General features: G+C 41.2%; 87 protein-coding genes and 1 pseudogene. 70 read left to right on the top strand and 18 right to left on the bottom strand.

Going from position 1 to position 115,343, the window contains the following annotated elements:
• Positions 1 to 234: 234 nt before the first annotated feature.
• The 8 genes from PBAT_RS14745 (at position 235) to PBAT_RS14780 (ending at position 10,182) form a co-directional block, all read left to right on the top strand.
• Positions 235 to 3,015, top strand: a complete 2,781-nt coding sequence (locus PBAT_RS14745; protein WP_068650732.1) for an S-layer homology domain-containing protein — start codon at positions 235 to 237, stop codon at positions 3,013 to 3,015.
• 316 nt (positions 3,016 to 3,331) lie between these two features.
• Complete coding sequence (locus PBAT_RS14750; protein ID WP_068650733.1) at positions 3,332 to 4,384, top strand: ROK family transcriptional regulator; 1,053 nt, start codon at positions 3,332 to 3,334, stop codon at positions 4,382 to 4,384.
• A 2-nt stretch (positions 4,385 to 4,386) separates the two neighbouring features.
• Positions 4,387 to 5,607: an MFS transporter gene (locus tag PBAT_RS14755; RefSeq protein ID WP_068650734.1), complete on the top strand. Its 1,221-nt coding sequence runs from the start codon at positions 4,387 to 4,389 to the stop codon at positions 5,605 to 5,607.
• Positions 5,608 to 5,747: 140 nt separating this feature from the next.
• Complete coding sequence (locus PBAT_RS14760; RefSeq protein WP_068650735.1) at positions 5,748 to 6,305, top strand: RNA polymerase sigma factor; 558 nt, start codon at positions 5,748 to 5,750, stop codon at positions 6,303 to 6,305.
• Positions 6,302 to 7,216, top strand: coding sequence for a hypothetical protein (locus PBAT_RS14765; RefSeq protein WP_246168322.1), 915 nt, complete (start codon positions 6,302 to 6,304; stop codon positions 7,214 to 7,216). The genes PBAT_RS14760 and PBAT_RS14765 overlap by 4 nt, the downstream gene beginning before the upstream one ends.
• Positions 7,217 to 7,546: 330 nt before the next feature.
• Positions 7,547 to 8,182, top strand: a complete 636-nt coding sequence (locus PBAT_RS14770) for a 2OG-Fe(II) oxygenase (protein WP_068650736.1) — start codon at positions 7,547 to 7,549, stop codon at positions 8,180 to 8,182.
• Between the two features lie 135 nt (positions 8,183 to 8,317).
• On the top strand, positions 8,318 to 9,136 hold the full coding sequence (locus tag PBAT_RS14775; protein ID WP_068650737.1) for a methyl-accepting chemotaxis protein: 819 nt from the start codon (positions 8,318 to 8,320) through the stop codon (positions 9,134 to 9,136).
• Between the two features lie 110 nt (positions 9,137 to 9,246).
• Positions 9,247 to 10,182 (top strand): alpha/beta hydrolase, encoded by a 936-nt coding sequence (locus PBAT_RS14780; RefSeq protein ID WP_068650738.1) that lies wholly within the window; start codon positions 9,247 to 9,249, stop codon positions 10,180 to 10,182.
• A gap of 143 nt (positions 10,183 to 10,325) precedes the next feature.
• On the opposite strand, the gene PBAT_RS14785 is transcribed toward PBAT_RS14780, so the two are convergent.
• The gene (locus PBAT_RS14785; RefSeq protein WP_068650739.1) at positions 10,326 to 11,984 is read right to left on the bottom strand and encodes a response regulator transcription factor; all 1,659 of its coding nucleotides are present in this window, start codon (positions 11,982 to 11,984) and stop codon (positions 10,326 to 10,328) included.
• Between the two features lies 1 nt (position 11,985).
• Complete coding sequence (locus PBAT_RS14790; RefSeq protein WP_149466261.1) at positions 11,986 to 13,560, bottom strand: sensor histidine kinase; 1,575 nt, start codon at positions 13,558 to 13,560, stop codon at positions 11,986 to 11,988.
• A 427-nt stretch (positions 13,561 to 13,987) separates the two neighbouring features.
• On the opposite strand from PBAT_RS14790, the gene PBAT_RS14795 reads away from it, so the two are divergent.
• From PBAT_RS14795 to PBAT_RS14825, 7 genes are all read left to right on the top strand, one after another.
• Entirely contained in the window at positions 13,988 to 14,950 is a 963-nt protein-coding gene (locus PBAT_RS14795; RefSeq protein WP_068650741.1) for a peptidyl-prolyl cis-trans isomerase, read from the top strand.
• A 2-nt stretch (positions 14,951 to 14,952) separates the two neighbouring features.
• Positions 14,953 to 16,899 carry a carbohydrate binding domain-containing protein gene (locus PBAT_RS14800; protein ID WP_068650742.1) on the top strand — a complete coding sequence of 649 codons (1,947 nt, stop codon included), beginning with the start codon at positions 14,953 to 14,955 and terminating at the stop codon, positions 16,897 to 16,899.
• 189 nt (positions 16,900 to 17,088) lie between these two features.
• Positions 17,089 to 18,762 (top strand): type 2 periplasmic-binding domain-containing protein, encoded by a 1,674-nt coding sequence (locus tag PBAT_RS14805; protein WP_068650743.1) that lies wholly within the window; start codon positions 17,089 to 17,091, stop codon positions 18,760 to 18,762.
• Between the two features lie 233 nt (positions 18,763 to 18,995).
• Complete coding sequence (locus tag PBAT_RS14810; RefSeq protein WP_084403109.1) at positions 18,996 to 19,973, top strand: ABC transporter permease; 978 nt, start codon at positions 18,996 to 18,998, stop codon at positions 19,971 to 19,973.
• Between the two features lie 27 nt (positions 19,974 to 20,000).
• A complete protein-coding gene (locus PBAT_RS14815; protein WP_068650744.1) occupies positions 20,001 to 20,879 on the top strand; it encodes a carbohydrate ABC transporter permease in 879 nt (292 codons plus the stop codon).
• A 16-nt stretch (positions 20,880 to 20,895) separates the two neighbouring features.
• Positions 20,896 to 22,866: a beta-galactosidase gene (locus tag PBAT_RS14820; RefSeq protein WP_068650745.1), complete on the top strand. Its 1,971-nt coding sequence runs from the start codon at positions 20,896 to 20,898 to the stop codon at positions 22,864 to 22,866.
• Between the two features lie 68 nt (positions 22,867 to 22,934).
• Complete coding sequence (locus PBAT_RS14825) at positions 22,935 to 24,275, top strand: sialidase family protein (RefSeq protein WP_068650746.1); 1,341 nt, start codon at positions 22,935 to 22,937, stop codon at positions 24,273 to 24,275.
• 359 nt (positions 24,276 to 24,634) lie between these two features.
• Here the strand turns inward: PBAT_RS14825 and PBAT_RS14830 are convergent, their stop codons facing one another.
• Positions 24,635 to 25,384, bottom strand: a complete 750-nt coding sequence (locus PBAT_RS14830) for a C40 family peptidase (RefSeq protein WP_068650747.1) — start codon at positions 25,382 to 25,384, stop codon at positions 24,635 to 24,637.
• Positions 25,385 to 25,666: 282 nt separating this feature from the next.
• Here PBAT_RS14830 and PBAT_RS14835 point away from each other — a divergent pair, with 282 nt between their 5' ends.
• On the top strand, positions 25,667 to 28,453 hold the full coding sequence (locus PBAT_RS14835; protein WP_068650748.1) for a glycoside hydrolase family 3 C-terminal domain-containing protein: 2,787 nt from the start codon (positions 25,667 to 25,669) through the stop codon (positions 28,451 to 28,453).
• A 317-nt stretch (positions 28,454 to 28,770) separates the two neighbouring features.
• The gene (locus PBAT_RS14840) at positions 28,771 to 29,571 is read left to right on the top strand and encodes a tyrosine-protein phosphatase (RefSeq protein WP_068650749.1); all 801 of its coding nucleotides are present in this window, start codon (positions 28,771 to 28,773) and stop codon (positions 29,569 to 29,571) included.
• A 176-nt stretch (positions 29,572 to 29,747) separates the two neighbouring features.
• Here the strand turns inward: PBAT_RS14840 and PBAT_RS14845 are convergent, their stop codons facing one another.
• The gene (locus PBAT_RS14845) at positions 29,748 to 30,401 is read right to left on the bottom strand and encodes a TetR/AcrR family transcriptional regulator (protein WP_068650750.1); all 654 of its coding nucleotides are present in this window, start codon (positions 30,399 to 30,401) and stop codon (positions 29,748 to 29,750) included.
• A 228-nt stretch (positions 30,402 to 30,629) separates the two neighbouring features.
• Here PBAT_RS14845 and PBAT_RS14850 point away from each other — a divergent pair, with 228 nt between their 5' ends.
• The 5 genes from PBAT_RS14850 (at position 30,630) to PBAT_RS14870 (ending at position 39,183) form a co-directional block, all read left to right on the top strand.
• On the top strand, positions 30,630 to 31,415 hold the full coding sequence (locus tag PBAT_RS14850) for an SDR family NAD(P)-dependent oxidoreductase (RefSeq protein ID WP_068650751.1): 786 nt from the start codon (positions 30,630 to 30,632) through the stop codon (positions 31,413 to 31,415).
• Positions 31,416 to 31,621: 206 nt separating this feature from the next.
• On the top strand, positions 31,622 to 32,161 hold the full coding sequence (locus PBAT_RS14855; protein ID WP_068650752.1) for a sigma-70 family RNA polymerase sigma factor: 540 nt from the start codon (positions 31,622 to 31,624) through the stop codon (positions 32,159 to 32,161).
• Between the two features lie 12 nt (positions 32,162 to 32,173).
• The gene (locus PBAT_RS14860; RefSeq protein WP_068650753.1) at positions 32,174 to 33,199 is read left to right on the top strand and encodes a DUF4179 domain-containing protein; all 1,026 of its coding nucleotides are present in this window, start codon (positions 32,174 to 32,176) and stop codon (positions 33,197 to 33,199) included.
• A 252-nt stretch (positions 33,200 to 33,451) separates the two neighbouring features.
• Positions 33,452 to 38,533 (top strand): AAA family ATPase, encoded by a 5,082-nt coding sequence (locus PBAT_RS14865; RefSeq protein ID WP_068650754.1) that lies wholly within the window; start codon positions 33,452 to 33,454, stop codon positions 38,531 to 38,533.
• Positions 38,530 to 39,183 carry a response regulator transcription factor gene (locus PBAT_RS14870; protein ID WP_068650755.1) on the top strand — a complete coding sequence of 218 codons (654 nt, stop codon included), beginning with the start codon at positions 38,530 to 38,532 and terminating at the stop codon, positions 39,181 to 39,183. The genes PBAT_RS14865 and PBAT_RS14870 overlap by 4 nt, the downstream gene beginning before the upstream one ends.
• 10 nt (positions 39,184 to 39,193) lie before the next feature.
• Here the strand turns inward: PBAT_RS14870 and PBAT_RS14875 are convergent, their stop codons facing one another.
• Positions 39,194 to 40,561, bottom strand: coding sequence for a sensor histidine kinase (locus PBAT_RS14875; protein WP_068650756.1), 1,368 nt, complete (start codon positions 40,559 to 40,561; stop codon positions 39,194 to 39,196).
• Positions 40,539 to 41,276, bottom strand: a complete 738-nt coding sequence (locus PBAT_RS14880; RefSeq protein ID WP_068650757.1) for a response regulator transcription factor — start codon at positions 41,274 to 41,276, stop codon at positions 40,539 to 40,541. The genes PBAT_RS14875 and PBAT_RS14880 overlap by 23 nt, the downstream gene beginning before the upstream one ends.
• Before the next feature lie 160 nt (positions 41,277 to 41,436).
• Between PBAT_RS14880 and PBAT_RS14885 the strand changes: the two genes are divergently transcribed.
• The 28 genes from PBAT_RS14885 (at position 41,437) to PBAT_RS15020 (ending at position 74,403) form a co-directional block, all read left to right on the top strand.
• Entirely contained in the window at positions 41,437 to 42,111 is a 675-nt protein-coding gene (locus PBAT_RS14885; RefSeq protein ID WP_068650758.1) for a hypothetical protein, read from the top strand.
• Between the two features lie 262 nt (positions 42,112 to 42,373).
• Entirely contained in the window at positions 42,374 to 43,696 is a 1,323-nt protein-coding gene (locus PBAT_RS14890) for an MFS transporter (protein WP_068650759.1), read from the top strand.
• Positions 43,668 to 44,579 carry a polysaccharide deacetylase family protein gene (locus PBAT_RS14895; protein ID WP_084403110.1) on the top strand — a complete coding sequence of 304 codons (912 nt, stop codon included), beginning with the start codon at positions 43,668 to 43,670 and terminating at the stop codon, positions 44,577 to 44,579. Before PBAT_RS14890 ends, PBAT_RS14895 begins: the two co-directional genes overlap by 29 nt.
• A 267-nt stretch (positions 44,580 to 44,846) precedes the next feature.
• A complete protein-coding gene (locus tag PBAT_RS14900; RefSeq protein ID WP_068650761.1) occupies positions 44,847 to 45,251 on the top strand; it encodes a DoxX family protein in 405 nt (134 codons plus the stop codon).
• Positions 45,252 to 45,576: 325 nt separating this feature from the next.
• On the top strand, positions 45,577 to 47,202 hold the full coding sequence (locus PBAT_RS14905; protein ID WP_068650762.1) for a response regulator transcription factor: 1,626 nt from the start codon (positions 45,577 to 45,579) through the stop codon (positions 47,200 to 47,202).
• Positions 47,203 to 47,204: 2 nt separating this feature from the next.
• The gene (locus tag PBAT_RS14910) at positions 47,205 to 48,992 is read left to right on the top strand and encodes a cache domain-containing sensor histidine kinase (RefSeq protein ID WP_068650763.1); all 1,788 of its coding nucleotides are present in this window, start codon (positions 47,205 to 47,207) and stop codon (positions 48,990 to 48,992) included.
• A 13-nt stretch (positions 48,993 to 49,005) separates the two neighbouring features.
• On the top strand, positions 49,006 to 49,992 hold the full coding sequence (locus PBAT_RS14915; RefSeq protein WP_068650764.1) for a substrate-binding domain-containing protein: 987 nt from the start codon (positions 49,006 to 49,008) through the stop codon (positions 49,990 to 49,992).
• Between the two features lie 32 nt (positions 49,993 to 50,024).
• Positions 50,025 to 51,311, top strand: coding sequence for an extracellular solute-binding protein (locus tag PBAT_RS14920; protein ID WP_068650765.1), 1,287 nt, complete (start codon positions 50,025 to 50,027; stop codon positions 51,309 to 51,311).
• A 184-nt stretch (positions 51,312 to 51,495) separates the two neighbouring features.
• Positions 51,496 to 52,851 carry an ABC transporter substrate-binding protein gene (locus tag PBAT_RS14925; RefSeq protein WP_068650766.1) on the top strand — a complete coding sequence of 452 codons (1,356 nt, stop codon included), beginning with the start codon at positions 51,496 to 51,498 and terminating at the stop codon, positions 52,849 to 52,851.
• Positions 52,852 to 52,936: 85 nt separating this feature from the next.
• Positions 52,937 to 53,839 (top strand): carbohydrate ABC transporter permease, encoded by a 903-nt coding sequence (locus PBAT_RS14930; protein WP_068650767.1) that lies wholly within the window; start codon positions 52,937 to 52,939, stop codon positions 53,837 to 53,839.
• 15 nt (positions 53,840 to 53,854) lie between these two features.
• Complete coding sequence (locus PBAT_RS14935) at positions 53,855 to 54,697, top strand: carbohydrate ABC transporter permease (protein WP_068650768.1); 843 nt, start codon at positions 53,855 to 53,857, stop codon at positions 54,695 to 54,697.
• 353 nt (positions 54,698 to 55,050) lie between these two features.
• Entirely contained in the window at positions 55,051 to 56,265 is a 1,215-nt protein-coding gene (locus PBAT_RS14940) for an MFS transporter (RefSeq protein WP_068650769.1), read from the top strand.
• Positions 56,266 to 56,526: 261 nt separating this feature from the next.
• Positions 56,527 to 57,633, top strand: a complete 1,107-nt coding sequence (locus PBAT_RS14945) for an ABC transporter substrate-binding protein (protein ID WP_068650770.1) — start codon at positions 56,527 to 56,529, stop codon at positions 57,631 to 57,633.
• A gap of 103 nt (positions 57,634 to 57,736) precedes the next feature.
• Entirely contained in the window at positions 57,737 to 58,657 is a 921-nt protein-coding gene (locus tag PBAT_RS14950) for an ABC transporter permease (protein ID WP_068650771.1), read from the top strand.
• A complete protein-coding gene (locus tag PBAT_RS14955; RefSeq protein ID WP_068650772.1) occupies positions 58,657 to 59,466 on the top strand; it encodes an ABC transporter permease in 810 nt (269 codons plus the stop codon). Before PBAT_RS14950 ends, PBAT_RS14955 begins: the two co-directional genes overlap by 1 nt.
• Positions 59,463 to 60,506 (top strand): ABC transporter ATP-binding protein, encoded by a 1,044-nt coding sequence (locus tag PBAT_RS14960; protein WP_068650773.1) that lies wholly within the window; start codon positions 59,463 to 59,465, stop codon positions 60,504 to 60,506. Before PBAT_RS14955 ends, PBAT_RS14960 begins: the two co-directional genes overlap by 4 nt.
• 302 nt (positions 60,507 to 60,808) lie before the next feature.
• Positions 60,809 to 62,581: a cache domain-containing sensor histidine kinase gene (locus PBAT_RS14965; protein WP_068650774.1), complete on the top strand. Its 1,773-nt coding sequence runs from the start codon at positions 60,809 to 60,811 to the stop codon at positions 62,579 to 62,581.
• Positions 62,582 to 62,601: 20 nt separating this feature from the next.
• Positions 62,602 to 64,149 carry a response regulator transcription factor gene (locus PBAT_RS14970; RefSeq protein WP_068650775.1) on the top strand — a complete coding sequence of 516 codons (1,548 nt, stop codon included), beginning with the start codon at positions 62,602 to 62,604 and terminating at the stop codon, positions 64,147 to 64,149.
• A 138-nt stretch (positions 64,150 to 64,287) separates the two neighbouring features.
• On the top strand, positions 64,288 to 65,616 hold the full coding sequence (locus tag PBAT_RS14975) for an extracellular solute-binding protein (protein WP_068650776.1): 1,329 nt from the start codon (positions 64,288 to 64,290) through the stop codon (positions 65,614 to 65,616).
• Positions 65,617 to 65,655: 39 nt separating this feature from the next.
• Positions 65,656 to 66,531, top strand: coding sequence for a carbohydrate ABC transporter permease (locus PBAT_RS14980; protein ID WP_068650777.1), 876 nt, complete (start codon positions 65,656 to 65,658; stop codon positions 66,529 to 66,531).
• A gap of 54 nt (positions 66,532 to 66,585) precedes the next feature.
• On the top strand, positions 66,586 to 67,431 hold the full coding sequence (locus tag PBAT_RS14985; RefSeq protein WP_068650813.1) for a carbohydrate ABC transporter permease: 846 nt from the start codon (positions 66,586 to 66,588) through the stop codon (positions 67,429 to 67,431).
• A 297-nt stretch (positions 67,432 to 67,728) separates the two neighbouring features.
• Positions 67,729 to 68,709, top strand: coding sequence for an ABC transporter ATP-binding protein (locus PBAT_RS14990; RefSeq protein WP_068650778.1), 981 nt, complete (start codon positions 67,729 to 67,731; stop codon positions 68,707 to 68,709).
• On the top strand, positions 68,706 to 69,512 hold the full coding sequence (locus PBAT_RS14995) for an ABC transporter permease (protein WP_068650779.1): 807 nt from the start codon (positions 68,706 to 68,708) through the stop codon (positions 69,510 to 69,512). Before PBAT_RS14990 ends, PBAT_RS14995 begins: the two co-directional genes overlap by 4 nt.
• A 3-nt stretch (positions 69,513 to 69,515) precedes the next feature.
• On the top strand, positions 69,516 to 70,325 hold the full coding sequence (locus PBAT_RS15000; RefSeq protein ID WP_068650780.1) for an ABC transporter permease: 810 nt from the start codon (positions 69,516 to 69,518) through the stop codon (positions 70,323 to 70,325).
• 47 nt (positions 70,326 to 70,372) lie between these two features.
• On the top strand, positions 70,373 to 71,641 hold the full coding sequence (locus PBAT_RS15005; RefSeq protein WP_068650781.1) for an ATP-grasp domain-containing protein: 1,269 nt from the start codon (positions 70,373 to 70,375) through the stop codon (positions 71,639 to 71,641).
• A gap of 113 nt (positions 71,642 to 71,754) precedes the next feature.
• The gene (locus PBAT_RS15010) at positions 71,755 to 72,852 is read left to right on the top strand and encodes a hypothetical protein (RefSeq protein ID WP_084403114.1); all 1,098 of its coding nucleotides are present in this window, start codon (positions 71,755 to 71,757) and stop codon (positions 72,850 to 72,852) included.
• Positions 72,853 to 72,921: 69 nt separating this feature from the next.
• Positions 72,922 to 73,224, top strand: coding sequence for an acyl carrier protein (locus PBAT_RS15015; RefSeq protein ID WP_068650783.1), 303 nt, complete (start codon positions 72,922 to 72,924; stop codon positions 73,222 to 73,224).
• A gap of 3 nt (positions 73,225 to 73,227) precedes the next feature.
• Entirely contained in the window at positions 73,228 to 74,403 is a 1,176-nt protein-coding gene (locus tag PBAT_RS15020) for a radical SAM protein (protein ID WP_068650784.1), read from the top strand.
• A 152-nt stretch (positions 74,404 to 74,555) separates the two neighbouring features.
• Here PBAT_RS15020 and PBAT_RS15025 read toward each other — a convergent pair whose 3' ends face one another.
• Positions 74,556 to 75,530, bottom strand: coding sequence for a hypothetical protein (locus PBAT_RS15025; RefSeq protein ID WP_068650785.1), 975 nt, complete (start codon positions 75,528 to 75,530; stop codon positions 74,556 to 74,558).
• A gap of 257 nt (positions 75,531 to 75,787) precedes the next feature.
• Between PBAT_RS15025 and PBAT_RS15030 the strand changes: the two genes are divergently transcribed.
• Positions 75,788 to 76,408 carry a peptide-methionine (S)-S-oxide reductase MsrA gene (locus PBAT_RS15030; RefSeq protein WP_188017009.1) on the top strand — a complete coding sequence of 207 codons (621 nt, stop codon included), beginning with the start codon at positions 75,788 to 75,790 and terminating at the stop codon, positions 76,406 to 76,408.
• Between the two features lie 557 nt (positions 76,409 to 76,965).
• Positions 76,966 to 78,720 carry a fibronectin type III domain-containing protein gene (locus tag PBAT_RS15035; protein WP_068650787.1) on the top strand — a complete coding sequence of 585 codons (1,755 nt, stop codon included), beginning with the start codon at positions 76,966 to 76,968 and terminating at the stop codon, positions 78,718 to 78,720.
• A gap of 74 nt (positions 78,721 to 78,794) precedes the next feature.
• Here PBAT_RS15035 and udk read toward each other — a convergent pair whose 3' ends face one another.
• Entirely contained in the window at positions 78,795 to 79,418 is a 624-nt protein-coding gene (udk, locus tag PBAT_RS15040) for a uridine kinase (protein ID WP_068650788.1), read from the bottom strand.
• A gap of 388 nt (positions 79,419 to 79,806) precedes the next feature.
• Between udk and PBAT_RS15045 the strand changes: the two genes are divergently transcribed.
• The 3 genes from PBAT_RS15045 (at position 79,807) to PBAT_RS15055 (ending at position 82,731) form a co-directional block, all read left to right on the top strand.
• A complete protein-coding gene (locus PBAT_RS15045) occupies positions 79,807 to 80,145 on the top strand; it encodes a PadR family transcriptional regulator (protein ID WP_068650789.1) in 339 nt (112 codons plus the stop codon).
• Positions 80,142 to 81,470 carry an FtsW/RodA/SpoVE family cell cycle protein gene (locus tag PBAT_RS15050; RefSeq protein ID WP_068650790.1) on the top strand — a complete coding sequence of 443 codons (1,329 nt, stop codon included), beginning with the start codon at positions 80,142 to 80,144 and terminating at the stop codon, positions 81,468 to 81,470. The genes PBAT_RS15045 and PBAT_RS15050 overlap by 4 nt, the downstream gene beginning before the upstream one ends.
• 169 nt (positions 81,471 to 81,639) lie before the next feature.
• Complete coding sequence (locus PBAT_RS15055) at positions 81,640 to 82,731, top strand: threonine aldolase family protein (RefSeq protein WP_068650791.1); 1,092 nt, start codon at positions 81,640 to 81,642, stop codon at positions 82,729 to 82,731.
• Between the two features lie 92 nt (positions 82,732 to 82,823).
• Here the strand turns inward: PBAT_RS15055 and PBAT_RS15060 are convergent, their stop codons facing one another.
• The gene (locus PBAT_RS15060; protein ID WP_246168321.1) at positions 82,824 to 83,456 is read right to left on the bottom strand and encodes a histidine phosphatase family protein; all 633 of its coding nucleotides are present in this window, start codon (positions 83,454 to 83,456) and stop codon (positions 82,824 to 82,826) included.
• Positions 83,457 to 83,809: 353 nt separating this feature from the next.
• Between PBAT_RS15060 and PBAT_RS15065 the strand changes: the two genes are divergently transcribed.
• Together PBAT_RS15065 and PBAT_RS15070 are read left to right on the top strand one after the other, a co-directional pair.
• Complete coding sequence (locus tag PBAT_RS15065) at positions 83,810 to 84,355, top strand: 50S ribosomal protein L25 (protein ID WP_068650792.1); 546 nt, start codon at positions 83,810 to 83,812, stop codon at positions 84,353 to 84,355.
• Positions 84,356 to 84,500: 145 nt separating this feature from the next.
• On the top strand, positions 84,501 to 85,331 hold the full coding sequence (locus PBAT_RS15070; RefSeq protein ID WP_068650793.1) for a protein-glutamine gamma-glutamyltransferase: 831 nt from the start codon (positions 84,501 to 84,503) through the stop codon (positions 85,329 to 85,331).
• A gap of 108 nt (positions 85,332 to 85,439) precedes the next feature.
• On the opposite strand, the gene PBAT_RS15075 is transcribed toward PBAT_RS15070, so the two are convergent.
• The 4 genes from PBAT_RS15075 to PBAT_RS15090 all read right to left on the bottom strand — a co-directional run bounded on the left by PBAT_RS15075 (position 85,440) and on the right by PBAT_RS15090 (position 92,287).
• Complete coding sequence (locus tag PBAT_RS15075; protein ID WP_068650794.1) at positions 85,440 to 86,294, bottom strand: SDR family oxidoreductase; 855 nt, start codon at positions 86,292 to 86,294, stop codon at positions 85,440 to 85,442.
• Between the two features lie 210 nt (positions 86,295 to 86,504).
• Positions 86,505 to 87,341 (bottom strand): hypothetical protein, encoded by an 837-nt coding sequence (locus PBAT_RS15080; protein ID WP_169810125.1) that lies wholly within the window; start codon positions 87,339 to 87,341, stop codon positions 86,505 to 86,507.
• Positions 87,342 to 87,698: 357 nt separating this feature from the next.
• The gene (locus PBAT_RS15085; RefSeq protein ID WP_068650796.1) at positions 87,699 to 90,641 is read right to left on the bottom strand and encodes a DEAD/DEAH box helicase; all 2,943 of its coding nucleotides are present in this window, start codon (positions 90,639 to 90,641) and stop codon (positions 87,699 to 87,701) included.
• Complete coding sequence (locus tag PBAT_RS15090) at positions 90,638 to 92,287, bottom strand: SWIM zinc finger family protein (RefSeq protein ID WP_068650797.1); 1,650 nt, start codon at positions 92,285 to 92,287, stop codon at positions 90,638 to 90,640. Before PBAT_RS15090 ends, PBAT_RS15085 begins: the two co-directional genes overlap by 4 nt.
• Positions 92,288 to 92,551: 264 nt before the next feature.
• Here PBAT_RS15090 and PBAT_RS15095 point away from each other — a divergent pair, with 264 nt between their 5' ends.
• From PBAT_RS15095 to PBAT_RS15120, 7 genes are all read left to right on the top strand, one after another.
• Entirely contained in the window at positions 92,552 to 93,919 is a 1,368-nt protein-coding gene (locus PBAT_RS15095) for a hypothetical protein (RefSeq protein WP_068650798.1), read from the top strand.
• A gap of 1 nt (position 93,920) precedes the next feature.
• The gene (locus tag PBAT_RS26240; protein WP_276326579.1) at positions 93,921 to 94,046 is read left to right on the top strand and encodes a hypothetical protein; all 126 of its coding nucleotides are present in this window, start codon (positions 93,921 to 93,923) and stop codon (positions 94,044 to 94,046) included.
• A 263-nt stretch (positions 94,047 to 94,309) separates the two neighbouring features.
• A complete protein-coding gene (locus tag PBAT_RS15100) occupies positions 94,310 to 95,662 on the top strand; it encodes an extracellular solute-binding protein (protein WP_068650799.1) in 1,353 nt (450 codons plus the stop codon).
• Positions 95,663 to 95,739: 77 nt separating this feature from the next.
• The gene (locus PBAT_RS15105; RefSeq protein ID WP_068650800.1) at positions 95,740 to 96,630 is read left to right on the top strand and encodes a carbohydrate ABC transporter permease; all 891 of its coding nucleotides are present in this window, start codon (positions 95,740 to 95,742) and stop codon (positions 96,628 to 96,630) included.
• A 14-nt stretch (positions 96,631 to 96,644) separates the two neighbouring features.
• Positions 96,645 to 97,529, top strand: coding sequence for a carbohydrate ABC transporter permease (locus PBAT_RS15110; RefSeq protein ID WP_084403116.1), 885 nt, complete (start codon positions 96,645 to 96,647; stop codon positions 97,527 to 97,529).
• A 64-nt stretch (positions 97,530 to 97,593) separates the two neighbouring features.
• Positions 97,594 to 99,402: a sensor histidine kinase gene (locus PBAT_RS15115; protein WP_068650801.1), complete on the top strand. Its 1,809-nt coding sequence runs from the start codon at positions 97,594 to 97,596 to the stop codon at positions 99,400 to 99,402.
• A complete protein-coding gene (locus PBAT_RS15120) occupies positions 99,380 to 100,567 on the top strand; it encodes a response regulator transcription factor (protein WP_068650802.1) in 1,188 nt (395 codons plus the stop codon). Before PBAT_RS15115 ends, PBAT_RS15120 begins: the two co-directional genes overlap by 23 nt.
• Before the next feature lie 107 nt (positions 100,568 to 100,674).
• Here the strand turns inward: PBAT_RS15120 and PBAT_RS15125 are convergent, their stop codons facing one another.
• Together PBAT_RS15125 and PBAT_RS15130 are read right to left on the bottom strand one after the other, a co-directional pair.
• Positions 100,675 to 101,685, bottom strand: a complete 1,011-nt coding sequence (locus PBAT_RS15125; RefSeq protein WP_068650803.1) for a bifunctional glycosyltransferase family 2/GtrA family protein — start codon at positions 101,683 to 101,685, stop codon at positions 100,675 to 100,677.
• A gap of 1 nt (position 101,686) precedes the next feature.
• Positions 101,687 to 102,646, bottom strand: coding sequence for a phosphodiester glycosidase family protein (locus tag PBAT_RS15130; RefSeq protein ID WP_211267835.1), 960 nt, complete (start codon positions 102,644 to 102,646; stop codon positions 101,687 to 101,689).
• Between the two features lie 256 nt (positions 102,647 to 102,902).
• Between PBAT_RS15130 and PBAT_RS15135 the strand changes: the two genes are divergently transcribed.
• From PBAT_RS15135 to PBAT_RS15145, 3 genes and pseudogenes are all read left to right on the top strand, one after another.
• The gene (locus PBAT_RS15135) at positions 102,903 to 103,682 is read left to right on the top strand and encodes an alpha/beta fold hydrolase (RefSeq protein ID WP_068650804.1); all 780 of its coding nucleotides are present in this window, start codon (positions 102,903 to 102,905) and stop codon (positions 103,680 to 103,682) included.
• Between the two features lie 153 nt (positions 103,683 to 103,835).
• Positions 103,836 to 107,069, top strand: coding sequence for a DEAD/DEAH box helicase (locus PBAT_RS15140; protein WP_068650805.1), 3,234 nt, complete (start codon positions 103,836 to 103,838; stop codon positions 107,067 to 107,069).
• A 107-nt stretch (positions 107,070 to 107,176) separates the two neighbouring features.
• A pseudogene (locus PBAT_RS15145) lies at positions 107,177 to 109,255 on the top strand (alpha-amylase family glycosyl hydrolase); the annotation flags it as partial.
• 14 nt (positions 109,256 to 109,269) lie between these two features.
• On the opposite strand, the gene PBAT_RS15150 reads toward PBAT_RS15145, so the two are convergent.
• The gene (locus PBAT_RS15150) at positions 109,270 to 109,575 is read right to left on the bottom strand and encodes an MGMT family protein (protein ID WP_068650806.1); all 306 of its coding nucleotides are present in this window, start codon (positions 109,573 to 109,575) and stop codon (positions 109,270 to 109,272) included.
• 375 nt (positions 109,576 to 109,950) lie between these two features.
• Here PBAT_RS15150 and PBAT_RS15155 point away from each other — a divergent pair, with 375 nt between their 5' ends.
• The 3 genes from PBAT_RS15155 to rnhA all read left to right on the top strand — a co-directional run bounded on the left by PBAT_RS15155 (position 109,951) and on the right by rnhA (position 113,223).
• Positions 109,951 to 111,369, top strand: a complete 1,419-nt coding sequence (locus PBAT_RS15155) for an ATP-binding protein (RefSeq protein WP_246168320.1) — start codon at positions 109,951 to 109,953, stop codon at positions 111,367 to 111,369.
• Between the two features lie 187 nt (positions 111,370 to 111,556).
• Positions 111,557 to 112,462, top strand: a complete 906-nt coding sequence (locus PBAT_RS15160; RefSeq protein ID WP_068650808.1) for an AraC family transcriptional regulator — start codon at positions 111,557 to 111,559, stop codon at positions 112,460 to 112,462.
• A gap of 107 nt (positions 112,463 to 112,569) precedes the next feature.
• A complete protein-coding gene (gene rnhA / locus PBAT_RS15165; RefSeq protein ID WP_068650817.1) occupies positions 112,570 to 113,223 on the top strand; it encodes a ribonuclease H in 654 nt (217 codons plus the stop codon).
• A 143-nt stretch (positions 113,224 to 113,366) separates the two neighbouring features.
• Here rnhA and PBAT_RS15170 read toward each other — a convergent pair whose 3' ends face one another.
• The gene (locus tag PBAT_RS15170) at positions 113,367 to 113,714 is read right to left on the bottom strand and encodes a hypothetical protein (protein WP_149466256.1); all 348 of its coding nucleotides are present in this window, start codon (positions 113,712 to 113,714) and stop codon (positions 113,367 to 113,369) included.
• A 265-nt stretch (positions 113,715 to 113,979) separates the two neighbouring features.
• Entirely contained in the window at positions 113,980 to 114,846 is an 867-nt protein-coding gene (locus tag PBAT_RS15175) for a cation diffusion facilitator family transporter (RefSeq protein ID WP_068650810.1), read from the bottom strand.
• Positions 114,847 to 115,343 lie beyond the last annotated feature (497 nt).

Here is a 115,343-nt window from a genome sequence, read left to right on the forward strand (position 1 = left end):
ACTTGACAGGGGTCACTTCACTGAGCGGGTTCTTTCATGTTTAGGGATCTAATTGTAGACAATTTGAAGATATCAAATAAAGTCTATTTTGGAGACAGGATATCTACAAATTATAGAAGGTTGTGCTCCCAAACGAATTGTTTATAAATTAATTCAACTCTTTAACATGGAATTTACAGTTCATCTATATACTTAAATCGATATCATAATGCATTCGAAGGGGAGTATAACTACATGAACAGCAAGATGAAGTCCTTAATTCGTACCTCATTCGCTTTTTGCATGCTTGCACAGAGTATGGCGATGACGGTGTCTGCAACAGACAACAATCCTTCCACCAATTCAACAGGAAGATGGATGTCAGGTGAGTACCATGCCCATACCATACAATCGGGAGATGCGTCCGAATCTTTTATGAAACTGGAAAATGTACTTGATGCTGCGTTTCGAGAGGATCTTGACAATAAGCCGGTAGAAACAGTCACTTCATTGACGTATGGCAATCCCTTTGATTATATCGTGCTATCTGATCATTTGCGCGATTCGCCGCGTGATCCAAATGGCAACAATAAGCCTACTGCTCGTTGGGAAGCGATTAAAGAACAGCAGGACAAGCTTGCTGCGCTCCAAGCAATGGGCAAATACGCAGATAAATACATTTTTTCTGGTTTCGAATGGGACATGATGGGATTGGATCATGGCGCTGTGGGTATTATTGATTCCGGCAATGATGCAGTACCTATTGATGCAATTCATCAATTTGAATGGCTGTACAGTTACGATACAACGCCAGGTATGTTTCATTCAAATGAGGCTGCTCTTTGGGGAGCAAGGCTTGATAAGAATACATTGAAAAATGATAAAAATAAAACCTTTGAAGCCATTGAGTGGCTAAAAACGAATTACCCAGAGAGCTATGTATTGCTTAATCATCCATCTAGACATAATGGTGGTAGCGGTGTTGTCACTATCGAAGATATTCGCAAGATGAATGATATTGCTCCTGAGATTGTATTTGGTATGGAAGGGTTACCGGGTAATCAAATGGCAGCCGGTGGGAATAGATCGGAATTAAATGACGTATACGGCGGAGCTGACGTCATGGTCGCAAAGGTCGGCGGAATGTGGGATGCCATGCTTGGTGAAGGTCGCCACTTCTGGAACTTCACAAATTCTGACTTTCATTTTAAGGTGAGTAGCAATCGGAGTTATTCGAGTGGTTACTGGCCTAGTGAGTACTCGCGAAACAATACTTGGGTCGAAGGTAATACCTTCAAAGATATTGTAGAGGGTATGCGTTCAGGTAAATCTTATGCGGTTTATGGTGATCTCATCAATGCGCTTGAATTCAATGCCAATGGAAGTGGTGATCAAGCAGAAATGGGCGAGAACCTACAAGTGACCGAAGGGGATCTTACAACAATCAGCATTCGATTCAAGAGTCCAGAGCACAACAACTATGCACAAATTAGCCCGCACGATACATCAGTCACCAATGATATCAAAGTCGATCATGTCGATCTGATCTCAGGAGAAGTGACTGGTAAGATCGATGTAAGTCAATATGCTAGCAATACTACTAATAACACGACGAAAGTCATTAAACGTTTTACGAAAGAAGATTGGGGACAACCAGATAGCGAAGGATATTATACTGTCTCTTATAAGGTACCTGCGGATACAAACCGTTATTATCGTTTGCGTGGTACGAACCTTGGTACAGACGTAGCAGGTTTCACAGAAAATGGCGAGCCATTACAAGATCAATCATTTGATCGTGGTAATGACACCTCGGAGCTGAACGAGGAACGCTTCAATAATATTAATGACCGTAACTATACAGGGCTGTGGTTTTATTCCAACCCGATCTTTGTTAATGTGGCCGCGCTTAGTGACGAGCAGGCAGTTACCGATACGATGACTACTGTAACTTCAACACTTGGTGATACGGGTGCGATTACCACTAACATTCCCCTCCCTTCTGAAGGGTTGCATGGTACCCGGATTGAATGGAAGAGTAGTAATGCGAATATTATTCGCATCGACAACAACATCGCGATGGTTACGCGTCCATCCTCTAGCGTAGGGGATATGCGTATCACACTGACTGCAATGATCTCTCGCGGAGATCACAGCATAGATAAACCCTATACCTTTATCGTTAGAGCCTACCCTCCTAACAACTTGCCAGACAATAGCTCGTCAGGAAATAGTTCGTCATCAGGCAACAGTTCTAGTAAGCCAAATGCGTCTGTCTCAGATGGTGGAGGAACAGTTACTGCTGATTCAAACGGCAATATCACAATAACACCTGACAAAGGTTACCAGGTTAAAGATGTTACGATCAATGGGATATCTAAGGGAGCATTAATTCAATTGACGGGTCTGAAATCTTCTGATCGAGTTGTTGTGACCTTCGAGAAACTTCCGGAACAACCTCAGAAACCAACTGAGCCTGCTAAGCCTGCTGTTACTTTTAATGATATTTCGAATCACTGGGCAGCTTCATCTATTAACTATGTTGTGGGATATGGATTGTTCACGGGTACCACGGCAAATACGTTTAGCCCGAACAATACCATGACTCGTGGTATGCTGGTCACGGTTATGCACCGCTTAGCGGGTAAACCTGAAGTTGGGTCAATTCACTTCAAAGATGTTAATACGGATGCCTACTACAGTGATGCAGTTGCTTGGGCAAGCCAGAATAACATCGTCAATGGGGTTGATAGTACTCACTTCGCTCCAGATCAACCTATTACTCGCGAACAACTTGTACAGATGCTATTCAATTATGCCAAAGCAAACAAATTGAATATTAACGATAGCCAGTCATTAGTTGCTTTCACGGATGCGAACAAAATCTCAACTTGGGCAATTGATGCGATGAAGTGGTCCGTAAGCAACGACTTACTTTCTGGTAAGGGTAAGGGCATGCTTGATCCAACGGGTGCCGTATCACGTGCTGAAGTCGCAGCAATTATGAATCGTTTTATGAGTACCTTCAACATGTAATCATAAGTACTATTTTTGAATTTAGAAGAGTGCACCATTTAGAATAATCATTTGGCATATCCAAGTTGGGTTAACCGATGAACTCTAGGGGGTGCACTTTTCCCCTTCAAAATAGATTTACACTATGATTCCTAATGCCTAACTCAAAATTGTTAGATAGTTCAACAGTAGCAATCATTACTCCGAAGTGCATCAGGTGAGTTCGTACTGCACATATTTTATATTGTCAGTAAACCGTATTCCTGCTATTATCATAATGACTTATTAAACGTGTTTAATAAGTGTGTATGACTTTTATAATAAGGTGGGGAGTATGATGAGTGAGATACGACTTACTTCGCAGCATACAAGATCAGAAGTGATACGTTGCCTTCGGTCTGCATTGTTAGAGCATGGAAGTGCTACGAAGGTTGAATTGAGTCACAATTTACAAATTAGCTTTCCGACCATAAGTAAGTTCCTGAAACAAATGGAGAACAGAGGAGAAGTTACAACCGTTGGCCTTGATGAATCAAGTGGGGGAAGAAGAGCTATAAGATATACATATCAGCCGAACTATATGCTGGGGCTAGCCATCTTTCTAGAGAAAGGTGAGACGAATTATACTGTATTTAATTGCCTAGGGGAAGTCATTGAGCAAGGGTACACCCATAGTATGCTAGAGGAAGGTGTGTCACAGCTAACCACATTTATTGAGAGTAAGAGGAATGCTTATCCTAACATGAATGCTGTGGCTATCGGTGTCCCAGGTGCAGTTAATAACGGGACAATCTTTCATATACCGGGGTATGAGAACTATCATAATCTTGATCTTAAGAAGCATATAGAGGAGCAACTTGCTATCCCGACTGTTGTAGAGAATGACATGAATGCTGCTGCAATCGGGTATATGGCTCAAAGGGAAATGGGAGAAAGGATTTCTTTGTTCTATTTGTATTTAGGGAAAAATGGCCCAGGTGCAGGGATTATAATTAATGGTGAAATTGTGAGAGGCAAGACCTATTTTTCAGGAGAAGTTTCATTTGTCCCCCAGTATGACAGTAGAAACTTACTAGAAGCCTTAGCCAATGGAAATGGTGGGGAGACGAAAAGTACACATATGGCGGAAAAGATAGATGCGATTAGCCGATTAGTGGCCACAATTACCTCTATTTTGAATCCTCATTATATTATTTTTTGTGATGATGAGATAGATACGGTTATGCTCAATCAAATTGCTGAGCGAAGTACCAACTATGTTCCAAGAGAACATCTCCCAGAGTTAGCTGTAAGTAACTTGAAGCATGACTATCTAAACGGATTACAGCGACTTGGATTGAGTGTGTTGATTTCACAACAAATAGATGACCAACATAAGGAGTACAGATAACGATGGCAACTTTCTTTTTAATTATTATTTATTTAGCGTTTATTAGTTTGGGATTACCTGATTCATTACTTGGATCGGCATGGCCTGTGATGAGTGTGGATCTTAATGCTTCATTAGGAACGGCAGGAATTATTTCTATGGTTATTGCAGGGAGTACAATTGTATCAAGCTTATTAAGTGGTACAGTGCTAAAGCGGTTTGGTACGGGAAAAGTGACGCTTGTAAGTTGTATCATGACAGCAGTAGCGTTACTTGGTTTTGCATGGTCTCCTTCATTTATGTGGTTAGTTATATGTGCAATTCCACTCGGGATAGGTGCAGGGTCTGTAGATGCAGGATTAAATAATTATGTGGCTATTCATTATAAAGCTCATCATATGAGCTGGCTGCACTGTTTCTGGGGAGTAGGCGCTACACTAGGTCCAATGATTATGGCTTCGTCTATTTCAGGTAACAATTTGTGGAGACAAGGTTATCTCATCGTTGCAGGTGTTCAATTTATTCTAGTCGTTATTCTATTCGTTACGCTTCCTTTATGGGATAAGGTTGCTAAACGTAGTCACGTCATAAATGCCGAATCCGAACTTGAGGCGATGAATCAAGAGTTAGATCAAATTGCGGAGAATACGAAGCCGTGGAATATAAAAGGGGTCAAGTTAGCGATGCTAACCTTCTTATTTTACTGTGGAATCGAAGCAAGTATGGGTTTATGGGGCAGTAGCTTTCTTGTGAATATAAAATATTTACCTGCAGCAACAGCGGCACAATGGGTTTCTTGGTTCTATATAGGGATTACAGTTGGGCGAATGATTACTGGATTTATTACGTTTAAAATGAGTAGTCGAATGCTGATTAGGTACGGCCAGCTTATCGCTTTATTCGGGACAGTACTACTTGTGTTACCGTTCCCACCTATCCTCTCGCTTATTGGATTTACGGTTGTAGGATTGGGGTTAGCACCTATATTTCCATGTATGCTACATGAAACACCTGCCCGATTTGGGAAAAAGAAGGCTCAGTCCATCATGGGATTTCAAATGGCTGCTGCATATACGGGTAGTACGCTAATACCTCCGTTGCTTGGATTGCTTGCAACCAATATGAACATTAGTATCTTTCCGTGGTTCGTTAGTATATTTGCTATCGCGATGCTGTTGTGTACAGAGAGACTAAATCATTTCTTGAAGAAATTACATGTGGGTATTAGGAAAAGTATTCAATAAAGCGTACTGCTTGCAATGAGAGAACTAATAATGTGAAAAAGTCTCTATTATAGGGGCTTTTTTTGTTTTTTTGCAACCTAAACGATTCTTTTCCTACTTTATAAGTGAAGGCCTTAATCAAACCGAACGGAAGTGATGGAGTGGATGATAGAGACATTATACAATTGTACTTTGCGCGCAATGAAACAGCAGTAGAAGAAACATCTAAAAAATATAAAAATTACTGTACCCAGATCGCCCGTAACATTCTGTCTAATGTTGAAGATTCAGAAGAATGCGTTAACGATACCTTTCTTGGAGCGTGGGAAGCGATACCGCCGAAGTCACCTGAGAAACTGTCGTCTTTTCTGGGGAGGATCACGCGAAATATCGCCTTGAATAAATACGATTATTACAAGGCCAAAAAACGGAATAAAGAATTTGATGCAATTCTTGATGAATTAAACGATTGCGTATCTTCATCAGACAATGTTGAAAGTCAATATGAGGGAGAACAAATGGCCGAATCCATAAGCATATTTCTGCTGAACATTAAGGAAGATCATCGGAATATTTTTCTGAGACGATATTGGTACGCTGATTCTATGGCGGATGTTGCCTCACGATTTGCAATAAGTGAAAGCAAAACCAAATCTATTCTATTCAGAACACGAAAAAAACTTCAAATATACCTTAAGAAAGAGGGTTATGTACTATGAATAATAAAGATCTCTTTAAAGCCATTGGTCACGTAGACGGTAATTTAGTAGAAGAAGCTAATACTACGAGACGGACAAATATAAATAAAAAATCATATATCAGATGGGGAACGATCGCTGCCTGCCTTGCAGTAGTGGTAGGGTTGGCCATTTATAAATCCCCCTCTACACCACAGTCTGCTTCCCTAGAAATATCGCAACAGACTCAGGTCTCTGCTTCCCCAACGGGAATTCGAAAAATTCTGAATTACAATGGATATCGTTATGCATTCGTAGGCGATGGCGCTCAGTTCAAGTTCACAGGACTGGAGCCTGTACAATCGCTTGGAACATTAGAGTATGATATCAACCCTGAGACGGCGAAGAACGATGGAGACAACAATGTGGAAGAGAATTATGCCACGACGTTCGCTGTTGGTGGAAAGTTATATGAAATTCCAACTTACCCATCCCATTTTCGCATTGCAGTTAAGTATGAACACAATTATTATCTGGCAGAACTCGTGGCCAAGGTAAATGATTCTGAGATGACTGCAAAGGAGTATCTAGATATGTCTAATCTGAAGGAGCATGCAAAAGAAATTGATATTCTAAATCATATGGGAAATGACGTGCTTAAGAAAATAACAGATCATACTCTTGTAGAGTCCATCATTGAGGGCTTGTACAGTGCAACAAATGCTGATTTAACTAACAATGAATACGAGGCTATTGGAGGGGCGCAATCCGAAGGGAAATCGTATCAACTACAGTTCAACATCAAGGACGGGACCGAAATAGCCATGTACATCATTCCCGAACTAAAAGTCGTGTCTATGGGTGATGCTTATTATCAATTGCCGGATGCCTTCTTTGATCAAACCGAGGATATCTTCGCAGGGCTTATACAAGAGGCGTTGCCGCTCTACTGAGTAAATGAGTTCGGAGCCAGAGTATTACCGGAGTTGGGCCTGTGTAAAGAATACGTGGTATACCCCTACAATTTTGATTTATAAACAACACCATCCATTAAAGGATGGTGTTGTTTATTTTCATGAAGATATTTACGAGCTCCAGTCATATTAGGATAAACAGTCCTTTTTCTATTTTAAAAATAGTCCAAAAAATATGTATTGATATATATTCATATATTTGAAATGTTATTGTAGTATATTAGTAATTAATGGAAATGTTATAAACTTAATTTAAAGATTCAAGTTTTTGTCATCATAAAGAAGTTATAGAGGAGATTGATTATTAATATGATAACTGAAGTTTCTATCTTACCCATTCAATCTGTCTATTCTATTGACAATCACATCATTACTGCCACAGTGTTAAATGAAGAACCTTTAATAATGAAATTTGATCATGTACTAAGCGATGAAGAATGCCAGGCATTTATTGAGTCTGCTGCATCTCGCCTTAAAAAATCGAAATTAGCAAATAAAGAATTCAGTGAAATTCGTACTAGCAGTGGTATGTTTTTTGATGAAAACGAAAGCCCGTTAATTTCTATAATTGAGAACCGCATATCAAGCTTAATGCATGTACCCATTGCGAATGCTGAAGGACTACAAGTTTTACATTATGAACCGGGACAAGAATTTAAAGAACATTATGATTTTTTTGGGCCCAATAACCCTTCAAGTCTTAATAATCGTATAAGTACATTAGTCATATATTTAAATGATGTAGAAGAAGGAGGGGAAACAACACTTCCAAGCTTAGGTATTACGGTTAAACCAGTTAAAGGTTCTGCTGTTTACTTCGAATATTTTTATAATAATCAAACATTAAACGAACTAACGCTGCATAGTGGTGAACCTGTTATACGTGGGGAAAAATGGGTAGCTACGCAATGGATGCGTAAACAACGAATTCGAGCAGCCAACTAAGGTTTATCTATAAAGAGCGATCAATCTATTCCTTTACATATTTACAACATTTACGACAGCTGATAAAGTAGGTTACTTGATAAAGATGTTTAATTGAAGTTTCATTACATAGTTACGTATTGAGGAGAATATAAGATGAATAGTATTGAATCTCTGGAAACTGTGGTTGCGATAGTTCCAATCTTAAAGGCGGCAGTTCCTGCTGAATTATCGATTGCTATTTGTGATACAGAGAAATTTATTGCTTATTGGCCTGGAGAAAATATTGATTTGCAAATATATGTCGGTCAAGAGCTGCACCAAGAGGAACCGTTAACGCAAGCGATTCGAAATAATGTAGCGCTAAGGTCAGAGGTACCTGCCACATTTTATGGTTTTGAATTTACGGGTACGGCTACACCGCTCCACGACTTCAATGGTAATGTGATCGGCGGCATAGCCATTCAGCTTCGTAAACAAAGTGAATTAATAGCCATTGCTGATCAAATTTCAATTTCACTTACGCAAGCTAACAACCAGCTCTCGCAAGTCGCGGAAGGTTCGGTTGTATTGGCAGAGTCTGCCCAGCAGCTTCTTACGCTCGCCCATCAGACGGTAGAACAGGTGAATGAAACGGATAAAGTTGTATCGATTGTTAGAAGAGTTGCAGACCAAACGAATTTATTAGGCATTAATGCGGCGATTGAAGCGGCTCATGCAGGGGATCGAGGAAGAGGATTCGGTATAGTAGCGGGCGAGATACGTAAATTATCCAAGGAGACGCTTACGTCGACGAACGCGATTCAGCATACACTGAAAACATTCGAAGAAGCAATAAGCGGGATGCGCGTATCCATTGAACAAATGACAGCAATCGTTGATCAACAGGCGACGTCTTCTCGTCAGGTTTCAGACTTTATTGATGAGGTTCATAGGATGTCGGAGCAATTGAATAAAATCGCAAAGAGATTATAACTGAACTCGTCTCCACCATGTAGACCCCGACTGCAAAGGTCGGGGTTACTGCTATATCTTTTATATCTTTATAGTAAGATTAGGTAAGATGACATTACAGGAGGAATCTTATGAGTAAATATAACATCCATAGCGATTTTGATATATTCGCCAAGAGAACACTACCTTTAAACCCACTAGTATTGCCGATTTTGAATAAACTCATAGCGAGAAGTGTGAATAAGCTCAAATCTGCTAATGGCATGAGTGTAACGAAAGAAGTTATTTCAGGCTATAAAGGTGGGAAAGTTGAACTGACAATAATTGAACCTAAAGGTATTCAAAAGAATGCTCCCTGCCTAATTTACTTACATGGAGGAGCGTTTGTCCTGAAAGGAGCACCTTCCCATATCCATTTAGTCTGTGAGTATGCTTCAAAGACACCTTGCAAAGTAATATTTGTGGATTATAGACTAGCACCGAAGTATGCTTTTCCATTTGGTGTCGAGGATTGTTATGCAGCATTTGAATGGGTTTGCGAACATGCAGGCGTGTTAGGCATCGATAACAATAGAATAGCTATAGGCGGAGATAGTGCGGGCGGTGCACTTGCTGCTGCGGTGACTCTCATGGCTCGTGAGCGGAAAGCTCCTCGTATTTGTTTCCAAATGTTACTGTATCCAGTAACAGATGAGAGGCAGATTACGGAATCTATTAAAAAGTATACAGATACCCCTATGTGGAACGCTGTACTTAATGAAAAAATGTGGAAGCTATATCTTAAAAATGGTGTAGATGGAAATAGAGAATATGCATCTCCTATGGAGGCATCTTCTTTTGAGAACTTACCTAATGCCTATGTTGAAATTGCAGAGTTTGATTGTTTGCGAGATGAAGGGATTCATTACGCAGAAGCTTTAGAAAAAAGCGGGATTCAGGTTGAATTGTATCAGACAAAAGGAACTATTCACGGGTACGATGTAGCCGTAAATAGTGAAATTGTGAAGCAAAGTGTAGAGAGAAGAGTAGAGGCGTTAAAAATAGCCTTTCATCTTGTAGATCGTTGAAATTGATTTAGCCTTTACAACAAGTGGTGAACCAATAGCATGATAGTTTATAAAATGGACCAAGTTCGTGAAGGGTTATTAAGTAATCGTAAAATAATCCCCATCTCACAAATGAGTGGGGATTTAAGTATGCTTAAGTTTCTTTAAGAATGCCTCATAATGTTAAGGTCTTTGGATTGATCGATCGGTTTCTTTGATTGGCTCTCTCTAAATTCTTGTGGTGTCAGCAAATATTGCAATTTGAATAAGCTAATGAAATATTGTGGCTTGTGATAACCAATTTCTTTAGATATTTCTTGAATTTTTTGGTTCGTGTGAGTAAGCAGATACATGGCCTTCTCCATCCGAATACGACTAATATAAGCTGATAAGCTGATACCAGTCTCCTTCTTATACAATCGGGACAAGTATACGGGATGAAGATAAACGTGATTGGATATGGTATTCAGGGTAACATCCTGATTTAGATTCTGATTGATATAAGAATGTATTTGCTTAATTATATGTGAATGCCCCTTTGATGGAGAATCCTCAATATTACTTTGGAACTGTACGATTAGGGATAAAGTCCATTCTTTTAATTGAGTGGCTGTACGAAAGTAATAGCCATTGCGTAGATACTCAGGTTTTTCTACTAAATCTGCGAGTCGTAAGGCTTGCTTATGTGAAATATAGGAAAAAGCATTACATAGATAGTAATACACCTCTAATAAGTGATCTTGTGTTCGAAATAACGTTGTTTCAAATTCCTCAAAGATATGATCGAGCTTCGTCACAACTTCCCCCCATTGTCCGGATTCCATGAGGTTTAAGAGAGAAGGAGGCTCGTATAATCGACTCAGAGGCCGATAATCTGTTGCTGAGGGGTTATCATTCATAAATTGCAGTGCTCTTGTACTGAATCCGATAGCGTTCCAGAAGTATTTCAATGATTCACGATATAATTGTTCCATCTGCTTCGGGAATTGTTGTGGCGTACTTATGAGCACAGATACATTACGATGAAGATATACATTAACTTTGTCTTGAAGATTGAGTAATTTTTCCCGAAGCCTTTCTTCATCTACCCAGAGGCGCTCTTCCAGTAGGATGACGATATATTGATGAGGATCCTTACAATACCAGAGAAGAGAATTTTCAGTTGACCCCGCAAATAGAATTTCTTTTGTCATATTCAATAAGGAGTAAGATAGCAGTTCAATATCCTCGTGAGTATCATTCGAATCTTCCGACTCCAATCGGAGAATAGCCAATCTTGTTCGAGTATTTGATAAATCCGGCATCTCCAATGCAGTCATTTGATCCTTCAATGAGCTGGCCGTAAATCGTCTACCAAGAAGGAGATCAAGTAATAGCTTTTCTTTTCGGATATCATTATTTATACATATAGCATGTTTAGCTAGATTTAACTGGTATTCATTGTGTCCGTCTCTAACGATGGCTTCATAAGCTTGATATATGCATTCATTTATTTCCTCAGGGGAGGCAGGCTTTAGAAGATAGTCGAAGACTCCATGCTTAATTGCTTGCTTGGCATAGTCGAATTCGGAATACCCTGACAGCAGGATAACTTTAATGTCTTGGACTTGACTTCGAATTTGAGCTAAGAGCTCTAGACCGCTTATTTCAGGCATACGGATATCAGTGATAACCAGATGGACATGGTTTTCTTCAAGAATCTTTAATGCATGACTCACCGAGTTGGCTCTGTAAATATGACCGATCCGAAATCTGGGCTGATCGATATTCTCAGCTAAGTAGTCCAATACGAAATCCTCATCATCTACTAGAAGTATGTTCATCTTAGTCTTGTACCTTCCCTTCAATACATTTCCAGCTTAAGGTAACCTTAAGGCCACCTAGTGTGGAGACTTCAAATGTCAGCCCTGAGGTGTGATCGTAGCGATGCTGCATCCTTTGATGAATATTCCACAATCCGCATCCAATTTCATTATCTCTATATTTATTCTCGAGCTGGGAAGATAAATTCTGCATCTGCGTAGGGGTTAAACCGTAACCATCATCCTCTACTACGATGTAATGAACACCTTCAAGTGTTGCTCCCTTAATCGTTATGATGCCAGATCCTAATTTATTATCAATACCGTGAACAACACTGTTCTCTACGATTGGTTGTAGAATAAGAGGCGGTATTAAAGCTTGCTTTAATAATTCTTCAACATCGATGTGATAATGCAAATTTGGATTTCTTAAGGTCTGTACAGATAAGTAGCTTGTAATCAACTTCAACTCTTCGCTTAACGGGATTTCGTAGGAGTTATTTTTTGTAATAAATCGATAGTAATAGGCTAAATTTTGCGCCATTGCTGTAACCGCATCTGGATTTTTCTTAGCCATGCTAACGATATAGAACAGACAATTGTACAGAAAGTGTGGATTAATTTGTGATTGTAACTGTTTATAAATTGCTTCTTTAGAACGAAGCTTTTCCTCATATACATCCTCAATAAGGATTTGAATACGCGATGCCATGTCATTGAAGCGATCAAATAAGTAATCAAATTCATTATTTACTCTCAAATGAACACGACTCTCGTATTTCCCACTACCGAGTGCCTCTAACTTTCGGACAAGATAGGTAATCGGTCTCTTAATATTTCGATAGAGAATAAGATACATAAAGCTACCAATAAGAATCAAGAAGATCAAGCTCGCTCTACTAATTTTTTTTGTTAAATTAAGGGGCTTTAGATAGTCATCCAATGGAATATATTGAACCAGGCTCCAATCCAGAGAAGTGCTAGAGACAGCTTGAAGAAGATAACTTTCATTATCAATTGTGATGGTTTGGTGATTCAGTTCTCCATTAGAGAAACGGCCAGTAGCATATAAATCTTTTACTTTTTGGAACACGGATTCATTTAGCTTGTCAGCATAGATAGGTTCGAAGGATGGATTGTAGAAAAAGGAAGATCCATTTCCCGCTGCTTCTACGCTTCTTAGAACGTTCTTCAGAAAGTTAACCGTTAAGGATGTTTCAATAGTATAGTTAACGCTTTTTAGTTCTGGAACAATGAGGTAAGGCGCAACGAGAATATAACGCAATTCAAAACCATTCTCGCGACTAATGAACCATTTGAATTTTGGAAGAGTTGACCATTGTTCCTTATTATAAACTTTCTTAGGGCTGTGGTTTAAGGAAGAGAGAACCTCATCAAGCCGTGGCCAATAAATAGAAATGTTACTTTGTACAATATTTGCATAGCTTTGGGTAAGCAGTTTTTCTTCAATTATTTTACGCAGGAGCAAGCTATTCAAATAGGGTGAGAAGTCTTTAGAATTTCCATAGGATTTAATACTACTGTCATTAGAAAGTAGGACTGTTAACACCTCAAGTTGCTTCAAAGTTTGTTCCATTTCCTGTAATGAATACTTCAATTGCTTTAAGGACGTACTTTGAAGGGTTTCCTGCAGAACGTTCTCGCTGACCTGTTCTACTATTGTAAAAAGTATACTGATAGTGACTAGCACAGAAATAAAAAATAAGAGTAATTTGCGAAACAATGTAAATTTAACGATAGGATTTGCACCTCTTTTTTACCGGTATTATTAGGAAGGTGTGAGCAAGCAAGTAGTAAATAGGAGTAGGAATTAGGTGTTTATATGGGAATCATTACTATTAGAATATCAGAAAATAGATTATATTTATTGGTTTATTTTTATTTTGTGATTCAGTTTTCTTTTTGGATATAAATGTTGATTTTCGGGCATTTACGAATACCATTTTGAGAAGTATGTTTTGATAATACAATTATTATAGACAAATATAGGAGGTTATTTTTTGATGAAAAGAGTCCTTTTGCTATTCGTTTCTATTGTGGCTCTAGCTTCAGTCGTTACAGCAGTCTTTCTAATAAGTAGGGATAAAAGTGGAATTAAAGATGACACATCTAGTGATGTTATAGCTCGTATTAACGGTATTACAGTTGAAGCTAGTGAATTAAAGCTTATATTGCAACTCTCCGGGGTAAGAGGAGGAGATAATGACATCATGAAAGCTGAGGCGATGGAGAATTTAATAATGGTAAAGACTGCGCAGCAGGCAGCCATTGATTATGGGATTATGAAAGACAGCTCTTACACTGCATTTCTGAAGGAGCTGAATAATGAAAATAATAGAAGAGCGAAAGCTCTGGAAAATAAACAGGTGATATACGGTCCGAAAGAGTATTCCGAGCAGACCTATTATGACTATCGTAATGCCAGTATCATAAATCAACTTAAATCTGCTTGGGTAACGCAGGAACTAAAGATAACGGAAAAGTCACTTCTTGACTATTACATGAAGAACCGTGAGTTGCTGGCCAGAAAGCACGATAAGATGATGGTTTATAAGCTCGTTGAACCGATCAATGAGAACCGACAAGAAGCGGAAAATCGAATTCGTGAGATCCAACAAAGAGTTAAAAATGAAAGCGCATTCTTTAATGAATTTGATTACAACAGTTCGACAACCGGTCTAACAGAATTTGAGATCATCGATGAAAATAATTATAAAGAAATTTCTAAATATCGGAGTGGATACTACAGCTTAATTACAGGACTGGCAGAAGGAGAAATCAGCAGAGTCATTGAAGAGAATAATTCATTTTTAATTGCAATGGTTTCAGATCGAGAAAAGGCAGGCTATAAAGCCTTCGATGAAGTCCGTGAGGAGGTGATACAGCAATATAAGGATCATTCGTTCGAAACATACATCAAGCAGCTGGCCTCACAATCAGTAATAGAATTCACCGAGGAGGAATGAAAATGAGGATCTCAAATATTATAAGAAGCTTATTTTTAACTGTATTTATATTCGTATGTAGTGTGACTTTCTTCGCTGTTGCTGCTTCTGCAGCAACATATTATGTCGATGAAGCTGGTGGTAACGATAGCAATGTAGGAACGGAGGCGGCAACAGCCTGGAAAACGCTAGATAAGGTGAATAGTGTTATCTTTCAGCCGGGAGATCAAATACTATTTAAACGGGGTCAATCATGGACAGGTAAGCTATGGCCGAAAGGCAGTGGAACAGAGAATTCTCCAATTATTATCAATAACTATGGCACAGGTAATTTGCCATTCATCAATGGCAATGGGAACGAATCCGCAGTGTATTTGTACAATCAGGAATATTGGGAAATCAACAATCTAGAAATTACCAATAATAATGGTGTAAGTTCCAGACGAATGGGTATATATATCGTCAATCAGGATGGAGGTACACTCGACCATATCTATTTGATTGGTAATAATGTTCATGATATCTATGGTAATAATGTTAAGGATGGTGGAGGTAGTTCAGGAATCAAGATTCGAACAATCGCAGGTAATGTGCAGTCCAAGTTTAATGATGTGCGTATCGATGGGAACACGGTTGGCCCTCGTGTAGATCGGACGGGAATCGATGTGAATTCAGATTATTGGTGTCGTCCAGATAGCGGCTGTACTGGAGCTAACAATTGGTATGCAAGTACGAATGTTATTATAGAGAATAACTATGTAACTGATGTGGGTGGAGATGGAATCGTCCCGATGTCAACGCAAGGGGCCATTGTGCAGTATAATACAGTCAACGGATTCAATATGAGATCGGGAACTCCAAACGCAGGAATCTGGGCATGGAATGCGGACGATACTATTATTCAATATAATGAGTCATTTAACGGAAATTCCACAAAAGATGGACAAGGCTTTGATATTGACTATGGCCAGTCTCGCACCATCGTTCAATACAATTACAGCCATGATAATGATGGTGGATTTATTCTAATCTGTCAGTCCGGTGGATCGAAGAATGATGGAGGTATTGTCAGATATAACATAAGTCAGAATGACTCCGAGAGAGTGTTCCACCTTATTGGACCGACGACGAATACGAAAGTTTACAACAATACGATTTATCTTCCTGCGGGCAGTACAACCAGTCCTATTGATGCGGGCAGCTGGGATGGCTATACGAAATCCATCTCCTTCCACAATAATATATGGATGTTGCAAGGTGCAGGAACCTGGAAGGGATTAAACAACGTAGCTAATTTCACATTTAGTCATAATACAATATATGGACAACATACAGCGGGAGAGCCTTCAGACGCGAACAAATCTACTGCAAATCCAATGCTTGTACAACCGGGTAGCGGAGGGTTAGGGCGATCTTCAGTAGTTGGATATAAATTGACAACGGGTTCACCAGATCTGGGAACTGGCGTTGTAATAGCTAGTAATGGGGGTAAAGATTATTGGGGGAATATGGTGTCTGCATCCTCCTCACCAAATCGTGGGGCTTATAATGGTTCTGGCGTAGCGGCCTCTCTTGATAAAGTTGTAAATGGAGGGCTTGAATCAGGAACCATGTCACCTTGGACAAATTGGAACACAGCCAGTGTTGTCAACAATAATGCTAGAAGCGGTGCATATGCTATACAACTATCTAGTGGTCAAGGCTCTGCTGAGCAGATTGTCAGTCTAGCTCCGAATACGACTTATACATTAACTGGATATGCTAAGACATCCGTCAGTGCTCAGCCCGTACGGATCGGTGTAAAGAATTTCGGTGGTACAGAGCAATATGTTAGTATTACAAGCGCAAGCTACACACTGGGTAGCGTAACATTTACGACAGGCTCAAGTAGCACGAGCGCTACAATATATGTATATAAGCCAACTGGATCAGGATATGCTTATGGCGATGACTTTGTAATTGTTCAATAATCCTTGGATGATATTTGTTTGAGCAACCCTCTTCTAATGAAGAGGGTTGCTCTGTGAATAATCAATAGTAGCCTAGAATGAGTATAATGGTTTTTTTTCATGTATAGATGTTTATTCTTTGGCATATACAGAGGCTGCATAGAATTCCTATACTTAACATGTAACCAATTATAGAGAGGGGAATGAAAATTGAAATACAAAAAGGGTATTATAAGGTCATCAATTATTATTTTGATATTAAGTTTATTTGTGGGTTGTGGAAATGGAAGCGGTAACAACAACCAAGCAACGAACGGAGCAACAGGAAATCCACCAGTAGCAGATAAAGGGGGCGAGAAACTCCCTATTACGTTGACTACAGCAAGACCTATAGGCAGTGATGTTATCTTTATTAATGGAGAAGATATCACAAACAACGTTCATAATAAGTGGGCGAAGGATACTCTCGGAATAGAAATTAAAGATCTATGGACAACTGCTGATAATACTGCCTATCATACAAAGCTTAGACTGGCACTTTCAACGAATGAGGAACTTCCGGATGTATTTGTTGTGCAGGATAGATCTTTAGTTGCGGATCTAATCGCTTCCGGTAAAGTGATGGACATCTCAGAAGCTTATGAGCAATATGCATCTGAGAGGTTGAAAGGTTTGTACGGAGAATTTAGTGAGGCATTGAACCAATTAAAGACAGAAAACGGATTGTATGGGTTACCTATATTTACATCAGGAGATGGTACAAATCCAGTGTTATGGATACGCCAAGACTGGCTGGATACTCTGAAGTTAGAAGCTCCCAAAACGATAGAAGATTTTGAGAAGGTCATGGACGCGTTTACGAATGGTGATCCCGATGGTAACGGAAAGAAAGATACGATAGGATTTGCATTTTCAGCCCGTGAGAATTTTTCTAACTGGATGTCCGATGCTAGCTTTATCTTCGGTGCCTATTCAGGTAAGGCAATTCCAGGTTCTTGGACAGAGATCGATGGAAAGCTAAAGTTAGGATCAGTCCTACCAGAGATGAAACCAGGGTTGGCTAAGATGAAGGATTGGGCAGCAAAGGGGTATTTAGATGCTGAATCCCCGATTCTTGATCCTATTAAAGCAACAGAAAGCTTCATTCAAGGTAGAGCGGGTATGATTGCTGCACCAAGTTGGTCAGAAGGCTGGCCACTTAACGGCTTGTACAGTACGAACAAGGATGCCAAGATAGATGTGTATCCACTACCGGTTGGATCAGATGGAAAGTCGGCAAGGTTCATGAATACACTGAATGAGAATAAAGTTGTCGTCTTCAATAAGAATTTCAAGAATATAGATCGCTTCTTCGAGTACTTTGATAAAATCTATGATGTTGTATATGAGACAGGTGATTTCAAATACGGATATTTTGAGGGCTATGATTATGTTTTAGTAAATGGTGAACCAGTATATGATTCGAAAAAGTTTCCTACACCTCTTGAAAAAGGACCTACGCCGAGTAAATACAGTTTGTTCTGGAACACACCAGAAATTCCACTTAAGGGATCAGCTATTGCTAATCGTCTTTATAATGGAGCTACTCCAACAACAGTGGGCGAGAAGAAGGCAGCTACGCAAAATGAAGTTACTATAAAAGCGGGATCAATTAACTTTGATCTGAAAGCATCGAACTCACCTAATCAATTCTTAGGAGCACCAACGCAGACCATGCGAAGTAAAGGTGAAAGCTTAGACAAGATGATCTTAGAAACATATGCAAGAATTGTCTTCACAGACAAGTCTATTGATGATTTCGATACTCTTGTTAAAGATTGGTATGACAAAGGTGGACAGCAAATTGAAGACGAAGTGAATACGTGGTATCAAAGTGTTAAATAAGAAGAAATAAAGTAGCTGCATAATTATTCAATAAGAAGGCTGTCAGGGAAACGTAGTATTCCATGGCAGCTTTCTTATGTGAGGATGATCTTTAGGGCTAGCTGGGAAGAAGTTGATAGTGGGCATATAGATGTTGAAATCGGGACATGGGAAGGTATATGCGCGATGGTTATAATTATCTTAGTAGAGAAATCGTGAGATAAATGTGCTTTATAGTCGGAAGGAGGAACACCATGTCAGTTGTATTATTAGAAAAAAAGGATGAAGGTATCCCTGTCCAGATCCCTGTCCAACAAAGTAGACTAGACAGGTTTAAGAAAGGATTCAAGAGAACATGGCCATTACATGTTTTGATTTTACCAGCATTTATACTAACGATTCTGTTTCACTATGTACCCATGTTAGGGTTGGTTATTGCTTTTCAGGATTATAAGCCTTGGCTCGGTTTCTTCAAATCTGAGTGGGTTGGATTAACGCACTTTCGCAATTTATTCATGTTTGAAGATTCCGTGAATGTCATCTGGAATACACTTATCATTTCGGTATTGAAAATATCATTCGGAGTATCGGTGCCAGTAGTATTTGCGTTGCTGTTAAACGAGGTTCGCAATATAGGTCTTAAACGATCGATTCAAACCTTAGTTTATTTACCTCACTTTTTATCCTGGGTTATCTTAGGCGGTATTCTAATCGATGTATTGTCTATTAACGGAGGACTGGTCAATCGCGTAATAACATCTCTCTTTGGAATTGACCCTATTTTTTTCCTCGGAACAGGGAATTGGTTTCGAACGACGTTAGTAGTCAGTGATATATGGAAGGAATTCGGGTTCAGCGCAATCGTCTATTTAGCGGCGATCGCAGGCATTAACCCTTCGCTTTACGAGGCTGCTGAGGTGGATGGAGCAACTAGATGGAAGCAGATCCTTCATATTACTATTCCTGGGATGCTGCCGATTATCGTTGTTGTTGGAACTCTTCAGCTTGGTAATATTCTGAATGCCGGTTTTGACCAAGTCTTTAACTTGTACAATCCCTTGGTTTATAGAGAAGGCGATATTATTGATACCTTTGTTTATCGTAATGCTCTATTAGAGGGCAACTTTAGTTTTGCTACTGCCATTGGATTGTTCAAATCCGTTATAAGTTTCGGGATGGTTGTATACTCCTATCGTCTAGCCTACAAATATGCTAATTATCGTGTTTGGTAATCAATATAATCGAGGGAGCGGACGCTCATGTATCATAAAAGCAAAGGTTATAAAGTATTTAATGTTATAAACTCGATTTGTCTAATCCTACTGTCTTTATTGTGTATCCTTCCGATGATTCACATTCTTGCAGTCTCCTTTAGTGGTCGCGGACCAGCTAATGCCAACATTATTGGATTATGGCCTATCGATTTCACATTTGAATCCTATGAGAAAACACTGAATAGCCCAAACTTTATTCGATCTTTGTGGGTAGCGGTATACCGTACTGTATTAGGGACTGCGATCGGAATGGCCTTAATTATAGCAGCGGGTTACGCGCTCTCGAAGGAATATTCCTATTTTAAAGGAAGAAGCGTATATATCTGGGTCTTTGTATTTACAATGATGTTTAATGGAGGATTAGTACCCACCTATCTATTGATCTCTAATCTACACTTGATTAATACGATATGGGCATTAGTGCTACCCGGGGCTGTTGGTGTTTTCAACATGATCTTAATAATGAACTTCTTCAAGGCTATTCCTCGTGAGCTTGAGGAAGCTGCGTATCTTGATGGTGCAGGGCTCTTCAAAACATTATGGAAGGTTTATCTTCCTGTCTCCATGCCAGCAATTGCCACGATCGGTCTATTTACTCTTGTATGGCATTGGAACTCTTGGTTTGACGGACTTATCTATATGACGGATTCGAAAAAATACCCTTTGGCAACCTACCTACAAACGATTGTGGTACAGCAGGATTTCAGTAAAATCAGCTTGGACCCAAAGGATTTAGAGAATTTGTCACAAAGGTCAGTTAAAGCAGCACAAATTTTTATCACGGCATTTCCAATTTTAATTGTGTACCCGTTCCTACAGAAATATTTCGTTGGAGGTATCGTAATGGGGGCTGTTAAAGAATAAAGGGGGTGGATAGTTATTGAATATCATATTATGGGAAAGATTATTGCCTGAGTCTGATGCAATTACGATCACGAAGCTTGAGGATGGGTGCAAGATATTAGCATCAAAGAATGGTGGAAGTCTAAGGTTAGACACTGTTGCTGATATAAAATGGGAGCAGTATGAATACATTCAATTTGATGTTTATCATGAATCTCATGATGTAATGGTCATTCTCCTCACCTTTGAAGAGAATTCATTCCTAGATAATCGTAAATTCATTGAAGTTCATATAGGGACTTTGCCGTATGTGAAGACTACCGTTTGTGTGCCTTTATCCGTTGTGAATGGAGAAAAGCTATTTCTGAAGAGATTTCCGGGTATGATGCAGTGCGTTCTGCGTGGCGATGAATCCATTAATCGTAGACGTATCTCAGGGGTTACAATTAGCACGATCCCTTCTGTATCTGTGAGGGAATGGACGATGAGTAACTTGATCTTGAGCCATGAGCCAATAGAGTCGAAGTATATCCCGGATGCTTATATTGATTCTATGGGCCAGTGTAAGCATAAGGATTGGCCAGGGAAGATACACTCCGAAGAAGAGATGATTGCTTCTTTGAGAAATGAATTAAATACAGCAGATATTTCAGTGAAAGCAGGACATTGGGGCTGGAGCGAACTTCGATTAGAAGCAACGGGATTCTTCCGTACTCACCATGACGGAAGCCGATGGTGGCTAGTTGATCCAGACGGTTATGTATTGTTTAGCGCGGGTATCGACTGCATAAGTCCGAATAGTGAAACGTCCTATGATCAAATGAGTCACTTGTTTCCGGATGAATTGCCTCAGGACGGAGTATTCATAGATGCGGTGTCAGAGCGGGGATATGATTTCGGTATAGCTAATTTAATCAAAGCGTTCGGCTCTGAATGGCGAGAGAGTTGGTCAGTTATTACGAAGCAACGTTTATTAAGCTGGGGAATGAATAGTATTGGAAATTGGTCTGATCCCGGATTTATTCATTATTCAGAAATGCCCTTCGTGTATCCTATGGACAACTACCCAACCACAGAAGAACTCGTATATCGAGATTTCCCAGATGTCTTTCATGAATCTTATGAACAAAGAGCTTTGGAGTTTGCAAAGCAACTCTCAGCCTTTAAAGATAACCGCTTAATGATGGGGTATTTTATGAGAAACGAGCCGCATTGGGCTTTCGTTGATGAGTTATGCCTGAGTGTCATGCTCCTCAAGAACCCCTCACCACTGATTAGTAAGCAGTACTTAATAGACTGGCTAGAGCAGAAATATGACAGCATTCATTCCTTAAATGAAGCTTGGGCTACTTCATATAAGACGTTTGCGCAGTTAATGGTGAACCCTCCTCCGGTGTTAGAAGAGAATCCAATCATTCTTGAAGATTTGCGGGGGTTTGATCGGATTCTAATCCGGCGTTATGTGGAGCTCCCAGCTAAGGCTTGTCGTGAAGCGGCACCGAATCATTTGAATATGGGTATGCGTTATGCCTTTATATCTAGACCTGAATTACTAGAGGGCTGCGAGTATTTCGATGTCTTTTCCTTGAATGCTTATCAGATGAAACCTGACGAAGAGCTTGTACGTATGGTTGCTGACAAGCTCAATATGCCAATTATCATTGGGGAATTTCATTTTGGTGGTGCGGATGTGGGTATGCTGGCGACTGGAATACGGGCTTTATCTACACAAGAGGAGCGTGGACTAGCTTATCGTTATTATCTTGAACAGGCGGCAGCAAATCCTAACATTGTAGGTGTACATTATTTTCAATGGAATGATCAGCCTGTGCTTGGCCGATTCGATGGCGAGAATTATCAGATTGGTATGCTTGATGTTTGTCAGCAGCCGTATCTGTCTTTTATTAATGAAATGAAGAAAGCACATGACAACATGTATGCTGTGAGAAGCGGAAGCCTGGAGCCATTCTCCGATCCGCCGAGGGAAATTCCGAAAACCGGGTTTTAATAACGAGAGAGTGCAATGAAGGTTGAATTGAGCCGCCATTTAAAAAATATTGCTTGGAGTGTACTCACATGCCAAATATTAAAACTAAATCCATATTTTACCCTAATTTAGCAGATTCTAAAGCGTATCGAATACCATCGATGATTACAACAGACAAAGGAACCGTGATTGCGGGGATTGATGCGAGGATTGGGGATCAGACAGATAATCCTAACCAGATCGATATTTCAATTAGACGAAGTGAAGATCATGGGAAAACGTGGGGGCATGTTCAAAAGCTTGTCTCTTTTGCCGGAGAGGGTTTAGATGGTGCAGCAGCTATAGATTCTTCACTTTTGCAAGATGAAGAAACAGGAACTATATTTATGCTTTATATGCATACCCCAGGTGGAATAGGTCTTCGGGAAAGTGAACCTGGCATTGGTTTTGATTCAGATGGACGCAGGAAGTTATACGATCAAGAAGGTAAGATTTATTTACTTCACGGAAATGGAACTGTTACTGAATCTGAGGCTAAAGAGACCAATTATAGGGTAGATGAAGACGGTTATGTGTTCAAGGAAGGCAATGCTCAAGGAAATATCTATTACAAAAGAGGCATCGATCCAAACGAAAGTTTGCTAGAAGCAAGAACGTCATTTTTACAAATCATTCATAGTGAAGATGATGGACTTTCTTGGTCCAAGCCCAGAGAATTAAACGTAATGGTTAAAGCTGAATGGATGCGCTTTATTGGATCTGGACCTGGCTGTGGAATTCAATTAAAGCATGGTAATAATGCAGGACGTTTAGTATTCCCGATCTATTTTTCAAACGAAGCGGGTCAATTATCCTGTTCTTGTATGTATAGCGACGATCATGGGGCTATTTGGCGGCGTGGAGAATCTCCTAATGATGGAAGAGAATTGGATGGCGAAGTTTTGACTGCGAAGACTATTTCTGAAGGGAAGCAGTATCTGACAGAATCACAAGTCATTGAATTACCGACGGGCAAACTGAAATATTATTTAAGAAATCATTACGAACTTCAAAGAACGGCTGTCACGACAAGTATGGATGGCGGAGAAACATGGGGCGAAGTGACATTCGATATGACACTTACAGATCCGATTTGCCAATCAAGTATCGTACTTTATCCTGATCAGGGAGATGGGAAAGTACGTTTGCTATTCTCCAATCCGGCTGATGAAAAAACGCGGGTAAAAGGAACTATTCGATTAAGTGAAGACGGTGGAGGGACTTGGACTTATAGTAAAGTGATAGAAGAGGGGTACTATGGCTATTCGTGCTTGACTGTCTTGAAAAATGGCGAAATCGGTGTTCTTTATGAACGTATATATGATTATCTAAATTGGAATGAAATGGATATACAGTTCGGTACATTTACATTGGATTGGTTGAAATCATAATAGCAAACTGAAAAAAAAAACAACAAAAACTGAATGATTACTATACAGCTTTTGTTGCTAACCCCGCATGAGGCACAAATAATCTTAATTAGACGTTTATAAGATACCTGGACTATATCGTTGACGCTCAGGATACCGTGATTAGTTCAGTAAAAAAATAAGGCGTCGAAAAGGCGTATAGATATATACTCTGCATTAAACGACGGTGAATTGTGGCTTTACCTCGCCACGGTTCACCTCCACCAAGTAAATTCATAAACACACAAATAGGAGCTTTGCCACTGAAGTACGTTGGCAGGCTCCTATTTGTGTTACGCGCCCCTCACGCCCTGTCTGATTGAAAAATGATTGGATAAAAGTTAGTCAATAATATTTCCTCCATAGATGAAGCGGTTATTCAACTGTCTCCATGTCACTTCGCCAATATGAACCCCACCGCTGTTTTTAGATGGAGAATGAATGATCTTTCCATTTCCCATATAAATAGCTACATGTGTAATTGTCTTTTCAGAAGGTTCTAAATTTGCATAGTCATATGCCTTATCTCCTCTATAGCTAGAAAAGAATAATAAATCACCGCGTTGTGCTTCTTTAAGTGATGTGTAGTTTTTCTTGGAAAAAGCATGAACATATGCAGCTTGGCTCCTCGAATCCCACGGCAAATCCATGCCCAATGAGGTCAAGAACACCCACCTTGTATAATCAGAACAGTCGAATGTAGAAGGTTCAGTTCGGTCAGAGCCATAAACGTAAGGGGTTCCTACATAAGATTCAGCAGCTTTAATGAGCTTCTCCACATAATTCTTATGACTAGGCGGAGTGGAAGAGTTAGGGTGTTGTTCGATGAGTGGAAATCCATTTGGATCTAGTAACACCTTTTTACTCGGATCAGCAGTTAAATTCCGTATGTGGTGGGAATTAGGTGGTCGTTCAACACCTAGATCTCCAAAGTACAGATCGGGATCATTGGCTTGTTCTTCTGTAACGATCTTCGTCTTGTGGTCATTTATGTTACGTGGACGTATTTCATTGTTTGACGAGCATGCAGAGATCAGCATAAAGCTACAGCTTAATCCTAATGTGAGCGCCTGCACCCATAGTTTTCTCATCCAATCACGTACCTCTCTAGGTAATATGATCTTAGAATGTCTATATTTGTATTATTTGATTCAAATAGGGAGGAGAAATCGTACATTTATGCCTTTCGATTACAACTTATTACACCGATAAATGCTGTAATATTTAAAAGCCTAACGTCCTTCTATATAATTTGTTACTATGGTAATAAGTAGATGTCTCCCACGTATTAAGAGGCAATCATTGAAGATTATTTGAAGTCAGACGCCTACTACCTATTATAAGTATGTAAATGACAACCAGGAGGGAATAAATTGAATACACAGAAGCTAGGAGTTCCATTAGAAGGTTTTGCTGAATTTAGTAGAAAAGTAGCCGCAGAGGGTGCCGTATTGTTAAGAAATGAGGGACAGGTTCTTCCCCTTCGTAAAGAAGAAAGCGTTTCAGTATTTGGCAGAACGCAAGTGAATTACTATCGTAGTGGTACAGGTTCAGGGGGTAGTGTCCATGTTTCCCATACAACCAATCTGCTCGACGGTCTTCGGAGCAAGAAGGACATTAACATTAACGAAGAATTAGCAGCGGTATATGAACAGTGGATTGAGCAGAATCCATTTAATAATGGTGGAGGCGGATGGGCAGCTGAACCGTGGCACCAGAAGGAAATGGATTTGAACGTTGAGCTAGTATCAGAAGCAAGAAATAAATCCGATAAAGCAATTGTTGTCATTGGACGTACAGCAGGAGAAGATCAGGATAATGCTGATGAGGCGGGAAGCTACCAATTAACAGCAGAAGAAATAGAAATGCTGAAGCAAGTAACGACTTATTTCGAACAAACCGTCGTTGTTCTGAATGTATCGAATATTATTGATATGAGCTGGATGAACGATGAAAGCTATGTGCATCCGATAGCATGTGTTATTTACAGTTGGCATGGCGGTATGGAAGGTGGAAATGCGATTGCTGATGTGTTGGTCGGAGAAGTGACACCTAGCGGTAAATTAACCGATACCATTGCTTATTCAATCGACGATTATCCATCCACTCAGAATTACGGCAATGAATTTAAAAATGTCTACCAAGAAGATATTTATTTAGGTTACCGTTATTTCGAAACGTTTCGACCAGAAAAAGTTCAATTTGAATTCGGGTATGGATTGTCTTATACTCAGTTCGAAATCGAGTCGGAAGAAGCCACACTAACCACTAAAGATGGTGAAGAGTACGTTGAAATTGGTGTAACCGTAAGTAATATCGGAACGACCTATGCAGGAAAAGAGGTCGTGCAGGTTTATTACGAAGCACCGCAAGGCAAGCTTGGGCAGCCGGCTAGAGTATTGGCTGCATTCGTGAAGACCAAGGAACTTCAAGCGGGTGAATCGCAGCAGCTCACCGTGAGTTTCCCTGTTCACTCGATGGCTTCCTACGATGACGCAGGTGTGACAGGTCATCCTTCTGCTTATGTGCTGGAAGAAGGGACATACCGCTTTTATGTGGGAACCAGTGTTAAACATGTGAAGGAAATCGGCATTGCGGGTCAGAGCGGTTATGTTGTTGAGATTCTTCAAGTCGTGGAACAACTACAAGAAGCAATGGCGCCAACGGAAGACTTTACGAGAATGAAGCCAGGAGCTCGTAAAGAAGACGGTTCGTATGAACTGATCTTCGCAGAGGTACCGAAGCGTAAAGTTTCAATGGCAGAACGAATTGAACACAATCTCCCACAGACCCTTGAGCAAACTGGCAATCAGGGTTACAAGTTAAGAGACGTGCATGAAGGAAAAGTCAGCATGGAAGCCTTTATTGCTCAACTTAACGATCAAGATTTAGCCGTGATCGTAAGAGGTGAAGGCATGAGTAGTCCGCTGGTTACACCAGGTACGGCTTCAGCTTTCGGTGGAGTAAGTGACAGCTTGTTAGACTACGGTATTCCAGTTGCATGTACGGCAGATGGTCCGTCGGGGATTCGGATGGACAGTGGACAACAAGCAACGCAGGTTGCTATCGGAACGTTGCTTGCGGCTACTTGGAATACGGAACTAGTCGAAGAACTTTATGTCATGGAAGGTCGCGAATTATTAAGCTACAACATTGATGCGTTACTTGGACCTGGTCTAAATATTCGACGCAGCCCACTTAACGGACGCAATTTTGAATATTTCTCGGAAGATCCGCTGATCTCTGGGGTATTCGCCGCAGCATGCACACGTGGAATTATGAAAGGCGGATCCAATGCTACGTTGAAGCATTTCGCATGCAATAACCAAGAAAAGCATCGCAGTAAAGTTGATGCGGTCGTATCCGAGCGCGCCCTTCGGGAAATTTATCTGAAAGGTTTCGAAATTGCAGTGAAGCAGGGCGGAGCTAATTCAATTATGACCTCCTACAATCCGATTAATGGACACTGGGCAGCGTCCAATTATGATATGAACACCACTATTCTTCGTGGGGAGTGGGGATTTCAAGGCATCGTGATGACGGATTGGTGGGCGATTATGAATGATGTAGTTGAAGGTGGCATAGCAGATCGTAAATTTACGAACTGGATGGTTCGCGCGCAGAATGATCTCTATATGGTAGTCATGAACTATGGGGCGGAAATTAACGCATGGGACGACAACACTATAGAATCATTGGACAATGGTACTCTTACTCGTGGCGAACTACAGCGTAGTGCCATCAATATTTGTCAGTTCATTATGCAAGCACCGGTATTCTCTAGAAAACAGGTGATTGAAGAAGTGGTTGATACATTCACAGCCAATCCGTCCCTCTCATCGGAACAAGCGCAAATATTATCCGATAATGCACAGGTGAAACCTGCCACAGATGGATCAACTGTTGTGAAAGTGGACGTAGCCGGCGAATATCGGATTATTGTGCACATCATGTCTCCGGAATCGGAACTTGCGCAAAGTGCTTGCAATGTCATGTTGAACGAACAGCCAGTGACGACCATCCAAACGAATGGTACCGACGGCAGATGGATTAGACAGAAACTTGTTAAAATTCAATTGGAAGCAGGCCTTTATGAGATGAAGTTAGATTTCGTCAAACCAGGCTTGCAAATCGATTGGATTGAATTTAATCGAATTTAACCACAACCCAAATGTGAAGTGACCCTGTAAAGTTAAATAGATTATTGTCTTAGGCATGAGTACGGTATTATACCGGACTCATGCCTTTTAGCTGTGTATTAATTCGCGGAGGTGCTCAATACAGGGATCGGAAGGGTTGAGTTTGGCAGTTAAACGGAACATACAGTGGATAGCGTGAAGGTAAGATTATAATGTATGAACATGATTTTGAATTATTGATAATGAAGAGGGAACTAGTAACTTATCCAGAATGTAATAACAAACTGTAATTGGTATGTAGTAAAAGATTGATCTCTAGAATGGAGCGGTAATAAAGAATGTATAATGTAATTGCTCAACAACGGGGTATTGTTAAACATTTCGAGAAAATAGATAATTTTCGTGATATCGGTGGGTTGAAGAATCAAGATGGCAGGACCATAAAGACTGGTATTTTGTTTCGTTCAGAAGATCCGTCTAAATGTTCGCGGACAGATTTGGATGAATTACAACAATTCAATTTTAAATTGATTTGTGATTTACGCGGTCCGAATGAACGTAAGTCTAAAGTTGTTCAATTGAATGACAACTACAATGTCCATAGTATTAATGTTCCTATTCAACAAAATGATCAGGATTATACGCAGTTCGAATTTTTCAAGTTGATGATGAGAACGGCTAGGGTGATTGATTTTGAAACAATGATGAAGGATTTCTATCACAGAATAGCTTTTGAAAGCATGAGCCAGATTCGGGATGTGATAACCTTGCTTTCCGAAAGAGAAAACATGCCTGCACTCATTCATTGTACTGGAGGAAAAGACCGAACCGGTATGATGGTTGCTCTGATTCAATTACTAGTTGGGGTACGAAGAGAAGATGTACTAGAAGATTATTTACTTTCTAATATATTAACAGGCGTTCGGATGAAAAAAGCGGCGACATTTATTCGATATATGAGCTTGTTCCAAATTTCTAATGAGCGTCTAAAGCCATTGCTTGAAGTGCGTCGAGATTATTTGGAAGATGCCCTTGCCGAGATATTCAATCAATATGAAACGATAGAGGCTTATCTAACACATGCCTGCGGAATCAGTGAGGTATCCTTGGAGAAGTTGAGAGAATTGCTTCTTGAATAATCATTGCAGAGACGGTAAGAAAACGAAGTAAGGGAGAAGTCATTTCTTTTCAAGCAGCAGAAGCCCAAGGTCATGGGGAGAACGTACGGGGTGATGATGCCTAATTAACCCCAATTGATATACATAAGCCGCTATCCATGGAGCAATCCATGACAGCGGCTTATGTTATTACTGATTCAGTTATCACTTCGAAGGAATGTATGAATTAAATTGGTTACAGATGTATCATACAACAATTTAGCTGTTCTTTCATCTTGAATGTGTCCTCCTAAATGTAGGTGGATTGTACCGTGCAGCGTTGCCCATATGAGGTTAACAACATGTATGGGGTCTGTCTCGGAAATAAGTCCTTGCTTAATAGCTTGTGTAATAATAGTGATAAATTGTTGTAAGGCAGTATTGATAGCCTGTAGAGTTTCCTCTTCTGGTTTGAATTCACTAAAGGCTCCACCAAACATCACCATATAGTAACTAGTATAATTTCGTGAGAAATCCCAATAAGCTTGTCCAAGATCGCGAAGATATAGTGTAAGATCTGCCTGTTCTGGAACTGCCTGAAAGGTAAGGGATAACAATTTACATCCTTCTAGAAAGAGTCGTTTAGCCAAACCTTCCTTACTCCCAAACAAGTTATAAATAATTTTTGTTGGGCATTCCATCTTTTCAGCGACCCTACGAATGGTTACCGCTTCAGGACCGTGTTCCTGCATAATCGATGCGGCTGCTTCTATAATGTTAAGTTTCAACATTTCGGTATGCTGAAGTTTGGCAGATGGATAGGTAGTAACTTTACGACCATCTATGGAAGGCATTTCGGACGAATTATGCATATGATTTCACACCCTTAGAACATTAGTTTTCTACAAATATCCCTTTACTCTAAAGATTATTTTACTGTTTTGAATTATAAATTGCGAACATAGATACGATTCCACATGGAAATGAAGTAACGAACCCTCGATCAAGCGCTATGTTTGACATTATAACCCTATTTAAATACAATGATTCATAATGAAACACTGTTTCATAATCGTGTTAATTTAGGGAGAGATGGTTGGATGATAGTAATACAAAACAAATGGACGTTGATTACAGGTGCTTCATCAGGTATTGGTGAAGCGTTTGCCAATGAACTTGCAGCTAAAGGGAGCCACTTGATTCTAGTTGCTCGCTCGGAAGCCAAACTGAATGCATTAGCAGAGAGACTACATAAAGAGCACGGTATTCAAGCCGAAGTGATTATTTCTGATTTATCTCAAGAAGGTTCCCCAATGCGTGTCTATCAACAATGTGTGGAACGTGGTCTACGTGTTGATTGTTTAATTAATAATGCAGGATTCGCTACTCATGGACGTTTTGAACAACTATCTGGCACAAGAGAGCATGAAGAAGTGATGCTTAATGTAGTGGCAGTTGTAGATCTTACCCATTTATTTTTACCGGAAATGTTGAAAAAGAATAACGGAGTGATCATTAACGTAGCTTCAACAGCAGGTTTTCAACCTACTCCTAATATGGCTGTATATGGTGCCACTAAGGCTTTCGTATTGTCATTTACACAGGCACTATGGGAGGAGAACCGACAACATGGGGTACAATTCCTAGCGTTATGCCCTGGGTCAACGGAAACAGAATTTTTCAATGTTGTGGGGGCAAATGAAGCATCTGTAGGGAAACGAGATACTCCAGAAAATGTGGTTCATGTTGCCCTTCGCTCACTTCAATCTAAAAAAACATTTGTCATCCCAGGGTTTAAGAACTATATCTCTGCTCAAATGTCTCGCTTCATTACAAGAAAACAAATGCTGTATATTGTAGGGCGAATGCTCCGAACACGTCACTAATTAATTTAGGATTTGGACAATAAATGATTAGTATATATACCAGATTGTTTATAATCGTAACTCTGCTAATAATAGCAGAGTTTTTTATAACCAAATCTTGATGATTAAATTAAATGAAGATTTTATTGTATGTGATAGGTTTATCGTATTCAGTTCGTATTACATAGCAGGTACCGATATTCATGGAAAGGAGAGGTGGAAATCCATTGGAAGTGACAGAAAATAATGTAGTACAACAAATTCAGAACAGAAATGAAAAAGCTATTTCATTCATTATCTATGAGTATGGAGGCTTACTTGCTGCGATTATTAAACGCCATTTAAATTATCAACAGCAGGATTATGAAGAATGCCTTGATGATGTACTGTTATCGGTATTGAATCATATTCATTCTTTCAGCTCCGAGAAAAATTCATTTAAACAATGGCTTGCAGCGATTGCCAAATATAAAGCGATTGACTATCAAAGAAGACAAATCGTTGTACATAATCAGCAATTCTCAGTTTCGGAAATGGATAAATTGAATTTACAGGCCAATCAGCCTTCAGAAACAATTTGTGTAGATGAACTGCTAGAGCAGCTATCAGTAAGTGAACGAGAAATTTTTGAAAAATACTACTTAGAAGGAATCTCATCAAGTGAAATTGCGAAGAAATTTAACGCAAAGGAGTCTTGGGTATATAACAAGCTTTCCAGAGGACGTAAGAAACTCAAAAAAATGATGGTCAAAAATAATGAATCGTGAGGAGTGAAACGTTTGTCATTGTATAAAGAGCTAAATGATATAAACATGGATTTAGATGCATATGAAGAACTGGAACTCACAAGCTTTCAAAAGAAGAAATGGGAAAGTCGTATATTAAAGAAAATCAGAAGTCATAAGACCAATCATAAGAAAAAGCTTGCGGGATTGGCGGTAGTGGTTGTTCTAGCAACAGGAATTTCATTAAGCTCGGGGATTGTATCTTTTGCGAATGTACCGTTTATTGGAGGTTTAATCGAAGGGTACGGGGGTTTTGAAAGTCAGAAAAAAATGGATTATACCCCGTATAAAACAGAGATTGGGACTACTGCTGAAAATGAGTACGGAAAATGGACTTTAAATGAAGTCATGATAGATAGTGGTCGATTACTGATCAGTTCAACTTTTGAGCCGGCAAAAGAGGTGGATTTCAATTATCAAATGCATCCAATGCCAAAAGTATTGATGAATGGTCAGAATCTAACCTCAGGTACAGGCGGGCAATCTATAGAAATAAATGACTCGAAGTATACGATTTACAATGAAGTTAGAATGAATGAGATTCCTATCGGTGAAACGATTCAATTTCATATTACCTACGATAACATAGACTGGAGTGCAGATAAGAAAGAGGTACCGGTGGGCGTAGCTATGGACCAGCCTTGGGTATTTGATATCAATGTTCCAACGGAACAGTTAGCGGCAACAAGTAGAACGATTCAATTCAATCAGGAAGTACCACTTGAAAACGGATATTTCATTCGCTTAGATAAACTGGTGGTGACACCGAGTTCAACGATCCTTTATTATGATTGGCCAGAACAAGCGAACCACATTGCATTTAAGATTGTAAGTGAGTCAGGAGTTGAAATACTGCCTGGTTCCGCCACTATCAGTGATGAAGAACAAACGTATAACCGATATTCATCCATAGACTTACAAGCAGAGAAGTATTATTTAGTTCCGTATGAGACGTCAACAAACACTCATGCTATTGATCCAGGGAAAGTGCCTGAATTGTCTATCCCTATCAATCCATAGCGGGTGTTTCCCACATTCGAGAGATGATAATCCACAACTAATAGGTTGTGGATTTTTGCTGTCTTTAGTATTGCAAACATGGAGAGCTTGTAATAACTATTCAATAGAATTATTTGACTATAAATTCTATTTTTTCATATGACATAATTTGTGTAATCTAATCAACTTTAAGTGTTAGTGCAACTCGTTCCAATGCTATAATTTGTTATAGAGAGTTCTAGTCACATATATGCAACTGGGGAGTGCGATTTCATGATCGAGATATCAGGGTATCAAACAATAGATGTCATAAGTGATAACGGCGATATAAAGCTATATAGAATGTTACGGCGAAAGGACAGTCTTAGCGCCATCGGCATGACGACATGCGACGAATATCCAGGAGCTGCTATGGTTGAATCTTTTCAGTATGCGTATGACATGCTTAGGAGATTGGATGGGCGAGGCGTAATAGAAGCATATAGCTTGTTGATCGTGGCGGATAGACCTATCCTGCTTCTACAAGATATCGGGGGAACTACGCTAGATTTGGTATTACGTACACGCGTCAATAGGTTAGAGCTCCCCACGCTTCTCCGAATTGCTATAAATATAGCTAGTTGTCTTATGCAGATACATCGCGAGAAAATAACACTTAACGAAATAACTCCCTTTAACTTGATCGTAAATCCCAACACATTCGAAGTAAAGTTTTTCGATATTCGAATGTGTTCAACGGACTTGGATAGCGGTCCAGTGTCGTTGTTACGTGATCGTCCTGAACGCCTATTATCTTACATTTCTCCTGAACAAACGGGTAGGACAGGAATGACGCCTGATTATCGCTCCGATTTCTATTCGCTTGGGATCGTCTTATATGAGTTGTTGTCGGGTAGCCTCCCTTTTGAGGTAAAGGATGTACTGGATATTGTATACCGACACTTAGCTATGAGTCCTGATTCTCTTCACCATCGCTGCCCCTCTATACCTGAATTTGTCTCTGACATTATCGGTAAATGCATAGAGAAGATGCCTGGGGCGAGGTATGCCAGCGCGTTCGGGGTCAAGTCGGATCTGGAAGCGTGTCTGGTCCGATGCCAAGCACCAGAGGAAGTAGAATTCTTTGCGCTAGCAAGCAGAGATATTCCAGAGCGATGGGTTCTCCCCACTCACTTCTACGGACGAGATACTGAACAACGTAACCTGATAGAAGCATTAATGCGAGCGTCGGATGGAGCAGCAGAGGTGTTCTTGGTCAGTGGGAACGGGGGGATTGGAAAGACTTCCTTTGTAAAAGAAACCTTCCGAAAAGTGGCTCCATTCAAAGGTTTATTCGCCATGGGTAAGTTCGATACCCATCATACTGCCCCTCCATATGATATATGGATTCAAATCATCGAGGAGTTGGTTGATCAGCTGCTGATGGAAAGTGACATGCAAGTGGAAGTGTGGAAATTGAGAATTATGAGAGCAGTGGAAGGTTACGGACAACTGTTGCTCGAACGGGTTCCTAAGCTGGAATTGCTGATTGGCCAACAGCCATTTGTGCAGTCAATACCACCAATGGATGCTCAGAACCGATTTCACCTGATTATGAACCGATTTATCCAGTTGTTCCTTGATCGGGATCGGCCCTTGGTTCTATTTCTAGATGATCTTCAGTGGGCGGATGAAGCATCGCTTCAATATCTTGCGTATCTTTTGGATGACAGGTCGACCAAACATCTATTAGTTGTGCTAGCTTATCGAGATGGAGAAATATCGTCGTTACATCCGCTGAATCGGCTGAAGAAGCATCTGAAAGAACGTAACACGGTGATGAGTAGTATACATTTGAAGGCTCTTGAACGAGCGGATCTAAATCAGCTGTTACGTGATGTAATGCATGACGAAGTAGCCGAAACAGATGAACTCGCTGAGGTTTTACTTTATAAGACAGAAGGTAACCCATTCTTTCTCAACCAGTTCCTGCAAGATTTGATCGACGATAAACAAGTAACCTTTGTTGAATCAGATCGATCCTGGCAATGGAATTTACAAGGCATTAGAGAAATGAACGTCCCGGATGATGCGGTTGCTTATCTATCGAATAAATTGGAACTTTTTCCGACTCATACGGTGTATGCGCTTGGTCGATCCGCATTTCTAGGCAGTAGCTTTGATCTGGAAATGCTCTCTATTATTACGGAACTTCCTTTACATGAACTTTCGGAAGTGTTAAGTATTGCGGTACGGGAACATTTACTCCAACCGCTTAGTAGCGAGAATGGCAATAAGTATAAATTTCAGCATGATCGCATTCAACAAGCTGCCTATGCTCTTGTTCCTGAAGTCGAGCGTCTCGATCTACATCTGAGAATCGGATCTGTATTGAAGGAGCAATTGAATATTGGCGATGATGCCAAGTTATTTCAAGTCGTTCACCATTTGAATCAAGCATGGGAGCGACTAGATCGACCTGAGCAGAAGCTGGAATTAGTGGCGTTGAATCTACAGGCATGCTTAAAGGCAAAGCAATCGACAGCATATGAGACATCATTGGGCTATATACGTTATGCTACAACATTGTTGGGAGTTGAAAGTTGGAATGAGAACTATACGCTTTCCTTCCAAACATTCAAAGAACAGGCCGAGTTAGAATATTTATGCGCCCATTTTGAGAGGGCTAACGATTTGTTTCATCTTTTGATGAGCAAAGCAAAGACGAATTTGGATAAAGCACTTGTCTGCACCATCAAGATTCAATTAGAGTCGACCAACGATAACTATGAAGAGGTTATTTCCTTGGGGCATATAACGTTGCAATTATTGAATGTACGTCATAATTTTGAGCCGAGCTCGTTCGGATTGACTCTTCAATGGCTGCGATTGAGTCGAAAGATTCGGAAATATCCGTTTGATTCACTGAATCATCTACCACCTATGACGGATGAAATGCGCAAAGTAGCCATGTCCGCATTGGTGCATACAGCTAATGCCTGCTTTTTTGTAAACAAGAAGGGTTGGCTTGCTTCTACGTTCACAATGGTCGAAATGACACTGGAATACGGCATGACACCTGAAGCTTCCATCGGGTTTGTAGGTTATGCCATGTTTCAATATTTCCAACTTCGTCATGATGAAGAGGCATTCAAGTGGGGGATGTTGGGTTGTAGCTTATCTAAGCCGTATCCGGCGATACATGTTAAAACACTAACTTCATTCTCTATATGTTCTGGTAGCTGGCGACGTTATGATCCTACAATGCTTAATACATTTACTGAACATGCCGGTAAAGTAGGATTAGAATCAGGTGATTTATGGCAGGGAAATCAGAGTGTTCTGGTGAATTGTGCACTGCTTCTACAATATGGGCACCCCCTTGGAAACATTTATGATCGGTTAATTGCACAATCAGGTGATTTCCAACGGCACAATAACAGTCTTCATTGGAAGCAAGCCACCGTATTTGTTGCTCTTCTTACTAGATTGACGGGAAACCGCAGACCAGATGATCCATTCGAGGCAACAGATATTAGTAACAGGGAATTTGCTGAATCGGTTCACGGTGACGAATTTCACATGATTGAGGAGCTTGTCTGCACGCTTCAGTACTTACCGGGGTATTTATTCGGTCAATATGAGGAAGCGAAAAAGGCTTTGATGAAGGCTGCTACCATTCTAGAGTCACGTAAAGATAACATTGACTATTCCGTTCAATATACATATGAATCACTCGTGTGGGCACAGCTTTATGAGGAAGCTGCTGCCCAAGAACAGCGTGAATATAGAGCTCATTTACGCAAACGTCTGAAGACAATGAAGAAATATGCGAAACGTTCCCCAGAGAATCATCTGCACAAATATCTGCTGATCAAAGCTGAAATAGCTCGGTTGGCTCGAAAGAATAGACAAGCAGAAGAACTATATGAACAATCCATTGAGATGGCCCGGAAGTACGGTTACATCCATGATTTGGCTATGACTGCTGAATGTTACGGCAAACACGCTCTTCGTCAAGGTAAGTTAGGTCTCGCCAAGACCTATATGACAGAAGCGTATGAAGCTTACTTAAAGTGGGGGGCGCTTGCGAAAGTAGCTGATGTGGAACAAAAATATGGGCATCTTCTGCTTGCGAGAAGAGCGTCAGGACTGGAAAACGTTGATTATCTCTCTGTCGTTAAGTCTGTACAAGCTTTATCAGGTGAGATGGAGATGAATCGGCTGCTGGATACACTGATGCGAATGATGTTCCACAATGCGGGGGCAGACGCTGGAGCGCTTATTTTTGACCATGAGGGTAGATGGGTTGTTGAAGCCTACGGAACATCTGAGGAAATTCACATTAAGTCGCTACCATTTGAGGAAGATTCAGAATTATTTCCAGCGGCAATTATCGGATACGCGGCAAGGACGCAAGAAGAGGTCGTGTTGCATGATGCGGCTACAGAGGGAATGTTTGCACGAAATCCGAATGTCAGAAAAAGAGGGTTGAAGTCGGTACTCTGCCTCCCAATTATGTATCAGAATAAGTTGATTTGTCTGTTATATCTGGAGAACAAATTATCATCTGGCGTATTTACGCCAGAACGCTTAGATGTGTTGAAGCTGTTAGGCTCTCAATGCGCGATCTCCATTGCAAATGCTAAGCTTTACTCGGGTATCCAATATCTTAAGGATAGCTTGGAGGATCAAGTGGAAGAGAGGACTCAGAGTCTAGAGAGATCGATGCGAGAGGCTTCAGCGGCTCTGGCTGAAGTGTCCATCTATGAAGAACGCAATCGTATTGCCCAAGAAATTCATGACATTGTAGGACATACACTCACATCTACAATTCTTCAAATTGAGGCAGGTAAGCGGCTGTTACATAAGAATATGGAGGGTGGTGTTCAGCGACTGAATGAAGCACAGGATCTTGTTCGTCACAGTCTGAATGAAATACGTGGATCTGTCCATATGTTGAAGGAAGACAAGTATGCTGACCTTAAAGAAATGTTGAATCAGCTGATTCGAGATGCGCAGCGGAATACTGGGGTTGTCATTCATGCAGAAATTCAGGATTTTCCAGATTTGTCGAAAGCCCATAAGAAGGCCATCTATCATGCACTACAGGAGGGTTTGACGAATGGCATTCGTCATGGTGGAAGCAAGGTGTTCTACTTTAGTCTAGAGCTTGTCGGGTCATGCCTACAATTTAAGCTCGAAGATCGTGGTGTAGGTGCAAGTAATATTGTCATGGGATTTGGATTGAAAGCAATGAAAGAGCGTGTTGAGCAGCTGGAAGGTAGATTATCAATCGATGCGCAGTCTAACCAAGGCTGTTTACTAAGGATCGATCTACCGTATCCAATACGATGGATGGGGGATAGGAAATGAGAAAGATAACAATTGTAGTCGCCGACGATCAGATGCTGACGCGTGAAGGACTCCGCACGATTCTAGATTTGGAAGATGATTTCGAAGTAGTTGGCGTTGCTAAGAACGGAGAAGAGGCCTGCAAGTTAGCAGAAGCACTTCTTCCCGATCTCGTACTGCTTGATATTCAAATGCCAGTCATGGACGGAATTACTGCATTGAAGCGAATAAAACGTAGCTGTCCTAACATATTTGTCCTAATATTAACAACCTTTATAGAAGCAGACTATATTGTAGAAGGAATGGCCCATGGAGCAAGTGGCTATATGTTGAAAGATATGGATGCAGATAAAATGATCACCGCAATCCGTGATACGGTATCAGGTCAATTTATTCTTCCCGCTGCGGTCGCTGCTAAATTGGCTGCAAGGATGAATCTATTTAATAAAGATTATGAAGATTGGCAAAGCCCGAGACTAGATCTCGTCAAGTTGACAGAGCGGGAAGAGGAGTTAGCACAGCTTATTATCCGTGGACTGAACAACCGTGAGATTGCTGATGAGCTGCAGATCGCTGAAGGTACAGCTCGGAACTATATCAGTAACCTCTATGGGAAATTGGAGGTTGTTGACCGGGCCCAAGCGATGGTTCGTCTTCAAACGTTAATCTGAGGATTCGGCGCTATGTGGATATTAGGTTAGGGAACCCAATCGAGATCACCGCTCCACCTTCTCGACGGTTACCTGCAGTGATCAGACCTCCGCAGCGCTCAACAATGGCACGTGATATAGCTAATCCAAGTCCCGACTCACCATCTTTTCCTTTTACAAACCGGTGGAATAGATCAGGAAGTAAATCTTCCGATATTCCAGGGCCATCATCGCTAATGGAGATTTCAACGCGTCCATTCTTGATTGCAGCATGGATATAAATCTGTTGATTCGCATATCGAGTGGCATTAGAGACCACATTGATAAGTGCTTGTAACAGTTTATCGCTATCGGCTTGGATCGTGAGTGGTTCGTGATCATCGTATGACGTATAAAGAGTCAGTCCTTTCTTTATCAAAAGAGGGTTCATACGTTCAATCGTTTCTATCAGCAAGTCCTTCAGACAAATCACTGAGGGTTTAAATATATCTTCCTCGCTATCGAGCTTTGCAAGTAGGGTCATTTCCGTAACGATTTTCTTCAATCGACTGCTCTCACTCATAATAATATCGAGACCTTTATGGATATCCTCCCCTTCAAAAACACCGTCCTTGATCCCTTCGGCATAACCCGAGATGGACATTAAGGGAGTCTTTAATTCATGAGAAGCATTCTGGAAGAACTGTTTCTGTACGTGATTATATCGTTTTAATTCACCAGCCATATCATAGACCGATTGAGCGACAGAGCCTATCTCTCCGCCAGCCTTGATTAGCTTAACATCTTCAAAGTGACGATCTTTTACCTTTTTGAGTTCCTCCCGTAGTCTGAGCAGAGGTTGGATCAGCTTTTTTGTAATAAATAGACTAAGCAAGAACATTAGGGCCCCCGCTACACAGACAACGATAAGTAGTCTCTTAAGCAGAGCTTGTTCGATCGTTTTGACTTTACTAACAGGCGTAAGGAGGGTCAATGTTCCTTGAGGCGTTGTATTCACTTCAGTAATGTACCGTGTATCTGTCCCGTTCCAAATGTTTTGCAGACTTGATATCTCACTGGATACAGCTAAAGGTCCGGCATTTATCTCAATGTTGATGTCTTCCATAGGTACTGATCTGGACACGACCTTTCCTGTCTCATCAGTAAGAATAGCCTCTACACTTGCAGCTGCAGGATATACGATCATTGGTAATGAGACGACTTTATCTAGGAAGATCATATTGTTCATATTTTCCTGACTCAATGAGGCTGTCATTGCAGCGCTCATTGTCTTTAAATCTTCTTTTTGGGTTGCGATAAAATGGTCTAACAGCACATGATGGATCACGACAGCCGTAACGGAAAGAACCAGTACTAGCGCGATACCAAAGGCTAAATTAATTTGATGTACTAGCTTCATCCGTCTGTTCGCCCTCCTCTGCTCTCATGCGATATCCATGTCCCCATACCGCTTCGATCGGCACATCTTCTAACTTTTTACGCATCCGCTTAATCAAATGATCGACAGCGCGATCACTTCCGAAGTAATCGTTTCCCCATACGAATGTTAGAAGCTCGTCTCTCGTAAAAGCGCGATTAGGGGAGTCGGCAAACACTTTTAGCATAGTGAACTCTTTGCTGGTAAGGTCCACTTCTTCTCCACACCAGAATGCACGCCTTTCCTCTAATAGCAGTTGTAGATGGCCGACTTCAAGACGAGCCGGGATTATTGGGAGGATGGATCCTTCGGTCGGACTACTCATTTTATACGTTCGTTGGAGTTGTCTTTTTATGCGTGCTACTAGCTCTCTGGGGCTGAATGGCTTGACCATATAATCGTCGCTTCCAAGTTCCAGACCTAATATTTTATCCACTTCATTGTCCCTCGCAGAAATCATAATAATAGGCACCTCTGCCTCATGGCGGATTCGTCTACAAAATTCGTAACCGTCCATGCCAGGAAGCATGATATCGAGTACCCACATGTCAGGCGGATTGGTTTGCCACAAAGTCCATGCCTCTTCCGCACTACCGAGGCCAATCGTTTGGTAATTTTCCTTTATTAAATAGGCTTCTACAAGATTACGTATATGTTGATCATCATCGACTACGGCGATGAGATAGTCTTTATTCATTTAGATACCTCCAGATTATTTCTTTCATAAGTATATCAAGTTGTGGGTGGGTATAGAGCTCTGCCATCGTTTTTCCACATTTTAACCAATGTTCTGCCACACCCTTCTTGTAAGCTTGGGTTTGTAAGATAATTTGATTGAGAAGAGGAGTGTTGTATTTATGAATCATCAACTGAGATTTAAGAAACTAGCATTGTCCGCCCTTTTAGTGTCTGCAGTTGCCGTCCCAACCGTAACGAACGCAGCTAGCGAACCTAAGGACGCCAGCCCGAAAGTCTTATCAAAGGCGATCACTAGCGCTCCAGCAACTAGTGTATTAGCTTCAGTTACAACCGTTGCGAGCGCATGGGCTGATCCCCTTGAACTAGCGAGCACTTACGCACCTACTACGTTAGAAGACTGGAAGAAAACAATAGAGCAATATAAGAAGGTAGTTGGAGAAACGAACAGTGTGCATTATTCCATCGATATGGATAAGGCAGGCATTAAGCTGGATCAAGCATTTGAGCTAGCTTCATTGGAGCCAACAGCTGTAGAAATTATTTCAGCCACACCTGCGGTAATTGGAGAAACGAGCAATATGCAGTATTTCATTGATATGGATAAGGCGAGCATTAAGCTTGATAAAGCTTTTGAGATAAATATGTCCGAAGCGATCGCTATGGAAAGCACGATGGCATTACCGATCAGCGAAGCAGATCAAGCCTTTCTCGAAGCTCAATTTGCTCTAAACGACGCAGTTAAATCCAAAGATTCCGCTGTAATTAAGAAAGCGTTAGCTAAGCTGTTGGTAGAGTATAAGCAGCAGATCGCAGAGTACACAACAGCGAAGTAATGAATTAAATAGATATAGAGAGAAGAATGCTTTAGCAGTATATTCAAGGAGATATTGAATATTAGGCAATTCCTATTTCAGCCATATGGTTGGAGAGGGATTGCCTTATTTGGTGTGTGGAGAGATATAACAGAGACAGAAGCTTGGTTTTATGGGTAGGAATAGGTGAATTTACAGGGGCAGTAAATAAATATGGCGAAAAATTCCACCAATTGAATATAATAGAGTAGGGTTTCTTACCACACTTGGAGGAGGTATGTTCATGAAAGGTAAATGGATCAATTCACCTTACACATTCGCATTAGGGATGTTTGCGATGATGGTTCCTAGTCAGGCATTTAGTTCATTTTATAGCTACTTCTATGTTGAAAAGCTAGGACTTGGGATTGGGCTCGCAACACTAGCACGTATGATCTTCCTCATATGGGATGCTGTAAACAATCCATTATTCGGTTATTGGTCCGATCGTACAAATACCCGCTACGGACGCCGCAGACCTTGGGTATTCGGTTCGATACCGTTATTTATGCTGGCATTCGTACTGGTGTTCTCACCTCCAGGAGGTTTATCGGAGAATGGATTATTTGTATGGTTCCTAGTGACACTTATTCTCTATGAGGCTGTAGCTACGGTACTCTGGGTGAACTACGGAGCATTACTTCCTGAGCTCTTTCGGGGAGATCGCATTCGAGCGAAGGCTTCTGCCATACAGCAGGGTTACCAAGTCGTCGCATTGTTAATTGCTACCGCATTATCCCCAATGATTTATGCTGCAATCAACTTTTCCAATATGGCCATTGTGTACGCATGTGTCTTTGGTATTTTTATGTACATCTGTATGATGAATGTTCAAGAGAAGAAAGAGACAAATGTAGGCGAGCCATTGAAGCTGATTCCAGCCTTCCGAGAGACGTTTCGCAATAAGAAGTTTTGGGTGTTTAATATTTCGAACTCATTCGCCCAAACAGTAAATGGACTTGTTAGCTCAATGATTCCTTTTTATGCAAAATATGTACTACATATCTCAGAAGCACAAGTGGCGATATTGATGGCATCTGTCTTCGTCTCGGTCATTCCATTAGTATTCGTATGGTATTGGATCATTCGGACAATGGATGGGGTTAAGGCATGGCGATTATCACTTATCGTATATGGTATTTCCGTGATTCCGCTGTGGTTCGGTTATGATCTTATAAGTGGTGTGGCGGCAGGTATTGCTGTTGGCTTCGGTCTGGCAGGTTTCCTAGTGACTCCTGCGATCGTTGGTGGAAGAATCATTGATGAAGATGCGGATAACACAGGACTTCGAAGAGAAGGTATCTATACGGCAGTCAGTGGATTCATAACTCGTTCAAGTGGACTCATATCGGCGCTAGCCTTTTTCGTTGTAGGTTTGATATTCGGCTATCAAAGTGGCGATAATCCAGGTTCGGACCCTGAGTCGACATTCCGGTATTTAGTTAGTGTCGTTCCGCTATGTTTACTTGCAATATCCGTGATCATATCATTCACAATCAAATTTAAATTTAAGGAACCGTTGAGAGGTGACTATGACCATGAGCAGAAGATTAATCATCAACTGTGATGATTTCGGACAAAGCCCCCCTATGAACCAAGCTATCATGCACCTATTAGAAGAGGGCAAAGTATCATCAGCAACGATTATGGCCGTTGCTCCAGCGTTTGAGGAGGCTGCGGCTTGGAGTGCTCGTCGGCGTCAACCCAATGTGGGAATTCATCTGACGATGACAAGTGAATTCGATAAGCTACGTTGGAGTAGCTTAACAGGACATCCATCACTGCATGATGAAAGTGGACATCAATATAAGACGGTGAAGGAATTCGAATTGGGGTCACAGACAAAGGCTGTAGTGAAGGAGATCGACGCACAGTATCAGCGAGTAAAGAAGTCCGGCATTGTGATTAGTCATGTAGACAACCATATGGGAAGTCTATATGGAATGGAGACGGGGCGTAGCCTGATTCCGCAGGCCCTCTGGAAGACTACACGTTGGGGATTACCTTCACGGTTATTTCGTTATATTTATGTAGAGGATCCACTCCTTGGATCGCTTAAGAATATCGAGTGTCCGGTCGCGCTTGCATCGGGATTGGCGGATACACTTGGGGTCCAGATTCCTGACTACCTATTGTCGCATCCTTTTCATATCCTAGAGGGAGAGACCTATGACAGCTTCAAGCAGTCGATCATCGAGAAGTTATATAAGCTTCCTGAGGGTGTAAGTGAAACGTATATCCATCCAGGAATGGAAGACTCGTGGATGCTAGCGAATATTCCAGATTGGGAGAAGCGGGTATGGGAGTCTCGCTTGCCCTTCGATGATGATTTTGCTTATGCGATACGAGATGCTGGAGTTATCTTAACAGACTACCGATATGTACAGGAGCAACTTAAAAGTCCACGCTTACCCGCAGCATTTAGGCTGCTAAGGGAACTGATGAAATAAGATGAATACTTTATCATGTACACCATAGCGAAATAATATAAGGGTATAGCCTATAAAAAAGATCTGAATATATTTCAAATAGAAAATAAAAATACGCATTTAAAATATATTTTCATTGACACATCTATTTGCTGTACGTTATATTTCTAATATAAATATTATATTCTTATGAATTATTAATATTGAAGGAACAAGGAGGGTAACCTAATCAAATTCAGCTATTGTAGCGGAATCAACACAACTAAGATAATAAGGGGAGAATAAATAATGACAAGAATAGCAGTAGTATCAACAATCATGCGTGTAGTGATGGGGATTTTATTCCTAGCTCATGGAATTAGTAAATTGCAGATGGGTCTAGGGAATGTGGAGGCATGGTTTGGATCTTTGGGTTTACCTGGAGTGTTGGCGTACGGGGTGGCTATCCTTGAACTTGTTGGAGGTATTATGCTTATTATTGGCCTCTTTACGAGATATGTATCAGCGTTATTTACGATCATGTTAATCGGAGCGATTGTGACAACGAAACTTTCTGCAGGGCTGCTTGGACATGATCAGATGGTAGGATATGAGATGGAGTTGTCTTTTATGTTAGTGACGCTTTATTTGACAGTTGCGGCACATACACCGTTATCTATGGATCAAGTCTTGCTTAAAAAACGCAGCGCATAAATAAAAATTGTCAATTCGAACACTTAATTGATAAAGGCGACTTCCCATTCCATTGAATGAAAGTCGCCTTTATTCATGTTCTTCTCATATACTGTCTTTCTTCATTAGTGAAAAGGATCCACCGATTCTATCTTGATGGATTATGAATACCGTTAACTAATTCTTTTTATAGGAAAAACTTACCTTATATTGTATATTGATAAAATAGAATGAAAAGGGTTTAAAAAGATATGATTTTTCTTATAGATTCATTTATGGAAAGACTAGGGCGGGTATTATGATATGAGTCTTCTTGAACTTATCCCAACAGATTGGAGAGGGTTCGATGTACAAAGTGATTATAGTCGATGATGAAGCGGTAGTCCGGCTCGGATTGAAAAATACGATTAATTGGAATGAGCACGGCTTCGAATTGATTGGCGATTATGCCAACGGTCGAGAGGCTTGGGACGCGGTAGAACTAGACAGACCTGAGTTAGTCATTTCAGACATTAGCATGCCATTCATGGATGGATTAGAGTTAGCAGGATTGATTTCATCACAATTCCCCTACATAAAGATCATTATATTAACAGGTTTTGACGAATTTGAGTATGCACAGCAAGCAATCCGATTGAAAGTATCTGACTTCATCTTGAAGCCCATCACAGCACAAGAAATACGAATGCTTCTCGACCGTGTTAGAGCAGAGATGGATGAGGAAAAACAACGTCGAGAGGATCTCAGTAGGTTGAATAATCAACTAAAGCAGAGCCTTCCGCTACTTAAGGAGCGATTCCTTGAACGATTAGTTGCTGTAGGTCTAGGTAAGGAAGAAATCGAAGAGCGATTCACCTATTTCAATCTCCCTCCGGTATCACCCTTTTATTTGGTAATGGTGGTAGATATCGATGATTTCGGAGATCGAGAGCTTATTTCTTATGAACACGATGCAGAGTTTCTAAGATTTGCAACATTTGATATTTTCCAAGAGACGTTAAATCGGGATAATGTGCTTACCTTTCGGACTCGTGAGGAACGAATGGTCGCTATTATTTTCGGACAAGTCAATGAGATTCTCTTGTATGAGCAGGTATTTTCTCTTGCTGAGGAAGTCCGTTATCATGTCGAGAAATATTTAAATTTTACGGTTACCGTAGGGATTGGCAGAGTCTGCGCACATGTTGATCAACTTCCAATTTCGTACAAGAGTGCATTGTCTGCACTAGATTATCGTTTTTTATTAGGGAAAAATCGGGTGCTTAGTATTATGGATATTGAGGGCAAGCCATCCATTCAGTTGCCGCTGGTCTTGGACTGGGATCGAAAGCTAGCCACAGCTGTGAAAACAGGAGATCTTCAAGAAGCTTACGAGTTAATCCAAATTGGGGTGGCGGAGCTTAAGACTTCGTTGGTTCCTGTAGAAGCATGCTTACTACAAATGCAGAAGGTTGTTCTGACGCTAATGAACTCTATTCAGGAACTTGTCATTCATGATGCTGAGTTATCCTTCAATCGACAGATAAAACTAATGGATGTGTATAAATTTAAGACGTTGGATGAAGTTGAAGTCTGGTTAAGGGATGTGGTGGGCTCTATTATCTCGACCATTGCAGATAACCGTAATCATCTGACGAACATGCAAATCCATCGTGGTGTAGAGTATATTGATATGAATTATGCTAATGAGAAAATGTCCCTACAGGACTTATGTCGCCATGTCCTGATGAGTACAAGTTATTTCAGCCTTGTCTTCAAACAACATACCGGAGAGACATTTATTGAATATTTGACCAGGGTGAGAATCTCTAAAGCGAAGGAACTTCTTCATAATTCAAAGTTGAAATTATATGAAATTGCAGAGCAAGTTGGATACAAGGACCCAAATTATTTGAGTATTTTATTCAAGAAGCATACCGGAATCACCCCGAAGGACTACCGAGATAATCAAATTAAGGGGAGCGGAGCCTAAAAATGCTCAAGAGACGTTTTCCCATACACTTATTCCCACTCAAGAGCATTCAATCGAATATATCCTTAGCGTTTTCGTTATTGATTCTAGCTGCGATTGTCTTGACAAGTCTAGTGAGCTTTCAGGTATCTGTAACGACTGTCGAGAAGAATTCGAAAGGGTATATTGAAGAGATCATCAAGCAGGTTAACTTAAACATCCAATCTTATGTGGATAATATGGAGAATATTTCGTTGCTTGCACTGACGAATAAGGACGTGAAATATTACATATCTGATAATAGCTTCATTAGTGCAGAGGATCGTCGTACGTATGAGAAGCAAATTTCTGATTTGTTTCAATCGATTCTATATACCCGCAAGGACATCGCATCCATTATGGTATTTGGATACAACGGGCGATTTGTTTCTGACCGTAGAATCACGAGTTTAAATCCAAACACAGATCTACAGGAACAAGAATGGTATCAGATGGCAAGAGCGGCAGGTGGTAAATCTGTCGTCACTGCACCGCATGTGCAGAGTTTGATTAAGAATGAATATCGTTGGGTCGTGTCCTTGAGTAGAGAATTAAAGAGTACAGATGGCATTACAGCAGAGGGTGTATTCCTCGTTGATCTAAACCTAAATGTCATTAATGATATTTGCAGCAACATCAATCTGGGTAAGAAAGGTTACGTCTTCATCGTAGATAAGAATGGGAATATCGTCTATCATCCTCGGCAGCAGCTTATCGACAGTCACTTGAAGACAGAACAAATTACGGATGTGCTTCAGGCTTCAAGCGGAGATTCTTTCATTGTTGACAATGAAGAAGGCAAACGTATCTATTCCATACAGGATACGAACTTCGGATGGAGGATCGTAGGCGTTGCCAATACGGATGATTTGATTACAAGTAAAGATGATCTACGAAATTCTATTATCTTATATTCTTTATATGGTTTAGTTATTCCCGTGCTGATCTCCATATGGTTATCTCATCGCTTATTGATGCCGATCAAAGAACTGCAGTCGGATATGAAGCAGGTAGAGAAAGGTAATTTCAATATTCAGACTGAAATTCGTCAAATGAATGAAATCGGACAGCTGGGTCGATCGTTTAATCTAATGGTCAGTAGAACTAAATTCCTGATGGAGGAGACCATCCAGAACCAAGAAAATAAGCGTAAAAGCGAGTTATTGCTTCTTCAATCTCAAATCAATCCACACTTTCTATACAACACGCTTGATTCTATCGTCTGGATGGCGGAACAGAAACAGCATGAGGAGGTTGTTCTCATGACTTCAGCGCTTGCGAAGTTGTTCCGCGCTAGTATTACGAAAGATCAAGAGTTGGTACCCATTCAAGTGGAGATTGAGCATATTACGAATTATCTACTTATCCAGAAGATGCGTTACAACGATGAACTTAATTATGTGATTGATATCGATGATGATATTCACAGCTATAAGACGCTAAAAATATTACTTCAACCTCTCGTTGAAAATGCGATTTACCATGGTATTCGTAATATGTACGGAATGGACGATGGGGTGATTACGATACGTGGAAGACAATCAGGAGATCAAGTTGTATTTGAAGTTGAGGATAATGGACATGGAATGACACCAGAGCAACAGGGTAGACTTCTCCTCAATAACGATGGAGATAGTCGTACTCAAGGTATCGGTATTCGTAATGTTAACGAGCGTATCAAACTATATTTCGGGCATGAATATGGCATTCAAATCAAAAGTGAGATCGAAGAAGGTACCTGTATTACGATAACGATACCTAAACTCGATTAAGAGGTGCAGGCTAATGCGAAAGCAACGATTGACCCTTTGGTTGCTCCTAGCCATGATGGTCATTGCGACGAACTCTGTATTCTATTTCAAGATACTTTCAGGTCCTAGCCATGAAGTGAGAAATGTTACGGTTATTCTTAGATCCTCAAATGTTCGTCTTGATTTCTGGCAGGCTGTGAACATGGGAGCAGAAGCAGCAGCTAAAGAGATGGGGTTTACGCTCAATGTTGTTGGTCCGCTTTCAGAAAGTGATTCGGATACGCAGATTCAACTATTAGAAGAGGCGATTACAAGGATGCCGCAAGCCATCGTTATAGCCCCTATTATGAATGAACGAATGCGGTCTGCGCTTTCCAAAGCTGATGAAGCAGGTATTAAACTGGTCATTATTAATATGTCGCCGGATAAGTTACCTACTCACGTCGTTGTTTCTAGCGATCACATTGAGGGAGGGCGCTTAGCGGCTCAAACTTCAATTGAGCAAACAGCTGGGTATCCTGTCATTGCCATGATTAGTGATAATGCCAATTCGATCGTTTCTGAGGAAAGATTGCAAGGAATGCAACGTGAACTTGGTGGCTATAAGAATAGCATGATGGGCGTTTATTATGCTGATAATTCGGAGGATCGGGCTTACCAAATTGCCGAGAAATTAATCCGGAGTAAGACCATGTTTAATACGTTCATTACGTTGAGTGAGTCAGCATCACAAGGCGTTGCGAGAGCATTGAAGGAGTACGATCGCGTAGATGATATTCATTTAATTGGGTTTGATAGCTCCAGTGATGAGGTACAGTTGCTTGAGGCTGGGATTATGAAAGCTTCCATCGTACAGAAACCATTTAACATGGGGTACCTTGGTGTCAAAACAGCATTAAACCTCATTGAGGGGGATAGAACAGATCCGATCACCTATATCGATTCAAATGTAATTACAAAAGATAATATGTTCACGACTGAGAACCAGAAGCTACTGTTTCCGTTCATTAATAGCAAGTAAACCCCTCTTGGGAAGGACGATTAGATAACCTTATGCAAAAAAAATCGCTACAAGTGCAGCCTTTTATTGTAGTCTTCATGGTTAGTCTTATGCCCTTTGTTCTCTCTTCATGTGTGAAATCAAGTCTGGAGCCTGTAATAGCTCCCAAGGAGGAACGATCATTAATCCGCTTTGTTGCCTCTGAGTATAGTACTGAGACGAAGCCGTTGTTGGAGAAGCTTGTTAAAGATTTCGAGATTAAGAATCCTCTGATCGATGTGGAACTTCAAGTAGCCAACTGGGATATCCTCGACGGCATCTATACGACGATGATTAGCAAGAATCAGCCACCGGATCTACTGAATACAAATGTGTATGCACATTTTGCTCAGGATGGTTTACTGAATAATCTGGATGAGATTATATCTCCTGAATTGGCGAGTAAACTGTATCCAAATTTAGCTGAGATGGATCAGATGAAAGGGATTCAGTATGCCATTCCATACGTAGCAACCATGCGAAACTTATATTATAACAAGGAGTTGCTTCAAAAGGCAGGTGTGACCTCTTCTCCAACGACTTGGTCTGAGCTTGAGAATGCCGCAAGCAGAATCAAAGCGCTCGGTGGCATGGCGGAAGGATTTGGTCTTGACCTGACGGACAATGAGACACAAGCGTCTTTGTCGTATATTTTCTACGGGTCGGGTGGATCGTGGATAAAAGATGGGAAGTGGACAATTAACTCGCCGGCCAATGTGGAGGGATTAACCTTTTTCAAAGAATTATTTGATAAAGGGCTCACCGATCCTGAACCAAGTATTACGACTCGCGACGAGAAGCAACGGATTCTGGGTGAAGGGCAACTTGCAATGATGATATCGGGTAATTATTTCTCTTCCGTCGTCCCTAACGAGTTTCCAACGCTGAAATGGGGTAAGGGGCCCATTCCAGTGAAGGAGGGTATGCCGCCAATAACTTTTGGAGTACATGATATTCTTGTGTCTTTTAAGACAGATCATACGGATAAGGAAGCGTTATCTAATTTCCTAGACTTTCTATATGACGATCCTGCATATGAAGAAATGATCAAGCGTGAAGGCTTCCTTCCGGTTACTACGACAGTAGGTAGTCGATTATCCAAGCAGAATGAAGTCATGAAGAGAGATCTGGAAGCATTGAGTAAAGCGAAGTTCTATCCCATACAGGAACCTTCATGGCAAGCTGTCTTGGATTATTCTCGTAAGATGGGAGACGCCATTCTATACGAGGGTGTTACCCCGAAGGCGGCACTGGACCAACTACAACATTTCGCTGAGACTAAAAGTCGTAGCCATGAGTAAATTATCGTTCATAATGTTGATTATCTTCTCTACTCTTTACTTAAAAAGAAGATAGCAAAGAATTCATGGAAGATATTCAATAGAGATTTAGGCCCTCCCATTCTATGATGAAGTTAAGCGCTAACGAGGTCATGTGAACTCATAAAAAAGGCGTAAAATATCATTCTAGGGAGGGTCTGCTTTAATGATGAAGAAAAAAATGGCTGCGGTAAGTATCGCTACTCTAATGGCTGTATCGCTAGTTGGATGTGGTGGAAGTAATAATGCAGCACCTAAAGAAGAAGTAAAAGAACCTGTTAAAGAAGAAGTAGTTACACCTACACCTTCTGAGCCAGAAACTCCAAAATTGACGGGTGACTTTGAAATCCAGTACTTTGTCGGTGGTTATGGCGACAAGTGGTGGAAAAAAGTTATTGCTGAGTTCCAAGCTGCAAATCCTGACTTGAAAGTTAAGGAATCCGGCGGTCCTAAAATCAATGATCAAATGAAACCTCGTTGGATCGGCGGAACTCCACCAGATTTCGTATATATTGATGGAGCGGGTCTAAATGATCGCCAAATGGTAGAGGATGATCAGCTTGAAGATTTGACTGACTGGTTAAAAGATGCCAAGAACATTGATGGCGAGCTTATTAAAGATATTCTAGCTCAACCAGCACAAGAATTTGACGGTAAAGTTTTCAATATTCCACTAGTTCTGAACTCATGGGGTATGTTCTGGAACAAAGCGCTCTTCAAAGAAAAAGGATGGGATGAACCAACAGACTTCGATTCTTTCCTTGCTGTAAGTGAGAAGATCAAAGCAGACGGCATTACACCTTTCATTCACACGGGTAAATATCCGTACTATATCAATGGATCAGTCTTGTATCCTGCAATCGTATCGGCTAACAATGATGATTACAGCATTCTTCAAGACATGGCTGCAAATAAAGTAGAAGCATTTGAGAGCCCTGCTGTTCTTACTGCTTTGAATAAGATCGTTGCATTACGCGATAAAGGTTTCATTGATAAAGCTTCCATTCAAATTAACCACACAGATTCACAAATGTTGTTCCTACAAAACAAAGATGCTTTCATCCCGAACGGACTTTGGTTACCTAACGAAATGTCCAAAGATGTTCCAGCTGGTTTCGAATTTGGATTTATTCCTTCTGTAACACAAAGCGCGGGCGGTAAAGTGGTTGCTAACACTTCCACAGCTACAGTAGCCATCGCTAAGAAGGCTAAGAACAAAGATGCAGCTAAAGCATTCTTACAATTCATATTCTCCAAGGGGCAAGCGTCCCAATGGGCTGAGTTAAGTGGTGCACCTTCGAACATCAAAGGTGACATCAGTGCTTCCAACGCTCCGAGTCATGTTAAAGACGCAGCGAAATATTTGACGGATTCTAACACTGTAGTTATCCCAACAATCACTTACAATGCTGACGTTGATAAGGCGATGATGGATGCAACAGATGCGTTGACTATTAGCACAATCACTCCTGAAGAGTGGGTTAAACGTGTTACGGATGTAGTGAAAAAAGTAAGTAAATAATGAATCCTTAACAAAATTAAAGTGGAAGGTGATCGGGGTATATCGCCCCGATCACCTTCTGCGATTTACTCGGAGGGATGGGAGTATGAACTCAGGGACAGCTAAATGGCAGAGAAACGTATTTATCGCATCATTCATCATTCCTACACTTATATTTTTTGGTATATTTACGATTTATCCGGTTGTACAAGGTTTGTATTATTCTTTCTTCGATTGGTCAGGGATGTCGGAACATAAGACTTTTGTTGGTTTTGATAATTTCAAGGAAATGTTCCATGATCCTATTGTGTGGCGGGCGATCGGCAACGATTATTTCCTTGTTGTGGGCAAAATAGCCGGCATCATGGTTCTCGCTACTTTCTTCGCTGTAGCACTTACACGTTTTGGTTTTAAACTAGCAGGATTTTTCAGATCGATCTTCTTCATTCCAAATGTGATTTCCGTCGTTGTTATCGGCGTACTGTGGAACTTCATATATAATCCGCAAATAGGCTTCTTGAATGCATTTCTGTCGTTATTTACGGAGGACAAAGTCACGATAACATGGCTCGGATTTCCGGCGCATACGATATGGATGCTCTTGCCACCGGCCATTTGGGCGGGTATCGGATTTTATATGATTCTTCTGATCGCAGCAATCCAGAGCATTCCGGAATCGTATTACGAAGCAGCAAACATTGAAGGCGCGGGTGAATGGCATCAATTTTGGAACATTACACTTCCACTCATATGGGAGCAAATGAAAGTATCCATTATAAACATCATGATGACCACGCTGAATGGTTCCTTCGTTATTGTATGGATCATGACTGAGGGTGGACCGGATAATAGCACGCAGGTTATGGGTTCATATTTATATCAAATGGCATTTAGACAATTTCACTTCGGTTATGGTGCTGCGATAGGGTTTGTTATCCTAGTCCTGTCGTTAATCACGACAATCGTACTTCAACGGTTAATGCGTCATGAATCCGTTGAGATGAGCTAAGGGGAGGATAACGATATGAGGCACATTAAAAATCCAGTCGTAAAGTTTATCCTGTATGCTATATTGATCCTATGGAGCATATCGGTCATATATCCACTCATATGGACCGTGCTGGATTCTGTAAAGGATAATGAACAGTTTTTCTTTAATGCACCATGGGCGTTACCTGATTTTCCGTTACTATGGTCGAACTTCTCTTATGTATGGAGTAAATATAATTTTAGCACCTATTTTATGAACTCACTTATCATTACAGTGGGCTCAACATTTCTAGGAGTATTGTTGTCTGCAATGACAGCTTACGTGCTGGCGAGATATAAGTTTAGAGGAAGCAATGTTTTATTTCTTCTCTATATCTCATCCATGATGGTTCCGTTTGTATTGGCATTAATCCCTCTATTCTTCTTAATGAATTCAATGGGCTTAATTAATACCAAAATTGGATTGATCTTTGTTTATACCTCTAGTTTGCTTGCGTTTGGAATATTCATTCTAGTAGGATTCTTCAAGTCTTTACCGAAGGAGCTAGAAGAGGCTGCAATTGTAGATGGAGCTTCTTATTATGGGACGTTCTTTAAGGTCATGCTTCCATTATCTCAGCCAGGGTTGATTACATTAGGTATTGTTAACGTCTTGAATATTTGGAACGAATATATCGTGGGAACCATACTGATTAACGATCCTGAGCAATATACGCTACCTGTTGAAATAGGGATTATGCAAGCTGAGATGCAATATCGGACAGAGTGGGGGCCGTTGTTCGCTGCACTTCTGATTACGATTGTTCCGATACTCATTGTCTATATCATCTTTCAACGGCAAATCGCAAGTGGGATTACGGCTGGTGCGGTCAAATAAGATGGTAAATAGAAGTATGTTATGCATCGGTTCAAACTTTTGTTAAGCGTTAGTGCTATTAGCAAGGATGGAAATGAGGAAGCACCTGTATATACTGATTGTTTGTGATAATCCCATATGGAAAGGACGATCAGTATTACAGGTGTGAAATTCAAAGACATAATTATGTGATGGCAATAAGAATATAGCAGTGATTAAATTTAGTGAAAATTACATATTGTGATCAAGGGTTGCCCACTTATCCAATGAGATGAAGTGGTTAGAATTTCTTTAAGTGATGTAGCGCGATACGAGGCATTAAGGTGAATAAGTATAATATAGTAGTTAAGTGCGTAAGTGGAAGGATGTGGCATATGTCTAAAGATATGCGCAAGCTGCTGATCATGACGACGATCAGCACAATTATCGCGAGTTATATCGGGATATTTGTCAATTTATTTATATGGGAATATGATCATTCTATTGCCGAAGTATCTCTCTATAATATGTCTATGTTCATCAGTTGGGGGATTACTTTCACTATTGCAGCTAAGCTGTTGAATCAATTTACAATACGATTGACTTTGGCGGTTTCTGCGTTATGCGGAACCGCTGCTTTCATGTACTTAGTGATGGTTGAGTTCGATAATCGATATCTGTGGATAGTACTATTAGGGATACCTGTAGGTGCAATGTTTGGATTCTCGCAAGCTTCACAGAATCTCAGCATCGCATTAAGAGGAAAGGGAAGTGAATATGCCCCTTATTTCGCCACACTCATGGTCATCTCTCAGGTGATATCTGTTGGAGTTCCATTTGTAGCAGCAAAGGTTATCGATGGGTATGGGTATTCGGGTTCTTTCATTTTGATGCTTGTCTTTGTCGCGATGATGCTTATCTTCTCCTTCTTTATGCCGAGGATTACATTATCTACTATAGACGCCCAAGACAATTCGACTCGTAGTCGTTTTAGTATCCGTATGGCATTTGGTCGTCCAGGATCTAAGTGGATCATACTATCTTTTCTTGCGGCCGGTGTATTCATGCAATTCCAGAATTTATTTACGTTGCTCTTTACGTTCTCGGTCACAGAAGATAAACTGTTGATCGCGTTGTTGAACATGGTGTATACGATTTGTTCTTTGCTCGGGTTATGGGTATATCGCAAAATAAAAATCGATGAGATGCGGTGGTTGTGGATTGGAATGACACTGTTAGCAGTTGGTTTTCTAATCGTATTATTTGAGAGTCCAGAAGCTCTTATTATCTCGAATCTTATCACTGCAGTCGGTATGTTTTTCTTCATGACAGTCTGGAACGCTCAGCAATTCCGGTATATTCAACATGCCAGTCCCGTCAGTCAAGCCTCCTTCCTTGTATGGAGAGAATGCTTGATGGTAGCCACGAGATGCATCTTGCTCAGTCTGACCTTACCATTGAAAGGTATGGGAGGAACAGGGTTTGTACTGATTATTGGAGTGACTCTAGTCTGTTTGATAAGTATTCCGTTCTTTCAGCAACGAGCTAACCGTACATTAGAGAATTATTCTTCATTAATAATCGCGCCATCTTCGGATAAAAGTCTTTAGTTACGCCTCGATTTCAAATGGTCATATGAATGATTGTCTACTAAATAACTGTAGGAAGTCCGCTACTCATACTGAGGCGAACTTCCTACAGTTTATTTATCTTTCTTCGTATAACTTCTTCTGATTTACATGTTATTTTAACAAATATAAGCAGTTTAGGTAATCTAGCGGAAATAATCACAATCTATACTCTAGAAGGGTAAACACAACAAGAATAGATAGATAGCCCACACTAAACCACACGGGAGTGAAGGAGAAATCATGAAACATTGGTTAAAGAGGGAGTTAGCTGTTGGTCTTGTTCTATCTATGTCCGTTCTAATGCTTGCTGCATGTGGGGGTAATACCAACAAAGAAGTGAAAGCGAGTACTGAAGTTGAAGTCATTTCTGTAGCAGATCTTGAGAAGAAGGCGAAGGAAGAGGGCTCTGTGGTAAGCGTCGGGATGCCTGATTCTTGGGCAAATTGGAAAGATACTTGGGCGGATCTGCAGACTAAATATACGATAGCTCACACGGACACGGATATGTCGAGTGCTGAGGAAATAGCCAAGTTCGATGCTGAGAAAGACAAGCCGACAGCGGATATCGGGGATGTCGGTATCGCATTCGGATCCGTAGCAATCGATAAAGGTGTAACACAGCCTTACAAAACGTCCCATTGGGATGAGATTCCAGATTGGGCTAAAGATCAAGACGGGCATTGGGTCGTAGGTTACCAAGGTTCGATCTCGTTCCTAACGAATAAGAAGCTTGTACAAACACCACCCCAAAGCTGGGAAGATCTTAAGAATGGCGATTACAAAATCATTGTCGGTGACGTAACGAAAGCTGCACAAGCTCAAATGGCCGTTCTGGCCGCAGCGATGGCTTTTGGCGGAGATGAATCGAACATTGAGCCGGGGATTGCATTCTTCGAAGATCTTGCGAAAAAAGGTCGTTTATCCAATGCAGAGGCCAGTCTCGCGAATATTGAAAAAGGTGAAGTTGAAGTAACCATGTTATGGGATTTCAATGCCTTGAACTATAGCGATCAGCTTGGTAAAGATAAATTTGAAGTAGCTATTCCTAAAGAAGGTAGCGTTGTGAGTGGTTATGCGACAATCATCAATAAGTATGCTCCACATCCATATGCAGCAAAACTTACTCGTGAATATATTTTGAGCGATGCAGGTCAGATTAACTTAGCTAAAGGGTATGCCAGACCGATACGTGACAGCGTGAAATTACCTGAGGACGTAGCGGCAAAGCTCCTACCAAATGAAGTCTATGAGAAAGTTAAACCGGTTGGTGATTACAAGGTGTGGGAAGCAACGGCTAAGGCCATTCCCCAGATGTGGCAAGAACGCGTTCTAGTACACATGAACTAATTGTTACGTAAGCTTGAAATCGCGAACTATATCTAAATCGTGGAGCGTCTTCGTCTTCTTGCCGAAGACGCTCCTTTTATTTACAGGGAGGAGGATGATAGATATGAAGTGGAGAAACCGATGGATTTTTCTAGGGCTAGTCCCCTTTGTACTAATGGTTGTCGCATTTCAATTCGCTCCGATCTTATCCATGATAACCGGCAGTGTAAGAGCGGAAGGTGGTCCGGGCTTTACGTTGAGTTACTACGCAAGAGTCTTTCAAAGTGCTTACTATTTAAAAGCAATTAAGAACAGTCTACTCATTTCCATAGCTTCGAGCTTTATCGGTATTATCGTCGGACTCATTTGTGCTTATTCGATCACGCGATTCTCACCAAGGATACGTAATCGACTTCTCGTGCTTTCTAATATGACTTCGAATTTCTCGGGTGTTCCACTTGCCTTCTCGTATATCATTTTGTTAGGCAACAATGGTGTGTTCACGTTGTTGTTTAAACAGTGGGGTTGGAACGTATTCGGCGACTTTAATCTGTACAGTTGGACAGGACTGATTTTGGTCTATGTTTACTTTCAGGTTCCACTCGCTTTGTTATTATTGTATCCCTCTTTCTATGGCATTCGTGACCAATGGAAAGAAGCAGCGTCACTTCTAGGTGCAAGCAAGTGGCAATTCTGGACAACGATAGGGATACCTGTTCTGACGCCAGCGGTGTTCGGGACGCTTGGCATTCTATTCGCAAATGCGATGGGCGCTTATGCGACAGCCTATGCACTAGTTGGTGGGAACTATAATTTGCTTGCTGTTCAGATCGGCTCCCTAGTGTCGGGAGACGTGGTGAATGAGCCGCAACTTGGTAATGTGCTTGCAGTTATTCTTGCGCTGTCTACGCTACTAGCCGTGTATCTTAATCATAAGATGACACAACGTTCGCAGGCGTTTAATTCCAATCCTTCTTCCAGACAAGTTCGTACACGTCGAACATTCCGAAGACCTTGGGCTACGACTGTGAAGGAGGAATTGTAATGGAGACCAGCGTAAAGAAGACGGGATTAACACATAAATTACTCATGTTTGTGCTTATGATTTACTTGCTGATTCCCTTATTGGCTACCTTCCTCTATGCGTTCGCTAAAGAATGGCAGACGACGGTGCTTCCAGAGCGATGGACAGTGGGATGGTTCAGCCAAATGTTTCAAGATATTCGATTTCTGGATGCGTTATGGACTTCGTTGTATTTATGTTCGATAAGCGTAGCTCTGAGTCTAGTGATCATGTTACCTGCAGTATTTATCATTACGGTCTATTTACCCAAGTGGGAGTCGTTCATGAAAGGGATTGTTGTGCTACCATACGCCGTACCGGGTGTAGTAGCGGCGGTTGGACTTATTCGGGCGTATTCTTCGGGACCTATTGAAATCGCAGGAACGGCTTATATTTTAATAGGAGCCTATTTCATAGTCATTCTACCCTACATGTATCAGGGAATTCGCAATAGTCTGCTTACCGTCTCGGCTGTTGAGTTACTGGGATCTGCGGAACTGTTAGGTGCTAGTCGAATGAAAGCTTTCGTGAGTGTCATATTGCCGAATATTTGGCCAGGGGTTATGACCTCAACGCTGTTATCCTTCTCGGTGTTGTTCGGTGAATTCGTGCTAACCAATATGTTAGTCGGTGGGCATATCCAGACAATACAGGTCTATCTTTACCAGAGAGTGGGGGAAAGCGGGCATTTGGCAAGCGCTATAGCAATATCCTATTTCATATTTATTCTAGTGCTGTCCATGATTCTAATGAAACTTGGTAAAAGAATGAACAGGGGGATCGAAGGATGAGTGCTTATTTGGAGCTGCAGGGAATTCGTAAGCAATTTGGGAATACCAACGTGCTGAATCATGTGGATTTACAAATCCATGAGGGAGAACTTGTTACGTTGCTAGGGCCTTCTGGTTGTGGGAAAAGTACGCTACTACGCTGCATAGCAGGCCTTACAGACATAGACGGCGGCAAGATTATACTGGAACAGAAGGATATCGTGAATCTTGCTCCTCGTAATCGAGAAATCGGAATGGTATTTCAATCGTATGCCTTGTTCCCTAATTTAACCGTGAGTGAGAATATCCAATATGGTATGAAAATGAGAGGGGCATCCAAAGGCGAAAGACGCAATCGTTCCGAAGAATTGCTTGCGCTTATCGATCTTGAGGACAAACGTGATGCGTATCCCCGACATCTCTCGGGTGGTCAACAACAACGCGTGGCACTTGCCCGTTCGCTTGCTGTTCAGCCTAAGGTTCTCCTACTTGATGAACCACTTAGTGCATTAGATGCTAAGATTCGGAAGAACCTGCGAACAGAAATCCGTGATATTCAGAGAAAGTTTAACATGACGACGATATTCGTAACCCATGATCAGGAGGAGGCATTAATCATATCTGACCGGGTATGTCTCATGAATAAGGGAAGTATTGTCCAGCAGGGAACCCCGGAAGAGTTATACACGACGCCTCGAACTGAGTTTGTCGCTCGATTTATGGGGAGTTACAATGTGCTGACCAGACCCGAGGCATTGAGGCTATTCCAACGGGTAGACAGTACTGCGGAGAGATTCGCTATTCGTCCTGAATCGTTCATCCTTCTGGATGAGGAAGGCCGTAAAGAAGCGTTATATGCGGGTAAACGCATCGTGGACGGAAACGTGCATTCCGTATCCATACTAGGTAATATCATCCGTTACGCGATAGATACTGCAGGTGTAAGGCTGACTATTGATGTATTGAATGACGGTCGATCGCATCGAATAGGAGATCAAACCGCGGTGAGTTTAGCATTGGATGATTCACAACTGTTACATCTTGAGAAGGAAGGAGCATAAGGCATGTCGATATTGTCAGAAGAATGCATACGATATAGTCTCTCAAGAGGGTAGTTGCAGACTTTTTACCAACCGCCAGAACCTTACACGGGAGTAGGGTTCTGGCGGTTTTTTCGTGGTGGAGTATCAAGCCAAATAATTTCGAATTGAAACCACATAGCTTGTATACCATGTTCGAGGAATATGTTACCATTAACGACAAGTGAAAGGTGTGTCCGTTGTATGTCCATACCTTACATTGGAAGCGGTTACTACAAAAGGTACTTATTTTGCTAGTGTGTAGCTAAGATCGAGGTGCGAACATGAAGAATTGGCTAGGGAAATCTCTTAAGCACAGATTATCACTGTTAATCATTGTAGCTACACTTGTTCCTTTGCTGTTTCTGGGGTTCTTTTCATACAGAACAACGGCAGCGCTTACGGAGGAAAAGGCAAAAATATCAGGGATGAATACGCTACGTCAGCTTGAGGCTTATTTGGCTACGATGGTTCAAGATGTAGAGAATATGTCCTTATTTCTAATTGGAAATACGGGTGTACAGAATTATTTGAAGTCGCCTGAGGGAGATTTCGTCCAGCAAACATCAATCATCAATTTCTTAACGAATCTAGCTTTTTCCAAAGAATACATCGCGAACATTATTATAGAACCACTAACCGCGAAGCCGCCGATTTCACATAAATCATTAGTGGGGTCCGACTTCATAGATATTACTAAATTGTACCCTAAGTATTATGATGATCATCCGAAATGGTGGTCTTCTGTCCACCGACAGTGGACCTTTGATGGGGTGCGGAAGGTGATTACACTCGCTAGACCCATTCGCAGTACAGACAAATTCATTCCTATCGGCAAAGAACAGATCAATCTTGATCAAGGCGTTATTGCACGACAAATTAGAGAATCCGTTTTGGAGAAAAGCGGGTTTGTTCTACTTCTTGATGAGCGGAATCGAATTCTCGCCGGTCCTCCTGAATTGGAGACGGGTTACCTGCTCTCAAATTACTATCCGAATATCGAACCATTTGAAGGTATAAGCGGATTTATGGATTACGGAGAGGGAGCCACTAAGAAAACGATCCTCTATAAAACGATGGAGAGCGTGAGTTGGAAGTTAGTTGGTATTATCCCCTCTGAAGAATACCGTTCTCAAAATCGATATTTCCTTACGCTGACGGCGGTAGCTGTCTCGGTTGCCATTCTTTTCGTCATTATTTTCGTTCTTGTTCTCATCCAAAAAATAACCAAGCCCTTGTCAGCATTAACTAACTTTCTTAAGAATTCAAGTCCAGAAGAACCTTTGCCTGCCATTCCTGTAAAGTCTATAGATGAAGTAGGTCAGCTCATTGTCAGCTATAACAAACTAAGCTCCCGTATTGTCAAATTGACAGATGAAGTCAAATGGAATGAATCACTTAAAAAAGAAGCTGATATGCAGGCGTTGCAAATTCAGATGAATCCCCATTTCTTGTACAATACGTTGTCCTCTATTCATTGGTTAGCGCTTATGAATGGCGACGGTAAAATTGCTGAAATGGTAGGCTCATTGAGCGACTTTTTAAGATTTAGTCTAAATAATGGTCAAGAATATTGTTCTATTGAACAAGAGATCGTTCATGTTAACAATTATGTGAATATTCAATCCATTCGTTATCCAGATAAATTTACATTTCAAGTGAACGTGGATCCGAGTATACAGGAACAGCATTACATGTTGAAACTTCTGTTACAGCCGTTAGTCGAAAATGCGATGTTGCATGGCATATTGAAGCGCGACGGATTAGGAACTATTACGATCTACGCGGAACGTGATGAACAAGGCATTCATTTTACCGTAGTAGATGATGGTATAGGGATTGCGCTAGAGCGTCTGAATTGGCTTCGAACTCAGCTGTCGGAACCCCCGGTCCATGAGAAGCAGATTTCTACAAAAGGGGGGTATGGGTTGCGCAACGTGAATAACCGACTCTTACTTCATTATGGTAAGGAATCAGGGCTTCGTGTGGAAAGTATAGAGGGAGAAGGAACGCGCATCATGTTCACCATTCCCTACACAGCGTACGGAAACAACTAATTGAAGGGGAGATGATGAGAATGAAGGTTCTGATTGTTGACGATGAAGTGATTATCCGCACTGGATTAAGTACAGTAATTAATTGGGAAGCAAGTGGTTTTACAGTACTTGTACCGGCTGCTTCTGCTGAGGAGGCACTCATACGCATTCCTAATGAACGCCCAGAGATTATCTTTACAGACATTCGGATGGGTGGAAAAAGTGGTCTGCAGATGGTTCATGAAGTCAAGAAAGAATACCCACACATGGAAATGATCATCATCTCAGGGTTTGATGATTTTGCATACGCCCAACAAGCTTTACGGGAAGGCGCTAGCGATTATCTGCTCAAAACAAGTCGGCCTGATGAAATTATCCAAGCTGCACTGCGGGCAAAGGAACGACTCGAGTATCGAAGACATGAGTATGAACAAGTTAAAGCGAAGGAAGTCGTAGTGAACCGAAGTTTCCTAAGACAACTGTTTGCTTCTTCTTCTAATCCGAATGAGCATACGGTGATGGAATTGTGGAGGAGATATCCAGAACTATATGTAAAGAAGGGTAGTCAGCTCCTACAAATTTGGATTATTACAGCACAAGAGGAAGAGCTAGAAGAGGATCGCGATTGCGATGTACTTCATGCTTCACTTGGTGAAATGTTAGCGGGGCTGCTCCCATGTGAATGGCTTCAATGGAATCAATCCTTGCTACTATTAGTGAAGATAGAATCGGATAATAATGGCTGGGACCCTGTAGAGTGGGCTATTCGAAAAGCAGAGCAAGCATTACATTCTCAAATATTTGCAGCTTGTGGTCGGAGTGTAGAAGATGCATATCAGTTACGTGAAGCTATGGACACAGCAGTGGAAGCAAGCTCCTACCTCTGGTTACTCAGTCATGAGCAGAGTGTACGATACGAACAAATTAAAGATCGCAAAGGGCTTCGGATGGTCTGCACGATAGAAGAGGAGACGATGTTGTACACTTTATTGCGTGCAGGAAGTACGGAAGACTTACGGGTAGGGATTGGGAGTATATTAGCGCGGAGCAAACAAGATGATCAGGCAACGCCTAGTTCAGTTCAGGCTTACCTACATTCCTTGATTATGGCGGGTCATCGGTGGTTAGAACGTGCTGCATCCTCAATTGGGTATTCTAATGTGCTACCTCCTGGTTTGGATGTGAACAAGAGAGAGCTTGCGAAAAGGCCAGAACAGACACTCATGTACCATTTCCAGGAAATAATGAAGCAATATAGTCGTATGGTATCTGGGATAAGTCCGGTACAACGGGCACTTGAATATATTAACGAACATTTGGAGCAAAGCCCTTCATTGAGTCAAGTGGCTAAACATGTGCATATGAACCCTAATTATTTCAGTGAAGTATTCAAACGGGAGACTGGGCAGAACTATATTGAATTTGTTACGCAGGCCAAACTACGTAGTGCGATGGTTATGTTAAATGAGACACCCGCTAAAATCAGCGAAGTAGCCAATCGAATCGGATATGAAGATATCAAACATTTTAATCGGATATTTAAAAAATTCACAGGACAGACCCCTTCGGAGTATCGAGGGAAGAGCTGAGAATCGTCCCTCTATTAACTGAATTATATCCCCTATGTATCGGTTACCCTCCTCTTTATACTTAAGATATTCATTTCGAATAGGGTGAACTGAGGTATTTATCGGTTCATCTGGTATAACTACTAAGGGGGATTGACTATGAAAAAGATGCAGAAAATAAGTCTAATGTTGTTGATCATGATGTTTATTATTTCAGCTTGCGGAAATAGCGGAGATAATAAAAAAGCTGAGGGAGAAGTTACCAAAAAGGACGAGAAAGTTAAGCTAACAGTTTGGCATAACTTTGCTGGGGATGACTTACGTGCCAAAGCAGTAAGATCACTTATCGAGAAGTTCGAACAAGACAATCCCAATGTTGAACTTGATGCGCAGGCTATTCCGCCGGATGGTTACCGCCAACGTTTAAGTACAGTTGCCGCAGGTAATGAACTACCAGACTTATTCTTCGTATATGCAGGAAGTCATTCTGCTGAATTATATAAAGCGGGATTGTTGCAACCGATTACAGAACTTGTAGATCAGAATCCAGATTGGAAAGATAAGTTCCTTCCAGGTGCTTTTGATCCTTACCAATTTGAAGAGGGACAGATTTACACAGCTCCAATGGGAATGTCAGCAACCTCTTTCCTTTACTACAACACAGCTATATTTGAGCAATACAAAGTTAAAGTTCCTACAACATGGGATGAATTGATGACAGCTGTTAAGGTCTTTAACGATAACAAGATGACTCCGATTGCACTTGGAAACAAAGCGCCATGGGTTGCTCAATCAACAATCATCGGTGCGATCGGTGAACGTGTAACTGGAACAGAATGGTTCAAGAATGCAGCAGCTCAAAAAGGTGCAAAATTCACAGATCCTGAATTTATCGACACACTGGGATACTTTAAGCAACTTGTCGATAATAATGCATTCCAAGAAGGTGCAAACAGTATCGATAATACGCAAGCAGAGCAATATTTCATTCAAGGAAAAGCAGCTATGATGATCAGTGGCGCTTGGAGTCTTACGAACTTGGCAGCTTCTGCAAGTGAAGAACAGATGAAGAGTATTGATGTTACTGTACTTCCATCTATTCCAGGTGGTAAAGGCGATGCGAACAGCATTACTGGTGGTGCAGGAGCAGGTCTAGCATTAAGCAAACGTACTGAAGGTGCAACGAAAGAAGCGGCACTTAAACTTATCTATGCAGTTAGCGGTCCAGATGCTCAGAAAGCGATAGCAGAGAGCAACTCTATGGTAATGTACGATACAGATATTGATCAATCTAAAGTAAGTTCGCTTTACTATAAAGCATTCAACTTGGTTAAAAAGACTGGGATCACACCAGTATATGATGCATATCTATCTGCTGAAGCAGGAGAAGTAATCAACAACGGGCTTCAAGAAATTATGACTGGCGGCACATTGGAAAGTGTTGCTAAGAAGCTTCAAGAATCACAAGCAAGATCAATTACTCCATAGATAAGGCATCTTGATTCGACATAGGGAGGGAGAGTTATCATGCCTACAGCTATACGTAGTAAAGGATTTATCACACTAGCATTACTTCCGGCACTTCTTCTGTTCTTAGTGTTTGTCATAGTTCCAGTTTTTTGGTCAGCTTACTATGGCTTATTCGAATGGAAAGGTATCGGAGCAACGAAGTTTATTGGATTAGGTAATTACCGTGAAATTCTACAGGATCATATCTTCTGGAGAGCACTCAAAAACAACATGATTCTTGTTGTGTCGGCGATTATTGGTCAGGTTCCTATCGCACTTATTCTAGCGTTAGTGCTGATCAAGAACTCTTTCTTTAGTAGATTTGTACGCTCGGCGGTATTTATGCCGATGGTGCTTTCAACTGTTGTTGTAGGACTCATCTGGGGATATATCTACAATCCGCAGTTCGGACTGATTAATACCATTTTGGAGGCAGTTGGGCTTGAGTCTTGGACTCGGGCTTGGCTCTCAGATGTTAGCGTGAATATGTTCGCTATCACAATTCCGATTAACTGGAGTAATATCGGCCCCTATATGATTATCTTTATTGCAGCTCTACAGAATATATCGCCAGAAATAGATGATGCTGCAAATATTGATGGAGCGCAAAAGGGCAAGAAGCTATTTTACGTAACACTTCCCATGATCTGGAGCACCGTGGTTGTAACCCTAGTACTTTGTATCTCGGGAAGCTTGAAGTCGTTCGATCACGTTATGGTGATGACCCACGGGGGTCCGGCGCAATCGACAGAACTGCTTGCCACTTACATGTACAACAACACGTTTCGTGTTTACCGGTATGGGTACGGTTCTGCCGTCTCCACCATCATCATGATCATTAGCGCCTTACTGATCGGGATTAATTATATCCTGACCCGTAAGAAAGCGGAATAACGAGAAGGAGGAACGGGTGTGGAATTAGGAACAGCTAAGACTACTAGAACCACCATGGATTCCCCGGGCAAGAAACTTACGGGAAGAGGATTGTCGTTACTTGGAAAGCTAATATTACTCGGTTATGCGGTAGGTACGTTATATCCTTTATATTGGTTGTTTATTAGTGCATTTAAGACAAATGAAGATTTCTTCAACAATCCTTATGCCTTACCAAAAGCTTGGATGTCAGAGAATCTCTTTCGAGCATGGGACCTTGGCGACATGGGAAGAGGGATGCTCAACTCAACGTTGGTAACGGTAACCTCAGTCATCCTGACGCTTGTCCTTGGTCTTTTAGCAGGTTACGTACTATCGCGATTCAAGTTCCGATTCAAGAAGGTTGTTGTAGTCTTATTCTTGGCGGGACTACTTATTCCGATTCATAGTACACTTGTACCGTTATTTCTAATGATGAAAGAGGTCGGATTGTTGGATACGTACGGTGCACTCATTTTACCGTATACGGCGTTTGAACTTCCGATCGCTATTTTTTTAGCAATGGGTTACATGGCCTCTATTCCAAAAGAAATTGAAGAAGCAGCTATGATCGATGGAAATGGTTGGTGGGGGATTTTTGGACGCGTTATATTCCCACTGTGTACGCCAATTATCGCTACCATTACAATTCTAGCATTTCTACGATTCTGGAATGATTTCTCTTTTGCCCTAGTATTTATTAATACGCAGGCATTAAAGACACTTCCGCTGAGTCTAGCATTATTCTCAGATGGGTTTGGTACGGATTACGCCTTAACGATGGGGGCAATGGCTATTGCTGTCATACCAACGATTGTCATATATCTGATCTTGCAAGATCAGATTATGAAGGGTATGGTGGCAGGAGCAATCAAAGGTTAAATAGAAGTTCGGCTTGTTGAACTGTGAATTAACATGCTAGAGGATCACTTATCTCTTCCACAAAAAACACAAAAAGAGAACCCTAAAAGTTCTCCTTTTTGTGTTTTTTTCGTGTGAGTGGTGCTTCTAAATACCCTGTAAAGAGATGGAATATGGTTAGTATTCTACTGTAATGAAGTAGAGAAAAAAGAGAAAAAATTATATAGACAAACAGATTACATTTAATTACAATTAATGGAAGTTATGGATTTGATAAGACGACAATGTTAAGTCTACTACCGGAGAGAAGGAATGTTGATGGGGAACGCTATTGAAGTCAATCATCTGGTAAAAAGCTTTGAGTATTACAAGAAAGATATTGGAATGAAGCAATCGCTCAAGAACTTATTTTTTCGCAAAAAATTGGTGAAAGAAGCGGTTAATGATGTGTCCTTCACTATTGCAGAAGGCGAAATGGTTGGTTTCCTTGGGCAGAATGGAGCGGGAAAGACCACTACGCTCAAGATATTATCCGGCATCTTGCACCCTACGGCCGGAAATGTAAGTGTTTTTGGATACACGCCATGGGAGAGAAAGAAACAATTCAAACAAATATTTTCGATTGTTATGGGTCAGAAAAGCCAACTTTGGCCTGATTTACCGGCTGGAGAGTCCATTTTTCTGAATAAGTGTATTTACCAGGTATCTGACGAGGATTATCGTCGAACGCTTGATGAGTTGTCCGAACTGTTGGATGTGAAGGACTTACTGGGCGTACAGGTACGCAGACTATCTTTCGGAGAGCGGATGAAGATGGAGTTAATCGCCTCCTTGATTCACAGGCCCAAGCTCATGTTTCTGGACGAACCGACGATTGGACTAGATATTATCTCTCAACGAGCCGTCCGTAATTTCCTGAAATATTATAATGAGCAATATCAAGCTACGATCATATTGACAAGTCATTATATGAAGGACATTGAGGATCTCTGTCCGAGGGCCATATTGATTAATGCAGGCAGCATTATATACGATGGTGAGCTTAAAAAGATCAATGCCTATCATGATGAAAGAAAGCTAATTAAGCTTCACTTTGCTGAACCGATTTTATCTGAACCGCTGAGAGCTTTCGGAGAATTGAAAGAGTTCGATGGCTATTACGCTGTCATTGAGGTGGGAAAAGAAGAAGCTCAGATATGTTTACAGCAGTGCTTGGATAGGTTCCCTGTTATGGATTTCACAATAGAGGATCTGACAATTGAAGATGGTATTGTAGAACTTTATAGAGGTAGCGCATGATCAGGAATAAATACGCTGTTGCGTTTCGCATTGGATTCCAAAGCTCGCTGGAGTATCGATTTAACTTCTTTCTTTCCTTGATAAGTGCGGTCTTTCCCATGATTGTACAATATTACATGTGGACAGCGGTATATGCCAATGCTGGAGAGAGTTCCATATTCGGATATTCTTATCGCGAAATGATTATGTACACCGTACTTGCGGCTGTTATCTCGAAGCTCGTCATTACTAATATTGAATACTCTATCGCTGAAGATATAAAGAGTGGAGGGCTGAACAAATATATTATCCAGCCAATCTATTATTTTGGTTTTAGAATCAGCTCTTATATTGGACAACGTCTAATTTACTTCGTAATATCCCTGTTTATCATCCTTGCTTTAACCTACGCATTAAATACTTTCTATAACCTTCATACGGAAGAAGAACGAATGATCATATTTTGTCTCTCCCTAATCCTGTCCATTATTCTTAGCTTTATGATTTCTTACGCCATCTGTGCCTGTGCATTTTGGCTATCGGAAATATCTTACTTTTTCGTGGTTACTAGTTTACTGATTAATATTATGAGCGGGGGAATATTCCCATTAGAGATTTTTGGAGAGCGGCTTCAGCAATTATTTCGATACATGCCCTTTCACTATATGATTTACTTTCCTGTCAATGTATTGAATGGCAAAATATCAGGGGAGTTAATCTGGCAGGGAATTATCGGACAGGCAGTATGGATCGCTCTGCTGGCGCTGATTTGCCATTTGGTTTGGAAGTGGGGGATGAAAAGGTACTTAGGGTTAGGGGGTTAACCATTGAACGTTGTCATTGAACTGCGAAGACATCTGTACATCCTTGCATTATTCGCTAAAAACTCTGTCATTTCACAGATGGAATACCGGGCTAATTTTATTACAGGAATATTTGTGGAAGCTGCTTTCCTAATGGCTAAGCTCCTGTATGTGGTCATCGTGTTCAAAACTAACCTTCATATTGATGGTTTGACGCCAGATGCCATCCTGATGTTTATGGGGACCCATATTCTGCTTACAGGGATTTACATGGGATTGTTCTACAACAATTTTCAAAGATTAACCGAATATGTCCGCAGTGGAATGCTCGATTTAATGATTGTGAAGCCTATCTCACTACAATTTCTGGTCTCGGTAAGGTACATCGAGGTGGGCATGCCGATCCCGAATATCATTGCAGGATCGGTCATGGTCGCAATAGGTTGGAGTGCTTCTGAAATTCCATTTACATTTCTCAATGTGGCTTTATTTATTGCCTTCATGTTCATAGCTACGATCATAACGTACTGTATCATGATTATTCCTGCACTGTTATCGTTCTGGTTTGTAAATACCTCGGCAGCCAGCGAGATTTCCTATTCGGTATGGGACGCAAATAATATGCCATATATGATCTACAACAAATGGATTCAGCGTATAGGTACTTTTTTCATCCCTGTATTTATTATTACAAACTTTGCACCTCTAGTTGTGCTACATAAACTAACCAGGGTTGAAATTGTTTGGGCTATTGTGGCGCCGATTGTATTGTTCGTTCTGATTCGCGTGCTTTGGAAGCAGGCAATGAAGGCGTATAGTAGTTCAAATCTATAATCTGTCATGACATATGCATGAACTAGATAAGGTGAGGAGATAGGTTTATGGGAGAAGGCAATATTCACTTTGAACCATTTCGCAAGGCAAGATCTGAACGCGTTCTATGGCATGTGAACATAAATGAAGATCAGCACTGGAACGAGACGGTTCTATTCCCTTCATTTACGAATGTGCAGAAGTTGATGTTAATTGAGCAACAGGAGCAGCAATTGCTCTGGATTGCAGGACCGCAAGACATCGTTTGGCTTCATCACGAGCCTGATCCACAATTTTTGGAGTATGTGAAGGGTTATCGGGAAAGGTTGCCGTACATCTGTGTCACTTCAGATACGAATCATATAGCAGCATATGTATCCAGTTTATCACCTGAGAAGGTGACCTTTATGCCTTTTATATTGACCTCAGACTATGTTGCACTAGCTGAGCAATATAAATGGGATTTGATTGATTCGAATGCGGAGTTAGTGAAACACATGAACAGCAAATATGTCACAAGAAGATTGGCTGAAGAAAATGGATTTAACGTGACATGGGGCAGGTTTTGTAGCAATCCGGAAGAACTGATTGAAGCGTACCGTGAAATACGGACTGCAGGATTTGCGAAGGCAGTGCTGAAGCAAGCATATGGATCTTCTGGCAAAGGACTGACAGTAATCGAGAATGAGGATAAGTTCAGGCAATTGTCTTCATATATTCGGAAGCGAACAACTTGCTTTGAAGAATTGTTACTGGAAGCATGGCACCCCATCAAGCATTCTTTAAACGCACAGCTATGGATTGAGCGGGATGCCGTTCATTTGCTTGCGGTTACAGAACAGAGAATAAATGACTACGGAGTATACATGGGTACGAACTATACACCACATTATGGTGCCAATGTAATGGAAGACTATCGAGCAGAAATGATACGGTTGGGAGCTGTACTGAAACAAAGTGGTTATGCAGGTATTGCAGGCATAGACTCCATCCTTGATGATACAGACAAGCTACATCCGGTCATTGAAATTAACGGAAGATTTACACAGGTTACCTACTTGCTATCGTTCATTGAAACGTTACTTCCTTTCTATAAACATGTAGAAAGTCGCTTTATTCATATGGAGACAAGCGAGAAGGTATCCTTTGATGAGATTAAATCTAGACTCGAAGTTGAGCTCCAACCAGATGAGGAACACCAATTCACCATTTACACATTCGCGTTCTGTAATCAACCACATAGTAATCTTTACCGTATTTTTATTCTATTTTACGGAAATGAAGCTGCCAAATTAAAAGATATGCTGTATAAGTTTGAGCGTTTCACGATGAAGTAGACCTCCTCTTTGTAAGTTAATGAAACTTACACCCCCACGCTTTTTAGAAACATCCTATCCTAGAGTAATTCCTAAACTTAAGTTAACCCTAAATTATAAGGAGGGATCTGCTTTTGACGGAGACCGTATCACTTCTCAGTGCGGGAAATTCACTGGGTGTATATATACCGGCCAAGCTATTACAATTGCAACTTCAGGGTCAGGGTGTGCAGGCTGAGATCTGTATGTTAGAACATTTGTATGATCAGGAGACACTGGACAAAATCCCACGCTACCGCAAGGCCTTCCATGACAGCTTCGCTGTTGCCAAGATGGGTTATAAATTGGCCAAAGACAGCCGCGACAGCCTAGATGAGCATAAGGTATCCATGCTGCTACAGGAATGGAGGCAAGGTGACAGAAGGAGCTTTCTTGCCCTTACCGGGTTCTGGATTCCGATTCTGGAACGCTACCGTGAAATGATGAGTTCCGTCGAATTGGACATCCGTCTAATACGTCTAGATGCAAGCGATACGCCTTCATTCTCGGTATATGGGAAAGCATGTGACCAGTTCAACAACGTGTGGTTATATCCGACGGGTGAGAATCGGATTGTTCACACGATTTCGGTTAGTGAGGAGGAGCCCATCCCATTTCAAGAAAGGGAGAGACGCTATCTGATTCATGGTGGAGGGTGGGGAATCGGTACATACAAGGACAAAATTACTGAACTAACGCTAAGCGGTGTTGCGCTTAATATCATCGCTTATTATACCGGGGATATTAAAGCTGATTCTCATAAATTTGCGTCCCACCGATATTTTATGCTGGATCCATCATGGAGTCCTTGGCAGCGTAATGCTGTCAACGAATTTGATTTTCCACCGTTTGCAGAAGTGAGTCAAGGTAAGGCATGCAAATTTGAAAGTGGCAGTAGTTATCCAAAGGCATTCGATGTCATGCGGCATAGTCTAGGTATTATAAGCAAGCCAGGGGGCGCAACATTGCTAGATTCACTGGCTGCTGCAACGCCTTTAATATTTCTGGAACCCTTTGGAGATCACGAGCGGTCGAATGCGCAACTTTGGGAATCGCTTGGATTAGGTATTAGTTATGAGGCATGGAAAGAACAAGATTACGCAGTTAACGTACTGGAGGATATCCATTGCAACCTCTTGAATGCAAAGCATAATACCTGTAATTTGATGAGCACGATTACGAAAGGGAGGTGATAAGTGTTGGGGTACAACCTCAAAGTAAAAGCGCTTTAACATGTAGGGCAAATAAAAGGAGGAATTTATATGATTCAATCCATTATGAATATTCTATGTGAAATTAAGGAATCTCCAGAGATGATGTCAACGTTAAACCCACAGACGAATATGATTCAAGACGTTGGTTTGGATTCATTGCAAATGATCAATTTTGTGTTGGCGATTGAAGATACCTTTGATCTGGAAATAGATTTTGAGACTTTCGACTACGAGCATATGAGTACGATAGAGACTTTCGTTTCTTTTCTAGAGAGAGAGAAAGTGCCAACAGCAGCTATCGGAACAATGACAGAAGTCGAATCATCCAATTTGTCCAAGATAGGAGGTTAGCCCATGCAACCCAAAACGGATATCAAATTTGACCGAAGTACGTTTCAAAATGTGAAGCGAACAATTCAGAACATGTCTATGACGAGCAGAGCGCAGAAGCACGACCCGACGTTCGCGCTGGATATTCCTGATGATGTCGGCATTAAGCTGAACAATGGCTGTAATTTGCGTTGTAAGCACTGTTTTGAATGGGCGAATGATGGCTTTCATCACGATATGGCGAAGGATGTTAAGAATCAGGAGATTGAGTTGTCCTTACTTGAGAGTATACTTGAACAAACCCGTGAGCGTAAATCTAGGTTGTTTATATGGGGCGGAGAACCGCTATTTTACAAGGAATTTGAGGCATTCGCTGACTTGCTAGCCAAGGATCCACGTAATACGACAATCTGTACCAATGCCTTACTTATTGAACAAAAGCTAGATTCCATTCTAAAAATATCGGAAGATATGACATTGCTGATAAGCCTCGATGGGTTTGAGGTGGAGAATGATGCTATTCGTGGAAAAGGTACTTTCAAGAAGGTCATTCATACGATAAACATGCTGTTGGAGCTACAAAAGACAGGTGAATACAAGGGCAGAATTTCTATCGGTCTGACGATTAATGATTCAATGGTAACGAGGCTGTATGAATTCATGGAGTATTTCGAGAACCTTGGTGTTGATAGTGTATACTTCGTATTTCCTTGGTATATCCCTGAAGATATTGCCGTCAAAATGGATGGTTACTATGATGAGAGATTTGCATGGCTTGAAGCGGCTCAGCAACAACAACAGCGTTATAGCTGGCACTCCTTCTCATTCCGTGTATCCGAAGAGAATATAGAGCCGCTAATTGCGGAGATCGACCGGGTTAATAAGCGAGTATGGCGAAATAGAATTCGTTTTCAACCTGCACTGGAACTAGATGAGGTAAGAGACTTTATTCTCGGATCTGAAAAACCAGCGATGAAACGCGGTCAATGTTTGTCCATTGCGAATCGGCTGGATATCATGCCCGATGGAAAGGTGAATCCGTGTAAGTTCTTCCCTGAGTTTACATTAGGTGATCTGAATGATGCCGATCTAAAGGAGGTTTTCCATAGTGAAAATTTCCGAAAGCATAGGGAAGTGCTGGGAGAAGGATTGACGCCAATCTGTTCAAGATGCGTGCTGTTATACAACTACGGTCGTTAAAGAATATAGCATTTGAACCAACTGTACTATGATTCTAGTTCTTTTTATGAAAAGAAGATGACTTTACATTTGAATCTTGAATGTAAAGTCATCTTTTGTAATGTCCACGGTATTAACATGAATGGTAATAGGGAATGATGCTGTCTAATTGTTCAAGTCTTCTGTGGAACGTTCTCACTACAGCTCGGAGCAAAATCATCACTTATTAATATTTGAAAGCACGCTATTTCCAATTGCTTGAGCTTATCACATAGTGCGGATAGTTTTTCCTGGTTGACCTTACCTCTAATGGCAGCTTTGGCAAAAGCATTCTTCATCCGTTCAGCGATTTCACTGCATTCATCTAAGCGGCGCACCATGTCCTCAGAGACATTAATAAATTCTAAAAACCTGCTGAAGAGATATCTAGAACCAGATATCAGACCTAAAGTGTGTTCTAGTTTTTCATAAAAGGCATGTGGATCTGTTGGTTCTTGATCAATCATAATCTGAATGTGGTCATATAGATGAAAGTCATCTACTAGTCCTTGACGCCATGTCATAAACCTGTGCTCGAACGCCTCTTGCGACTCCTTAAAATCCCATCCAGTGAGGTCAACTGTGGTCACAATACGAGTCCACTCAAGGTTACCCTTAAAGATCGCATTCTTAATAATGCTGCTATCCACATAATCGCAATAATCTTGGTAATTATCTTGTAGGAGGTAGAGCGTTGTATCATCAGTGACTTGACGATCTTTGAGAAACACGGAGTGTAGGCTACCATTAATATAATAATCTTTTCCATAAATCCAGTTCGGCAAATAATCAAGATTGGCCCAAATATATACAAATTGTTTCTGTTTGAGATTCTCTTGTAGCAAGAGATCTAATTCGTCTTCGGTATCTATGTAATGTTCCTTCAGAGGAATATTCAAAAGCATGATGCTCTCAGGAGTCATGGAGTAGCCATCATAATCCCAGCGACTTTTATTGTGGACAAACAAATGATTATAGAACAATTGCGTACTCTCATATGAATTATAAAATAGCAGCTCAACCGGTAGATTTTGTTCGTGTAGGAGAAGAATGAGCTGGGTTTTACGACACTCGTAAAAATACGGGACATAAGTCATTAATTTGGACATAGTAACACCCCTTTTATTCCATAAATGTAATAAAATATAGTATAACTATAATCCTATAGTCCGAAATCATCAAGGTTCCTACATCTGAAGCATTCACGAATCACTTCTTCTTTTTCCAATGTAATTTCGTCTCCGTCAAATATAACTTCTGAACTGTCCTTAATAAGCAAGGCATGATAATGTGAAAATAATTCACTTAAGGGAGGATTAACATGAATCATCTAGAATCACAGAACAGTATCTTTGAATCTTCTTTTATGAAAGAATCGTTCCACACGGTATCGCTTGGAATGGGCTGTTTTTGGGGTCCTGATGCTTTGTTTGGGCATTTACCCGGTGTAATTAGGACGCGTGTCGGATACGCTGGTGGGTCCACACCTCACCCAACCTATCGTCAGATGGGCGATCATACGGAAATCGTTGAAATCGACTTTGACCCGGATAGCATCTCTTTGGAAGATATCTTAAATGTGTTCTGGAACCATCATAACCCAGTAAATATCAATGATTACAAAGGGCGTCAGTATATGTCGCTATTGCTGTATCATGACGAGTTGCAGAGAAATACCATACCTCGGATGATCAAGGAGGGCAAGGGAGAGACATTAACGTCAATTGCCCCTTATTCCCGGCTTTATCTAGCTGAGGATAAGCATCAAAAGTACTATTTGAAGAGATACCCAAATGCGCTCGATAATTTAGCTGAGATATATTCTTCTCACGATGACCTCGTGAACTCAACAATAGTAGCCCGATTAAATGGACTGGCTAAGGGATACACGAGTCTAGAACGCATCGTTAATGAAATAGTGCAATGGTCAACGAATTCCAATCAAAAGCAGAAGATTATGGATGTAATCCAAAAAATACGTTGGTAAGAAAATAAGATAAGCTCGTAGTACTAGGAGGCTATAAACAGGATGATTTGTTATTTCATCATGCTTATAGCCTATTATGATGCGAACAAATGTAAATAAATTGCAACTATAGATCTATAGACCAAATAGTGCTAATCAATTACAATTTATGTAAGTTATAAATGTGTCAAAATATTGAACATTAAATATTTTAGATAAATGGGGTAACGCCATACAAGGTGTGAACCGAAGAAAGATAGTTCTTACTCTATTTAATGTAAGCGCTATCTAAACGCTCTCCTCTAAGTGTCATGTTTGTTCAACCCACTCGATTTCCTTTCCCTACATGATTACACCACTGATTCGCACAGAACACTTCCATACTTTCTATTCTTTGATCCTATCCCTGCGACTCCTGTGCATGCTGCATTTTTAATATACGCTGCATCTAGGGCACTGCCTGTTACTTGCTTAACATCTACGCTTACATGATGTATTTCTTGTGAATGAGGAGGTGTATTTGCTATTGCCCGCTAGGGCTTAAGAAAAGGTAAGAACAAATAGTAGGAGGCGATGATATGAGAAAAGTATTCATGGGAAAAGTAAGAGGTATTAGAAGAGCACTTCCGCTTATGATTATTTTAGTTGTATTTGTTGGACTATTGCCGTCTATGGCTTTTGCTGCTGATCGGGGGGCATGGGCGCCTAATGTATCTTACACTCTAAATGATACGGTTACGTATGCCGGAAATACGTACAAGGATATTCAGCCGCATACCTCTCTGACAGGCTGGGAACCTCCTATTGTGCCTGCTCTTTGGCAGCTTGTTCCGGGTGGAGGAGGCGGTGATACCCAAGCACCTTTGGCTCCTTCTAATCTACAAGCGACGAGTACCACAACATCCAGTATAACCATCGCGTGGAATGCTTCAACGGATAATGTTGGCGTTACGGGTTATGAAGTCTATCAGGGTACGACGCTCCTCGGCAATGTCTCGGGAAGTACACTCACGTATACTAATACAGGACTCAGTGCTAATACAACGTATACGTATAAAATAAAAGCAAAGGATGCCGCAGGTAACGTGTCTGCATTCAGTAACCAAGTTAGTGCGACAACAGCTGTTGTCGTTGGGGGGGATACCCAAGCACCAACGGTTCCAACGAATGTAACTGTCACAGAGACCACTGCATCTAACGTTTCATTATCTTGGACAGCAGCGTCAGATAATGTTGGTGTTACGGGGTATGATGTATACAAAGGCACAACCTTTGTACAGACGGTTACAGGTACAACTGCTACAGTAACGGGGCTTGCAGTCAGCACAACGTATTCTTTTTCCATTGTAGCTAAGGATGCGGCAGGAAATCTATCCGCAGCAAGTACAGCGGTCAGTGCAACAACGCAAGGTACAGGTGGAAGCGGTGGGAGCACGATACCTAAGCATACGCTTACAGGATATTGGCATAACTTCATTAATGGCTCTACCAATTTGAAATTAAGCGACGTACCAAGTCAATATGATATTATCGTTCTCTCTTTTGCAGATATGGACTTAACGAAACCAGGAGGAGTTACTTTTAACGTAGATTCTAATTTATCTACTGCACTTGGTGGGTATACCAATGCTAATTTGATTAGCGATATCCAGACCAAGCGTGCACAAGGGAAGAAAGTTATTCTTTCCATAGGTGGAGCGGAGGGTAACATTAATCTAGGAAGTGCCTCACCGAATATATCCAATTTTGTTACCAGTATGTCGGGTCTGATTACTCAGTATGGACTGGATGGTATCGATATCGATCTGGAGAGCGGCATGAATGTGGCAAATTTAACATCTGCGGTTCGTCAGATTCAACAACAATTTGGTGCTGGATTCATTCTGACCATGGCTCCGCAAACAATCGACATGCAATCTGCAAGTACGTCCTATATGCAGCTTTACAATAATCTGAAGGACATCACGACAGTTGTGAATATTCAGTATTACAATTCAGGGTGTATGTTAGGTCGCGATGGACAGTGTTATTCGCAAGGCACAATTAATTTCTTAACAGCACTTTCTGATCTGACATTACAGTGGATTGCACCTTCACAATTGGGATTAGGAGTTCCTGCTGTAACTTCTGCAGCTGGAGGTGGCTATGTCTCAGCTAGTGTCGTGAATAATGCGTTGAACTGCTTGGCAACGGGCAATGGTTGTGGAACTTACAAACCAGTAGCTAAATATCCAGATATTCGTGGTGCGATGACGTGGTCTATTAACTGGGATAAGACGAGCAATTATAATTTCGCAAATACCGTTAAGCCGTTCTTAGTGACGATGCCTTAATCATGTAAGAGAAAATACCCCCAACCATGTTATGGTTGGGGGTATTTTGATAACATCTAGCCATGGAATATGACCTACGCCCGGTCGCTGTTTAAGTATTTCTCTGTCAGAATAGACAACATTTCAATGCCGACCTCATTGTGCCCACCTTGAGGGATGATAAGATCAGCATACTTCTTGGATGGCTCGATGAATGCTTCATGCATCGGCTTCACCGTATTCAAATATTGATTGTGAATTGATCGTATCGTACGTCCACGTTCTTCGATATCACGAAGAACTCGACGTAAGATGCGAACATCTGGATCGGTATCGACGAACACCTTGATGTCGAGCATGTCTCGTAGATTCTCATCAGATAATAGATGGAGTCCTTCGAGAATGACGATATTGTTCGGTTTAAGCTCTACCGTTTCGACAACGGAACGTGCATGAACCGTGAAATCATATACAGGAGCTTGTGCGGCTTGACCACTTTTCAGACAACTAAGGTGCTCAATGAGCAATTCATTGTCAAAAGCGAGTGGATGATCATAATTGATCGATTCGCGCTCTTCCATGCTGAGATGCGAATGGTCCTTATAATAGTTATCTTGCGATATAAAAGTCATTTTATCTGATCCATGACGTTCAATGACGGAGCGAGCTACCGTAGTCTTTCCTGAGCCTGTGCCACCTGCGATACCGATAATTAGCATGGCGATTCAATAAACCTCCCTTAATGATTGCCTTTGCAATTTCAATATTGTAGCACAGCGTTAACAATTTTACACCTTAGTAAGACGCGATCTAACAATTAACGCGATAACGTGACAAATTGATGTACTTCCTATGATTCAAAGGGTAAAGGGTAATGATCTTAATATGGAATACTTGACCAATTTTTATGCAGATTACATAGATAATGAGGATTTTTAAGGTTGAATTTTCAGTACATGGATTATGCATGAAAGATTTCTACATACAGAGCATGTATATATTGCCAATTCATTCATAGTGGACAAAATACTGTACTTACGATATCTTATACCTAGAATACATATGCATAGTGATCCGAGGTATAGGATGGGGAGAGGAGTCATAAGAATGAAATCGAGTGTTCCAAAGGAAATGCTGAAAGGTAGTACAGGCACCTTAGTGCTTACACTATTAGCGCGTCAAGATCTATATGGCTATGAGTTAATTAAGGAATTAGAACGTTGTTCTGACGGTGTATTTGTACTGAAAGAAGGAACGTTATACCCGATTCTACACGCGATGGAGACGGAAAGATGGGTGGAGGCGTATTGGTCTCAAGTCGAAGGCCGCAAACGTAAGTATTATCGTCTAACCGAGGCAGGTAGAGGACAGCTAAGTAAGAAGAAGGCAGAGTGGACACTATTCCGAAATGCTGTCGATAACGTGATCGGGGAGGGAAACCTATGATTCGCAAACATGAAGCGATTCGAGTATACCTCAATGACGTATGCTCCAGAGTCCGTTCACTAGAAGCACATCGGGAGATTCGGCAAGAGTTGGAGAATCACCTGGAAGAGCTTGTGTTGGAACGAGAAGAAGAAGGAATGGAACGTGATGAAGCCGTACTATGGGCTATTAGCCAGATGGGAAGTCCTACAGAAGTGGGAGATGGGCTACATTCCGTACATCGTCCAAGGATGCATTGGGGATTGTTAGTGGGTGTCTTGATGTTTGTCATCTTTGGTATATTGGCGATGTATGCGGTAGAAGAAGAAATAACAACAGGAAATAGTGTCATGTATGCGCAGTATGTTAATTACAAGATCTTGTCCGTAGGCATCGGTCTATTTTTAATGGTATTTTTCTATTTTTTCAATTATCGAAAGATCAGATCCTATTCTTATGGTCTATATACTGTCATTATTGCAGGTATGTTATTAACCGGACTCACGGGAGTTAGCGTAAATGGAACAAGTCATTATTTGCGGCTACCCTTTTTCACATTAGATTGGTTTGGAATTAGTCCCTATTTGTTGATGGTTGCAGCACCAGGCATGATCATGAATTGGAAGAATCATAAACGGTTCTGGTTGTTAACAACGACAGCATTCTTGATCGTGCCTATGCTCCTTTTTCTACAGTTTACTACGTTGGGTAATTTGATGCTGTATATCGCGGGGTATCTTCTTCTCCTCCTGTACATGACGAGAAGTTGGTGGACAATAGGGATACACGCAATAGCTATGGGTTTGTTTATGTTATTGGGAATGATTCAGAGGAACTTTTCAATGGAAAGGATAACTACTTTTTTGAATCCTGATAAGGACCCCGATGGATCGGGTTATATCTATCGCGTAACGGGAGAGAGTATTCGTTCAGCAGGTTGGTGGGGCCAGGGGATAAAGGGAGAGTTAACGAAGGTAGTACCAAATATTCCAAATGAGAATATCGTTGTCTTCTTGATCTATAGTTTTGGTTGGGTGATCGGAATTGTCCTATTGATTAGCGTAGTATACTTTGTTGGTCGTCTTCTTCAGGCCAATCGAGCTGTGAGGGACCCTTATGGACGCGCTCTTGGTACGGGTGTGGTGGGAATGCTTAGTTTTCAGATGGTATTCAGTTTGTTTATGACGCTCGGGTTAGTGCCTTTCGTCGGAATACCTTTTCCTTTCCTGAGCTACGGAGGCAGCCATCTTATGATTGAATTGGCTACGATGGGTCTGGTATTAGGTATCTATCGAAGAAAAGACTTGGTAGGAAGTAGTGGGGAGTTACAGACTCAAAGCCCTTAATGCATGATCATTAGATTTAGTTAGAAGGCGGTTTTGCACCGCTTATTGCTCCGCCAATCCTAAGCCGACCTCATGAGGTCGGCTTTTTTAGGATAGTATCGCCAGCTCAAGTAGAAAGGGATATACTTTTTATATCAAGAATTAATTACGAGAAGGAGTTGTATTTAGGATGAACACCACAAAGTCTTTTTCACAAGCATTTAATGACACAACTTATAAACTTGGAGGCAATGGCAAACGAAACATCCAAGTACTAATAGATGCTTTAGCAAATATCGATGAAAATCTTGCAAGTGATATGTATGGTAAAGGTAAATTAATCGAAGATTTTCAAGATCAAATGGCGGATTATTTAGGAAAAGATACGGCGGTGTTTTTCCCGAGTGGAACGATGGCACAACAGATTGCTTTGAGAATATGGTGTGATCGTAAGGGAGTGAAGCGGGTTGCCTACCATCCCTTATGTCATTTAGAGATCCATGAACAAGATGGTTTGAAAGAATTGCACCACATTGAACCCACCTTGCTTGCAGACAAGAACAGATTAATTAACCTTGAAGATGTTCAGAATATGCCCAAAGATATTGCTTGTTTATTACTTGAGTTACCTCAACGTGAGATTGGCGGTCAATTACCGGATTATGCTGAACTTGAAGCCATTTCCGCTTATTGTCGTGAACAAGAGATCAAGTTACATCTGGATGGGGCAAGACTATTCGAAATCCTACCCTATTATCAGAAGTCTGCTGCGGAAATTTGTGCACTCTTTGACAGTATCTATGTATCCTTTTACAAGGGGATTGGTGGGATTGCAGGAGCCATTCTCGTAGGGGACAAGGACTTCACGGAAGAATCGAAGGTATGGAAAAGACGTCACGGCGGAGATTTAATTAGTCTGTATCCTTATATCATTAGTTCTGAATATTATTTCAAGCAACGCGTGAATAAGATGGAACAGTATTATGAAGAATCCAAAGAGCTGGCAGCCTTATATAACCAGTGTCATGGCGTTACAACGATGCCAACAGAACCAGTATCTAATATGTTTCATGTTCATTTTGAGATACCTAAAGACCAACTTGAGCCTATATTGACCCAAGTTTATGAGACAACAGGTGTTGGGTTATTGCCATACTTAAGCAACTCTAGTGAATCAACCTGTTATAGCGAAGTAAGTATTGGAGATCTGTATGCCGAAGTACCGAAGGATAAGGTGAAGATCGCATTTGGGCGTTTGGATGCAGAGTTGAACAAAATGTAGTATTGTCCCCATTGAATAATGAGTACTTCAAAGAACCCGCTAATCTAATATAGCGGGTTCTTTGCTCAAATAAAGTTCAGAAGCAGAGATAATCACATAGTGAATTCTTCAAAACTAACTCTTTTAATGACATCATACCCTTTGTTGTTACCTTTTGGCTTAATGATTACAGCCCCCATATACGGAATAGGACCTAGAGATAGGCCAGCTGGGAAGCTGTGATCAACGATAATAGTATTTTTTCCGAGTGCGGGCACGGTCTCTAATAGTTTATTCACGTTAGTGAGGATAGGCTGCTCTTGATCCTCAGATAGACTTTCGTTACTTAACTTAACGATATCAGCTAACATGGGATTTAATTGGACGTTTTGTTTGCCAAAAGCAATTTCTGCTGATTCACGTGTACGACAATAAGGGCTTGCTATAACGGGGTATGCAACTGGTATGCTGTTCTTTTTAAAAAAATTCCCGACGATTTGAGCTTGAGTTCTTCCTTGATCGCTTAAGTTTCTTTGTGTTGAACAATCCTCAAAGACCAGATTGTCTGTATCTTGACCTACTGTGGCTTCTCCATGTCGGAAATAGATGATGTATCCACCGGTTTTGAGATCATTTATAGGTAGTGCTATATCGGGTGTTATTTGTGCCAGAGCTGCTTGGGTACCTGGTATGACCATAAAGACCATAAGGACTGCAATGGTTATCTTGATCAATTTCTCAAACATTATTTATTCTTCCTTCCATAGTGTGATGATACATCTTGATATGTTGTCAAAACTTGTTAGGATTTATTCAGTGGGTGCGACTATCATGATCTAATTCATTGAGCAGTGAAGACCCTGTCGACAAGGGTATCCCTCTATGATATGGTATATGGAAACCTACAAGGCATTCCACTCTTTCGAGTGGGGTGCCTTACTGTATATCTATAGGTTTTTTACATTTAATGTCTAATGACATATTTGAAAAGACATGGAGGTAGTGATGCTATGTTTCTCTCTGTATCCCTAGTCGGGGACAGATCCAGCGACTAATCAACGAGCGCAAAGATCATATATTGAAGAGGAGAGAATAGATCATGACAACATTATTTCAAGCAGAAGAACGCAATCATCTGAATACATCTGGGCTTCGGAATTTACGTAAAGGAGGACGTCTACCTGGCGTTGTCTTTGGTAGAAACACGAAGAATGAAATGATTCATATTTCAACAATAGAATTTCAAAAATGGTTAAAGCGTGGTGCAGTTGGTTTTATTGAGTTACAGCTAGAAGGAAAAGAATCCTTATCTGTATTATTAGAGGAACTACAGCAGGATCCAATAACACGGGATTTGTTGCATGTTGATTTCCAACAGGTACAACCTAACGAGATCGTACGCACAAAGCTAGCGTTGAAGATTACAGGTACACCCATTGGTACAAAACAAGGTGGAGTCGTACAAATTCAGAGCGAGTACGTTGAAGTAGAAGCCTTGCCAAGACATTTGCCGAATGCAATAGAGTGTGACATTAGTGGTATGAATATCGGGGAATCACTGCTTGTAAGTGATTTGGATTTGCCAGCAGAAGTGACGGTCATTTCCGGCGGAAATGAGCTTCTCCTCTCTGTCGTTAAGCCTTAACAATCATAAATTAACTTAGAATACATTTAGAAGAATGCCGTAGCTGTGTTAATTTGCAGCTACGGCATTGTTTTGGTATGCACAAACATTCCATGCGACACGTACAATAACCTATATTGAACAATGATGAATAGGGGGAAGCGCGATGATCGTGATCACGGGTGTGGATATAGAGCAAATCAATACGTTACAGCTAACAGATGTAGAACGAGATATTGTGAATCAGAAGAAAAAAAGCGAAAGAGTGTACCGATATGTATCGCTTGAGGCGTTAGATTTTGAGTTGAAAATGAGAACAGCTACTATAGATGCAGGCAAAGCTTTAAAAGCTAGTGAGGCAAAGTTTGCTGTCTTCAAAAATTCACGATGCAATAACGAATTTTGGACTCGAACAGACAATGGAGGTTTCAGACTAAATAGTGGCATGAGGCCTTCGGTTGGAATCAATGATATTTTTAAAAATGGACAATTGTATGGTTTTGAATGTGCAACTGCTATGATCATTACTTTATATAAAGCAACACTCACCGTTTTGAAAAAGGATATATTTGATGTGTACTTTCAAGATTTGTACTTAAGGGATTGGAATTATGACAGTGACTTGCAGTTGAGAATGGTAGAACATAATAATGAAGTTTTCCCTGGAGATATTGTGTATTTCAAAAACCCAGACCATAATCCAGCAACGCCGGAGTGGCAGGGTGAGAATGCTGTTTATTTAGGGAATGGCTTATATTTTGGGCATGGTATGGGGATAAAACCAGCGGAGGGCAGCATAGCTTCTCTTAACAAAAGGAGAATCCCGGGGAGTACAACATCTGCGTACCTTACGGATGAAGTTGTTCACCCAGATTATGAATATTTACGTAAACTTTCAACAAGTCGCTATCGTCCACTAGGAAATCATCAACATCATATGGAAGATACCATCGTTGCTAGGATTGGAATGCATATGTATAGGGTTAACAGTAGATGATCAGCTTTTTCATAAGCTTGCATACCCTCTGTACCATAACTAATAAAAGGAGACCTTTAAAGGTCTCCTTTTATTAGTTAATGCCTAGATTAATTCTTAAGGACAGGGCTATTTACCCTTTCGTGTCTGCTCAGCAAGGGTGTCCCATTGCTCTTCCGTAATCTCAAGCAGGTCATTGAATTCTCCTGCGCCTTGAAGCCACTCTCCTCCGTCGATGGTAACGACTTCTCCATTGATATAGCCGGCATAGTCTGAGATCAAGTAAGCTGCCAAATGAGCAAGTTCTTCTTTATTACCCACACGGCGAAGGGGAATGCGATTGAGCATTTGCTGTTCGATTTCTGGTGTTGGCATAAGTCGGGATGTTGCGCCTTCTGTCGGAAAGGGGCCCGGTGCAATAGCTACTTGGCGTATCCCGTATCTCGCCCATTCTACTGCAAGGGAGCGAGTTAACGCTAATACGCCAGCCTTAGCCGCAGCGGAGGGTACAACAAAGGCCGAACCAGTGGAGGCATAAGTGGTTACGATATTTAGCATCGTACCCTGATGACCTTGGTTGATCCATCTTTTTCCCACTTCCAAAGTGGTGTAAAAGGATCCGTGCAATACGATATTTAAGACGGCATCTACCGCTCGGGGGGAGAGGCGTTCAGTTGGACTTATGAAATTGCCTGCAGCATTATTGACCAGACAATCGATTCGTCCGAATCGTTGTTCTACAGCCTCAACAAGGTCAAGAATTTGGACAGGATCCCGAACGTCGGTTACTTTGTAGAATACTTCTCCCCCATGAATACTTAGCTCTTCAGCTGCTGTTCTTAATGTATCTTCACGTCGACTAGCAATGGCTAGTTTTGCCCCAAGCTCGAGGAATTGTTCTCCCATGGCTCGTCCCAGTCCAGTAGCACCACCAGTGATAAGGACGACTTTGTCTTTCAGTAAATCTTTCGCAAAAGGTCCCATGATTCATTCTCCTTTGATTACCGAGGTTCCCACTTCACTAGATTATGCTGTTGTGATGGTGATGATGTTAGAAAAGATGGGATGCGTTTGAATGAACTGTACATTGAATACGCTTATTGCTGAAATATTAGAATTGGCATCCATTACATTAGTTAAAGCAGGCTACCATATGAAAGGTAGCCTGCTCATTGTGGAATCATTTTGATTATTTCATTCTTTTATATCTTTTGATTCCTTCAATTCCTTGTCCTTACCGCCAAACTTAATCCCGAGCTGGCCGTTATGACCGCCTACATGCCCCCCAATTCCTAAGTCAACCCCTTGGCCGCCACCTAACTGGCCCTTGGCATGAGCACCGATACCGTTATCACCCCCGAGCTTCGCACCGGTATTGAACCCGGCTCCTTGGCTGATGCCGAGGTGAACATTGGCATGAGCGCCGAGTCCACTCTCACCCCCGAGTTGTGCACCGGTATTAAGTCCGGCTCCTTGACTGATGCCTAGGTGACTGTTGGCATGCGCGTTAAGACCATGCTCACCCCCAAGTTGTGCTAGCGTACTGAACCCGGTTTCTTGGCCACCGCCAATCTGAGCTTTGGCATGGGCACCGAGACCGTACTCGCCGCCGAGTTGTGCACCGGTGTTAAATCCTGCGCCTTGGCCGCCGCCAATCTGACCATTAGCCTGAGCACCTAGTCCGTATTTACCGCCGAGTTGTGCTTCGGTACTGAACCCACCCCCTTGGCTGAGACCGAGATGACCGTCAGCTTGTGCATTAAGTACATGTTTACCACCGACCTGTCCACCCGTATTGAATTGAAGTCCTTGGTTGGTATTGAGGTCGGCTCCGCCATGCACGTTAATGCCATATTGATCTCCGAGGTGAGCACTTGCATGAGTGCCGATACTATTGAAGGTTACATGTCCGTCAGTGTTGAAGCCAACACCGTGTTTGCCGCCTAATTCGCCTCCAGTATCAAGGATAATGCCTTTTCCATCTCCTATAGAACCGTTGATATAACCATTCATACCCTGTTTTCTTCCCATTTGGCTGTCGGCTTGATGAATGTGCATTTCTTGTTGAGAAGAGGAGTGATGGTAGTAATGAGCGTAAGGGTAGGGTTGATCAGAACGGAAGGGATAGGAAGAGTAGTATGAATCAGCGGGTTGCTGGGAATCGGGGTTATAAGTATAAATGGGATTTCGATCTTGACTTTTCGGATATTCACTTCCATTGGTCATAGGTAAGCCTCCAGTATAGATTAGATGATATAGCCTATTCATTTAGGAATTGAAATGATACCTATTTCACGAGGGCGTTGAATATTGTCATATAACAAAAAGGACACCGAGGGTGTCCATAAAGTTGATTACAAGTCATTAACGCGTATGTTTAAATTGGGATCATCCGGTCCAATCACGTCTTAGCGAGAAGAGGTCTTGTAGTTCATCGGTTGATAGTTCGGTAATCCATCCTTCAGTGCTTGAGATAACATTATCGCTAAGTTGTTGTTTATTCGTAAGCATCTCATCAATACGTTCTTCCAATGTGCCCAGAGAGATGAACTTATGAACTTGTACATCCTTGGTCTGACCGATGCGATAGGCGCGGTCCGTTGCCTGATTCTCAACGGCCGGATTCCACCAGCGATCGAAGTGAAAGACATGGTTGGCGGCTGTAAGATTAAGCCCTACACCTCCTGCTTTAATCGAAAGAATGAAGACAGAAGGTTGCTCTTCAGGTGGTAATGTCTGAGATTGGAATTGATCAATCATACGATCACGTGCAGATTTAGATGTACTCCCATTTAAGTACAATACAGGCTCTTGAAGTTCTTGTTGTAGTACCTGCTGTAGCATATGTCCCATGCCAATATACTGTGTAAAGATAAGACACCGCTCTCCCTCTTCTCGTAGTTCCTTTACCATCGCGAGAAGACGTTCAAGCTTAGAGGACCTGCTGATCAAGGTTTCGTTCTCAAGGGTTCCGTCCTTACCATTAGAGATTTCCGGAAGGGGTTCTTTCGTCAAGAGCATCGGATGATCACAGAGTTGTTTAAGATGTGTAAGAGCGGCCAGAATAGCTCCTTTACGCTCAATACCTTCTAACTTCTGCATCCGTTCCATGAGATGAGTGACAGTATGATCATAAAGTGCACCCTGCTCCGTCGTGAGATGAATATATGTTTTCATCTCATTCTTGTCAGGTAGATCAAGTTGAATGGCAGGGTCTTTCTTCTTGCGACGAAGCATAAACGGCTTCACTAACTGTTGTAAATCCTTCGTTCGTTGTTCATTGTGGTCCTTCTCGATGGCATTGATAAATCGATTATTGAAGGCGCGTGAACTACCAAGATATCCTGGATTGATGAAGTCGTAAAGAGACCAGAGCTCGGATAGTCGATTCTCGATAGGCGTTCCGGTAAGCGCAATACGATGCTTCGCAGGGAAACTACGCACGGCTGTGGATTGCTTGGTCTGGGCATTCTTTATGTTCTGTGCTTCGTCTAAACAAATGGATGCCCATGTGAATTCTTTAAGCATATCCTGATCTAGCGTTGCAGTAGCATAGGATGTAAGAATGACATCTGCTTGTATCGCCTCTGCAAGAAATTCTTCACTGCTATACCGTTTGGTTCCATAATGGAGCATGACCCGCAAAGAAGGTGCAAAGCGGGTGATCTCTTTCTGCCAATTGCCTAGAACCGAGGTTGGGCAGATCAGGAGCGAAGGGAACCTGGCATCGGTATCTACCGTATTATCTTTAAGATGTAGTAAATAAGCGATGAACTGGACCGTTTTACCGAGCCCCATGTCATCGGCTAGACAGGCACCCAGTCCAAATTGTCTTAAGAAGGCAAGCCAAGCATACCCATCATGTTGATAAGAACGTAAGTTGGCTTGCAGACCCTCAGGCACGGCAAGTGTTGGCCAATCCGTCTGTTGTCTAAGCTGATTCATAATGGTCATGAGATGTTCATTAAGTTCAACTTCCAGTTGGATGCGTGCTGAAGTCTCAGGTTGTTCCGACGTCGGACGATCAGATTCACTTCCGTTGCCCAATAAATGTAGCTGGAGAATATCTTGAAAGGTGAGCCCTTGCATATTATCGACACCTGCCATAGCTTGACGAATTTGCGCCAACAAGGCTGGATCTAGCGGTATCCATTGTCCTCGGAATCGGACTAATCGTTCATTGCGAGCGACTAACTCAGCAAATTCAAGCTCTGTGAGTTGGGTCTCCCCAATGGCAATACGCCAATCGAAGTTAACTAACGAGTCAAGTCCGAATAGGGAGCCACCTGAGCTACCTTCACTAGAGCGGACTTTAGCTCGTAGTTTGGGCTTCTTGCGACTAGCGGCTTCCCACCAAGCAGGAAGAAGGACTTGCCAACCGGCTTCAAGCAGACGTTGACTATCTGTTGTTAAGAACTCCCAAGCGGTTGCATCCGTCAGTGGTTGCTTCAGCACATCTTCACCACTTTGTACTAATCGGTCACTAGGAAGACCTGCACGTAAGCGTTCAAGCCAACTAGCAGAGCGCTCTAGTACATGAGCCGACCATATATCGGGCCAAACACCAGATACCTGAGCGTCATCGGCAAGTCGAACAGGCGCTAGAACGGCTGGATCTAGCTTGTCTTGCAGAACGAGTTGAAGACGCCAAGACAGTTCGTTATCATCTGGCTCTAGCAATTGGAGAAGAGGTCGGAATGGGGCTGTATCTGCTTTCCAACCCATGGCAATTAACCAAGTCTGCTCATCTAAACCAGTAGTCGTCGTGCCGCCGCTCGTAAAGAGCAAGGGGAATTCTCTGCGTAAATCAGAAGCAGTCATTTCTGTTGCGTAGTAGCGTTGGAACACAGTACTTGAGAAGGCTGCACGTAACCCAGATGCTGCCTCAGTATCGATGCCTATCTGCTCTAAGAGTGATAGTCCTTGTGGCGTAAACGTTCCATTATCCCAGCTCCACGCTAGTTTGCCTGACTGGAATGCAGCAAAGCTTGGGATATATTTCTTCTCTTCTATAGAAGCAGCTAATATAGGAGCTAATTCAATCCACTGTGCTGCATCCTCAGCCCAAGTCCACTCGATATGCTTGAGAAGCTTATGTTCGGCAAAAAAGGGGATGACTTGCTCAGACGGCAGAACGACAAGTTCAATATCTTGAATGGTCTGAATCTCAAGTTCAGTACCATAGAAGGAATCTTCATGCCATGCAAACAAGCGGTGCTTCAAGTATTGACCGGATACATAATTATACGTATTGGTAGATCCATACATAAGGGCATCTCCATAAGCGCTTAAGCTGATGTGGAGAGTAATCTTCTCTGTATATTGGTTCATGGAATTAGCTTTCCTTTCCGAAGCTCCTCTTGGAGTGCGCGCAGTCGGCTATAACGGTTGCTAAATACGGTTATGAACTGTTCAAAGCGTGCTTCTTGCTTCATCTTTTTATATAACTTGGATAGACGCTTTAGTAATTTTACGGCTTGTTTATAGCTATCTCTATTTTTCTGAACAATATATCTTTCGACAGCCTGATGATAAAAGGGTAACATCAACTCGGGAGCATTTTTCTCAATGGGTTGAAATACACCAACACGATAATCTAGAGGTTCCCTACCCCTGCTTAACTGATAGTCCATCCATTGCTGCCACTTGTTATGTGCGAGTAATTTCTCTTCATAAATCTTCTCAGTATAAGGTAGCATACGGACAAGTGTAGCCCACATGGAGTCCTCAGCTTCAGGAAGATGTCGAATGGTCTCGTCCCAATACACCCAATAATCATGCAGGTTGTTGTTTCGATGGCTGCTAAGCAGTGGGCCAATTTCGTATAGCCAATGGCTCATTCGTGACCACTGTTCCGTACGTTGTAGAATCTTTAAAAAAGGAAGCACATGATCGGCATGTACAATGAAGGCAGCATCGGCGGCGTGTAACATGGCCCATGCCTGCTGATCTTCGGATAGATAGAAGTGCATCCAACTCTGAGCTAACATCCATGACAGTCGCGACAATGAAGTGCCAAGTTCATCTTTTGCTGATTGTAAATGTTGCAATTCCGTCAAGTATATCTCGGGATCTGTAAGATTAGGCTGAATCCAATGTAGCCAAATCTGGATATAGACATCTAAGAAATAATTGAGATTCTGCGGTTCTCTCAGCATATGTGTACGCAAGTGGGTTAAAGTCTCTGTAACATGTGGTAAACGTTCTAGTTCAGCCTTCAGAGGAAGTTCATTCTTTAGACTAAGAATCATCAATTCTTGGATATCGTCAGCAGCGACTTGTGTCTGAAAGCCCATATAGAAATTGGTCTGATGCCCTTGTTGTAATGGCTTCACCAGTTTTGTGAGTACAAATAGGTGCGCATGAAATCCAAACAGCTGCTCCATCACAGGGGATAGCTCAGGTTTTATCGTAAATATAGAAGCTAATGCACTTTGAGCATAGGGAGCATTAGGGATCTTCATCCCTAGTGGTGCAATACATTCTTCGTAGAGGTCATACCACTCCGAAATGGTTAACGTGGTCAGCTGACTTGCTTGCGCTTTTAATTTGGCAGAAGCTTCAGCCTTTTGTATATCCGCGTTCTGAACCGCTAAGCGACTCGAAGCAGCATGAGATGAAGGTTTCACCACTTGCTTAAACGTAGCTGCTGAGCTAGCATTCACGAGTGCATGAACGGACCGCTCTTGTAGGTTGGCATATTCAAGTAAAGTAGCAATCATATGCTTACAATTGGATGGAACAGGGCAATTGCAATGATTGTCAGAAAAGGATTCTAGATTGAGTCTAACGGAGTAGTACTCATTTCCTTCAACGACAGCTTCAATACGCCCATCCGCGGGCATCGTTACCTGATGGACAAACCCTTGTTTGAAATATTGGAATCCACGTTTTATCGTAAGATCATTGAAATGTTGTGCGACGTTCTGAATGAGCATATGCCATTGCATATCATCCATGGTATAGGGTAGTTTCATTATTTATAAGTCTCCTGAGAGAGTAGAGTATAGTTTAGAACTGATTCTAATACATCATATCATTTAATACGAAATAAATAAGATGGAAGGTGAAATCATATCTTTGTAATCTCAGTTGAGTGAATTACAATAAAGTAAAATGATGGACATATATTAATTATATGTAAGTTCGTTTATTGACCGCCGTATAAATTGCATATATAATCAAATGATACTAAATTATGGATTTTTTTCAATATGTGTTATATCATAGGGGTGATCTAGTTGAAGCCTAACATCACGATTCGCTCAGAAATAGAAGATTACATAAGAAGAAATGGTATGAACCTACAAGAATTATCACAAGCAGCGGGTATGAACAAAGGGATTCTAAGTGCGGTTATTAATCGGAATCCACCCAAGCCTATTGCAGTCAGACAATTAGATCTAATAACATCTGGGATGGCGCTTCCAGAGGGGGAATTATACGAGTTATATGTAGATGAATGTTTCATTACGAATCCTCCCAATTGGCGACGGTTAAGACCTTTCATTCAACGGTGTGCGGAGCTTGAGAAGTATGAGTGCATTGAGAGTATTCTGCATCGGCTTGCGGAAGATCTTTCATTCATTCCTGGATTATTTGAGACGGCAGAATTACTATATAATCAACGTTTGAAAAAAGCAGCGGTCCTATTGTACAAATGTGTAGCTGAAGGAGAAAGATTTCAACACTCCGAGAGGTTAGCTATTTGTCAGTTTAGATTATTTTCCCTTTCTATTGGAGAAGATCAGCAAGATAATCTTCGGGCAGCGGTTCGATTTGAGACTTATATAGATCGTCTTCCGGAAGATATTCAGTTGGATGCTCTATGTGAATTTATGAATGTCTACTTCTCTTTAGACAACTTGGACAAGGTCATAGAGATTTCAAAAAAATTAGTATTTAGAGCAGATTGCCAACATGCTATAAACAAGTTGAATGTAAAGCGAACGGAAAGAAGGACAAAATACCCTGTTTTGGTATATAAAGCATATGCGTATTTGATGAGAGCTGGAGCACTTGGTAGAAGGCAAGATTATAATGAGGCGTATAAATATACACTATTATATATCAACATGGATTGGTCAGAAGAACGAGAAAAAGATGTGAATACGTACATCGCTAATTTTCAGGCATGGGGTGAATCTAACTCAAACGTTCATAGAATGCGACAAGGCGAATGGAATCTGTTGCATAAATACGTAGATTATATGAGTGAGAATGAAGAGGAAGTGTTACAAGGGCTCTATACGCTTACCGAGATGGCGAATAGATCTGATGTCGATTTGGATCTGGATTGGGTGTTAACTCAATTTGAAGAGCAGATTTCCTCTTACGTCGAATTGAACTGGTTTCCTGATTATTACTCTAAACAATTTAGTTTGGATTATTGTATTAGGTTTCTCATTGAGTTAGCTGTTTATCATTTGCGGAGGCAACGGTATGACACCGGATTTGAATGGATCCTACATAGTTTGAATAAATCGATTATAGTAAAAAGTGATATAACGTTTATTAAATGTGTAAAGATATTCGAGGAATTTAGGCATGTTGCATCCGCAAATGCACAAATAGAGTATTCAAGAATAGTGAAAGAGGTGAAAACTTGAAATGAAAAAGCAAATGGTTGTTATGTTGATTGCACTTATTATCGTTATTGGATTACCTCAACCAGGAGGTCCGGTAGATGGGGGTCAGATTACTCCGCTTACTGGTGGTGGTACAGGCAGACTTTAGTATTTGCTTCTAAATTGTTCCGAATGCTAGAAAAGATATCTTTCAGAGCAGTACATAAATCGTTTAATTAAATCGCAAGACAGAATTACTCCGTGTAAACAGTTCAACAACTGTTTGCACGGTGTTTTTTTTTTGCATCTATAATAATAACCCCTCAAACCACCTAATCTGAAAAAACTAACCCTCTTTCCTAAATTTCGCACCTCCCCAAAGGAAAAAAATACCTTCATAATGAGCCTATACACTTAGAAGGGGTGAATAAAATGGCAAAGGCTTCAAAGATGTTAAGTTTTATTCTTGCATCGACGTTGGTATTTAGTTTAGCAGCGTGTGGAAATAGCACGAACGATAAAAAAGGCGATACTGCAAGCACCGAGGGTGCGAAGCCAACGGAGAAGGTGGCAGAAAAGGTTGTTGAGAAGGAAGTTAAGATTACTTTCCAGAACATCTACCCGGATACGACTGATCCTAAGAATCAACTGATGAAGAAGCTCGTAACACAATACCAAACAGAGCATCCTAACATCAAGATTGAACTTGATTCACTCAACACGGATCAACAGAAATTGAAGTTAAAGACTCAGGCTGCATCGAAAGAGGTTCCTGATATTACAATCGTGAACCCTGCAGCACAAATGAAACCTTTTGTAGAAGCCGGATTGTTTGCTCCATTGAATGATATGTTGGATCAAAATAGTTTAAAGGATACTTTCCAAGAAGGGCTATTAGATTGGTATAGCTTTGATAACAACACATATGCTCTTCCGGACGGTAATAACATCGCTGTCGTTTACTACAATAAAGAGCTTTTCGAAAAAGCTGGCGTACAAGTGCCAACAACGTTTGAAGAGATGCTTACAGTCGTTGGAACACTCAAAGAAAAAGGTATTACACCGATCGCTATTGGTGAAAAGGATTCGTGGACGGGTTCATTCTTGTTCATGAATATGTTGCTTCGGACAAATGGACCAGGATTCTTACAGGATGTTGTAGATCAGAAGAAGACATTCGATGATCCTGCGTTTAAAGAAGCAGTTGATTCATTCCAAAGTTTAGTTACAGCGGGAGCATTTCAAGAAGGGGCTACTTCCTTTGACTATAATGCTGGGGAAAACTTGTTCAAAACAGGGAAGGCAGCGATGTACTTCATGGGAACGTGGGCAACAGGCGGTATTGAAACATCTTCTGTGAATGGGAAAGTAGGCGTATTTAAATTCCCAACAATCGGTGGAAAAGGTGATCCGAATGAGTTCATGTTAGCACCGGGTAGTGCGTTCGCAATTTCTGCGAATAGTGAGCATTTGCAAGAGACAAAAGACTTCTTGAATTGGTTCATGTTGAACTTCCCGAAAGAAGCTTTTACAGCTAAGGGTGCTGTTGGGATTGGTCAGGTCGTAGATGGGGACTTTAAGGCGGCGGGTTATTCCGATATGGCGATGGAAGTACTCGGTCTGTTTAAAGAAGTGAAAGGCGGAGATTTGGCGTTTGATAACACCATGAATCCGGGGACAGCACAAGTGCATTTAAACAGTATTCAAAACCTGTTCGTGCAGAAGGTAGAAGCCGGTGCAGTGGCGAAAGAACACCAAGCGGCGTATGAAGCTAACAATAAATAGTTAAATCTATGTACATGAAGGGGACACTTGCTGTTCCCTTCATACTTATCTTAGTCGACAGAAGGAGGAGATAAGGTATGAACGTTCTTAAGGTCTCCCGCCTTACCATTACTGCGTTTGTGCTGCCGTGCTTGCTTATTTATTTCGGAATTGTATTTATTCCTATTATAGTATCGTTATATAGTGGCTTATTAGATTGGAATGGTATTGGTACATCGACTTTTGTAGGATTGGACAATTTTAAAAACCTGTTTTTTCATGATACTATCTTCTGGCCATCTGTACGGAGAACATTGATGTTTTCTGTTTTCTCAATGGCAGAGATTCCGATTGCGTTGTTCATAGCGATCTTACTAAGAAGATATATTCGTAAACCGAATTTTTTGGTTTCTAGTTACTTCTTACCTGTTATATTATCCGTTGTTATCATCGGTCAGTTATGGAAAACAATCTACAACCCTGCGTCTATGGGGGGGATGTTGAATCAAATTTTGATTGTCATTGGACTTGAGTCTTGGTCCAGATCTTGGTTAACTGAACCTGCGGTGGCGATGTACTCCTTATACTTCGTCGCATTGTGGCAGTACTTAGGCTATCATACGCTCATTCAGTTTACAGGGATTTCGAATGTACCCACTGAAGTATATGAAGCGGCTCGGATTGATGGGGCAGAAGGATTCAAAGCAGACCGCTACATTACGTTACCCATGATTATTCCGATATTTAAAATTTCTATTGTGTTGGCGTTTATCGGTTCACTACAAGCATTTGATATGGTCATGGTCATGACGGGCGGAGGACCTGCTAATGCTACGGATGTGATCTCCACACATATGTATAATATGTCGTTCAAGTCGATGCAGTATGGATATGGTAGCTCGATTGCTTCATTTCTGGTTGTTGTATGTCTAATTGCCACAGTCATTATTAATTATATTTTCAATAAATTAGAGAAACGATTCTCGTAAAGGGGGAAATCGATATGAATACGGCATCACCGGTTACGACTTTGCGGCATGTAAAGAACGTAACCAATCGCAGACGATTTTCTTATGCTAAGGGGATCGTTCTTCTCTTCTTATCGCTGCTCGTGGTGACGCAAGTCTACCCATTACTATGGTTAATTCTGTACTCCTTCAAAACAAATGAGGAGATTCTGTCTGGGAACTTCTTCGCACTACCGCAATCTCCGCAATGGAGCAATTATACCTCTGCATTTGCAGGTGGGGATTACCTTCGTTATTTATGGAACAGTTTCTTCGTTACAACGGTGACGATGACGTGTGTCATTATATTGAGCTCATTAGCTGCTTTTGCGATAAGTCGTTTCCGTTGGCGTTATGGTCAAGCGGTACTGTTACTCTTTCTGATCGGTATGATGATTCCAATGCAAGCGACATTATTGCCGTTAATGATTATCTTTAAGAATATGCATATCTTGAATACACATGCGTCTATTATCTTGCCTTATATCGCATTCTCCATGCCGATTGCTATATTTATTCTTAATGGGTTCATGAAGTCGATTCCAGGTGAGATTGAAGAGTCGGCAATCATGGATGGTGCGAGTATACTTCGGGTATATTGGAACATTATGTTACCGATTTCTGTTCCACCTATCATGACCGTATGTATCCTAACGTTTATTAACATATGGAACGAATACATTCTGGCATCGATATTCATTTCTGCTAATGACCTGAAGACACTACCTTTTGGGGTGAATAGCTTTGTAAGCCAATATTCCGTGAATTATGGAGCCATCGGGGCGTTCTTAGTGTTAGGTGCACTTCCTGTGATCATCATCTATTTCTTATTAGCAGACAAAATTACGCAGGGAATGGTAGCGGGCGCAGTAAAAGGTTAGTAATGATCAGTAAGCGGGTGATGTGATAAAATGGAATTAAATCGAGTAGAGGGGGACAACAGGATTGGCTCGAAGATTCCGTTCTATTCATAGCCGGCTTTTTTTTCTTTTTTTAACGTGTATGACCACAATCCTTATTATCGTTAGTTTCCTTTACTATTCACGGTCGTTAGATATCATTCATTCTAAAATCAGCGATATTGCTCAGAAGAATATTTCTCAAACAGCAGGTTTGTTTGATCTCATGCTTGAGGGGTATAACAGTGTTACGAAATCATTGAATGGTAACTATGAATTAACGAGGTTACTTCAAGAGACTACTAACAACCCTGCAGTATCGGTCATTAATGAACGAACGATTACGAATATCATTGGTGCGACATTCTTTTCCCGCAAGGAGATTGTAGGGATACATATCATTACGAATGCGGGGAAGGTCTATAGTTATGAGAGACAATTCGGTGGTGTCATTGATATCAATTACGAGCAAAAAGAATGGTATCTCAAATTGAAAGCGTCTTCAGGAAATATGGTCTGGCTTGGGTTCTATCCTAGCTCACCCGTTAACAGGATGCAACAAGATACGGTATTCGTGTTTGGTAGGCAGCTCTACGATCTGACAGCTTATAAATCGATTGGCATGATGATCATCGAAACGAATCCTGCACCGATTACAGAGGCCTTATCTAATGTGAGTATCAGTCCTAATACGCGAGCATTTATTACTGGGAAAGACGATCATATCATAGCCAAGGGGGAGCAGGAGGGTGAATTTCCAGTATTAAATAACCTTCCTAAACCTTCGAATGGCCATAAGATTATTGTAGACGATGAGTCAGATCAATTGATCGTGGCTGCAAAAACCTCACTTGCGGATTGGACCATTTACGGAATAACACCGAAGAGTGATCTTAATGCTGAAATTAACCAAACCCGATTGTACTTAGCAATTGTCATTATCGCGCTAATTATTGTGTCTACGGTATTAGCTTCACTCGTATCTAGGACGATTGCTTCTCCATTGAAGCTATTGATTCGAGAAATGAAGAAAGTTGAATTGGGAAATTTCAGTGGCTCTGTGAATGTAAATTCATTTGATGAGATCAATAGCCTAGTCTCTTCCTTTAATCGCATGGTGCACCGGATGGATGAACTGATCGAACGGATTACGCTATCCTCGGTGAGTGAGAAGAACGCCCAGTTGCAGGCACTTCAATCGCAAGTGAATCCACATTTTTTATATAACACATTAGATATGATTTATTGGATGTTGGATGAGAAAGAAAATGAAAGGTTAAGTCGTGTCATTCTCTCACTTTCCCAAATGTTTCGGTATAGCAGTAATTGGGGAGAGGCGTCACAAACAACACTTGGTCAAGAGTTGGAGCAGATCCGTCATTATTTGACGATCATTGAGATTCGCTTGGATGGCAGATTGGAGACGGAGATTAACGTTTCTGAAGAATGGCTTGATGTGATTTTACCGAAAGTGACCATTCAACCAATTATCGAAAATGCAGTGAAATATGGCCTAGAACCGCTAGGCACGCCTTGCAAGTTACAAGTATTTGCGGAACAGCACGGTCATGAGCTCCATATCAGCATTACAGATCATGGATTGGGCATGGATGAAGAAACGTTACGTCAAGTTAGGGAGTCGCTTGGTATGAATGCAAACGTAGCTATTGAATCTATAGATCAACCAAGGAGAGGGATCGGATTACATAATGTACACGCTCGAATCAACATGATGTTTGGAGAAGCCTATGGTATTCGTGTTGAGAGTCATAGGGGGCAAGGAACAACCGTGACCGTTGTGATACCGATTCCGTTACAAAGGAGGCATGCAGATGAATATTCTCATCGTAGATGATGAATCTGTCATTCGAGAAGGTATAAAGCGAACGATTCAAAGGTCGTATCCGCAGTCCAATATTTATTTGGCAGCCAATCCAGAAGAGGCTGTACATATGCTACGAAGTCGTCCAATTGAGATCGTATTGACAGATATTCTTATGCCAGGTATGACAGGGCTAGAGTTGATGAAATTGACTAAAGCAAGTTATCCGCATATCCACTGGGTGATTATTTCCGCCTATTCTGAATTTGCCTATGCCAAGGAAGCGGTTCGTCTAGGAGCGGTAGATTACTTGCTTAAGCCGATAGGCAAGGATATGTTGATGGAGATGATCGGTAAGCTTGAACTAAAAATCGGATGTGAAGCGGAGATTGTCAAGTTCTCTAAATTGGTAAATACAAATTTGAAATTTCTGCGAGAGGCAGTATTTCAGCGGTGGGCTTTGGGTCTAGATATTGGAGGCATGGATATGGCTTCTGTTATTGCTAACCATCCACAATTCCAACTCGTTATGGTGAAGATGGAAAGTGACAAAGTGGTCCATTTAGAGCATTTTATTATTGATAATATTCTCACCGAATTGATTCATCAGTATGGTAAGGGATTCGCCACGAGTTATGATGCTAAAAGTGTATTGGGTCTCATAACGATTGATGAAGAGAATACCATGAAGGACCTGTTGGATAAGCTGCGCATTTATTTAAAAAGGTATGTTAAAGTCCCCTTTCAGATTTTTCATACTGAAGTGTTGTCTGATTTCAAGATTATTCCTATTGAAGTCCAGCGGATGCATCAAGACTCTATCTCTCATAAATTTGAGTATTATGCGACAGGTGGGAGCCAAGTCATTGAGGTCGCATTACAATATATCAAGACCTATTACAATTCGGACTTGACCTTAGAAAAAATCGCTTCGATTGTCTATCTGAACCCAGTTTATTTCAGCCAAGTCTTCAAACAAAAGACCGGGTATGGTTTCAAAGAATATGTGATTCAATTACGTATGGAACAAGCCAAGCAATTACTACTTAATCCACAACTGAAGCTTGCTGATATATCGGAACGTGTAGGGTATCAGGATGTGAAGCATTTTACACAACTGTTTCGTAAGAAATTCAACGTCACACCTACAGAGTATCGACAGGAACATCGAAGTGAAGTACGAACAGTGGGTTCATGATACATGAAGTTGATGCAATCTTCTTCTGTTGAAGATGAGGGGTGTCCCGAATACCACGATTTTGGCATTCGGGACACCCCTCTTTTAACTAGAAACGACGCGGAAATCTAATACACATATCTACGCTGGGCCCAATAACTGATAAGGAAGATGGAAGCTTCGGTTAGTAGCTTTGCAAGGATTAGCGGCATGCCTAGTTGTTCATGATACATAAACAAGACGCCATAATTTAATAGAAGCACGATGATGGCAAGGGTGAAGTATTTGGTCAATGAAGTGCGGAGTGTTGAATCTTGACTCGTTGCAAAAACATACCTTCTGTTCATCGTGAAGTTAAAGGTGGAGCTACAAATTCTTGATAATAGTACAGCAATAAATAGATTGCCAGTGAAGTATTGGATCTGCAGAAGCAGAATGAAATCCAGGATACCAGACAGGAAAGATGAGGCACTGAATAGAAGGATCGGGAGATATACACTGATAGAATCCATGAGTGGTCGGAAATGAGAGGACTTATTATGCTCTAAATAAATGGTGTTGATAAAAAGTTCATCGATGGCATATCCGTCTTTTTGCGCTCTTAACAGCATGTTCATCTCATATTCAAACCGTTCTCCTGGAATCTGACACAGCCAATCAAGCATATGAGCAGGAAATCCACGAAGTCCGGTCTGCGTATCATGGATCTTGATACCAGTCGTGAAGGAGTACACCATTCGTGTGAGCGTGTTCCCAAAGCGACTACGAAAGGGAACTTTACCGCTGAACTGCCGACTTCCGAGCATGAGATGACGACCTGGTTCATCTAGCTCTTGAGAGATTCTCATAATATCCTCGGGAAGATGTTGCCCATCACTATCTGCACATATGATGTTACCTTGCTCACCGATATCTTTTAAATAGTGAAAGCCTGTTTTGAGAGCACCGCCTTTACCTCGATTAGTATCGTGATGTAAGACGGTGCAGCCAGATGTTTCTAAGACTTTGAAAATATGTTGGTACAGTTCTCCGCTACCGTCATCTACAACGAGGATGTCTACATCGGATAGTTCCTTTAGACGATAGACCAAGAGTAGTAGTCTTTCATCGGGTTCATAAGAAGGTATAAGTATAGTCATGTCAGTTCGCCTCTCTTATGTAAAGGATGTCGCTGACACCACGTTCTTTGTTTTTACCCAAGGGACTATTTACGACTTGACCCATGAAATACATCGTCGACGAACCACCACCGTCAAGATTATAGGCTTCCGTACAACCGAGATTTGCAAATACCTTGGCAAATTCAGATAGGGTCATGCCTTTACTGTAACCCGTCATACGACCATCAACGACAATAAATACATAATGATTAGGGCCAATCATACCGATGCCTGTTCTTGGGTTCGAATTCTGGATGGAGCGGTTTCCGAAGTTGGTATCGACTTTTAAATGATCGAAATTATCGATAACTGTACCGTCTTTGATGAGCGTCGGTCCAAAGGAGTATGTGTTGGTTACGCCACTTGCGAGTAATGAAGCGGAAGATAGATCTTCTTCATCATAAGATTTCATTGTACCGTCTTTGAATAATGCAAGGGCAGTCCTTACGGGGGTATCCCGATATACAGTGCCATTTCGGATAATCACACCGTCGTCTCGGAACCCGTAATAATCGCCGTTAATGGCAAATATCGCATCGTTATTAGCAGCAATGGTAGAGGTGTTCTCAATAATATTGCGTCCAAAGCTATCATTAGCAAAGGCGGAGAGTAGGGTACTCGAATCTTTAAGCACGACATCCGCAACATAGTAGGTGATTTGATCATTTCCAGAACCCGTCTGTACCTGATCAATCTTGATCTGAATATCGTCACTGGTATAACTAGTATCGTCATATTTGGCGTTGCTTGTACTTACTTCACTTGGATTACTGAGGTTGCCTGTTTTACTGGATGTTGTATTCTCATTCTGAACGACGACTTCAACATGTTCGATCAAATATCGGTTCGCAAGGGCATATAGGATGCTTCCAATGCCAACAACAATGAGGGTTATAACAATAAATAACGTTCGTTTCTTTTTCTTCTTGTTCATCTCCATAACTGCCACTCTCCATCCATTTCTTCAATCCGATTGTTGATTTGTTGTTATCACTGGGAGATTTACATCTACGAACCATCATACAAGTGTCAACTGAATTGAAACTGAATGGTAGTTGAATGTTTGATTAAAGAGTTGGGTGGACTGATCTGTAATGGTTAGATTTATCTAATCATTGGCTTGGGTATTCACCTATATTTCCTTAAGTGAATATCTTATGACTAATAATAAGATCGCTAATCGGAGGAATAAAGAAATGGGCTATTATGTGAATGTTGAACCGGGTGTGAAATATTATGTTGAAGATGTAAATCCGGCGGGGAAGAAGACGATACTATTTATACATGGCTGGCCCTTAAGCCATAAGCAGTTCGAGTATCAATTTAATGTTCTTCCTGCATTAGGATATCGTTGTATTGGGATTGACTGGAGAGGGTTTGGTAAGTCGGATAAACCTTTTGATGGGTACAATTATGACCGATTGGCGGATGATATTCGGGCTGTCGTTGCCGCTCTTCAATTAGAGAACTTCACAATAGCGGCTCACTCGACGGGTGGAGCCATCGCCATTCGTTATATGGGCAGATATCAAGGATACGGCGTATCTAAACTTGTCTTAATCGACGCTGCATCGCCCACGGGGTTTACGGCAGATACAGCGAATCAGTTTTTAACACTAACGTATAATGATCGACCTAATATGCTTCAAAAAGTAACGGATATGTTTTTCTTTCAATATGTAACCAGCCGGTTCTCCGATTGGTTCTTTCAAATGGGGTTAAAAGCAGCCAGCTGGTCGACCGCGGCCATTATAATTATGCTCAGAGATGAGAATGTGAATAATGACCTTGATAAAATACATGTACCAACTTTAATTATTCATGGTATTCATGATAAAGTGATTCCATTTGCAAGTGCTCAGGTGCTAAATTCCAAAATACGAAATTCACAGCTTGTTCCATTTCAATATAGCGGCCACGGCGCCTTCTGGGAAGAACGCGAGAAGTTCAATCAATTATTAACACAATTTGTTTAATAGCTACTACAGTCCGGTTCTCTCCTGAGGGCCGGATTTTTGTTGAGAAGAACGCTCTAATCATTCGCGGTAAAGGGGGTAAGCAGAAGAGTAGAAGATTATCTGTTATTATAGGAAATATACAATGCCCTTTCATTAGGAGGATACAAGGTAATGGACGTTCAGTTGACCCCAAGCAGCATTAGATTGTGGTGTGGAAAGAACTCTTATGTTAAAGGAGAGTCCTACTACCAAACGGGAAAAGTAACTTTTACATATACAGATTCGGATACCGGATTCTATACAGCGACTGTCAAAGGCAAAAGCACAGAGCAGGTTACGGTGAAGATAGATTCCGCAGGTGATGTATTTGCAGAGTGCACGTGCCCCACATTATCTTCGTATGATCTGTACTGCCAACATATCGCAGCTGTGCTTCTAAATATTCATGACATACAACAGCGAAGTGAGCAGGAAGAAGAACCTATAAGCGTATCAGCAGGAGAGACGCAATTGACCAACTTTATGTTGGAGTTATTTGCTGAAAAGACGATTCGTACAACCCATAAGCGCAAATACTTCGATTCAAGAACGCCGCTTGACGTGGAGTTCACATGTAAACCGATATATAACGGGTATCGAAAGTATATTTTCGGTATAGAAATCAAGATCGGACCTTCACGGTTATATGTCGTGAAGAACGTAAGTGAACTACTTGATGTTATTGAACGAGAGGAGACCTATGTATTCTCCAATCTTTTTACATATGACCCGGAAATTCATTGTTTCTCTAAAGAAAATGATGCAGTCATTCGTCATCTGATTGCGATCAATAACAGTGAAGAGATATACCAAGAACTTGCCATCATGGAAGCGAGTCAAAGGAACCGTCTATTAATGATTCCTCCGATTTACTGGAATGATCTACTTCTACTGTTTATGAAGGCGCAAGTCGTTAAGTTAGCTCATGGGGATTTTGTTCAAGATGGGATTTCCGTATCCGATGAGACGATCCCCATTCGATTTGAGTTCGATCATAATCCGGGACAAGGTTATTATCTAGACATCCAAGGGTTAGATGCGATATCGATTATGGAGTCATATGGCGTGGTCTTATTCGGGGCGAAGCTTGTGAAGTTACCTGATGAAGAAATCAAACGTCTTGCAGAGTTGAAGCATATGGTAGTCACTTCCCACAAACCGTACATTCGGATTGCCCAGGAGCAACTTGATATTTTTATGGAAAAGGTCATTCCAGGCTTGATGAAGATTGGGAGCGTCCATATCGCAAAGGCAGTGTCTGAACGTATGGTGCAAACGCCTTTGAAGGCAAAATTATATTTGGACCGTGTAAAGGATCGCTTGTTAGCTGGATTAGAGTTCCATTACGGGGGCGTCATCATTAATCCCCTGGATGAAGAGAATAACCAGCAACGTGGAGATGATCGTATTCTAATGCGCGATGGCGATTTGGAAATGAGAATACTTGATCTTATGGATCAAAGTCCATTTGCGAAGTCGGAAACAGGATATTTTCTAGCAGATGAAGATGCAGAGTATGATTTCTTATATAAGGTCGTCCCACAAATGCAAAAGCTGGTCGAAGTATATGCCACTACCGCAGTGAAAGCAAGAATCCATTATGGACTTACTAGTCCAAAGATAACGGTAGATATGGATTCCAGACATGATTGGCTAGAATTCAAGTTCGATATCGATGGGATTCCAGAACAAGAAATCCGTCATCTATTGAAGTCTCTTGAGGAGAAGAGTAAGTACTATCGATTATCCAGTGGGGCATTAGTACCCCTTGAGGGTGAGAAGTTTCAGGAGATGCTACGTTTCATGAATGAAGCGGGTATCGGCACAGGAAAGATGACAGGACCGGACATTCGTCTGCCAGTTATTCATGGGCTTAAGTTGCTGGACTATCAAGACACAGGTAAAACCATTCGGTTGAGTAAATCATTCCGTCGGCTTCTCGAGAACATGCGTAATCCTGATCTCATGGACTACCCATTGCCGGAAAGTCTAACATCTGTACTTCGCGATTATCAGCAATACGGTTATCAATGGATGAAGACACTTGCCAACTATCGATTTGGTGGGATTCTGGCAGATGATATGGGACTTGGTAAAACACTACAAAGTATTGCCTTCATTGTCTCCGTATTGCCTGAGATAAGACGTGAGAAGATGCCGGCTTTAATCGTTGCACCCGCCTCTCTGGTATACAATTGGCGCAATGAATTGAAGAAATTTGCACCTGAAGTGATTGTGAATATCGTTGACGGTACGCAGGAAGAACGCAGCCGTATGGTGAAGAACGTATCAGGAGTGGATGTCCTGATTACCTCGTATCCGTTAATACGTAGAGATTTCGAATATTATGCTGGATCAACGTTCCATACGCTAATTCTGGATGAGGCACAGACTTTCAAGAACCATACGACACAGACGGCACAGACGGTAAGGAGAATTCGGGCGCGACATCGATTTGCACTCACGGGAACGCCCGTGGAGAATTCAATCGACGAGCTATGGTCTATTTTCGATGTGGTATTCCCAGAGTTATTTACAAGTCGAAAGGTCTTTGCGAACTTATCTAGAGATAATGTGGCTAAGCGAATCCGTCCGTTCTTACTGCGGCGCCTTAAGAGTGATGTACTGAAGGAGCTACCGGACAAGATCGAATCGATACAGGTATCCGAATTGCTACCAGAGCAGAAGAAGTTCTACGTAGCTTATTTGGCAGAACTGAAGCATGAAACGGTGAAACATTTGAAGGAGAAGAGCTTCCAGAAGAATCGCATCAAGATACTAGCCGGGTTGACGAGACTCCGTCAGTTGTGTTGCCATCCTGCGCTGTTCGTCCCAGAGTACACAGGGAGTTCTGCTAAATTCGAGCAACTGTTGGAGATTATTGAAGAATGTCGGAGTGCGGGTAAGCGAATGTTGGTATTCTCACAATTTACAGAGATGCTCGGCTTGATCAGAAGAGAAATGGGTCGGCAAGGCATACCTTATTTCTACTTGGATGGACAAACACCGGTTTCAGATCGAGTGGAGTTGTGTAATCGATTTAATGAAGGAGAGCACGACTTGTTCCTCATCTCCTTAAAGGCGGGAGGTACGGGACTAAACCTTACGGGAGCAGATACCGTTATCCTTTATGATCTATGGTGGAACCCTGCGGTAGAGGAACAGGCAGCTGATCGTGCACATCGCATTGGACAAAAGAAAGTCGTACAAGTCATACGCCTTGTTGCACAAGGCACTGTCGAAGAAAAGATGCATGAATTACAGCAGAAGAAGAGAAATTTGATCGACGAAGTGATTCAGCCGGGTCAACAGGAATTGTCATTGCTATCGGAGGATGAAATTCGTGAAATTCTGATGATTGAGTAATGAGCTGAATCATGTTTTTCCTTCTCCTAAGAATAGAATATTCACATCTATCTCATAATTGAAGTATATACGTCATGATAGATGGATGGGAGTGATAGACAATGGATTGGAAAGTACTCGATGAACGGTACTATTACGAGGGGGACGACCTCGGAGCAACCTATAAGGAAGATGGAGTAAGGTTTAAAATTTGGGCACCGATTGCAAGTAGTGTCACAGTGAAATTGTATGACAAACAAGATGCTTCTCAGTTTATTGGTAGCGTTAACTTGAACCTCGGAGATCGGGGAGTGTGGTCTACAGAGGTATCACCGGTGGATCTGGATGTTAAGGATCTTCGAGGATATTTCTATCAATATGAAGTGACCAATAATGAAGAGACTAGGCAAGTTCTCGATCCTTATGCGAAATCAATGGCTATATGCAGAGTGGATACAACAGGACAGCCAGGTCCGGATGGGGATAGGATTGGAAAAGCAGCGATTGTTGATTTGAGTGAAACTAATCCTGACCAATATGATTTTGCGAGTATTGAAGGGTACAAGACGAGATGTGATGCAATCATCTGGGAAGTACATATACGAGATTTCACATCGGATCCTTCAATAGAAAATGAATTGAATGCAAGATGGGGATCCTTTAGTGCTTTTAAAGACAAGATTGATTATATCCAATCACTTGGTGTTACACATGTGCAACTGCTTCCTGTGATGGCGTGGTATTTCGGAGACGAGGCTGCAATGGGGGAGAGACAACTAGAATACTCAACTAAGGACAATGTCTATAGCTGGGGATACGATCCACACCACTATTTCTCCCCGGATGGTGCATATTCAGAGGACCCTACCGATCCGCAACTGAGAATTAAAGAGTTAAAAGCAATGATTCATACCATTCATGAAGCGGGAATGGGTGTCATATTAGACGTTGTGTACTCACATATGGCGTTAGCTGACTTTCTGAATGATATCGTTCCGAACTATTATGCATGGCAGAATGCAGAGGGACAGTTTATAGGTGGGTTTGGAAATAATCTAGCAAGTAATCATAAGATGGCTAAGAAGCTGATGGTTGATTCTGTGAAGTACTGGTTCAAGGAGTACAAAATTGATGGCATGCGCTGGGACATGATGGGCGATTTAACCTATGAGGCTGTCCAAGAAGCTTTTAACGCAGCAGTCGATCTTAATGCTAACGCGTTGTTTATCGGGGAAGGCTGGAGAAGTTTTCAGGGACATTTATCAGAGACAACGCTTGCAGGTAAAGGTGCAACCCAAGACTGGATGAATAAGACCAATGATGTTGGCGTATTCTCCGATGAGATTAGAAATGAATTGAAATCGGGATTTGATCTTGAAGGTGAACCGAGGTTTCTTACAGGTGGAGCCCGAGATATCTCAGTCATCTTCAATAACATCAAAGCACAACCTTCGAATATACCAACGGACAACCCGGGCGATATTGTGCAGTATATAGAAGCGCATGACAATCTCACCTTATATGATGTAATTGTACAAACGACCAAGAGGGATCCAGCCATACCGGCTAACGACCTAGAAATACATAGACGAGTTAGACTAGGAAATGCATTGATTTTAACTTCGCAAGGAACGGCCTTTCTCCATGCTGGACAGGAATATGGTCGAACGAAACAGTGGATGGCGGTCGGTATACCGGAACAGAAGTATTATGCTTTTGAGGATAAAGAGGGTCGGATATTCGGATATTTCATTCATGATTCATTTGACTCATCGGATGCTATCAATAGATTTGATTGGGCGAAGGCGACGGATGCACTTCGGTATCCTGTGAATCATATAACGAGGGAGTATACCGCTGGATTGGTGGCACTGAGGAGATCTACAAATGCATTTCGATTGGATGATCAAGCGTTAATCAACACGAACGTGACACAGATTGAGGCACCTGAAATGAAAGCATGCGACCTTATGATCGGTTATAAGAATAAGGCAACGGATGATACTGGGAACTATCACGTATTTGTGAATGCAGACAGTAGAAGAAGGAAATTAACACTGAAAGAGGATTTGACGGCGGGAAGAGTATTAGTCGATCAGGATGAAGCCGGGACCGTAGAGGTGTCTAACAAAGTAGGTTTTGAACTTTCAGCTCATTCGATTACCTTAGATCCGTTAACCGTAGTTATTATTAATACGATGGAATGAATCGCTATCGATGGTTATCCATTGTACCGATGAACGGATAAGTCAATGCGTCCAGCCTCGTTGGTCTTAATACCCTCTTCTTCTAGTATAATCTTTTGAAGAAATCGCGACTCATCTTCTGTTATCGCTATTTCACCCTTGGCGTTGATGACTCTGTGCCAAGGGAGACCATGCTTGTCGCTCATCGTGTGTAGGATACGAACAACTTGTCTGGCTCCACGTGGACTTCCAGCAGTCGCAGCAATCTGACCGTACGTCATAACTTTTCCACTAGGAATTGCTCGAATAATATCAATGACTTGTTGCGTAAATGGTTGCATGTGGTCCTCCTAGTTTTACATGATTTATATTTAATATTTAAGTATTAGTGTATCATTTTTTCTCTTTCAATAAAAAATTCCACCTTTAAGATAACAATTTATATCTATTTACTAAGATTTAGATAGAGAAAGTAGGACTAGCAAGTTAGAATGAAGATAAAGAAAGCATACATAGGAGTCACGATTGATGAATAGCAAAGAATGAAGGTAGATACAATGAAATTTGACTTGATAATTAGGGAATCTAACCAACGGTGCATAGATCTTGGGATTAGATCAGACCTACAACCCAGGGTTAAAAGATGTTTATCAGCTAAGGAATTAGAGATAGAAATCAATAATTATTGCGAAGTATTGGAGGTAATTAATTACTTCGTGGATAAGTTTCTTGCCTCTACATCAGGTGACCCGTATCTCATTGCAATTTCGAATGATGAGGGATACATTCTTTCATTTAGAGGCGATACTACCATGATCGATGCTGCGAGTAAGTTTGGTATTATAGAGGGGATACAAGCTAACGAAGATTTAGGGACCAACGCTATTGGGCTATGTCTTCGTTACGGTCAGCCGATTGAACTTATAGGTAAGGATCATTATCATACTGTCCTACAGGATATGGTTTGTTGTGCTTCTCCTATCTATGGTGACGGAGGAAAACGTATCGTCGGAACATTATCATTAATGACAGTGAAGGAATATAGCCATCCGAGCCTACTTGCTTTGATAAGTACACTGGCCGATTCTATTGAACGTGAGATACTATTACGTAGGCAGAATACAGAACATCATATTTTAAATCAGGTATTATTAGAGACGAATTATTATGGCGTAGTTGTAACGGATGCTTTTGGACGTGTCGTGGAATTAAATGAAAATATCCTTAGGATGCTTAACTGGGATGACCAAGATAAAGAGAGATATCTCTACAGCTCTATATGTGAAGTGAGTCTTATAGGGGATTTTTTTCAAGATGTCATCGACAAGGGCAAGGCATATGTTGGTGTAGAGTTAGCACTTCAAGTGACAGGGGCTATTCGCTATTACATGTTAGATGTAGTTCCTATCTACGATCACCAGATTCTAATTCGTATCGTCGGAACCTTGCGCAATATTACGGAAATGAAAAAAACAGAAGTGTTATTACGTAATACGGAGAAATTAGTGTATGCAGGTGAAGTTGCAGTAAGTATAGCTCACGAGATTAGAAATCCCCTCACGACCATTAAAGGTATGATTCAATTATCAGGTAAAGATTCGAAATTACTTCATTATGACCTTATTATGTCTGAACTAGAGAGAATGAATGTTATCATAAGTGACTTTATGATTTTGGGTAAGCCTAAAGAAGTTCGGTTCTCAGAAGAGTATAGTAGTACAATTATCAGAGAAGTGCTGAGTATCTTCCAAATTCATGCGGACATAAATGGTATTTCGATCGTAAGTGAGATTATACAAGATGAACAAGTTAAGTGTGATCGTAATCAGTTGAAGCAAGTATTCTTAAATATACTTCGAAATGCAATGGAAGCGTTACCCTTAGGAGGAGAAATTTACATCTCATTAGACATAGAAGGTTCTTTCCAACGAATAAGGATTGCAGATAATGGAGAGGGCATGACCCCTGAAGTATTGAGTAGAATCGGCAAACCCTTTTACACGACTAAAAGTGATGGTAATGGTCTAGGCATGATGATCGTGAATAATATTGTTGCGTCACATCATGGACGTGTGAATATTACTAGCGAGATAGATAAGGGGACAACCGTTGCTATCCTATTGCCAATCAGATAGGTCAAGATGTACGAGAAATAGAATGAAGATAATAGAGCAACGGCTAACAAGCTCGGATGCTCTTTTTTTTGAATATAAAGAAGCCTACATATAATTTGAATTCTCGCAAAAGATGTTCATTTAGGAACAGTCGTTACCCTTAGAAATGGTTACAATGGAGGTACATATCTTTGTGAGGAGGAAGATGATGAGCTACATGATGTGCTTTCAGAAGAGTATTGATTACATTGAGGAGCATCTAAAAGACAAAATTACTGTGGAAGAGCTAGCTGGAATCTCGGGATTCTCAACGTATCACTTCTATCGTTTATTCTATATTTACGTAGGCATGCCTCCTATGGACTATGTGAGAAAAAGGCGTCTTGCCTATGCAGTAGCAGAGTTATTCCAAGGCAAGCGTATCATCGATATTGCAATGGATTATGGCTTCGAGACACATGCGGGCTTTGGTAAAGCATTTCGAAAAGTATATGGGTGTTCCCCCGAGCAATATCGTAGCCATGCAAGTGGAAAGATCCCAAGTAAAGTTAACCTTAGAACGTATCACGAATTTCTAAACGTAGGAGGAATTATTCTAGACCCTACCTTTTGTACCAAACCATCATTCAATATTATAGGGTATGGCTTGCAAACGACCCTTGAAGGGGATTATAGCAAACGGGGAATTCCGGCATTATGGGATTACTTTAATGTAGAAGGACTTGAAGCGAACTTATATGAACAGATCAAGCCGAAGGAACACGGGGAGTATTGTTTATGTTATCCACCAACAGACTTGGAGTCCGGAAGTTTCACATATGTCATTGGTGTTAAAGATGATTCTTTTGTAAAAGCTACACGAGATATGTTTACCGGCGTCGTTCCGGAGGCGACGTATGCAGTGTTCACAACGCCACCCGCGAATTATGATAATCATGGCTTTGCACAAGCGATTGCTGGGGTATGGAGATATATTTTTGAAGAATGGTTTCCGAATTCGGGCTATGAATTTGCACCAGATAAAGTGGACTTTGAATTCTATGATGAAAGATGCCATAGCCAGATAGGTGCCGTAATGAATATATATATCCCTGTTGTGAAATGTCATCCATAAATGAATTAGAAATGGCGACACTTATAGAAGGTCTATCTATCACTTCGCGTGGTAGCCGTTTATAATTATATAAGGGTTTGAATGGAATGAGGAAGGGACGATTATTCGTGGCTAAGCAAAAATATTATGTAGTATGGGTTGGAAATACGCCTGGAATCTATACGAATTGGCCTGAGTGCCAATCTCAAGTAGCCCAATTTAAAGATGCCAAATATAAGTCATATGAATCGAAATCTGAAGCGGAACAGGCCTATCGAGAGGGCTGGAAACAGCATTGGGGACAGAAGAAGTCAGAAGGTAAAGCTCCTGCGAAAAGACGGACAAGTAAGTCTGCATCTGAGAAGCCAATAGAAGAGATTGACTATAACAGCATTTCAGTTGATGTAGGAACTAGGGGGAATCCTGGTCCAATCGAATATCGAGGTGTTAATACGCAGACAGGGGAGGTTATATTCTCTCAAGGCCCCATTCTCAAGGGTACGAATAATCTGGGAGAGTTCTTAGCTATTGTGCATTCCTTAGCGTATTTGAAAAAAGAAGGAAGTACAAAGACGGTGTATAGCGACTCTCGTACTGCTTTGAAATGGGTGAGAGAGAAGCAAGTGGCGACAACGTTAGAACGGGATGAATCAACCAAGGAAGTGTGGGGTTTAGTAGATCGCGCGCTACATTGGTTACAAACGAATCACTATGATAATCAGGTACGTAAGTGGGAAACGAAAGAATGGGGAGAAATTAAAGCTGATTATGGTAGAAAATAAATAAATGTATACGTTATATAGAAGTGAAGTCTCTGAAATGTACAAAAAAGTGAGATACAAACTGTGGCCAGTTTGTATCTCACTTTTCGTTATTCACTTCTCTAAGGGCAAATCGTTACACGATATTATTGTACGATGTCATATTAAAGACCATGCACACTTTGTGTAATCAGATCTCTAACTTCGGACTTTTGTTCTTTGTATTGTTGATCTGTAAGGTTACCACGGGCATAACGCTGGTCAATATGAGCTGTTAATTCAGCAACCTGTAAGTTAATTACCTTTTGAACGTCAACATCATTATCTTTTGCAAGATCAGCAAGTGTATTTCCATCATATAATGCATTATATAATTCTTCATTAGAAGAAAGCTTAAGAATGTGAAGTAAGTCTTCTTTGACTGGAGCGGTTGTATTTAGGTCTAGCATAATTGGACTTGCGCTTGCGTGGCTATTCCAAGAAACTCCACCGACGGTTATAGCAAATACCATGCTGCCGACAATAATGATTTTCTTCATAAGTACCTCATTTCTAAATATGTAATTCTAATATATTCAACGTGTAATGTAGCCGTTTGTATCAATCGTAATATCTCAATTATAAAGCTCTTACCTTAGTTCTAGCTTAAATTTGGTTTAAGATACGTTAAAATAAGAAAAACCTTCTCAAGATGTGCCCTATAGTAGTTAACCATCCTGTGAAGGTTTCAAACGTGATATTCAATTAAAGTAAAAATATCATTTTAGTCTATAGTTTCTATTCTATAGGTTCAATATGAACATGAATATGCGAAATCTTATGCTCCGTCAGCATACGGTCTTCGATATCTTCTGATATATAATGACTTTCCACAACATTTAAGTAACCATTTACCTGAATAGTTACATCAACCAACACATTATTTCCTAGTACTCGAGCTTTAATATCCTTAATAGACTCTACACCTGGGGTATCAGCGACCGTTTGTTTTATTTTAACAAGCTCTTGCTCATCAAATCCATCAGTTAAAGCGTGAGAGGCATCCTTAAAAATATCCCAAGCTGTTTTAACAATAATCAATCCTACGAGAGTGGCAGCCAGTGGATCTAACCAAGGTAATCCGAACTGAGACCCGACGATTCCAATGAAAGCACCTATACTGACAAATGCATCTGATCGATTATCTTGTGCTGCGGCAGTTATGGCACGACTGTTAATCCTTCTTGCAAGACGTATATTATATCGATATACAAACATCATAACGATAGCACAGAACAAGGCTGTCCATGCTGCGATCATATTGGGAGTACCTATAGTGGGTTCAAAGAATTTCTGCACCGCTTGATATAATACTTGAGCTCCAACAGCAATCATAATGAAGGATGCTACTAGCGCGGCGACCGTCTCAGCACGGAAATGACCATACTTATGATCATGATCGGGTGGTCTGCGGGAAATCTTTAGACCAATCAGAACGGCGAATGAGGCAATAATGTCAGTTGTATTGTTTAGACCATCGGCAAGTAATGCTTCGGATCCAGCGGCGAGACCAATAAATAATTTAAGCGCAGAGAGACATACATAGGCAATGATACTGACCCATGCACCTTTTTCGCCTTCTCTAATTTCGTTGTAAGCATCCAAATTAGCGTGACCTCCGAATTTTGTGGTCTACTGATCATACTGGAAATGATATGTGTGGGTCTAGAGAAACAGTCTTGCCCTAGACCTCAAAAATAGTACATCAACAACTTATTTAGTTTGGGTGAAGACCTCTATAATGAAGTAATAATTCACAGAGGCATCTACAACTGTGTTCTAACAAGGTTAATATACAGTTATACCGGTGAGAAGTCACAAATATTATTGAGCTATTGAACAGTCGCTAACCATTAGTATGAAAAATAGAATGAAAGTGTTTAGACATTTGTCAATTATTACAACTTGTTATCATAGTGCTAGACATGATATATTCTTATTCCGGCCAGTAAATAACACATTTATTGAATCGGTAAGCGAATATCAATTGAAAATTAAATTGAAAAAAAGCTTGCGTAAACAAAACGAACATGTTATGATATAAAAGTTGTCACCGAGAAACACTGGTAACGACAAAACGGAATAATTGGTCTTTGAAAACT

This window comes from Paenibacillus antarcticus (genome assembly GCF_001637225.1).
GTDB lineage: Bacteria > Bacillota > Bacilli > Paenibacillales > Paenibacillaceae > Paenibacillus_AQ > Paenibacillus_AQ antarcticus.

Coding starts and splice junctions, on each gene's coding strand:
- PBAT_RS14775 (WP_068650737.1), top strand. CDS start 8,318: ATGAATAGTATTGAATCTCTGGAAACTGTGGTTGCGATAGTTCCAATC.
- PBAT_RS14910 (WP_068650763.1), top strand. CDS start 47,205: ATGCTCAAGAGACGTTTTCCCATACACTTATTCCCACTCAAGAGCATT.
- PBAT_RS14900 (WP_068650761.1), top strand. CDS start 44,847: ATGACAAGAATAGCAGTAGTATCAACAATCATGCGTGTAGTGATGGGG.
- PBAT_RS14885 (WP_068650758.1), top strand. CDS start 41,437: ATGAATCATCAACTGAGATTTAAGAAACTAGCATTGTCCGCCCTTTTA.
- PBAT_RS15085 (WP_068650796.1), bottom strand. CDS start 90,641: ATGAACCAATATACAGAGAAGATTACTCTCCACATCAGCTTAAGCGCT.
- PBAT_RS14880 (WP_068650757.1), bottom strand. CDS start 41,276: ATGAATAAAGACTATCTCATCGCCGTAGTCGATGATGATCAACATATA.
- udk (WP_068650788.1), bottom strand. CDS start 79,418: ATGCTAATTATCGGTATCGCAGGTGGCACAGGCTCAGGAAAGACTACG.
- PBAT_RS14915 (WP_068650764.1), top strand. CDS start 49,006: ATGCGAAAGCAACGATTGACCCTTTGGTTGCTCCTAGCCATGATGGTC.
- PBAT_RS15090 (WP_068650797.1), bottom strand. CDS start 92,287: ATGAAACTACCCTATACCATGGATGATATGCAATGGCATATGCTCATT.
- PBAT_RS15015 (WP_068650783.1), top strand. CDS start 72,922: ATGATTCAATCCATTATGAATATTCTATGTGAAATTAAGGAATCTCCA.
- PBAT_RS26240 (WP_276326579.1), top strand. CDS start 93,921: ATGAAAAAGCAAATGGTTGTTATGTTGATTGCACTTATTATCGTTATT.
- PBAT_RS14865 (WP_068650754.1), top strand. CDS start 33,452: ATGATCGAGATATCAGGGTATCAAACAATAGATGTCATAAGTGATAAC.
- PBAT_RS15045 (WP_068650789.1), top strand. CDS start 79,807: ATGAAATCGAGTGTTCCAAAGGAAATGCTGAAAGGTAGTACAGGCACC.
- PBAT_RS14785 (WP_068650739.1), bottom strand. CDS start 11,984: ATGAACATACTTCTAGTAGATGATGAGGATTTCGTATTGGACTACTTA.
- PBAT_RS15055 (WP_068650791.1), top strand. CDS start 81,640: ATGAACACCACAAAGTCTTTTTCACAAGCATTTAATGACACAACTTAT.
- PBAT_RS14990 (WP_068650778.1), top strand. CDS start 67,729: ATGGGGAACGCTATTGAAGTCAATCATCTGGTAAAAAGCTTTGAGTAT.
- PBAT_RS14920 (WP_068650765.1), top strand. CDS start 50,025: ATGCAAAAAAAATCGCTACAAGTGCAGCCTTTTATTGTAGTCTTCATG.
- PBAT_RS15105 (WP_068650800.1), top strand. CDS start 95,740: ATGAACGTTCTTAAGGTCTCCCGCCTTACCATTACTGCGTTTGTGCTG.
- PBAT_RS14790 (WP_149466261.1), bottom strand. CDS start 13,560: ATGGAACAAACTTTGAAGCAACTTGAGGTGTTAACAGTCCTACTTTCT.
- PBAT_RS14830 (WP_068650747.1), bottom strand. CDS start 25,384: ATGAGAAAACTATGGGTGCAGGCGCTCACATTAGGATTAAGCTGTAGC.
- PBAT_RS15080 (WP_169810125.1), bottom strand. CDS start 87,341: ATGGGAAGAAAACAGGGTATGAATGGTTATATCAACGGTTCTATAGGA.
- PBAT_RS14845 (WP_068650750.1), bottom strand. CDS start 30,401: ATGCATAATTCGTCCGAAATGCCTTCCATAGATGGTCGTAAAGTTACT.
- PBAT_RS15005 (WP_068650781.1), top strand. CDS start 70,373: ATGGGAGAAGGCAATATTCACTTTGAACCATTTCGCAAGGCAAGATCT.
- PBAT_RS14985 (WP_068650813.1), top strand. CDS start 66,586: ATGGATTCCCCGGGCAAGAAACTTACGGGAAGAGGATTGTCGTTACTT.
- PBAT_RS15125 (WP_068650803.1), bottom strand. CDS start 101,685: ATGACTATACTTATACCTTCTTATGAACCCGATGAAAGACTACTACTC.
- PBAT_RS15120 (WP_068650802.1), top strand. CDS start 99,380: ATGAATATTCTCATCGTAGATGATGAATCTGTCATTCGAGAAGGTATA.
- PBAT_RS14905 (WP_068650762.1), top strand. CDS start 45,577: ATGTACAAAGTGATTATAGTCGATGATGAAGCGGTAGTCCGGCTCGGA.
- PBAT_RS14850 (WP_068650751.1), top strand. CDS start 30,630: ATGATAGTAATACAAAACAAATGGACGTTGATTACAGGTGCTTCATCA.
- PBAT_RS14840 (WP_068650749.1), top strand. CDS start 28,771: ATGTATAATGTAATTGCTCAACAACGGGGTATTGTTAAACATTTCGAG.
- PBAT_RS14750 (WP_068650733.1), top strand. CDS start 3,332: ATGAGTGAGATACGACTTACTTCGCAGCATACAAGATCAGAAGTGATA.
- PBAT_RS14975 (WP_068650776.1), top strand. CDS start 64,288: ATGAAAAAGATGCAGAAAATAAGTCTAATGTTGTTGATCATGATGTTT.
- PBAT_RS14780 (WP_068650738.1), top strand. CDS start 9,247: ATGAGTAAATATAACATCCATAGCGATTTTGATATATTCGCCAAGAGA.
- PBAT_RS15135 (WP_068650804.1), top strand. CDS start 102,903: ATGGGCTATTATGTGAATGTTGAACCGGGTGTGAAATATTATGTTGAA.
- PBAT_RS15070 (WP_068650793.1), top strand. CDS start 84,501: ATGATCGTGATCACGGGTGTGGATATAGAGCAAATCAATACGTTACAG.
- PBAT_RS15140 (WP_068650805.1), top strand. CDS start 103,836: ATGGACGTTCAGTTGACCCCAAGCAGCATTAGATTGTGGTGTGGAAAG.
- PBAT_RS14770 (WP_068650736.1), top strand. CDS start 7,547: ATGATAACTGAAGTTTCTATCTTACCCATTCAATCTGTCTATTCTATT.
- PBAT_RS14930 (WP_068650767.1), top strand. CDS start 52,937: ATGAACTCAGGGACAGCTAAATGGCAGAGAAACGTATTTATCGCATCA.
- PBAT_RS14955 (WP_068650772.1), top strand. CDS start 58,657: ATGGAGACCAGCGTAAAGAAGACGGGATTAACACATAAATTACTCATG.
- PBAT_RS14815 (WP_068650744.1), top strand. CDS start 20,001: ATGTATCATAAAAGCAAAGGTTATAAAGTATTTAATGTTATAAACTCG.
- PBAT_RS15170 (WP_149466256.1), bottom strand. CDS start 113,714: ATGGTATTTGCTATAACCGTCGGTGGAGTTTCTTGGAATAGCCACGCA.
- PBAT_RS14970 (WP_068650775.1), top strand. CDS start 62,602: ATGAAGGTTCTGATTGTTGACGATGAAGTGATTATCCGCACTGGATTA.
- PBAT_RS15020 (WP_068650784.1), top strand. CDS start 73,228: ATGCAACCCAAAACGGATATCAAATTTGACCGAAGTACGTTTCAAAAT.
- PBAT_RS14875 (WP_068650756.1), bottom strand. CDS start 40,561: ATGAAGCTAGTACATCAAATTAATTTAGCCTTTGGTATCGCGCTAGTA.
- PBAT_RS15065 (WP_068650792.1), top strand. CDS start 83,810: ATGACAACATTATTTCAAGCAGAAGAACGCAATCATCTGAATACATCT.
- PBAT_RS14745 (WP_068650732.1), top strand. CDS start 235: ATGAACAGCAAGATGAAGTCCTTAATTCGTACCTCATTCGCTTTTTGC.
- PBAT_RS15100 (WP_068650799.1), top strand. CDS start 94,310: ATGGCAAAGGCTTCAAAGATGTTAAGTTTTATTCTTGCATCGACGTTG.
- PBAT_RS15030 (WP_188017009.1), top strand. CDS start 75,788: ATGAAAGAATCGTTCCACACGGTATCGCTTGGAATGGGCTGTTTTTGG.
- PBAT_RS15130 (WP_211267835.1), bottom strand. CDS start 102,646: ATGGAGATGAACAAGAAGAAAAAGAAACGAACGTTATTTATTGTTATA.
- PBAT_RS15035 (WP_068650787.1), top strand. CDS start 76,966: ATGAGAAAAGTATTCATGGGAAAAGTAAGAGGTATTAGAAGAGCACTT.
- PBAT_RS14980 (WP_068650777.1), top strand. CDS start 65,656: ATGCCTACAGCTATACGTAGTAAAGGATTTATCACACTAGCATTACTT.
- PBAT_RS14765 (WP_246168322.1), top strand. CDS start 6,302: ATGAATAATAAAGATCTCTTTAAAGCCATTGGTCACGTAGACGGTAAT.
- PBAT_RS14950 (WP_068650771.1), top strand. CDS start 57,737: ATGAAGTGGAGAAACCGATGGATTTTTCTAGGGCTAGTCCCCTTTGTA.
- PBAT_RS15075 (WP_068650794.1), bottom strand. CDS start 86,294: ATGGGACCTTTTGCGAAAGATTTACTGAAAGACAAAGTCGTCCTTATC.
- PBAT_RS14755 (WP_068650734.1), top strand. CDS start 4,387: ATGGCAACTTTCTTTTTAATTATTATTTATTTAGCGTTTATTAGTTTG.
- PBAT_RS15025 (WP_068650785.1), bottom strand. CDS start 75,530: ATGTCCAAATTAATGACTTATGTCCCGTATTTTTACGAGTGTCGTAAA.
- PBAT_RS14795 (WP_068650741.1), top strand. CDS start 13,988: ATGAAAAGAGTCCTTTTGCTATTCGTTTCTATTGTGGCTCTAGCTTCA.
- PBAT_RS15050 (WP_068650790.1), top strand. CDS start 80,142: ATGATTCGCAAACATGAAGCGATTCGAGTATACCTCAATGACGTATGC.
- PBAT_RS14895 (WP_084403110.1), top strand. CDS start 43,668: ATGAGCAGAAGATTAATCATCAACTGTGATGATTTCGGACAAAGCCCC.
- PBAT_RS14870 (WP_068650755.1), top strand. CDS start 38,530: ATGAGAAAGATAACAATTGTAGTCGCCGACGATCAGATGCTGACGCGT.
- PBAT_RS14925 (WP_068650766.1), top strand. CDS start 51,496: ATGATGAAGAAAAAAATGGCTGCGGTAAGTATCGCTACTCTAATGGCT.
- PBAT_RS14825 (WP_068650746.1), top strand. CDS start 22,935: ATGCCAAATATTAAAACTAAATCCATATTTTACCCTAATTTAGCAGAT.
- PBAT_RS15160 (WP_068650808.1), top strand. CDS start 111,557: ATGAGCTACATGATGTGCTTTCAGAAGAGTATTGATTACATTGAGGAG.
- PBAT_RS14945 (WP_068650770.1), top strand. CDS start 56,527: ATGAAACATTGGTTAAAGAGGGAGTTAGCTGTTGGTCTTGTTCTATCT.
- PBAT_RS14800 (WP_068650742.1), top strand. CDS start 14,953: ATGAGGATCTCAAATATTATAAGAAGCTTATTTTTAACTGTATTTATA.
- PBAT_RS14960 (WP_068650773.1), top strand. CDS start 59,463: ATGAGTGCTTATTTGGAGCTGCAGGGAATTCGTAAGCAATTTGGGAAT.
- PBAT_RS14965 (WP_068650774.1), top strand. CDS start 60,809: ATGAAGAATTGGCTAGGGAAATCTCTTAAGCACAGATTATCACTGTTA.
- PBAT_RS14995 (WP_068650779.1), top strand. CDS start 68,706: ATGATCAGGAATAAATACGCTGTTGCGTTTCGCATTGGATTCCAAAGC.
- PBAT_RS14935 (WP_068650768.1), top strand. CDS start 53,855: ATGAGGCACATTAAAAATCCAGTCGTAAAGTTTATCCTGTATGCTATA.
- PBAT_RS14810 (WP_084403109.1), top strand. CDS start 18,996: ATGTCAGTTGTATTATTAGAAAAAAAGGATGAAGGTATCCCTGTCCAG.
- PBAT_RS15060 (WP_246168321.1), bottom strand. CDS start 83,456: ATGTTTGAGAAATTGATCAAGATAACCATTGCAGTCCTTATGGTCTTT.
- PBAT_RS14890 (WP_068650759.1), top strand. CDS start 42,374: ATGAAAGGTAAATGGATCAATTCACCTTACACATTCGCATTAGGGATG.
- PBAT_RS14940 (WP_068650769.1), top strand. CDS start 55,051: ATGTCTAAAGATATGCGCAAGCTGCTGATCATGACGACGATCAGCACA.
- PBAT_RS15150 (WP_068650806.1), bottom strand. CDS start 109,575: ATGCAACCATTTACGCAACAAGTCATTGATATTATTCGAGCAATTCCT.
- PBAT_RS15110 (WP_084403116.1), top strand. CDS start 96,645: ATGAATACGGCATCACCGGTTACGACTTTGCGGCATGTAAAGAACGTA.